Here is a 113162-nt window from a genome sequence, read left to right on the forward strand (position 1 = left end):
GACCAACGTCAGGTGGACTGGCAGTTCACCACCCACGATGCACGCATCAAACTGCGCCACCTCTACCCCAAACATTAGCCGCGACAGTCTACTAGGTCCTGTCGTCACATTCCCGTCGTCGCCCGAAGGGCGGCTCCGCGGCGTCTGGTGCGTGCTCTCGGCATGCCGGGCGGAAGTCCTCGTACTGGACCTACTTGGGCTTTCGCCCGGTGTGGCGAGAGTGCGTGCCAGGCGTCGCGGGGCAGGCGGGAATGTGACGACAGGGCCTAGGCCTTGCGTTGCGGGGCCGGTGACGGCGCGGGATCACCGACCCAAGCGGCCAGCTGCCGGCGTGATGGATGTCGACTCCCGGGTTGCCTTCCGCGCAGTACGTCGAACCAACGCGGAGCCGGCCGAGCAGGGTGTCGACGGGGAAGGGGGACGCCCGTGTGGTCGGCTGCGCGCCGGCTCTCGGGCGCCCGGGCATCTCCCGTACGGCGCCGGTTGCCTCACCCGATGAAGAGCTGTTTGGCCTTCAGGACGAGTTCGTAGAGGCCGTAGCACAGGGGCGCTCCCACCCACAGCCAGGAGAGGGTGATCAGTGCTCGCCGGTCAGGCGGGCTGCTCGCGTCGGCCATCGGCGGCCTCCTTCGGTGCGGGAATGTGGTGGCGGGGATGGACGGGCCGTACGAACTCGTTGGCGATGAACCCGACGACGAGCAGTCCGATCATGATCATGAAGGAGAGGCCGTACAGGGACGACCCGTGCTTGCCGGCCTCCTCCTGGCGGTCGGCGATCCAGTTCACGATCAGCGGACCGAGAACGCCGGCGGTCGACCACGCGGTGAGCAGCCGGCCGTGGATCGCGCCGACCTCGTAGGTTCCGAACAGGTCCTTCAGATAGGCGGGGATCGTCGCGAACCCGCCGCCGTAGAAGGAGAGGATCACGAGCGCGCACAGGATGAACAGCGGCTTGGACGAGTCGCCGAACGACGCGATGAGCAGGTACATGAGCGCGCCGACGCCCAGGTAGACGCGGTAGATGTTCTTGCGTCCGATCAGGTCCGAGGTCGAGGACCAGCCGATGCGGCCCGCCATGTTGGCCGCCGACAGCAGGGCGACGAAGCCGGCGGCCGCGAACGCCGACACCGGAGTGGAGCTGTCCGCGAAGAAGTCCGTGATCATCGGGGCGGCCTTCTCCAGGATGCCGATGCCGGCGGTCACGTTCATGCAGAGCACGAGCCAAAGGCACCAGAACTGCGGGGTGCGCACGGCACTGTGGGCGGAGACCTGGGTGCCCACGAAGGCACTCGGCCCGCTCTCGGCGGGCTTCCTGGCGCGCGGCACCCGCACCAACAGGACGCCCAGGGACATGAAGACGGCGTACGCCAGCCCGTGCACGAGGAAGGCGAGGGCGATCCCCGAGTGATCGGCGCCGAACGAGTCCAGCATCTGCGCCGACCAGGGCGAGGCGATCAACGCGCCGCCGCCGAAGCCCATGATGGCGATTCCGGTGGCCATGCCGGGCCGGTCCGGGAACCACTTGATCAAGGTGGAGACGGGCGAGATGTAGCCGATGCCCAGTCCGATGCCTCCGACGAATCCGTAGCCGAAGACGATCAGCCAGTACTGCTCGGTGTGCGCCCCCAGGGCGGCGAGCAGGAAACCGGAGGAGAAGCAGACCAGGGCGACGGTCATCGCCCAGCGCGGTCCGTTGCGCTCCACGAGCGTGCCGCCGAACGCGGCGGACAGACCGAGCATCACGATGGCCAGCTGGAACGGCAGCGCGCTTTCGGTGCCGTCGAGGTGGAGCGCGGACTCCAGGGGCGGTTTGAACACGCTCCAGGCGTAGGCCTGGCCGATGGAGAGGTGGACCGACAGAGCGGCGGGCGGAACCAGCCAGCGGCTCCATCCCGGAGGAGCAACAGGAGGACTCATGATCCCGGACGGTACGAATCCCGCCCCTGGTTGAACACCATCCGGTCGACCGTATGCGGTAAGCGGTATCCATCGTGCGACGAACGGCTCTTGGGGGTCGGCGCACCTGATCGAACGATCGGCGAGAGGGCCAGGCGCACCCTTTCGATCATATGGCGATCAAGGTGTCCATATGGCTTGACCGCGGTCAGTCAGTCGGCCACCCTACGGTGAGGCACCACTCGGGGCGGAGACCCGTCGCACGACGCGCGCGGCCTGCCCCACTCCATGCCGCTCCCTCCTCAGAGAGGACCCACATGCCCTACCGCCCCTCCGGCGCCCGCCTCGGCGCCGTGCTCGCCGGCGCAGTGGGAGTCGCGCTGGCCGCCACCGCCACCGCGTCCCCCGCCCTCGCTGACAGTGCCCCGCCCGGATATCGCTACTACCTCGACTGCTCCGCGGACGGCGGACCGGGCGACGGCAGCCACGCGCACCCCTGGACCTCCCTGGCTCAGGCCGGCGCGCATCGCTACGGCCCTGGCGACCAGTTGCGCATCGCGCGCGGCACGACCTGCACCGGCGCCCTCGCCCCGACCGGCGCCGGCTCCGCCGCCGCGCCCATCCGGATCGGCGCCTACGGCACCGGTGCGCTGCCGCATCTGGAGGGCGGCGGCCTGCACGACACAGTGCTGCTGCGCAACATGGAGTACGTCGAGGTCCGCGACCTGGAGATCACCAACTCCGGCGGCACGCCGGGCACCGAGCGCAATGGCGTCCGGCTGGAGCTGGCCGACTACGGCATCGGCCACCACTACGTGCTCTCCGGCCTGGACGTCCACGCGGTGCGTGGCGGCGACTTCAAGACCCTCACCGGTTCCAGCGGCATCCAGATCGACGTCGCCGGCACGACGACCGCGAGCGCCTTCGACGACCTGCGGATCACGGGGAACCGCATCCAGGACGTGGACCGGGAGGGCATCTACTTCAAGTCGACGTTCTCCCGTCGCGACCTGGTGGGCGACCAGCAGGACCCCAAGGCCTACCCGGGCCCGTGGACGCCGAGCACCCGTGTCCGCATCGACCACAACACGCTGACGTCGATCGCCGGTGACGCGATGAAGCTCGACACCACCTCGGGGGCGGTCGTCGAGCACAACCGGGTGGACGGCTTCCAGCTGCGCTCCAAGGTCGCCAACGCCGGCATCTGGACGTTCAACACCGACGACACCCTCATCCAGTACAACGAGGTGTCCGGCGGCGGCAACAGCCTGGACGGCATGTCCTTCGACGCCGACGGCGCCTCGAACCACACCGTGTTCCAGTACAACTACAGCCATGACAACAAGGGCGGCTTCCTGCTGAACTGCCCGTACAGCGGCGCGAAGACCGTCGACGTCGTCGCCCGCTACAACATCAGCCACAACGACGGCGCCCGGCTGCTGCAGAACTGCTGGGGCCCGATCCTGAACACGCAGATCTACAACAACACCTTCCTCAACAAGGAAGCCGTCCCCACCTACCTGGTGCAGGACGACGCCGGTTCGCCTGCCACCACCCGGCACGAACTGACGGTCCGCAACAACATCTTCGCCGGTCCGGGGGACACCGCCACCGACTCCTACCGCTTCAAGAACCCGACGCCGGACCTGCACTTCGACCACAACGTCCTGTACGGCGTCCCGGGCGGCGTGCCCGCCAACACCGACGGCAGCGGCACGAACCCCGGCGGCAGCACCGCGGACCCGAAGCTGATCGCCGCCCTGGCGGGCGCCGACGCCGCCGACCCCGGCTCCCTCCGCGTCGCCCAGGGATCCTCCGCACTCGGCCTGGGCGTACCCGTGCCGGACGCGGGCCGCCACGACTACTTCGGCTTCCCGATCCCGAAGCGACACCCCGCCGCCGGCGCGTACCAGGGACCGCCGGTCCGCTGACCCGAAGGGCGGGCTCGCGGGCCGATGCGCAGGCACAGCGCGCCCTTTCGGCGAGGCCGCCAGGGCGGCGCAGGGGCGGAGCGCGGCGATGAACTCGTGATGTCCGGCGGCTTACGCGTTCTCTCCCTCCGGTGTACGGGCGACATACCCGAGGCGTCCACACACCGCTCCCGCCCGGGCGGGAGTGAACAATACGAGACAAGTCGGCAACTGGTCTTGCCAGGTTGGCCCGACTGTCGGAAAGCTGCAGACGCCATCGATCAGTCGCCGCCACCACGCTCCCCCGCCGCGAGTGGCTGCCCACGAAGGAGAGGCCCTCATTCCGCAACTGAACTGACTGACAAGCGCCTCACCCACAGGCGGCGGCGCGACAAGCCGGTGTTCCTCTTCGTGCACCATGCGCTGTCCTTCACCGTCTCCGGCACCTGCCCACGCGACTGCTGTGACGAGGCTGGGACAGCGGCCGTGCCGGTGCGAACCGATCCCGAGGCGCTCGTCCAACGGCGGCCGCCACCAAGGCAGTCGCGCGTCACCTTCCCCGCCGTTCGCCGCGTTTCCCCACCGCAGGCGGACCTCCACCCGCTCCTCCCCACCGCGATCTCGGACCTTCCCGCTGTGCGTCCGATGGCTGCCGCCACCGGTCACCCCCGCCCCGAGGGACTGTCGGCCCGTGCTGCTGCCGCGCTCCGGTCCGAGTGCCACATCGAAAGGATCATTCGCATGTCGCATGCCGACGAGCCCACCAAGCACCTTCCCGAGACCAACCCCGATGGCTCGCTGGCCGGCACAACCGGCCGCATCCCGCGAGGCGTTCCCGCGTCAATCTTCCGTTCGGGCCTGAGCAGGCGCAGGCTGCTGCAGGCGGCCGCGGCGTCGGCGACGGTCGCGGCGGCCACCGGCCTCACGGCGGCGGGCACCGGCAAGGCCGCGGCCGCGCCGGCCGATACGGCAGCGGCGGCCACCGGATTCACCGGCACGATCGCCGATCTCAAGCACGTGGTGATCCTCATGCAGGAGAACCGTTCCTTCGACCACTACTTCGGCATGCTCCCGGGCGTCCGCGGCTTCGGCGACAAGCAAGCCCTGCGCTACCCGGACGACACCACCGTCTTCCACCAGCCGGACGCCAAGCGGACCGACGGCGGCCACCTGCTGCCCTTCCGTCTGGAGACGGGCAAGTACAACGCGCAGAACGCGGGCGGCCTGCCGCACGGTTGGTCGGACGGCCACAACGCCTGGGCGACGGGCAAGAACAACGGCTGGATCGCCGCAAAGGGCGAGCAGACCATGGGCTACTTCACCGGCGAGGACATCCCCTGGCAGTACGCCCTGGCCTCGGCATACACCGTCTGCGACCACAACCACTGTTCGATCGCCACCAGCACCAGCCCCAACCGCATCTACATGTGGGCCGGCGCCATCGACCCGACCGGCGCGAACAACGGACCGGCCATCAACAACGGCGGCGACTACCGCTACCGATACACCTGGGAGACCTACCCCGAGGTCCTTCAGAAGGCCGGGGTGTCCTGGCAGACCTATGTCAACAACGACACCGACAGCAACTGGCTCGGCGACTACACCGACAACACCGTACGCTCCTTCGCGGCGTTCAACCCGGCGCAGCCCGGTGCCGACACCTCGCCCGACGGGCTGCTCGCGCGCGGCAACGTGCTGCAGACTCACACCAAGCCGACCGGGCCCAACTCCAACCAGAACGTCGACTACGTCCTCAAGGACTTCATCGACGCCTGCAAGCCCGGCGCGGAGCGGCCGCTGCCGGAGGTCTCCTGGGTCGTCGCGCCGTACCTGTGGTCGGAGCACCCGGCCGGCGCTCCCGACTACGGCGCCGTCTACTCCGACCGGGTCATCCGGGCGCTGCACGAGAACGAGGAGCTGTGGAAGTCCACGCTGCTGATCCTCACCTTCGACGAGAACGACGGCTACTTCGACCACGTGCAGGCGCCGCTGCCGGAGCCCGGCACGGAGGGCGAATTCGTGCAGGGGCTGCCGATCGGTCCGGGCGCACGCGTGCCGATGACCCTGGTCTCGCCGTGGACGCGGGGTGGCTGGGTGTCCTCGGAGGTGTTCGACCACACCTCGATCATCCGGTTCCTGGAGCACTGGACCACGAGCATGGGCAAGCCGGCGATCTGCGAGAACATCAGCGACTGGCGCCGGACGGTGTGCGGTGACCTGACGTCGGCGATCGACTTCTCCACGGCCGACACCTCGCTGCCCGACCTGCCGTCGGTCGACGTGCTGGTCGCGGCCGCGGAGCACGACCGGACGCTGCCGTCGATCTCCAAGGCGATACCGGCCCCGGGGCAGCAGTCGATGCCGGTGCCGCCGTCCGGCCGGCTGAAGGCGAGGTCCGTGCCCTACCAGCAGCACGCCACCGTGACCGTCGACCGCTCCAGCGGCAAGGTCACCGCGACCCTCACCAACGAGGGTGCGCAGGGCGTGAGCATGCAGGTGTTCCCGGACGACTACCGCGACTTCGAGGCGACGCCGTTCACCGTCACCAAGGACGGCGCGAAGAGCTACGAGTGGGACACGGCGACGACCGACGGGAAGTACGCCTTCAGCGTCTACGGCCCCGACCGGTTCGTACGGTCCTTCGCCGGAAGCGTCGTTCCGGGCGGCCGGAACGCCGGTGCCGTCCCGCAGGTCGAGGCCGAACTCGTGCCCGGCCACCGTACGCTGCGGCTCCAGTTGTCCAGTGGTGGACGCGACCAGGTCCGCTTCGCCTTGGCCGCCAACGACTACGAGGGCGGCCACAAGACGGTGTACGTCGGTCAGGGCAAGCCCGCGGTCGTGGAATGGCCGACCGACCAGGACGGCTACTACGACGTGGTCGTCACCGCGGCCGACGGCTTCCGCTACCGCTTCGCTGGCCGGATCAGCTGACCTTCAGCCCACAGCCCGGCGGGCTCTCCCACGTCGTGAGAGTCCGCCGGGGCAGCGGACGACGCGGCCGCGGCCGCCTCTCAGGCGGTTCTCTCACGGCCGCAGGAGGCGCGTACTTTCAGTTCGGGGAGCAGTTCCACCCGGTGGATCGGGAGGGCCGAGCCGTGCCGCAGCCGCCGCAGCAGCAGGTCGACGGCGGCGGCGCCGACTGCCCGTTTGGGCGGGGCCACGGCGGTCAGCGGCGGGGCGCCGAGGGCCGCGAAGACGTCGTCGTAGCTGATCAGCGCCAGGTCCTCGGGGACGGACAGGCCGCGTGCGCGCAGCAGTGCCGGGAGCTGGATGGCGTCCTGATCGTTGTGCACGAGCGCGGCTCGCACGCCCCGTCCGACGGCCTCGGCAAGCTGGCCGGCCACCCGCTCGGGGGCCGTGGCAGGATCGTCGATGTCGATCACCGGCTGCGGTGTCAGGCCAAGGGTGGCGCAACCTTCGGCGTAACCGCTGCGTACCTTCAGTGCCGTCCAGGTGTCGCGGCGGGCGGCAAGGGCGACGGTGTCGTGGCCGAGCGCGGCCAGGTGGCGCAGGGCGAGCAGCACGCCGTGATGGTGGTCGGAGCTGACCGAGTCGAGTTCCGCGGCGGCCGTGCCGACGGCGGCCCGGCGTTCGACCAGCACCGTCGGGACCGGCAGTTCGTTGAGCCAGAGGCGGTCGTCCGGGTTGCTCGTGGACATCCAGTTGGGTGTGAGCATGAGTCCCTCGGCGCCCGACTTGAGCAGTTGTTCCGCTTGGCCGCGGTCGGCGCCGGGGTCATAGGACGAGATGCCGAGCACCAGGTGTGCTCCGGCGTCGGCGGCTGCGGCGCGCGCCCCGGCGATCACTTCGTCGAAGTACTGGCTGACGGTGCGGCTCACCGTGGGCACGATCAGGCCGAGGGTGCGGGCGTCGGCCTCGGCACCTGCCCGCTCGTCCGGGACCGAGACCGAGCCGTGCGAGCGGCGCAACAGGCCTGTCTCGGCGAGGGTCGCCACATCCCGGCGCACGGTGACCGCCGGGAGGTCCAGACGGGCCGCGAGGTCTGTCACCCGGACCGTGCCGAGCTTGCGCACGATCTCCAGGATCCGCGTCCGGCGCTCGTCTGCCGCGATCGACATGACGGTCCCCTTCTCCCTGATCTGACTCACCACGAGTCTAGCGTTCGATACATTACTGATCTATTGCTCAGCAATTTGATCAGTCCTCGTCCGAGGCGACGGTCACCTCGTCCGCGCGGATGAGGGCCTCGCGGCGGCTGCCGTCCGGCCAGTGGACGCGCAGCCGGTGCCCCGTCGGGGCGCCCTCCACCACGACCCGCGCGGCCGGCGGCGCGGTCCCGGCTCCGCTCAGCCGCACCGCCGAGACGAACAGGCACTCCTCCCCCGTGACCGTGCCGGTCAGCACCGGGACCGCCGCCGCGGGCCCGAACGCGGTGCCCGCAGGCACGGGCTCGGTCGTGGCGGTGTCCAGGCCGTGCAGGGCGACGGCCTCGGAGACCAGCGTGGACCCGGTGACCCGTACCCGTGCTCCGTCTCCGGTCACAGCCGTCTCCACCGCGTTCCCGGCCACGGCCCATCCCGTGTGCCGTACCCCGGTCCCGCCGGCGGCGCCGGTGACCAGGTGCGCGTGGACCTCCTCGGCTCCGGCGGCGAGCACCAGGGAGGTGACGCCGACGCCCGGCAGTTCGGCACCTCCGACGCGGGGCCGGTGGGCGGAGGCCGCCCAGCCGGGTCCCGTGCCGAGCGGGACGATCGGGCCGCGCTCGCTCGCCTCGCCGCCGTCCAGCAGCGCGAAGTGGTTGTCGGCGGTGCCCTCGAAGGCCGGCCCGGTGGCGGTGGAGTACGCCAGGCGCGCGTACAGCGGGTCGTCCGGCAGGACCTCGTCGGCCGGCTGGTTGTCGCTGCCGTGGTTGTGCACGCGTACGAGTCCGTCGGCGGCCGTGGACTGGATCAGCCAGCCCGCTCCGCGCACCGGGACCACGGCGTCGCCGCGCTCGGCCGGTGCGGGTTCCTCCACGGCCGTCCACACGGGGTGGCCGGGCGGCAGCAGCAGGCCGAGGAACCCCTTGCTCGCCCAGTACGGCGAGGCGGGGCCCGAGTACGACTGCACCAGCGGAGGGCAGGAACCGAACCAGCCGAGAGTGAGCAGGCCGTCGTCGTCCACGGCGCCGTGGTCGAGGAAGTGGCGCAGGGTGCCGGAGGCCAGCCGTCGTGTGGTGCCCGGACTCAGCGGGGTGTGGCCGGTCAGGGCGCCGGCCCATGGTGCGGCGGCGGAGGCGAACCGGTAGATGAGCGAACGGCCCTGGTGCAGCGGGGCGCCGTCGCCGCCGAAGGTGTGCGCGTACTGCCCGAGGTGGGCGGCGAGCCGGGTGCCGTAGCGGTCGAGCAGCCGTCTGTCGTCCGCCAGGTGGGCGTGCAGGACGGGGTAGAGGTGGAAGGCCCACCCGTTGTAGTGGTCGAAGGCGCGCGGCCGTCCGTCGGTGTACCAGCCCTCGCCCAGGTACCACTGCTCGATCCTGGACAGGCCCTGGGCGACGGCGCGTTCGGCGGCCTCGGTGTGGTGGCCGGTCTCGGCGAGGAAGCCTCCGACGGTGACCTGGAAGAGCCACCAGTTGTTGTCGACGGGGGTGTGGCGCAGTGCGCCCGCGAGCCAGTCGGCGGCGCGGGTGCGGGTCCGTGCGGGGAGGCGGTCCCACAGCCAGGGCCGGGTCAGACGGAGGGCGAGCGCGACGGAGGCCGCCTCCACCATGGCCTGTCCCCGGTCGGTGACAGCCGGCCAGGCGACCGGGTCGCGACCGGTCAGCTCCCTTTCCCCCGTGGGGCACCGCGTTCCCGCGGCCAGCCCCTCGGCGTACCGGTCGAGCAGTCGCAGGGGATCCTGCCCGCCGGCGCCCGCGACGCGGAGGGCGGCCAGCAGGAAGGTGCGGGCGTGGCCCTCCAGCGCGTCCGAGCGCGGGCCGGACCAGCTCGGGCGCGGGCCGGGCAGCGCGATCAGCGCGTGGCCGGGCCCGGCGTGCCGCAGCGCCGCGGTGAGCAGCCCGTCCGCCACGGCCTCCCAGTGGGCGCGGGTCCAGCCCGTGTACGGGCTGAGCGAGCGGTCCTCGGGTGGGAGGGACGTGCGCGGCATGGCGAGGCTCCTTGCTCGGGGTCCCGAATCTAGAAGTCGACCGATCGATCGTCAATGCAATCGATCGAATGATCTGAACACGGGGCTTCCGCAGCCTGCCGGCGTCACGAATCCGCAGAACATCCGCGCTGAGCACCTCCCTTACCTCCTGATCATATGAGATCGTTCGATCGAAAGGTATTGACTTCGATCTGAAGCGTTCCCAAGATGTGCGGTACCCGGGCCCGACGGCCCCGGAGCCCGGCCGGCTTCCCGCCGCCGGCTCCGCACCGGGCACACTCCACCCGTCCCGTCTCCCAGGAGCCGAGCCATGTCCGCTGCCCCCACCCGCAGTCGCACAGCCCTCCGCGCCGCCGCCGCGCTCACCGCCGCCGCGCTGTCCGCCACCCTCCTCGCCGCCTGCGGCAGCGACGACAACAGCCCGTCGTCCGGCTCGGGCAAGCCCGTCGACATCACGTTCTGGGGTTGGGCGAAGGGCACCCAACAGGTGGTGGACGCTTTCAACGCCTCCCACAAGGACGTGCACGTCAGCTACGAGGAGATCCCCTCCGGCGCGGCCGGCGGCTATGCGAAACTCTCCAACGCGGTCAAGGCCCACAACGCCCCCGACGTGTTCAACGTCGAGTACCCGCAGCTGCCGGACTTCGTCAGCCAGGGGGCCGTCCAGGACATCGGCAAGTACGTCGGCGCCGACCTGAAGGCGAAGTACCTGCCGCAGGCGGTGCAGCTGACCACTCTCGGCGGTGCCACGTACGCGCTGCCGCTGGACGCGGCCCCGCAGGCCTTCTACTACCGCAAGGACCTGTTCGACAAGGCGGGCATCAAAGCGCCCACGACCTGGGACGAGTTCCGCACGGCCGCCGAGAAGCTGAAGAAGGCCCAGCCCGGCAGCCGTATCGCCACGTTCTTCCCCGACGACCCGACCACCTTCGAGGCGATGGCCTGGCAGGCGGGCGCCCAGTGGTTCGGCACCGCCGGGGACACCTGGCAGGTGAGCCTGGAGGCGCCCGAGACGAAGAAGGTCGCCGACTACTGGCAGAAGATGATCAACGACGACCTGGTCCGCGTCGAGCCCTCGTTCAGCCAGCAGTGGACCGCCTCGCTGCAGAAGGGCCAGACGGCCGGCTACCTGGGGGCGTCCTGGGGCGGCGGCGTGCTGAAGGGCACCCTTCCGAAGGACCAGGCCGGAAAGTGGGCCGTCGCCCCGCTGCCGTCCTGGAACGGCACCCCCGCGAGCGGCATGCTCGGCGGCACCACCTTCGCCGTCTCCAAGGACAGCAAGAAGGCGGAGGCCGCCGTCGAATTCGCCACCTGGGCCACCACCACCGCCGAGGGCATCCAGGCCCGGATCTCCTCCGGTGACTCCTCCGCCTTCCCGGCCGACCCCGCGCTGGTGCCGGTGGCCGCGAAGGCGTTCAAGGCCGACTTCTACGGCGGGCAGGACATCTACGGTGTCTACAAGAGCGCCGCCGAGTCCATCGAGCAGAAGTGGACCTGGGGTCCGGCGATGGGCGTCACCAACAACTCCCTGAAGGACTCCTTCGGCAAGCTCTCCTCCGGTTCCGGCACCATCGCCCAGGCCCTCGCGACCGCGCAGAAGGACACCGTCGCCGAGCTGAAGAACCGCGGTCTGAAGGTCTCCGCACCGTGACCCCAACCGCTCCCACGCACAACCGCACGGCCTCCGCCGCGCCCTCGCGTACCGCTGCCGTCCGGCGGCGGCGGTACGCGGCGCCCGCCGTGCTGCTCGCTCCGTTCTTCGTGCTCTTCACCGGGGCCACGCTGGTGCCGGTCGGCTACGCCGTCTACCTCAGCCTCTACGCCGAGCACCGCTCCGGCCTCGGCTTCGGCGGCAGCGAGACCGTCTTCACGGGACTCGGGAACTACACCCGGGCACTGGGCGACGCGGCCTTCCGCGGCGGCTTCCTCAACCTGGCGCAGTACTGCCTGCTCTACATCCCGCTGATGATGATCCTGGCGCTGGTGCTGGCCCTGCTGCTGGACTCCGCCCTGGTCAAGGCCCGCCGGTTCTTCCAGCTCGCCCTGTTCCTGCCGCACGCGGTGCCGGGCACCATCGCCACCCTGGTCTGGATCTACCTCTACACGCCCGGCATCAGCCCGGTGATCGGCGCCCTGAACTCGCTCGGCGCCCGCGCCGACCTGCTGGGCCATCCCCTGCCGGCCGTCGTCAACATGGCGGTGTGGGAGTGGACCGGCTACAACATGGTGATCTTCTTCGCCGCGTTGCAGGCCATCCCGCGCGAGGTCCTGGAGGCCGCCGTGGTCGACGGTGCCGGGCCGCTGCGCACGGCGCTCAGCGTCAAGATCCCGCTGATCCGTTCCTCGCTCGCGGTCGTCGGCCTGTTCACCGTCATCGGCTCCCTGCAGCTGTTCACCGAGCCGATGATCCTGCACGGCACCACCCCCAGCGTCGTCTCCACCTGGTCCCCCAACATGTACGCCTACACCGCGGCCTTCGAGCGGCACGACTACGGCCTGGCCGCCGCCTCCTCGGTCCTGCTGGCGCTGGCCGCCGCCGCTCTCTCCTTCGTCGTCACCCGGGCCACCCGCGCCCGGGGCGAGGACCGGCCCCAGCCCGCCACGGAGGCCGCCGCATGACCACCGCCACCGCACAGCCCGGCACCGCACGCGTGAAGGGCCGCCCCTGGTCGCTGTCCAAGACCGCCGTGAACGGCGCCCTGGTACTGGCCACCGCGTACACCCTGCTGCCGCTCGCCTGGCTGCTCACCGCCGCCGCCAAGAACACCGGCGACCTGCTCGGCGGCCGTACCCTCACCCCCTCCACCTGGCACCTCGGCGCCAACCTGCACGCCCTGGCCACGGCCGGCGACGGCATCTACTTCCGCTGGTACGCCAACTCCCTGCTGTACGCCGGGATCGGCGCCCTGCTGTGCGCGCTCGTGTGCGTCTGCGCGGGGTACGCCTTCCACGTCTACAGCTTCCCCGGCAAGGAGAAGCTGTTCGGGCTCGTCCTGCTCGGCGTGCTGGTGCCCACCACCGCGCTCGCGCTGCCGATGTACCTGCTGGCCTCCAAGTTGGGCGTCGTCAACACCTTCTGGGCCGTGTTCGTCCCCAGCCTCGTCAACCCCTTCGGCGTCTACCTGGCACGCGTCTTCTGCGCCGGATACGTACCGGGCGAGGTGCTGGAGGCCGCCCGCATGGACGGCGCCGGCGAGCTGCGGACCTTCTGGTCGGTGGGGCTGCGGATGGTGATGCCCGGACTCGTCACCGTCTTCCTGTTCCAGTTCACCGCCATCTGGAACAACTTCTTCCTGCCCCTGGTGATGCTGTCCGACAACCGGCTGTTCCCCCTCAGTCTCGGCCTGTACAGCTGGAACACCCAGACCCACGCCTTCCCCGAGTACTACCCGCTGGTCGTCACCGGCTCCCTGCTCGGCATCGTCCCGCTGGTCATCGCCTTCATCGCCCTGCAGCGCCACTGGAAGGCCGGCCTGACCGCGGGAAGCGTCAAGTGACGTCCGCCCCTGCCACACCCGTACCGGAGAACCGAGTGTCCAACCCCCCGACCACACCAGCCGCGCCGCCGAACCCGGCCGCCTCCGGACGGCGGCGTCCGCGCACCCTGCTGGCCATGCACGCCGATCTCGCCGGCCGGCTGATCGACCGCGCCACCCTGGACCGGCTCACCGCGCTCGCCGACCTCGACCCGGCCCTCGTCGTCGACGACTTCGACGACCCGCGGGCCGCCGCGGCCCTGCGCGAGACCGAGGTCATCGTCAGCAGCTGGGGCTGCCCGCCGCTGGACGAGGACGTCCTCGCCCGGGCGCCCGCGCTGCGAGCCGTCATCCACGCCGCCGGATCGGTCAAGCACCACATCACCGACGCCTGCTGGCGGCGCGGGATCCAGGTCACCTCGGCGGCCTGGGCCAACGCCCTGCCCGTCGCCGAGTACACCGTGGCGATGATCCTCCTCGCCAACAAGCAACTGCTGCGCCTACGGGACGACTACCGCGCCCGGCGCGGCGTCGAGCACGACTGGCTGACCGCCTACCCCCACGTCGGGAACTACCGGCGTACGGTCGGCGTCGTCGGCGCCTCCCGCATCGGCCGCCGTGTCCTGGAACTCCTCCGCCCGCACGACCTCGACCTGCTCCTGCACGACCCCTACGTGGACGCGACGGAGGCCGAACTCCTCGGCGCCCACTCCGTGGAGCTGGACGAGCTGTGCGCGGCCAGCGACGTGGTCACCGTCCACGCTCCCGAACTCCCCGCCACCCGGCACCTCATCGACCGCCGCCGGCTCGCCCTGTTCCGCGACGACGCGACCTTGGTGAACACCTCCCGTGGCTCCCTCGTCGACCAGGACGCCCTGGTCGACGAACTCCTCACCGGCCGCCTCAACGCGGTTCTCGACGTCACGGCCCCCGAAGTCCTGCCCGCCGACTCCCCGTTGTACGACCTGCCCAACGTCCTCCTCACCCCGCACGTCGCCGGCTCCCTCGGCGGCGAACTCCACCGCATGGCGGCAGCAGCCGCTGACGAACTCGCCCGCTACACCGCCGGCCTCCCCTTCGCCCACCCCGTGCTGCACGAGGAGACCACCCGCTCGGCCTGACAAGGCCGCACACCCATTCCGGTCCGGCGCAGAGCGGGGGCGTCTCCCGGGCGCCCCCGCTCCCGGCTTCACCGACGGCCATGGAGACGGTTACCGCCTCACGAAGCCGCCGCGGATGGCCGGTGCCGCCCGACGGCACGACCAGGGTCGGGTGAACGGTGTGCCCTCAGGGGTGCAAGGCGAGCGCGGATCCGTGCCGCTGCGACATTCAAGATGACCCATGAAATGGGTCCGCAGGCGGGACCTGCTTCACCGGCTGAGGCTCGGCGCCACTGAGCCGTGCCCATTCCTTCTCTGCCCGGCACCGTAATTCGTTCAGCGGTGAATGGGATGGGCGGCTGTTCAGTACCGGCGGCGGCCAGACCGGCCCGCTCCGTTTCAGCCGGCGGCACGCCGTAGCGGGCCGGACACGGCCTGATCGTAAGAGCGCCGCTCCCACGACTTCATCCGACCAGAGCCTTCCCAAGTCGGTTGCTGATCTGTTGACATTCCGCAGAAGTCGTGACATCTAGAGGGCATGGATTTTCGCCAACTCGAGTACTTCGGAGCCGTCGTCGAGGCGGGCTCGGTTTCCCAGGCCGCCAAGAATCTGCACATGACGCAGCCGCCGCTGAGTCACGCCATCGCGAAGCTGGAGCGGGAGCTCGGAGTGAGCCTCCTCGAGCGAACCGCGAAAGGCGTGCACCCCACCCAGGCAGGCCTCCACCTCCTCTCCAGGGGCGAACGTCTGGTAGCGGACCGAAACCGAGTCGTGGAGACGCTGAAGCTGATGGGCGGGGGCGCAATCGGCGCTCTGCACATCGGCGTGGAACCCATGGTCATCAACGAAATCATCGCGGACGTACTGGCAGAGTTCCTCGACCAGGCCCCCAAGGCGCGCGTCACGCTGGCTGATGTCACTCCCGACCTTATTGTTCAAGGTGTTCTGTCCGGCGATTTGGACATGGGCTGCGTCCCGTTCGGGTCCACGCAATTCGCCAGGTTCGTCACTGAGGGCTGTGACTGGTGCCCCATTATCGACATCAACGTCAAGCTCGCTGTGCCAAGGTATCGCGCCAAGGAATCCCGTCCTGATGGCAAGGGCTGGGGCCGGTGGATCCTGCCGTCCCGGCTTTCCGCGTTCTGGGGTATGCCGGACGCCGCGGAGAAAGCCTTGTCGGGCGACGACTCCTTCGAGGTCATCGAGGTTTCCACGCCGCAGACGGCAGTAGCCTTCGTTGCCGCCGGGCTGGGTGTCGCGCTCGTGACCGAGCGCATTGCAGGATCGAGTGATTCGGTGGCGCTTCTCGACCCCCCGGAATGGCTCCGGTCCATGCAGGCGACCCTGCTGTGGAAGCGCGGAGGAGAGATTACTCCCCTCATGGACCGCTGGCTGCAGGCCACTCGGACCGTTGCCGAGCATCGCCACGCGCTCGGAAGGTGAGAGCAGCCATACGTGGAACTATGCACCCCCCTGCAGCGCCCTATATGGAAAGGGAGGGTGAAATCAAGAGCACATCCCTGTGATCGACCACCGAATCCATGTGACGTGCGTCACATACGAGCCGGTGTCCGCTCTGCAGCGGAACCCGCGCCAACTCTTGAAACGCCTGCTCAGAGGCAGTTTCTGGCTCCAGCGCCGATCGGCCCGTAGGTCGGTGGCCGGCGCACTCGAGCATCGTTGGGCCCTTCCGTTTTCTATTGCCCGTGCCGTGTAGCCGTGTCAGTCTTCCCGGCAATTCGACGGTGCGGGCCGTTTCGGATCGATGAGAGAAAACCCCTCGTGCGATCGCTGCCCGCGCCTTGGCTGCACGAACCGATGGCTCGGCCCGGTTCCGTGAACGACAAGAAGGGGCCGGTCAATGACGGCGGGAAACGCGAATCAGTCGGCACAGAGCCCTGCCGGCGGCGAGTATCTCCCCTTTACCGGAGATGAATATCTCGAAAGCCTCGACGACGGCCGCGAGGTCTGGATCTACGGGGAGCGGGTGGAGAACGTCGCCGAACACCCCGCCTTCCGCAACTCCGCTCGCATGATCGCTCGCATGTACGACGCCCTGCACGACCCCGCGCGCAAGGACATCCTCACCGCGCCCACGGAGTGGGGAGGTTTCACCCACCGCTTCTACCAGGCGCCCAAGAGCGTCGAGGAGCAGGTGGCCTCCCGCGACGCCATCGCCGAGTGGCAGCGGATCACCTGGGGCTGGATGGGCCGCTCTCCCGACTACAAGGGCTGTTTCCTCGGCACTCTCGGCGCCAACGCCGAGTTCTACCGGGGGTTCGAGGACAACGCGCGCAACTGGTACCGCAAGGCCCAGGAGAAGACCTGGTACATCAACCACGCCATCATGAACCCGCCGGTCGACCGCGGCCTCGGTCCGGACGCGGGCAAGGACGTGTTCATCCGGGTCACCAAGGAGACCGACGCCGGCTTCTACGTCACCGGTGCCAAGGTGGTGGCCACCGGGTCCGCCCTCACGCACCACACCTTCGTCGGTCACGTGGGCCAGGTCGCCGTGCAGGACCCGGCCTTCTCCCCGGTGTTCATCACACCCACCAACGCTCCCGGCGTGAAGCTGCTCTGCCGCACCTCGAACGAGTACCGCGCGTCAGTGCTGGGCAGCCCGTTCGACTACCCGCTGTCGAGCCGACTGGACGAGAACGACGCGATCCTGGTCCTCGACAACGTGTTCATCCCCTGGGAGAACGCGTTCATCTACAACGACCTGGAACAGGCGAACAAGTACAACATCCACTCGGGCTACCTGGAGCGCGCCTCCCTGCACGGGTGCACCCGGTTCGCCGTCAAGATGGACTTCCTCGTCGGCATGCTGTCCCGCGCCCTCGATGTCACCGGGGCCGGCTCGTTCCACGGGGTCATGTCCCAACTCGGCGAGGTCATCGCCTGGCGCAACACCTTCTGGGCGCTGTCGGACGCGATGGCGAAGAGCGCGGTGCCGTGGAAGGGCGGCATGATCCAGCCCGACCCGCAGTTCGCCGGCGCCTACCGCGTGATGAACCAGCTGGCCATGCCGAAGATCAAGAACATCATCGAGCAGGTCGTGGCCAGTGGACTGATCTACCTCAACTCCCACGCCAACGACTTCAAGACCGCGGAGATCCGGGGCTATCTGGACACCTACCTGCGCGGTACGGGGGGCATCGACGCCGAGGAGCGCGTCAAGGTCATGAAGATGCTCTGGGACTCCATCGGTACGGAGTTCGGAGCCCGTCACGAGCTGTACGAGATCAACTACATCGGCAGCAACGACGTGACGCGTCAGACCAACCTGTTCGGCGCACGGGGCAGCGGTCTGCTCGACTACTGCAAGGAATTCGCGCAGAGCGCCATGGACGAGTACGACCTGGACGGCTGGACGGTTCCGGACCTGCGCAATCCCGACGACGTCAGCATCCTCAAGGGCTGACGGCCCCGCGCGGCTCCCTGCCGAGAGGGAGCCCCGATCATTCGGCGACGCCGGAGCGTACTCGTCGCCGTGCTCTCACCCACCCCAGGAGGACCCGTGGCTACGGCTATTGATGCTGCCCAAGTCACCTACGAGGCACCGGATCTCGAGGTGATGGAGAAGTTCCTGACCTCGTTCGGCATGGTGCCGGCCGAGGGCAGCGACGACCGGACCCTGTACATGCGGGGAACGGGCACTCAGCATCACATCCATGTGACCCGCAAGGCCGACAAACAGCGCTTCGTCGGCGCGTCGATCGAGGTCGCGACCTACGAGGACCTCGTCGAGCTCGCCGCGATGCCGGGGTCCTCTCCGGTCCGCGAGTCGACGGAGCCCGGCGGCGGCCACGAGGTCGCGATGACCACGCCCGACGGCTTCGAGATCCGGGCGGTCCGGGGCCGACGCAAGGCCGAGCCGATCCCGGACCGGGAACCCTTCGCGATGAACAACATCCGCGACAAGAACCGGGTGAACGCCGTCGTCCGCCAGCCCGTCGCGCCGTGCACCATCGCCCGCCTGGGTCACTTCGTGCTTCATGTGAAGAACCACGACGAGACCATGGCCTGGCTCAACGAACGCTTCAACTTCCTCCCCTCCGACTATTTCGTCCCGCCGGGCGAGGAGGGGCCTGTCGTCGGCACCTTCGTCCGGCTGGACCTGGGCGAGCAGCTCGTGGACCACCACTTCATGCTCGTCCTGCAGTCGGACTGGGCCGGAATCCACCACAGCGCGTTCGAGGTCACCGACATGGACGCCGTCATGTCGTCGCACGACTACCTCATCCAGCAGGGATATTCCCTCGACGTCGGAGTCGGCCGCCATCTGCTCGGCAGCCAGATCTTCGACTACTGGAAGGACCCCTTCGGCTTCCGCATCGAGCACTACACCGACGGCGACATCGTCGACCACAACCATCGGCCGACCAAGTTCAACGGCACCGCCAGCGACACCACCCAGTGGGGGAACCGCCCGCCGCTGGAGTTCTTCCAGTGACCGCCGCAGCGAGCGCGGACCTCGCCGGACCACTGCCCGAACCGGTCCGGGCGCAGCTGACGCGGGCGGGCTCGGCCACCGTGGCCAACATGCTGCTCCGGCGCGGCCTGCGGAACGTGATCATGGCCGGGGTGCGGCCGCTGGCGGCCGGCCAGCAGCCGCTGGTGGGCCCGGCCTACACCCTGCGCTTCATCCCCGCACGCGAGGATCTCGACACCCTCGCCACCTACTCGAGCAGCGACAACCTGCACCGTCGGGCGATCGAGGAGTGCCCGCCCGGCGCGGTGCTCGTGATCGACGCGTTCGGCTGCACGGCTGCCGCGTCCATGGGCGACATGATGGCGGCGCGGCTGAAGCACCGCGGTGTGTCCGGCGTGGTCACCAACGGCGGCTACCGGGACTCGGAGGCCATCAGGGGGACGGGCCTGCCGTGCTACCAGCGGGACAACGCGCCCCGAGCGACCCCCATCGCCCTGCATCCGGTCGCGCTCGACGAACCCGTCGGGTGCGGCGGAGTGGCGGTCTACCCCGGCGATGTGCTGCTCGGCGACGGCGACGGCGTCGTGGTCATTCCCCGTGAACTGGCCCCGGGGATCGCCGCGGAAGCCGCCGACGCCGCCGCGTACGAGGAGTTCGCGGCTCGTGAACTCGAGCGGGGCCGGTCCCTCTTCGGACTGTTTCCCGCCACACCCGAAAGCCGCCAGGAATACGACGCGTGGGTGGCCGCAGGCCGCCCCGGATTGGAGTGAACAGTGGACATCAACCCCGCGACCATGAAGTCGCTCGAGGTGCTGATCCATGCCGCCGACCTCAAGGACGAGGACTGGATCGACTATCCCGACTACGGGTTCCGTCAGTACTTCCTCTACAAGAACCCCGACACCGGCGCCAGCATCGCCCTCCTCGAGTACCAGCGGGGCGGCACCATCCCGACCAAGCACACGCACGCCTCGAACCAGTTCATGTACTGCCTCGAGGGCGACTACGAGTACACCGACTCCGGTCTCCGGCTGCGTCCCGGGTCGTTCTACATGAACCCGAAGGACCACCCGCACGGTCCGACTCTGGCGCACGAGCGCAGCGTGCTGATCGAGATCTACGACGGCCCGCACTACTACGAGAAGCCCGAATACCACACGGACGAAACGATCGGCGACTTCCTTGCCAAGGGGTGAGGTGCAGAACCGTCCGACGTATTCCTGCCGAACTCGCGACGTTGATGGAAAGCGATGATGAGCGAAACCACCAAGACTCTGTTCGACGCCGACAAGGTGCTGGCTGAATACGGCCTGGACCAGGTGCATTCCGGCACCTACGCGGACGCACTCGGCTGGGGAACCGTCGAGGGCCGCCCGGTCATCGAGGCGCAGTGTCCCGCCGACGGCGAGGTCGTGGGCCGGATCGCGGCCTCGGACGGACAGGACTACGAGACGCTCGTGGCCGCCGCCGTCGAGACCCAGAAGAAGTGGCGGATGGTACCGCCGCCGCGGCGCGGTGAATTCGTGCGCCGGATCGGCCAGTTGATCGAGGAGAATCTGGAAGGCCTGGCCGCTGTCGTCTCGCTGGACACCGGCAAGTCGACGATGGAGGCCAAGGGCGAGCTCCGCGAGGCGATCGACATGTCGACGCTGGCCGCCGGCCAGGCGCGGATGATGTACGGCTTCACCCAGCAGTCCCAGCGTGCCGAGCACCGCATGTACGACCAGTGGCTGCCGCTGGGCGTCGTCGGGCTGATCAGCGCGTACAACTTCCCGGCCGCCGTCTGGGCGCAGAACGGGTTCCTCTCCGCGATCGCCGGCAACACGGTGATCTGGAAGCCGAGCCCCAAGGTGCCGTTGACCGCCATCGCCGTGCAGAAGCTCGTCAACAAGGCTGCGGCGGAGATGGGTTGCGAGGGCGTGTTCTCCCTATTCATCCCCGACGACAACGCCGTCGCCGAGAAGATGGTCTCCGACACGCGTATCGCCATGATCTCGTTCACCGGTTCCACGACGGTGGGGCGCAAGGTCGCCGAGATCGTCGGCTCGACACTGGGCCGCCGGTACCAGCTGGAGTGCTCAGGCAACAACGGCTGCATCGTCGATGAAACCGCCGACCTGGAACTCGCCGCCAGGGCACTGACGTTCGGCGTGGTCGGCACGACCGGTCAGCGCTGCACGAGCACCCGCCGTGTCATCGCCCACGCGAGCATCGCGGACGAGCTGGTCGAGCTGCTGAAGAAGGCCTTCGACCAGATCACCATCGGTGACCCGCGCGACCCGGACACCGTGGTCGGCCCGCTGATCGACCAGCATGCGGTGGAGGACTACAAGAAGGTCCTCGCCGGTGCCGAACACCAAGGCGCCACCGTGGCGTACGGCGGCAACGTGATCGACCGCCCGGGTCTGTACGTCGAGCCGACCATCGTCACAGGTGTCGAACCGCACTTCGAGATCGCCCAGTCGGAGACCTTCGTGCCCATCGTCTCCGTGCTGACCTACGACGATCTCGAGGAGGCCATCGAGATCCACAACGGCGTCGCCCAGGGTCTCGCCTCGGGCATGCACAGCACGAACCTGGCCAACATCGAAACGTTCCTGTCGGCTCGGGGCAGTGACTGCGGAATCGTGCGCGTCAACATGGGCACGACGGGTGCCGATGTCGGTTCCGCCTTCGGCGGCGAAAAGGAAACCGGCGGTGGTCGTACGGCCGGTTCGGATGCCTGGAAGGGATTCATGCGCCGCCAGAGCGTGTGCGTGAACTGGGGCGGAACGTCCGCGTGGGACAACCGCATCGACCTCTGAGGACAACAGCGATGAAAAAGCAGCGTATCTACTCCGCCGCCGTGCGGGAGCCGGCGGACAAGATGTGGTCGAACTGCCTGAGGATCGACGAGCTCATCATGGTCTCCGGAATGACCGCCCGAGGGCAGGACAGGGAGACTGTCCTCGGCGAGACCTCCTACGAACAGGCCACGGTCGTCTTCCAGAAGATCAAGGACCTGGTCGAGGCGGCGGGCGCGGTCATGGACGACATCGTCAAAATGACCATCTACGTCACGGACATCAGTGACAACGCCGAGGTGTGGAAGGCCCGTCAGGAATTCTTCTCCGGCGACTTCCCTGCCTGCACGCTGGTCGAGGTCTCTGCCCTCGCCAAGCCGGAGATTCTCCTCGAAATCGAGGCCATCGCCGTAGCGGGTTGCAGCGCGGACTGATCCTCGCGGCGACATCGGGCGGGTCCGGCCATGGAAATTCCGCCGCAGGCGCCACATTTCTCACAAGGACAGGAACCACTGTGTCTTCTTACACCAGGAATCCCAGACCGACTGATTCGACACTGGCGGCTGCGGCGGAAGACCATGCCCTGGTCAGCGTGCCGTTGGCAGAGCGCAGGAGCGGCTACCAACTCGCCCTCAGCCCGGTCAGCGTCGCCACCGCCCTCGTCGTCTTCGCCATCGCCGGCTTCACCGTCGTGCTCGCCGGTTTCACCGTGGGCCTGATCGTCGGTGTCCTCGTCGCGGCCTTCGCGGTGGGCCTCGGCAAGGCCCTGGGGCGGATGGCCTTCGAAACCGGTATGTCGAGCACCATCACTTCCCGGTTCTTCGGATTCGGCTTCAAGGGCTCGGCGATCGGCTCGATCGTCTTCGCGTTCATGATTCTCGGCTTCCTCGCCGTCGAGGCCGCCCTCCTGTACCAGGGCACGCTGTTGATGTTCGGCCTGCCCGATTCGTGGGGATGGCGCATCCTGATCTACGGCTGCATGACGCTGCTGTGGATCGGGCTCGCCATCTTCGGCATCAAGCTCGCCCTGCGAGCCACCGGCGTCCTGATCGCCGTCACGCTGCTCGTCACGATCTACATGATCGTGGACATCTATGTGATCCAACGCGCCAACCCCATGGACGTGTTCACCTATGCGGGAGTCGTCCCCGGAGGCGTGTGGCCGCGATTCGAGTCCGCGGTCTCGGTCATGGGCGCCACGGCGGGAACCATCGCTCTGGTCACGACGGACTTCGCGCGTTACTGCCGCACGCGGCGCGACGTGACGGTCCTGGCCGTGGCCGGCCCGGTCACCCAGAACATCGTCATGACCGTCCTGGGCTCCCTCGTCGTGATCGGCGGCATGCCCCAGGTCATCGGCTACCTGATGGCCCGCAACAAGGGCATGAGCCCGGAGGCGGCCGCTGTCGCGGGCAACACGTTCGTCATGCAGAACACGGGTGCCTTCTTCGTCATCTTCGCGGGCTGGATGGGCTTCGTCACCATCTACGCGGCCCAGGCCAAGGCCCAGGCGATCAACGCCTACTCCGGATCGCTCTCGCTGGTCAACCTGATCGACTCCCTCACCGGCAGGAAGCCGGGCCGGGCGGCAATGGTGGTCGTCGGCAACATCATCGCCCTGGTGATGATCGCCGCCGGAATCCTGGAGAAGTTCACCCAGTACCTGGCGTACCTGGGCGCCATGACGCTCGGCATGTGCGGCGTGATGATCGCGGACTACTACCTGGTGCGCCGGGCGCGGTTCGACAGCGCCACCCACCGAGTCGAGAAGTGGAACTGGGCCGGAGTCGTCACGCTGGTCCTGTCCGCCGCGGTCGGCCTGATCCTGATGGCCACCGACGTCTTCGCCCTCGGCTTCCTGGTGTCCTTCGTGCTGGCGCTCGCCGTGTACCCGGTGCTGCGGAACTGGCTGCCCGAGGGCACCGGCACCACGTTCGTCGCGGGCGAGGAAGCTCTGGAAGAGGCCCATTGACCCCCGGCCGGCAGCCACGGCCCACGGCACGTGGCTGCCGGTCCCTCACCCCCGGTCCTGTCCCAGGACCGGACCCACGATTCATCCAGGAGGCCTCGGGATGACCGAGATCATGTGGGACTCGGAGATCTATGAGAAAGCCGCTGACGCCAGGACCCTGGCGTCCAGCGCGGCGGTACCATCGCTCGCCGATCCTCGTCAGTTGCGCAACACGCTGGGAAACTTCGCCACCGGAGTCGTCGTCCTCACCTATCGGTCCGGCGACAGCTACTACGGGATCACCGTGAACTCCTTCACTTCGGTGTCCCTGGACCCACCCCTGGTGCTCGTCTCCATGCAGCGGACCTCGCGCGCACTGACCTACCTGCTCGAGCGGCCCTTCGCGGTCAACGTTCTCGGGGACGACCAACTCGCCACCGCGCTGCAGTTCGCGGGCAAGCCGCAGGACACCCATCGCATCGAATGGGTCGGCGACGACGTGGCGCCACGGATCAACGGCTCGCTGGCGTACTTCCAGTGCACGCCGTGGGCGGGGTACGACGGCGGCGACCACGTCCTCGTGCTCGGGCGTGTGCTGTCCTACGGCCAGCAGGACGACACCCGGCCCCTGCTCTTCTACCGCGGCCAGTGGGGCGCTCTGGCCGAAGACGCCGAGCGCAGCGCCGGTGAGGGCGCACAGTCCGAGAGAGGCCGACGATGATGGTCGATACGCAGGTGAACGAGGAAACGAACAGGCTGCTCGCGGAGTTGACGGACATCTACCCACTCCTGCAGAGCGAGGCCGAGGACAGCGAGCGTCTGCGGCGGCCGACACCGGTGGTGCAGGACGCACTTCGCGACAGCGGCGTCTTCAAGCTGATGGTGCCGGCCGAACTCGGCGGCCTGGAGGCTTCCCCCCTGCAGATCCTGCACGTGATCGAGAAGCTGTCCCACGCCGACGCCTCGCTGGGATGGCTGGTGCGCGCCCTGACGAGTGAAACGGCGACAGCGGCCACCTACTTGAGTGACGAGGCGGTCGGTGAGCTCTTCGCCCACGGCACGTACCCGCTGGTGACGGGACAGTCGACCGCCTTCACCGGCCGGGCCGTACGGGAAAACGGCGGCTATCGGGTGAGCGGTGTCTGGAAGTTCGCCCCAGGGGTGTCCATGGCCACCCACCTCAATCTGGCGGTGACGGTCAAAGGCACGGGAGAGCGGCTGGTCTGCCTTGTTCCCCGTTCGGCCATGCGGATCAGTGACAACTGGGACATGCTGGGGCTGCGCGCGACCGCGAGCCTCGACTACCGGGCCGAGGACGTGCTCGTCGAGGACAAGTACGTCTTCGGCATCGGCCCGGAGAACGCCCGACGAGGCGGCTGCATGAGCCGGGTGAGCCCTGCTCTGCTGGCCGGCCTGCACCAGGCGGCCTGGTCCCAGGGCGTCGGGCGGCGCATGCTCGACGAGCTGCGCGACCTGACCCGGCGCAAGGACCCTTCCGAGGGCTCCCCGGTCACCAGTGACGAGTTCTTCGCGGAGTTCGCACGGCACTTCTCGCATGTCCGGGGCACGATGGCCCTGCTGCGTGAGACCTGGCGCGACAACGAGTCGACGCTCGCGACGGGAGCTCAGCTGAACGACGAGCAGGAGACGATGTCGCGCCTCGCGTGCAGCCTGGCCACCCGGACCGCGCTGGAGATCAGTCAGCTCGTGCACCGTTTCGCGGGCGCGCAGGTCATGCGGAACGGCACGTTGCAGCGATTCTTCCGCGACAGCCATGCCGGAAGCCAGCATCGGGGCTCCTCGCACATAGTGACGCAGAAGTGCGGCCGGATGCTGTCAGGCACACTGCCCGCCGGCTCGCACTGGGGGTTCTTCGATCTGGTGGTTCCCGAGCCGGCGGCCGTCGGCGTCTGAGGCATCGGCCCGAGCGCGAGTTCCGGCGCGAGCAAGGCGTCGGCGCAACAGGAAAGGAATGAAGTGAGACTGGCAACCGTGCGCACCCGCCAGGGGACATGCGCAGCTCGCCTGGACGGTGATGAGTTCACCGAACTCCCCGGTCATGCCGACGTCGGTTCCCTGCTGGCGGACGAGAACTGGCAGCGGATCGCGAGAAACGCCACCGGGCGCCGGCACCGCAGGGACGACGTCGATGTACGGACCGTCGTACCGCGTCCGTCGAAGGTGCTGTGCGCCGGCCTCAACTACACGAGCCACATTCAGGAGATGGGCCGGGAACTCCCGGCCCATCCCACCCTCTTCGCGAAGTTCGCCGACACCTTGACCGGCCCCGTTGATGCGGTGTCGGCCGTGGCGGAGGATCCGGAGATGGACTGGGAGGGAGAACTCGCCGTCGTCATCGGACGGACCGCGTACAAGGTACGTGAGGACGAGGCGGGCCAGTACATCGCCGGCTTCACGGTAGCCAACGACATCTCCATGCGGGGGTGGCAGTACCGCACGACGGAGTGGCTGCAGGGCAAGATCTGGGCTCGTTCCACTCCGGTCGGCCCGGTCCTGACCACGCCCGACGAGTTCGATCCCGCGACCGCCGTTCTCCGCACCACGCTCAATGGCACCCCGGTCCAGGAGCACAGGATCGCGGACCTGTTGTTCACTCCAGCTCACTTGGTCGCGTACGTGTCGACCATGGTGCCGCTGCACCCCGGAGACCTGATTCTCACCGGCACCCCCGGTGGAGTGGGAAGGGCTCGCACGCCGCAGAGGTATCTGAGGCCCGGGGACCTGGTCGAGGTGACCATCGACGGTATCGGCACGGTGTCCACCCCGATCACCTGAGCCCCTGTGCCGCCCGGCCCGGTGCGCCCGATCAGCGGTCGCGCCGGGCCGGGCCACCTGACCGATTCACGCGCCGGTCGGATCCACCGCGCGGAGGTCGGCGCCACGCAGATCCTCGCGTCCGGGTCAGGCCAGCTTGATCCGCTGAAGGTCCTCGCCGACGATCACCTTGCCGCCGTACCCCCGCTGTGCCCACTTCTTCCACTTCCGGACGTCGATCGGGTTGTGGGCGACCTCGGAGATGTGCGAGAGCACGAGCATGTCGACCTCGGCCCGCTGTGCGATCGGACCGACCTTCTGGACCTCGACGTGGGATTGCAGCAAGTGGTCGACGAAGACCGCCGGGGCGTCGAGCCCCTCGACGCTGATCGCCTCGTGGACCAGCACGTCCGAGCCCTTGGCCAGGGCGATCAGATTGTCGCTGTACGTCGTGTCGCCGGAGAACGTGACCGAGCCGTGGTCGGTGTCGAAGCGGAAGGCGAAGGAGGGGAACACCGGTCCGTGCGGCACCAGGATCGCGGAGACCTTGACGCGGTCGTCCTCCATCACTACGAACGGCTTCATCGCGGGCGCGGTGTTCTCGTAAGTGGCACCGACCCTGGGAAGCTCGATCTCGTGCACATCGGCAAGGGCCCGGATGTCCTGGATGCCCATGTCACGCAGGAAGACGTTCGTGCTGTAGGCGTACGCCGCGTGGCAGTCGTCGGTCAGTGCCTTCAGGCCCGGCGTCGGGCTGTCCGGGTTGACCGTCGGTGCCTGTCCGCCACCGAACTTCGGCGGGAGCCCGCCGGCCGGTCCGGGACCGTAGACGGGGACGGGGCGGGTGAGGTTGTCGTGCTCCTGGTTGGGGACACTGCCCCCGAGCAGGAAGAAGTTGTAGTAGTCCGCGACGTGGTCGGCGTGGAGATGCGTGATGAAAATGCCGCTCAGGGACGCCAGCGTGAGGCCGGACCGCACGTACTGGGTGGCGGCCGAGCGCCCGCAGTCGATCACGTACGTCGCGCCGTCGACGACGAGCGCGGTGGAGATCCCAGCCCGCAGCGGGTCCACCGGAGGGCCCGCCTTGGTGCCCAGCAGCACCAGTTCGAGCGCACTCGGCGAGCCCTTGCCGGGTCCCCGGCCTGAGGGCTCGGTACGGGCTTCCGCCGCCGCCGCTGTTGCGCCGGGGAGGCTGAGGACCACCGGAGAGATACCGAGGGCGGTCAGCACGGAGCGCCGAGCGACCCCGTTTCCGGCACCGGCAGGAGATTCAGGACCGCACAGGTTGCACATGGTCATCCGCCTTGGTGTGTAGTCGGCTGGTTGAGGTTGCGGGCTGCCATTGACAGTGCGCAATATGGCCGTTGCGGGATTGCAAGTAGTCGGAAGTTCTCATTCATCGAGCAACGATCCGGGCCCGAAACAGCCTGTGGCGTCGAATTGCCGGGAAGACTCGCATGACCGTTTGACGCAGAGCAATAGGTGTCGGACGCCTTGATATGCCGTCTGCGCGTCGGCCGGTGCTGCTCCAGGAATCCGCAACGCAACCCGAAGAGCGCCTCTGACCAGCCGCTTCAGATCACGGTAGCAGGGTGAGGCAAAGCGAGAACCAGCCCTCGTGTGATGCAGGTCACGTCAATTCCTCATCGCTGCGAGAGACCTGCGCCGGACTTCCCCTCCCGCTCCCATACAGAAACCGATAGGGGGCGGCAAAGGACTTTGTATGGCTCGGCTTCAGGAGGCGGGAAACACCGGACTGCGACGCGGCGACTTTACGGATGCGCTCGCCGAGCTTTCCGCCCTGCGCAGGCGTGACGGTGCCGGAGGGCGCGGCGGAGCGTTCTGCTGTTGGCCAAGACTGTCGCGCCTGCCATGGCATGGCCGACAGGATCGTCGCATGCAGCCGATCTTCGTTCTCGTGCACAGTCCGTCTGTAGGTCCCTCGACCTGGCACCCAGTGGCCGAACACCTGACAGCGGCGGGTTACCAGGTACGGGTGCCATCCCTGCTGCGCGTAGGCGCCGGCGCTCCGCCCTTCTGGCCCCGCATCATCAGTGCGGTCCGCGATGACCTCCGGCACGTCTCGACCGACAGCCCCGTCACATTGGTGGCACACAGCAACGCAGGCTTGCTTCTCCCCTCGATTCGCTCGGGCCTCGACCACCCGGTGACCAACTCGATCTTCGTCGATGCCGCGCTGCCGGCCCGCATCGGACCAACCCCTGTCGCCTCAGCCGAGTTGCTGGAGTACCTCCGTCCGATGGCTGTGAACGGCAGGCTGCCGCGCTGGACCGATTGGTGGGACGAGGCAGATGTCGCACCCATGTTCTCTGATCCGGGGGTGCGGCGGACAGTCGTCGAGGAGCAGCCCACCCTGCCGCTGTCCTACTACGAGCAGCACATCCCGGTCCCCGACGGCTGGGACGACCACCCCTGTTCCTACTTGCTGTTCGGCCCTCCCTATCACGACTTCGCCGCCGAGGCGCGCCAACGCGGTTGGCGTGTGGCACAACTGCCCGGCTCACACCTCCATCAGATCGTCGACCCTGCCGGCACAGCCCGGCACCTCCTCGAACTCGCCACCACGGGTTGATCCACCTCCGACCGGAACGCACCCTTGGCATTCGTCACCCCCGAGGACCGGCTCCTACCGGCGGCACCGGAGTGCGCGCACCGCCAAGCTGTCGCGTCCGTGCCGGTCAGGCTGTGGAGCCGGGGCCGGGCGGGATGTGAACGGTCATGATCAGGTGGCAGGTCTCGGTGCCCGAGCCGCGGTAGGTGTGGGTGGTGTCACCGTCGAAGGTGGCAGTCTGTCCGGCTTCGACGGGATGCTCGGCGCCGTCGACGATCAGCGTCATCCGGCCGGATGTGACGCTGACGGTTTCCACGACGCCGGCCTGGTGGGGGTGGCTGGGGTATTCCTCTCCGGGCTCCAGTCTCCAGCGCCAGACCTCGACCGGAGCCGGTCCCGAGGTGGTCAGCATGAGCCGGGCCTCGCTGCCCTGCTCCCCCGCCCACAGGGGCGTGACGGCATCGGCGGACACCACTCGGACGCGGCCTTCGGCCGGCCCTTCCATCAGTGCGGACACCGAGATGCCTAGGGTGTCGGCAAGGCGGACCAGGGTGGCGAAGTTCGGGTTGCCCTGGGCTTTCTCCAGCCCGACGAGGGCACCCTTGCTGACCTTGGCGCGGCGGCCCAGCTCGTCCAGGGACAGGCCCGCGCGCGTGCGTGCGGCCCTGACGTTGTGCGCGAGCGTGCGCAGGGCTGCTTCTGCCTCGGGCACTTGATCACCGTCCTGACGAGCGGAGCACTGGAATGGACCGTGCGGTCATTTGGTTGACAGCACGCGGTCGTTTCATTGTACGGTCGGGTCGTTCCATTGTGAAAGTTAGGGAAGTGCCGTGCTCGCTCTGCTGCTGGCCCTGGGCAGCTCTCTCGCCTACGGATGCGCCGATTTCCTCGGAGGCCTCGGTGCCCGTAAGGCGCATGTGCTGCGCACCGTGCTGGTCGCGGCGCCGGCCAGTCTCGCCGTCGAGCTGCTGCTGTGGCCGGTCCTGGGCGCCTCGTTCACCTGGGCAAGCGTCGGGTGGGGCGCAGCCTCCGGGGTCGCGTCCGCCGCCGCGTTCGCCCTGCTGTACCAGACCCTCGCGATCGGCCCGATGAACGTGCTCTCGCCCATCACCGCACTGGTGTCCGCCACACTGCCGGTCGCGGTCGGGCTGCTCCAGGGCGAGCGCCTGGGCATGGCGGGACTTGCGGGTCTGCCGCTGGCACTGGTGGCGGTGGTCATGGTGAGCGCCGGGCACGGAGCCCGCTCGTCACGTCCGTCGCGGACGGCGCTGCTGCTGGCCTTCGGCGCGGGTGCCGCCATCGCCCTTCAGCTCGTCTTCCTGCACCAGGCGCCCTCCGACAGTGGCGTGGCCTCTCTGATCATCGGCAGAGCGGTCTCCTCGGCCGTCACCCTGGCCGCGGCCGCGGTGATGCACCGTCGGCTGGGCCCGGAGAAGCCCGCCTACGCGATCTCCGCGGCCGCGGGCGTGCTGGACTCGCTGGCGAACCTGCTGTTCCTGCTCGCCGCCCGCAGCGGGGACCTCACAGTCGTCGCCGTGATCACCGCCCTGTATCCGGCCGGCACGGTGCTGCTCGCCCGCGGCGTGCTCGCCGAACGCATCCACCGCGGCCAACTCGTCGGCCTGGGCACCGCCGCCGTCGCGGTCAGCCTCCTCGCCCTCACCTGAACCGCCGCACCGTCCGCCCTACCGCCGCCAAGGAGAATCGCATGTTCATCCAGCCCTGGGATGCCGGCCTGGACGCTGCCGAATGGCAGACCTGGATCGCCGACGGCCACGACTTCGGCCAGCTCAGCGTCAACGGCCTGCCCGGCCAGGCGCCCATCGTCGTCCCCACCCACTTCACCACCGACAACGGCCAACTGCTGGTCCACCTCGCCCGGCCCAACCCGGTCTGGAAGGCGATCGAGCACGACCCGCACGTCACCTTCACCGTCATCGGCGACTACGCCTTCGTCCCCGGACCCTGGCGCGCCAAGCCCGATATCCCGCCCACCGACGGCGTGCCCACCAGCTACTACGCGGCCGTCCAGTTCACCTGCCGCGCCCACATCGTCGACGCCCCCGAGGCCAAGGCCGACCTGCTGCGCCGCCAGATGGCCCACTTCCAGCCCGACGGCGACCACGCTCCCATCGACGTAGACCAGCCGCCCTACGGGCGGATGCTCCCCGGCATCCGCGGACTGCGCCTGGAAGTCACCGAGGTACGGGCCAAGTTCAAGTACGACGACCACAAACCCGTCGAGCACCGCACCTCCGTCGCCGGCCAACTCACCGAGCGGGGCCAGGGTCTGGACGTGCCCGCCGCACGCCAGCAGCTGCGCCGCCTTGACCGCATCGGTCCCTGGAAGCCCTGAGGCCGGCCGCCGACCCACGCACGAGAGGAGGACCATGCTCATGACCGCCTTCCGCATCAGCTCCGCCGTCACCGGCGCCTTCCCCGACACCCTCATCGCCCTGGTCACCGCCACCGGCCTGCGCGGCCACGAACCCTGGCCCGACACCACCACCGCTCTCGAAGACCTGGAGCAACAACTCGCCCTCGGTATATGGCAGCCCGCCGACGAGAGCGACCCGCGCATCGAGGCGTGGCACACCGCCTACCGCTCCTTCGGCACCAACCCCCGCCGTATCCGCCCCAGTGTCGACGCCCTCGGCCGGCGCATGACCAAGAAGGGCGTGCTCCCACGTATCAACCCGGCGGTCGACTCCTACAACTCCGTCTCCGTCCGCCACGGGCTGCCGGCCGGCGCCTTCGACCTCGACCACGTCACCGGCGACGTCGACATCCGCTACGCCGACGGAAGCGAGGAGTTCACCCCGCTCGGCGAGCCCGACACCGCCGAACACCCCAAGCCCGGCGAGATCATCTACGCCGACGCCACCGGCGTCCTCACCCGCCACTGGAACCACCGCGACGCCCACCGCACCCGCGTCACCGAGGACGCCGCCCACGTCGCCTTCGTCCTGGAAACCCTCCACGCCGCGCGCGACGGCGACATCCTCAAGGTCGCGGCAGACGAACTGCAGGGCCTGCTCGTCCCGCACGCCGAGCGGACCGCGGTTCACTACCTGAGCCCCGCCCACCCCAACGCCGGCGTCTGAACCCTGAAGGTCTCGCCGCAGAGTTCGTGGCCCGCCGGCGAGACGGCATCGCCGCAGGCGTAGTTGTACCGGGGATGTTCACCGGATGCGGTGGGTCCTCCAGAAGGAGGTCAGGTCCTTGTCGGTCATGGACTGGGCGGCTTTCTTGAAGTCGGCGGTGGTGGAGACGCCGTACCAGTGGTCGCAGACGTAGCGCTTGAGCAGGCGTGCCATGGTGGCGCTGCCGAGGGTGCGTTCCAGGTCTGCCAGGGCGCAGGGGCCGGCGGTGTAGATGAGGTGGTATGTGCCGCGGTGCGTCGACCAGTAGGCCATCGAGCTGGTGAGCGCGGCGTCCTGGTCGGGCCACTCGTCCGGGTCCCAGCAGTCGCGGGTGTCCAAGCCGTAGAAGCGGAAGTTGGCATACTGGGCGAAGCTCTCGTCCAGCCAGGGCGCACGGTATTGGTCGTTGCCGACGATGCCGTACCACCACTGGTGGGCCACTTCGTGGACGACGGCGTTGCCTTCCTCGGTGGTGCCGAGCAGGACCAGGCCGGGATACTCCATGCCGCCGCCGAACTGCGGGGTCATCACCAGGTCGAGCTCGCCATAGGGGTAGCGGCCGTACTCCGTGCTGAACCGGTCGACGGCGGCGGCGCCCTCCTGGCGGGCGAGCCGCACGCTCTCGGCCGGCGTGTCGGGTGCCCAGTACGATCTGACCCGCACGCCGCCGGGAGTGGTCTGGTCCGCGGTGCGGAACGGGCCTGCCGCCCACGCGAAATCCCGTACCCGGTGCGCAACGCTGTGCGTGACAGTGCGCCCCGGCGTGCCGAGGCCGGTGCGGGTGCGGCCGGTCGCCGGGACCTTGAGGGCCGAGGGGTGGTCGAGCGTGACCTGGAAGTCGCCGGCCAGGGTGTAGAAGCTCTCGCCGGTCGACACATACGGATCGAGGTGCCATCCCGCCGCGTCGTGCACGGCGAGCACGGGCAGCCCATTGCCGAGGAAACGGAACGCACCCTCGCGGCCGAAGCGGTCGTTGCGCCCGGGCACGGTGAGGGACACGTCGAAGGAGACAGCCGTGCGCCGGCCGCGCTCGAGAGGTGCGGGCAGGCTGATACGCAGCGCCGTGCAGTCCACGCTGAGCCGCCCCGCCGTGCCGCCGCGTACCCGGGACACGGTGACGGGGGAAGGGCTGCCGGGAGTGCCGCAGGCGTCCATGCCGTTGCCCCACAGCCGCAGGTACACCTCGCGCAGAGGCCGGTCGGAGGCGTTGCGGAACGACACGCGCTGGCGGCCCTTCCAATGGGTGCCGTCGGCGTCGGCGCGCAGGTTCACGTCGTAGCGCAGGTGATCGGGTGTCGCGACCTGGGTGCTCTTCGCCGCGGCCGCGCGTTCGGGAGCCGCGTCGGCGACGCCGGCGCCGGCGCCGACGAGCAGCGCGAGCAGGGCAACGAGCATACGGCGAGAGGCTGTTGGGGGCCACGCGGACAGAGACGGCATGGCAGCCGATCGTGCCACAGCGCTCTCGGGGATACGCCCACCTGTGCGGAAAGTAAGCGGGCCGGTTCCGTTTGCCGCGGCCGAGCACGACAACATGCACGGCTGCTGGACAACGTGCGCGGGGTCCGCGTCCAGCCGCCGGAACAGTCGGCGCGCTGCTCGCGGTTGAGGAGTTCGCTCGCCGTGGACCTGGTCGTCGAGTCCCTGCGCGGATGGCGCGGGGAGGGCCGGACAGTCCGGCCCTCCCCTTGTGTGTACTGGGAGTTACTCGGTGACCTCGTGGTCGTGGCCCTCGTGCAGGCCACCGCCGCTGCCCGCCGAACCCTTGGTGTTCTGCGGCGCCACCGGCTTGCTGAGGAGGCTGGTGTCCCAGGCGTACTGGCCCACCGCGTTGGCGATGACGTCGATGTTGACGTCGAACGCCTTCATGTTGATGTTCTTCAGGTTGTCGCAAGCGGCGTGGTAGCAGGCGTCGTACGCGACACCGGCCTTGCCGCCGTACACCTTTGCCTGCTCGGCCGTCTTGATGCCCTCGGCGCCGGTGAAGGTGCCGCCCGAGGGGATGCCCACCTCGATGAACGGCCCGTAGTCCGAACGGCCGGTGAAGTCGGTGCCCTCGTGCGGGATGCGCCGGCTGTCCAGGTAGTCGGTGATCTGCCGCTCCAGTTGTGCCGAGCCCTCCGGGCCGGGACCGGCACCGACCTGGTCGGAGTCGTCACCGTCGTAGACGAACTGGGCGTAGTTCGGCGAGGCGATCATGTCGAAGTTCAGGTACAGCTTGACCTTCGCACGGTCCGCCGCCGAGAGGCTGTCGACGTACGCCTGCGAGCCCAGCAGGCCGAACTCCTCAGCCGACCACCAGGCGAAACGCACCTTGTTCTGGACCTTCTCGTGGGCGAGGTTCAGCGCCACGTCGAGGATGCCGGCGGAGCCGGAGCCGTTGTCGTTGATGCCCGGGCCGGCCGCCACCGAGTCCAGGTGGGCGCCGAACATCGCCACGTTGTCGGCGTCGCCGCCCTTGGTCTCGGCGATGACGTTGTAGGTGCGCCGCATCTCCGCGAAGGTGCGGATCTCCAGGTTGACGGTCACTGCGCCGGATGCGGCCTTGGCCGCCAAGGCCTCACCGTCCGCCTGCGTGACGCCACCGGTCGGGATCTTCGCGACGTTCGGGTCTCCCAGGGTGCCGTTGAGCGCGCCGTCGGTGTTGTTGTAGATGATCGCGCCGACCGCGCCCGCACCGGCGGCGGTCGCCTGCTTCTCCGCAAAGGTGCAGCCGCCGCGCTTGATCAGCGCGATCTTGCCGGTGAACGTCCCCGACGCGTAGTCCCCCGGCTCGCAGCCGGTGGTGTCGTCGACCGGCACCACCGCGACCGGGGCGGTGATGCCACCGGTGGGGCTGTTGGCGGAGTACGTCATGGCGATCAACGGAACGTCCTGCTGCTGCGGCGACACCACCCGCAGGCTCTCTGCCAGCGTCTGGCTGAACTGGTAGTCGAACTCGTTCCGGGTCACCGAGTAACCGGCCTTCCGCAGCAGGGCCTCGACGTACTCGGCCGACTGCCGGTGCCCCTCCGACCCGGCCACACGGGTGTTCCCGTTCTTGTCAGCGATCCGCTGGAACTTCTTCAGATGCTCGTAGGCATCCTCGGCGTTGCTCTTCTTGACGAGCTTCTGTGCAAGCTTGGCAGCCTCCTTGGCAGGGTCGCTGTGGGCGGAGGCGGTGCCCGATCCGATCAGCAGCAGCGGCGCTATGAGCCCTGCGGCGGATACGGCGGCTACCGTGGTGCGGCGGTTCCGAGCGTTCAAGACGCTTCCTTCCGGCAGTCCATCAGAAATGGGCGTAATGGCCGAAAACAGGCCGAACGGGCGTACGGCTGTACTCCGGGGCAGGCAGGGATGGCCGGATCACTCCACCCCCCTGCCACCGGCAAGGAGAAAGGTATCTGCTCAGTAAACGCTTGGTAATGGGTTGACGAGAATCTTCGACGTCGACGCCGTCCGTGCGCGGAGGCCGAGCGCAGCGATCGGCACCTGATCCAATCGAAGTTGACCGGATGTCACCGGTGCTGACTAGTGCCCCGGCAGGCAACGTTTGCCCGTGAAGGAGCTGCGTCCGGTGCGTGCTCTGGGGGTCCCCCCTGCTCGAAGAGCTTGGGGGAGTGCCGACCGGAAGTCCTCGTACTGAACGTACTTGGGCTTTCGGCCGATGCGGCGAGTGGGGGTCCCCCCTGCTCGAAGAGCTCGGGGGAGCGTGCCGGGCGTCGCGACGGGGCGAACGTTGCCTGTTGGGGCACTAGAGTCCCGGGCATGCCGAAGGTGGATGTCGACCGCTATCTGGAGCGACTGGGTGTCGCGGCTCCTGAGGCGCCGTCAGTGGCGGGGCTGCGGGCGCTGCACGCCGCGCATGTGTCCCGGGTGCCGTACGAGACGCTGGAGATCCACCTGGGGCGGGCGACCACGGTGGATCCCGAGGAGTCGGTGGCCCGGATCCTCCGGGGGCGCGGCGGCTACTGCTTCCACCTCAACGGAGCCTTCGCCACCCTGCTCCACGCCCTGGGGTACGCCGTGACGTGGCACCGCGGCGGAGTCCAGGGCAGTCAAACCGCCCAGCCCCCCGGAGCGAACGCCAACCATCTGGCCCTCACGGTGGTCTGCGAGGGCGAGACCTGGCTGGTCGACGTCGGGCTCGGTGACGGGCTGCACGAGCCGCTGCCGCTCCGTGCCGGGGAGTACCGTCAGGGGCCCTTCACCTATCGGCTCTCACCGTCTGCGGTCGAGCGCGACGGGTGGCGCTTCGACCACGACCCCCGCGGCTCCTTCGCCGGGATGGACTTCACCATGACGCCCGCCGGGCCGGAGGACTTCGCCGCACAGCACGGGGAGTTGTCCACCTCGCCGAGTTCGGGGTTTGTCCGGGTCGCCTCCGCGATCCGCAGGGATGCGGCCGGCACGGACGAGCTCCGCGGCTGCGTACTGGCCCGTATGGACGGTGACGGGCGGTCGGAGCGGGAACTGACCACCGAGGCCGCCTGGTTCGGAGTGCTCGCGGAGGTCTTCGGGCTCACCCTCACCGACGTCGGCGAGGAGGAGCGTTCCGCGCTCTGGGAGAGGGTGTGGTCGGCCCACCGGGCGTGGCTCGCCGCCCGTGCCGGCTGACCGTATGAGTATCGGGAGTTGAGGATCCCGCCGGGCGATGAGCCGCCCGGCGGGACCGGTGCCTTAGCGCTTGAACGCTTGAGTGCTTGAGCGCTTGAGCGCTTGCCGAGGTTCCGGGTTCCTTGGCCCGGAGCCCGGCGGGCCTTTGCCGGGTCAGTCGAAGTAGTCGGGCTGGCTCTGGACGTTCAGCTCGTCCAGATGGATCTCTCGGGCCGGGTCGGTGCGCCGGTCGCTGAGCTTGAGCACATCGAAGCCCTTGGCGATGTCGTTCGAGTAGATGTAGCCGTTGTAGTAGTACGCGGACCAGGAACCGCCCAAGGTCAGCACGTCCGTGGAGAGCGGGCCCCGCTCGAAGTAGCCGATCTCCTTCGGCTTCGTCGAGTCGGTGAAGTCCCAGACCGAAACGCCGCCCTGGTACCAGGCCTGGACCATGATGTCGCGGCCCTCGACCGGGATCAGCGAGCCGTTGTGGGCGACGCAGTTCTCGGTGTCCGCCTGGTGCCGGGGGATCTTGAAGTAGCCGCGGAAGACGAGCTTGCGCTGGTCGCCCTTGCCGACGATGTCGTAGATGCCGTCGGCTCCGCGGTTCGGGCCGATGGCCGCGTTGCAGGTCGCGGCGCCTCCGCCGCCGAGTTCGTCGGTGAAGACGACCTTCTTCGCGGTCTGGTTGAAGGTCGCCGAGTGCCAGAACGCGAAGTTGGCGTTGTCCTGGACCTGGTCGATGACCTTCGGGTGCTCCGGGTCCTTGATGGACATCAGGATGCCGTCGCCCATACAGGCACCGGCGGCCAGGTCCTTCGACGGCAGCACGGTGATGTCGTGGCAGCCGGTCGTCTTGGAGACACCCGGGTTGGTAGGCGCGCCGGGGTTGCCGCCACCGTCGGGGCCATCACCCGGGAAGAGCACCGCGAAGTTGACGACCGCGGCCTTCTCGGGAGCGTCGCGCGGCACCTTGACGATCGAGATGCCGTCGTGCGGGGGCTGGCAGTCGGGGAACGACGGGCTCGGGGAGTACGAGGACACGTAGAGGTAGACGTTGCGGCCATGGGGAACGAGGGAGTGCGTGTGTGAGCCACAGTTGGTCTTGACGGCCGCGACGTACTTCGGGTTTTTCTTGTCGCTGATGTCGAAGACCTTCATGCCCCTCCACGTCGACTTCTCGGTCCGGGCCTGCGACGTGCTCGAGCAGGAGTCGTCGCTGCGTGCGGAGTCGGTGGACAGGAACAACAGGTTCCCGGAGACGGATACGTCGTTCTGCGACCCCGGGCACAGCACCTGGGAGACCGTCTTGGGAGCCCTCGGGTTGCTGATGTCGAAGATGCGGAAGCCGTCGTAGTTGCCGGCGAACGCGTACTTGCCCTGGAAGGCTAGGTCGGAGTTGAAGCCCGGCAGGGCGTCCTTGGGGACGTTGGCGAGGTGTTCGATGTTGTCGGAGTGGACGATCTCGTCCACCGCCGGTATCTCGCCATTGGCGATGGCCGTTCTGGTCTCGGCCGCCTCACTCTTGGACACACGCTGAGGCGCGGTGGAGGCGTCGCCAGGGCCGGGCGTCGCCACAGCCGGAGCAGCTGTGAGCAGCGCCACCAGCAGGCCGGTGGCAGCTGCCACAACCCCTAGACGTCTGGGCCGTGTTCGGGGACTGTTCAACAGGTTCACTGTTTCCTCCCTGGTGTCCGTTCGCAAGGGAACGGTTCACGGACAGCAGCAGTATCGTATCTTTCATGTACAGATCAAAAGATGGCAACGCACTCGCCGTGAAAGTTTTTGATCGTGTCAAGTGGCGGGCGGTCACCGCGCTCACCGTTGTCGCCCTCGCTGTCAGCGGGTGCGACTCGGGTGCGGACACCCCGGGGAAGAAGAGCGCGGCCGGTCCCTCGGTGATCGCTCCCGGCAAGCCCGGTGGGCCCGCCCGGACCCTGTCCGCCGAGGACGCCGCGAAGGAGATGCCCGACGAGTCCTCCAATGGGGCGGACTTCGAGTACGTCCAGATGATGATCGTCCACCACGGCCAGGCCCTGGAGATGACCGAACTCGCCGCGCACCAGGCGAAGTCGGGCAGCGTGAAGGGGATCGCCTCACGCATCGCCGCAGGTCAGGGACCTGAAATCGACGCCATGAAGGGGTGGTTGAAGAACCACGGCGGCGCGCGCCGCACGACTGGTGGCGCGGGCTCGGGGCACAACCACGACCATGCCACGATGCCCGGCATGGCGACCGAGGCACAGCTGAAGCAGCTGCGCGCGGCGCGAGGCGCGGCCTTCGACGAGCTGTTCCTGAAACTCATGATCATGCACCACAACGGCGCGATCGTCATGGCCACCTCGGTGCTCTCGGACGGCAACAACGTACAGGTCCAGGAGATGGCGAACGAAGTGATCGCACAGCAGACCAGCGAGATCAACCGGATGCGTGAGATGCCCTGACGATCGGCGTGACGTTCCGCGGACCTCTCCCCCTGGGCGCGCCCGGCGGTGCGACGCAGAAGGCAACCGTAGTCACCTCGCCCCCGCCGGGCGGCCCCACGGAGTGGCCCCTGGAGTACTCAAGGACGGTTCCTCATCCCAAGGCCGCCAGAAGTGCGCGCTCCGTGTCCGCGGCGAGTCCGGCGCGGCGTGGCCGGTGCAGTCCCTGCTCGCGTTCCCAGCGCAGAGTGTCGGCGAGGAGGTCGGTGCGGGATCGGTGGCGCAGGCCCGCGGCGGTGGCGGCGGATCCGTCGCGCGCCGCCCAGCCCTCCCATCCCGGTTCGACCACCCACATGGGCAGTGAGTCGGGGCCCATGTACTCGGTCACTCCGTGCGCGAGGAGCTGTTGGGACGCGACGGTGACGACCGGTCCGGTGTGTCCGCCGACGCTTCGAGACAGCTCGATCCACTCGGCGAAGGGCACAGTCGGGCCAACCGCGTTGTATGTGCCTGTGGTTCGGCGTTCCGCAGCGTCAAGGAGCCACGTCGCCAGGTCGCGTACGTCGATGGTCTGCGTCGGTGCCTTCGGGGTGTCGGGAACGAGCAGCGGCGCCTGCGCGGCACGGGCGGCGCGGCAGACCCAGTAGCCGGAGCGGTCGCTGTGGTCACCGGGCCCGCCGATGAGTCCGGCACGTGCGACCAGGAGTCGGTCGGCCAGGGCTGTCCGGGCGAGCGTTTCGCAGGCGGACTTGGCCTCGCCGTACAGCTCACGACCGACCTCTTCGTGCTCTGTGGCGTCCAACAGGGCGGCGGACTCGTCCGCGCCGGGCTCGCCGTGGGAGGCGTACGCGGTGATCGACGAGACGTAGATCCAGTGACGTGTCCGCGCACCCAGGGTCGCAACAGCTCTGCGTACGAAGCCGGGTTGCCAGGACACCTCGAGCACAGCGTCCCATTCCCGGTCGGGCAGGGACGCGTACGCGGCGGGGTCGCGCCGGTCCACGGCCACCAGACGCGCACCTTCCGCCACGGGCCCGCTGTCACCACGTGCCAGACACGTCACCCGGTGGCCACGGTCGAGGGCCTGCCGGGAAACTTCACGCCCCAGCCAGGCCGTACCGCCGAGGACCAGGATCTCCATGCGCTCCATGACGGCACTCAATCAGCATGGCCAGATCACGCCAAGAGGCCTCTGCCGTCGGCAGAACCGCAGAACCCGCATGCGGCGCTCGCGCAGCCGCCGCGCACCTTCGGACGAGATGCCTTCGGCCTTCGCTCGAATTCCAGAGTTGATCGCGCCGTCGAGCGGCACGTCGCAGTTGAGTGATCGCTGTGGTCAGCGGGAGGCGCCGGCCGCTGACGGGGGCTCGGCCGCTCGGCAGGCCGGGCAGATGATCTGCGCATGTTTCCCGTATCGCCGGGTCAGCCCCTGACAGCGCGGGCAGTAACCGACCTCTTCAGGTGTGCACCCCAGCAGGCGCGCAGCGGCCGTCCGGTCGGTCGTCGGGTCGATACGCTGAGACATCCCGTCCACATGTACGAACATATCTGGGCATACCGGACTAACGCATGCGCAGCTACGGCGCTTACGCGAAGTCGATGCTCAGCTCCGTCTCCGGCCGGCAGAAGCCACAGGGCTCGACGGTGGGATCCGTGAGCGCGGCACGCGCCTCGTCCACCCTGATCCCGCGATCTGGGGGTGGCGCGGGCCTGGCCGGAGCTTCCCAGCGGCGGTGTCGGTGCGGGTGGCGAGGGTGGGCAGGGTCGTGGCGATGCGCTGGGGCGGCAGCCCATGCCGCGCACCGCAGACTCCGAGCGGCACTCACCGGTGCACCTGCGGGGTGACTTCCTCGATCACGACGCCCTTCCAGAAGGCGACGTGATTCTTGATCTTCCGGGCAAGCGGGCTGGGATGCGGGTAGGACCAGGCGGCGTCCGGGTTGGTCTGCCCAGCGACGGTCACCGTGTAGTAGCGGGCGAGCCCCTTCCAGAAGCACAGCGACCTGGTCCGGCTCTCGGTCAAGTACTCGCGATGGAGCGACTCGGGCGGGAAGTAGTGGTTGCCCTCCACCACGACCGTCCGCTCGGCCTCCGCGAGCACGGTGCCGTTCCATACGGCGCGCATCATGACCGGCCACCTCCGACAAGATCCTTGGGCTCCGTTCCGCGACGCTAGTGCTGCCACCGGCCCGACGGTGACCGCGCTTACACTCCGCCGCCCGTGTCGACAGCCGCTCGCAGGGCCTGCCTGAGCTGGTCGACCCCGGGCGCACCAGCCAAGCCACGCGGGGTGCGGTAGATCCGGCAAGCCACCGAGGGCGAGGAGCCGGGCTCGGCGAACGGGTCGCGGCCGTTGATCAGGATCGTCGGGGAGCCCGTGAAACCCGACCGCTCGGCTTCAGCCTGATCCGTGATCACCCTGGTGGTGAAGGTTTCGCCGGACAGCCCGGCGCCGTCCAGGGCCTCCCGCAGCTGCTCCTCGGCAAGCTGCTGGTTGGGGCATCCTGGCACCACGAAAACTTCGATCTCCATACTTCCAGGATCGCGCATCTGGGCATGTTTCAGACCACATACCCGCCGAGCGCTCAGGCGGGAGGTGGTCACGTCGACGGTGGCCGACGGCTGAGCGGGGAGCACCGGCCTTCCCCGGCGCCGCGCAAGCGTTCGCGCACGTGGAAGGATGAGGCCATGTGGTCACGGCTGCCGTTCGGGGAGAGACTGCGGGCTGAGCTGGGTTCGCCTCGCCGGACTCGCAGGCTGGGCAGCAGTCCGCGGTCACGGGTATGGCGGACAGAACTGTCCGGCACACCGATGGTGGTCAAGCAGCTCATCGAGGGTCCAGGGGCCGACGAGAGATACGCCCGCGAAGTGGCCGCGCTGCGGCTCGCGTCCCGGGTCGACCCGCCCGTCGTGCCGGGACTCCTTGGCACCGACCCCGTCGAACGGGTCCTGGTCCTGGAGCACTTGGACCATCGCTCGCCGGCTGACGACTGGCTGGTCGGCTATGCGGAGGCACTGGCCCGACTCCACGCAGCCACCACTGCTGACGACGTCGGCCTTCTCCCCGCCTGGTCCGCTCCCACCGGAGACGACATCGGCTCCTTCCTCCGGCTCGCTCGGACGCTCGGCTGCACGGTGTCACCCGCAGTGCGGACCGAGCTGGACGACCTCCTGAACCGCCTGACCCACACATCCGGGCATGCCTTGCTGCACGGCGATCCCTGCCCCGGCAACGACATGCACACCAGCAGCGGGGTCAGGTTCATCGACTTCGAGCAGGCCTCGCTCGGCCATGGGCTCGTGGAACTTGCCTACCTCCGCATCGGCTTCCCGACCTGCTGGTGCGTCACGGCCCCGGCTCAGCCACTGCTGAACGCGGCTGAGTCCGCCTACCGCACGGCCTGGCGCCACGCGACAGGCGCCGATCTCGAGGACGATCTCACCGACACGTGCGCGAGCTGGCTGCTTCGAGGCGACGCACTGGTTGAGCGGGCGCACCGTGGGACCGCCGACCACCTGTCCAAAGTCCCCACCAAGGACTGGCGGTGGGGCACAGCGACAGCTCGGCAGCGGCTCGTCCACCGGCTTGGGATCATCAGCCAGATGACCATGAGCGGCAGCGAACTCGGGAATCTGGGGCAGCTCGCCGTGGCCATGCGCGACGCGATGCTCACCCGTTGGCCCGCGCTTCAACCACTGCCGGCTCAGCGGCCGTAAGGACCCCCGGTCACCTGGCCAGAGGCCGAAATCCCGATCCACCGGAAGGGCCCGTCTGAAGAATCAGGAACTGAGACCGGTCGGCCCAGATGTTCAAGGAGCGGGGGTGCCGTTGATGGGCGGTGTGGGGCGGTTCAGGCGCCAGACCACGTCGATGCCGCAGCCGGAGGGAGCGGCGGGCGGTGTCGCCTGCTCACGCCCAACTGCGGTGAACCCCAACCGACGCGGAATGGCGCCACTGGAGGTGTTGGCCAGATCGTGCGTGATTTCCAAGTACTCCACGTCCGGCTGGGCGAACATCTCGGTGACCAGGGCTGCCGTCGCTCTCGTGGCGATGCCCTGGCCGGCGGCGGCAGGGTGCAGCCAGTACCCCATCCTCCATCCCTGCGGTTCGGCCCCGCGGTAGGCCTGGACCATGCCGATGGGCGTGCCGTCTTTGATGACGGCATAGTTGTAGATTTCGCCGCTTGCCCACTTGGACTCGGACTTCGCCAGAAAGTCTCGGGTCCTCGTCTCGCTGTGCTGGGCGACCCACGGCATCCACGGGCGCAGGTGGTCCAGAGACTCCTCGATCAGCTTGAAAGCCTGAGCGAAATCGCTCTGTCCCCGCCAGCGCCGCAGGACGAAGTCTCCACACTCGATGATCTGGCTCGGTCGGTCCATGACAGCCATGATTGTTTCGCAGAACGGGTCACTGCAACGAGATATGAGGAACCGGCGCGCTGATGTTCCGCGAGCGCAGCCAGCATTCATCCGTCCTGTTGGTTGGCCGGGTGACTGGTGGACTCGGCGTCCTCGGTAGCAGCCCAGGCGGCGAGGAGTTGGAGCTTGTCGTGGTCGGAGGTGTGGGGTGGGGCGCTGTAGGCGGTGAGGGTCAGACCAGGCTGGGCGGGTAGTTCCATGGCATCGAAGTCGAGGGTGATCTCACCGATGGCAGGGTGCCGGAAGGCTTTGCGGCCGGTGTGGTGCAGGCGCACGTTGTGCTTGGCCCAAGCGGTGCGGAATTCGTCGCTGCGGGTGACGAGTTCGCCGATCAGGCCCGTCAGGTCGCTGTCGCCGGGCGCGCGGCCGGCCTCGGTCCGCAACAGGGACACGGTGGTGTTCACGGACTCCTCCCAGTGCGGGAAGAACTCGCGCCCGGCGGGGTCGAGGAACTGGAATCGGGCCATATTGACCGGTTCCCGAGCACTGCCGGTGTAGAGCGGGCTGTACAGGGCGCGGCCGAGCGGGTTGGTGGCAAGCACATCCAGTCGGCCGTTGCGGATGAAGGCCGGGCAGTCGCGCATGGAGTTCAGCACACGCAGCACGCTGTCGGGAAGGGGCCCGCGCGGGCGCTTGGTACGACGGGTGGGCCGTTTGGCGGCGGCACGGGCCAGATCGTGGAGGTGGGCGCGTTCGGCGTCGTCGAGCTGGAGGGCGTTCGCTACGGAGTCGAGAACCTCCTCGGACGCGCCGGCCAGGTGGCCGCGCTCCAGGCGCACGTAGTAGTCGACGCTGACACCGGCGAGCAGGGCGACTTCCTCGCGGCGCAGGCCCGGCACGCGCCGGTTGCCGCCGAACGCGGGCAGCCCCGCCTGCTGCGGGGTGATCTTGGCGCGGCGGGAGGACAGGAACTCGCGGATGTCACTCTCGGTACTCACGTGTTCCAGGCTAAGTCGGACGGCGCACCTGTGAGGGGTCCTGTCAGTACCTGTAACGGCAGGCCCTTCTCCACCCCTTTGTCCTGCGGTTTCCTCGATATCGGCGCCGGTTGAGGCCACCTGGGAACCCGACGGTGCCCAGTTGTCCGAGGAGGTTTTCCCTACCGAGGCCGTCCGCGCCCCAAGAGCCGGCCCGCACCCACACATAGATCACGGAGCGATACCCCTCATGAGCAAGGTCTTCTTCATCACCGGCGCCGGACGCGGCCTGGGCGCGGACATCGCCCGCCAGGCCCTGGCCGCAGGGCACCAGGTCGTGGCCACCGGCCGCCGCCCCGAGCGCGTCCTGGAAGCCCTCGGCGGCGAGCACGACAATCTGCTGACCACCGCGCTGGACATCACGGACTCGCAGGCGGCCCAGAACGCCGCCCAGGCCGCCGTCGACCGTTTCGGCCGCATCGACGTGCTGATCAACAACGCGGCCAACTTCTACGCGGGCTTCTTCGAGGAGCTGTCCGAGCGGCAGGTCCGCGCGCAGATCGAGACGAACCTGTTCGGGCCGATGAACGTCACCCGCGCCGTCCTGCCCGTGATGCGTGCCCAGCGCTCGGGGCACATCGTCACCGTCTCCTCCCTCGCCGGCGTGGTCGGTGTCGACTTCTGCGTCGCCTACTCGGCCGCGAAGTTCGGCGTCGAAGGTTTCATGGAGTCCCTGCACCATGATGTGGAGCCGTTCGGCATCCACACCACGATCGTGGAGCCGGGCTTCTTCCGCACCGAACTGCTCGTGGATGCCTCCACCACGTATGCGGAGCTGTGTATCGAGGACTACGCCGAACGCACCGCCGCCACGAGGAAGCAGTGGGAGTCCATGAACGGCCGGCAGGCCGGCGACCCGGTCAAGCTCGCCGACGCCCTGCTCAAGGTGACCGACCTCGACCGGCCGCCGCTGCGCTTCGTCGCCGGCGACGACTGCCTCCAAGCCGTCGAGGGCAAGGCCAAGGACCTGCTCGCCCAGGTGGCATCCTCCCGCGAGCTCGGCTCCGGCCTCGCCCACACCGACGCCGCCTGAACACCGCACCAACCACCACGACCTCGAGGAAGCGAGCCATGGAACACATCACCAGCACCCCCACCGTGAAGGGCCCCGCCGAACGCTTCACCGGCGACGTCTACCTCAACCTGATCGAGGCCCCCACCGAACCGGCCCGCCTGGCCGTCGGCCTCGTCCGGTTCACGCCCGGCGCCCGAACCAACTGGCACTCCCACACCAACGGCCAGATCCTCCACATTACCGACGGCGTCGGCCTGGTGGGTACCCGCGACGGCAGCGTGGTGCGCGCCGGCGCCGGCGAGACCGTCAAGTGCCCCGCAGATGAGGAGCACTGGCACGGAGCCACCGACACCAATCTCATGGCTCACATCGCCATCGTCGTCGGCGACGGCAGCGGCGACGGCACCGCCTGGCTCGAACCCGTAACCGACGAGCAGTACGTCGCGGCCCTCGCCACCGCCGAAGGCTGACCAAACGGAACGCTGCGTAAAGGCCGACGGGGAGCAGGAGTTTCCCCCACGGTCAGTGGTCCACGTCCGTGCTGGTGCGGCGGCGGGTGCCGGTGACTTTCGAGGCCGGCAGCCGCCCGGCGCGGGAGGTGCCGGTCAGGGTGTCGCCGTCGACCGTCACGGCGAAGGTCAGGTTCAGCCGCAGGGGCTTGGTGGTGGACTGCTTCCATGTGAGCTGGTCACCTTCCAACTCCACATCTCTGAGTGGTACTTCCTCCCCGGCGCCGCGGGCGACACCGATGAGACCCGTGTCCTCCCCGCGGAGTTCGACGGCGGCCTTGATCACGCCGATGGGAGTGGCGATGGACAGGTCCCAGATACCTTCGACGGACATGGAGTGGATCTTCTCCTTTTCGCTGTACGGGGTCGCGGAACGCGGGGTGGGCCGGTCGGTCACAGGCGAGTCGGCTCCGGGCCCCGCGCCCGCCAGACCGTGCCGCGGCGCTCGTACGCGAACAGTTCCTCGACGGCGTGCGCGATCCGGGGCCCCACCTCCCGCTCCAGAAGGTGGAAGGCGAGGTCGAGCCCGGAAGTGACTCCCGCACTCGTGACGAGGTCGCCGTCGTCGACGACCCGGGCGTGCACCGCGTGTACCCCCGTGGCGTCGAGCAGGTCCAGGCCGAGGTGGTGGGTCGTGGCGGGCCGCCCCTCGATGAGCCCGGACAGGGCCAGTACGAGGGAGCCGCCGCAGACGGCGCCGACCGTCATCGCCGGGTTGTCCAGGGCGTCCTTCAGCAGTGCGGGCAGCGGGGTGGACAGGGTGCGGCCCAGCAGTACGGGGACGGTGGGCTCGGACGCCTCCTCGTCCGGCACGTCGCCGGGCTCCCCGACGGGCCCCGACGCGCCGGGCACCAGAACCGCTCCCGTACGCCCGGGTTCGAGCGCGGCTGTCGCGCGCAGGGCGAGCCCTCCCGTGCCGCTGACCACGTCGCGCGGCCCTTCGGCGGAGACCAACTCGACCTGGACCGCCCCGCCGGACGCGGCGCCACCGGCGTGCAGCACCTCGTACGGGGCGATGACATCGAGTGGATCGAAGCCGTCGAACAGGACGATCTGAACGTGCATGGGCTGGTTCCTTCGCGTACGACAGGTCCCGGTCCACACCGGGATCGCCACCGACGCTAGTCAGCCGCACACCCGCGCCCCAGTGGCATTCATGACGGGTATCAACGGGATGTCGCCAGGCCGTGTGCAGCGGTCCTTCGGCGCACCTGGCCTCGTGGTGACGACGTAGCGTCGGTGGCGGAAATTCGACGGCAAGGTATGTTCTCGCCATGCACACCATCGCCGTCCTGGCGCTGGATCAGGTGATCCCCTTCGACCTGTCCACGCCGATCGAGGTCTTCTCCCGTACTCGGCTCCCCGACGGGCGCCCCGGTTACCAGGTTCGCGTGTGCGCCGAGCGCCCCGAAATCGACGCCGGCGCGTTCACCCTCCGCGCGCACCGGGCACTCGACGGCCTCAAGGGCGCGGACACGGTCATCGTGCCGGGCACGGCCACCCCCACCGCACCACTCACGCCCGCGGTCCGCGACGCGCTGCTGGCGGCCGCCGCGGACGGCACCCGGATCGCGTCCATCTGCACGGGCACCTTCCCTCTGGCCGCCACCGGACTCCTCGACGGGCTGCGCGCCACGACGCACTGGATCGCGGCGGACCTGCTGGCCGCCCTGCATCCGAAGGTGACGGTCGACCCCGACGTGCTGTACGTCGACAACGGGCAGATCCTCACCTCCGCGGGCGCCGCCGCAGGCCTCGACCTGTGTCTGCACATGATCCGCGGCGACTACGGCTCGGCGGTGGCCGCCGACGCGGCTCGGCTCTCCGTCATGCCCCTCGAACGGGAGGGCGGGCAGGCGCAGTTCATCGTCCACCAGTACGCGCCCACACCGCAGGGATCCTCCTTCGAACCCCTGCTCACCTGGCTCCAGGACAACCTGGGCCGGAACCTGACCCTCGCCGACATGGCCGCGCACGCCGGCGTCAGCACCCGCACCCTCATGCGCCGCTTCCGCGAGCAGACCGGCACCACCCCGCTGCAATGGCTGCACCGGGCGCGCATCCGGCAGGCCCAGCACCTCCTGGAGACCACACAGCACCCGGTGGAGCGGATCGCGGGACAGGTCGGATTCGGCTCGCCCACAGCGTTCCGCGACCGCTTCAAGCGGACGACGGGCGTCAGCCCACAGGCGTACCGCCGCACTTTCAGTTGAACTGGTCCGGCTGGGCCCGTAGCCACGCGCGGCGTGGGGCCACATCCGCACCTCCACCCGCGTCCCGGAATAGCCGCGGACCCGCCCCGCGTTGCAGCGCACATGACGACGAACGCGCCGCGGCCCGAGGTGCTGCGCTACACCGCCTTCTCCAGCGCCCCCGACGGCGGAAACCCCGCCGGCGTCGTTCTGGACGCCAGCGCCCTGGACGACAGCGACATGCTGGCCATCGCCGCCGACCTCGGATACTCGGAGTCCGCGTTCCTGACCGCGCCCCCGGAGGGCCTCGGCGACCGGGAGGGACGGGCGTACAGTATCCGTTACTTCAGTCCCAAGGCCGAGGTGCCGTTCTGCGGGCACGCCACCATCGCGTCCGCCGTCGCGCTCGCCGAGCGGACGGGCCCCGGGGAGCTGGTGTTCGCGACGCGCGCCGGCACCGTGCCGGTGGAGGTGGCCGAGGAGGGCGGGACGGTCAGGGCCACACTCACCAGTGTCGAGCCGCACATCGAAAACATCGCCCACACCGACCTCGCAGAGGCGCTCACAGCCCTCGACTGGCCGGCCGCCGATCTCGACCCGGCCTTCCCGCCCCGCATCGCGTTCGCCGGCGCCCGCCACCTCGTACTCGCGGCGGCGACTCGCGCGCGCCTCGCCGATCTCGCATACGACTTCCCACGCCTCGAAGCCCTGATGCACCGCTTGGACCTGACGACGGTCCAGTTGGTGTGGCGGGAGTCGGCCACCGTCTTCCATGTCCGTGACCCGTTCCCCGTCGGCGGCGTCGTCGAGGACCCGGCGACCGGCGCCGCGGCCGCCGCGTTCGGTGCGTATGCCCGTGAGCTCGGTCTGGTCCCCGAGGACGCCGTCCTGACTCTGCATCAGGGCGAGGACATGGGCCGCCCCGGCGAACTCACGGTGACGCTGCGCGCGGGTGACCCGCGCGTCCGGGTCAGCGGCACGGGAACTCGCATCGGCTAGTCGGTCCTGGTCGACCGGGCGGCGGCGCCCCCACCGGTAACGGCGGTGCGGGCGGACTCGTCGACGTGGAGTGTGAAGACGTCGGGGCGCGCGTAGTGGCCGGTGGGGTCGAAGTCGAAGCGGGCGCGTGCGAGGTCGTCGAGGTCCAGTTCGGCGGTCAGGATGCCCTCGCTGTCGCGCAGCGGGCCGGCGAGGACCTCGCCGAGCGGGGAGACGATGACGGAGCCGCCGCCGATCAGGACGGTGTCGGGGGCGTCGCCCTGGACGGGGTGGAGGTCGGCGGGCAGGGCTTCACGGCGCAGGTACTGGTTGGCGCTGAGGACGAAGCAGCGGCCCTCCAGGGCGATGTGCCGCATGCTGGCCTGCCAGGCGTCGCGGTCGTCCACGGTCGGCGCGCACCACAGGTCGACGCCCTTGGCGTACATGGCCGTACGGAACAGCGGCATGTAGTTCTCCCAGCAGATGGCCGCGCCGAGGCGGGCGGTGCCGGTGTCGACGACCGGGAGGGTGGAACCGTCGCCCTGGCCCCACAGGTAGCGTTCGGCGGCGGTCGGCATGAGCTTGCGGTGCAGGCCCAGGTAGCCGTCGGGGCCGAAGAAGAGGGCGACGCAGTAGAGGGTGCCGCCCCGGCGTTCGACGGCGCCGACGACGGCGTGGCAGCCGAGGTCCCGGGTGAGGGCGGCCAGGGTGTCGGTCTCGGGGCCGGGGACGTCGATGGCGGCGGCGTGGTAGCGGCGGAACAGTTCACGCCCGGCCGGGGTGCGGCTGCCGACGGTGATGTCGAAGTCCAGGCCCTTGGGATAGCCGCCGAGGAACGCCTCGGGCAGCACCACGACCTCCGCGCCTCGGTCGCCGGCGGCCTCCCGGATGAGTTCCTCGGCGCGCTTCAGCGCGGCCTGCGTGTCGAACAGCGGGGCGGCCGCCTGGACGACGGCAGCGGTCACGGTACGACGGGACGCGGGGGGCGCGGCAGCGGCGCGGGGCAGCGAAGTCATGGCACCGAGACTAGGAACCCCCCGAATCATCGAGCAAGGCAGCGGCGGGGACAGGGGTCGACACGACGCTTTCCGTACCGCCGGGCAGGTCGCCCAGGGTTTCGTCCCTGGTGACGACCCGGTCGGCGTCGCGGATCAGCTGATCGGCGGCGGTCACGCCTCTGCCTCCGGGTAGTCGTCCAGGATGGCGAGCGCCGCGGCGGTCGCGGCGACCGGGTCGCCGGCGCGCACTGCTTCGAACAGCGCCGTGTGGAAGGGGTCGTCGCCGGCGTCGTCCATGCACTGGTTGGCCTTGACGGTCTCCCACAGGACGTCGCTCATGTTCCGGTAGAGATCGCTGAGCACCGGGTTGTGGGACGCCTCGGCGATGCGCAGGTGGAAGTCGACGTCGGCATCGGTGAAGGCGTCCAGGTCCCGGGCCCGGCCTGCGGATTCCCTGCGTGCCATGGCTTCGCTGATCACGGCGAGGTCGTCATCGGTGCGCGTCGTGCTGGCCAGGCGGGCGGCGACAATGTCCAGGCCGCGGCGGACAACGAGGATGTCGGCGGTCCTCGCCCGGTCGAAGTGCCGGCGCAGCGCGACCTGGCCCTCGTCGGTGGCGATGACGTAGGTGCCGTCGCCTTGACGGGTGGTGAGCAGTCCGGCGTGGACGAGTACCCGGACCGCCTCGCGGATGGAGAGCCGGCTCACGGCGAGGGTCGTGGCGAGCTGGTCCTCCGGCGGTATCCGGTCGCCCACCTGCCATGTGCCCCGCGCGAGTTCTCCCCGCAGCTGGTTGATCACAGCGTCGACGATCGACATTCGTGCGACGGGTTTCATGCAACCCTCTTCCCTAATCATCTGATGACTTGATAACCATATGACTCTCCAGGGACGGAGTTCCAGCCCTTTCACCGACTCGAAGGGGGCCGCTGGCATGACCCACGCCCTGTTCACCCACATCCGACCTCATGGCGGCGATCCTCACGACGTGCTGGTGACCGACGGCCGTATCGCGGCCATCGATCCCGCGACACGGCCCGGGAACTGCGTCGTCGTCGACGGCGGCGGTGCCCTTGCCCTGCCTTCCCCCGTCGACGCACACATCCATCCCGACAAGTCGGCCTGGGGCCGGCCGTGGCTGAGCCGCGAACCCGCCGACACGCTCCGCGAACTGATCACGAACGACGTCGCCACCCAGCGCGCCATGACCTCTCCGGTACACGAACGCGCCGGCGCCCTGATCGCCCGGGCGGTCAGCCGCGGCACCCGGGCGATGCGCGCACACGTCGATGTCGCACCGGTCCACGGGCTCTCCCACCTGCATGGGATCCGCGCCGCGGCCGCTCCGTTCGCGACGGCGATGGACCTCCAGGTGGTGGCCTTCCCCCAGCTCGGCCTCCTCACCGAACCCGGCACCGCCGACCTGCTGGAGCAGGCCGTCAAGGAGGGCGCCGACATCGTCGGCGGCCTGGATCCGATCGGCATCGACGGTGACCTCGACGGGCATCTGGACGTGCTGTTCGGCATCGCCGAGCGCACCGGCGCCCCGATCGACATCCACCTGCACGACCGCGGCCGAGCGGGCCTGGACCAGATCGCCGAGATCGCCCGCCGTACCCGGGCCGCGAGCATGCGGGGAAAGGTCACGATCAGCCACGCGTTCTGCCTGTCCGACTGTGACGCCACCGCGTTGGAGCGCACCGCCGAACTCCTGGCCGAGGCGGACGTGGCGGTGACCACGTGCGCGCTGGGCAGCGAGCCGGTCGTTCCCTTCCGGCCGCTGGTGGAACGGGGCGTGCGGGTCGGCGCCGGTTCGGACGGCGTGCGGGACGCCTGGACCCCGTTCGGCGACGGCGACATGTTCACGCGGGCGCATCTGCTCGCGTACCGCACCGATGCCCGCACCGACGAGGAACTGGCGGCGTGCTACGCCGTGGCGGCGCACGGCGGCGCGGACGTCATGGGCCTGGAACGGTCCGACCTGCGGGTCGGCGACCCCGCCGACTTCGTTCTGCTGGCCGGGGAGTCCGTCGCCCAGGTCCTCGTCGACCGGCCGCTGCCCGCGATGGTCGTCCGGGCCGGGAACGTCGTCGCCCGTGACGGGCTCCTCGAGAGGACCACCCGGTGAAGCGCCGCAGGCCGGTCCTGCTCACCGGCGCACTCGCGCTCACTCTGACCGCCTGCGGCAACGCCGCGCTGGGCGGGCAGCAGGCGGCCCTCACAACGGCGGACCTCGCCACCACCACCGCGTCGGCCGCCCACGGCGTGGACCGGATCACCTGGAACCTGCCCTACGAGCCGCAGACGCTCGACCCGATCCGCTCCTTCAACTACGCCGAGAACACCGCGCTCGCCAACATGTGCGAGAGTCTGATGCGGCTCACCCCCGATCTGAAGATCCGCCCCGGTCTGGCCGAGAAGGCGGAGAATCCGACCCCGACCCAGTGGGTCTACACGCTGCGCAAGGACGTCAGGTTCTGGGACGGCAAGCAGATGACCGCCGATGACGTGGCGGCCAGCCTCAACCGCCACCTCGACCCGACGCTGGGCACCTGGTGGAGCGACTACTTCGAGACCGTCGCCTCCATCAAGGCGACCGGGCCGTTCCAGGTCACGGTGGACCTCAAGCAGCCCGACGTGCTCTTCAACCAGGCCATGGCGACCGCCGCCGGCGCCGTGGTGGAGAAATCGTTCCTGGACAAGGCCGGAAAGAACCTCGGCTCTCCCACCGGCGGAGTCATGTGCACCGGACCCTTCAAGTTCGCCGGCTGGAAGCCCGGCGACTCCCTTCGGCTGACTCGCAACGACAGCTACTGGAACGCCGAACTCAAGGCGAAATCAAAGACGTTGGTATTCCGGTTCATCGCCGACGAGACCACCGCGGTCAACGCTCTGCGGTCCGGCGAGGTCGACGGGCAGTACTTCTACCTCCCCCCTGCCGGACTCAGCCAACTGGTCAACTCCCCCACCGGCTCGGTCACGCTCGGCCGCTCCCTCACCTTCTGGGCCCTGCTCGGCGCCGCCAAGTCAGGCCCGTACGCCGATCCGCGCATGCGCGAGGCGCTGTCGGCCGCCCTCGACCGCCCGGGAATCGCCCGGGTGATCTTCCAGGGGGCCGCAGCCCCGGAAAGTACGTTGGCCAACTCCGACTACTGGGGCTACGCCGCGGACACCTTCCGCGCCGCACACGACGCTCTGCCCGCGGCGAAGCCCGACCTCGCCCGCGCCAAGCGGCTCCTGAAGGCCGTCGGCAAGCCGTCCCGTCCCCTCACCATCGGCATCCAAGGAAGTTCGGCGGTGCACGAACAGACAGCGAGCATCATCAAGGCCGCCGGCGAGGACCTCGGGCTCGACGTCAAGATCAAGGTCATCCCGGTCGAGCAGTACGGCAACCTCTACAGCGACCCCAAGGCCCGGGAAGGCATCGACGCCTTCCTGAGCACCTGGTACGGCAACATGCCCGATCCCCTGGACGTCTACCGGGTGTTCACCAAGGGCGGCCGGTCCAACTTCGACGACTACGCGTCCGTGGACGGCGCCGTCAGGCAGGCGCAGGCCGCCTACGGCCCGCAACAGCGGGCCGGGCTGGTCAGCGGAATCCAGACCGCCGTCAGCCGGGACGTGCCCTGGACGCCGATCGCCTCCCTGCCCGTCATCCTCTACATGAACAAGCGGATCACCGGAGCGGTCGCCTCGTTCTCGTACCTGTACTACCCCTGGGCCGCCGGGATCGGTGCGCGATGAGGTGGCTGACATTCCTGGCGCGACGGCTGGCCGCGCTCGCGGCGGTCCTCCTCGTGGCCTCGTTCCTGGTGTACGGGCTGCTCTACACGGTTCCCGGCGGTCCGATGGCGTTCCTGCTGGGCAACCGCAGCGGCAGCCCCGAGCAGATCGCGGCGATCCGTCACCAGTACCACCTCGACGAGCCGTTCCTGGTCCGCTACTTCAGCTGGCTGGGCGACGCGCTGCACGGTGACTTCGGTCAGTCCCTGGTCTACCGCCAGGACGTGTCCGCCCTGATGTCCACCCGGCTGGCGACGACGGGACTGCTGGTGCTGTACGCCACGGTGATCATCGTCGTGATCGGCATCGCCCTCGGCCTGCTCGGAGCGCTGCGACGGGGCCCGGTCGACGCGGCCGTCTCCGTGGTGAACAGCGTGTTCCTGGCCACTCCCACCTTCGTCGTGGGCGTCGTACTGGTCGTCGTCTTCGCCCTGGGGCTGGGCTGGTTCCCGGTCTTCGGCCCGGGAGCGGGCCTGGGCGACCGGCTGTATCACCTGACGCTGCCCGCCATCGCCCTCAGCCTCGGCAGCGCCGGCTTCCTGGCCCGCATCACCCGCGCCTCGGTGGGCGCGGAGTTGGGCCGCGAGCACGTGGAGACGGCGCGCAGCCGCGGATTCTCCCAGTCCCACATCGTCCGCCGGCACGTGCTGCGCAACGCGTCGATCCCGGTCGTGACCGTCATGGGCCTCACCGTGGCCGGCCTGATCGCGGGTTCCGTGGTCGTCGAGAACATCTTCGCGCTGGACGGGCTCGGCTCGCTGCTCGTGCGGGCCATTCTCCAGCGGGACTTCGCCGTGGTGCAGGGCGTCGTTCTCGTCCTGGTCACCGCGTTCGTCATCGTCAACCTGGTGGTCGACCTGTGCTACTCGCTCATCGACCCCCGTCTGTCTCCCGGGGAGGCGACATGAAGGCACGCCTGGGCCCGACGGGCCTCGCCGCACTGGCACTTCTCGCGGTCGTTGCCGTGGTCAGCGCCTGTGCGCCACTGCTGGCGCCCTACGATCCGAATCGGCCCGACCTCTTCAATGCGCTGTCCGGGAGCACCGGCAGCCACCTGCTCGGCGGTGACGCGCTCGGCCGGGACATCCTGTCGCGGCTGATGTTCGGGGCCCGCACGACACTGCTGGGCCCGCTGGTCACCATCGCACTGTCCACCGTGGTGGGCACCACCCTCGCGATCGTCGCCGCGTGGTCCGGGGGCCGGGTCGACGCCGTCATCTCCCGGCTGCTCGACGTACTGTTCGCCGTGCCAGGCATCGTGTTCGCCCTGGTGACCGTGGCCGTCGTCGGTCCCGGTATGACGGGAGTGGTCCTCGGCCTGGCCGTGGCGTACACGCCGTATGTGGCCCGCGTCGTCCGCAGCGCCGCGCTGCGGGAACGCGGTCTCCCCTACGTCTCGGCCGCCTGGCTCCAGGGCAGATCGGCCGTCGCCATCTGCGGGCGCCACCTGCTGCCCAACCTGCGCCCGCTGATCGTCGCCCAGTCGGTGTCGGCGCTCGGCTTCGCGATCATCGACCTGGCCGCGATCTCGTTCCTCGGACTCGGGGTGCAGCCGCCGGCCGCCGACTGGGGCCTGATGGTCAAGAGCGGACTGGACGGCGCGATGCGCGGCCAGCCGATGGAGGCCATCAGCGCGGGCGTGCTGATCGTGATCGTGGTGGTCGCGGTGACGGTGCTCGGCGACCGGATGGGTGCTGAGCAAGGGGGTGCGCGATGAGCAACGATCTCCTGGTCCTGGACCAGCTGCGGCTGGAGGTTCCGGCCGGCCGCGGGCAATGGCGGACGCTCGTCGACGACGTCGGCCTCACCGTCGCCCCGGGCGAAGCCGTCGGCCTCGTCGGCGAATCCGGCTCGGGCAAGTCGATGACCGCGCGGTCCATCCTGCGGCTGACCCCGCCCGGCGCACGGCTGAGCGGCCGGATCCAGTTCGACGGGACACCGGTCCTCGGCCTCGGGGCGCGGGAGCTGCGCGCCCTGCGGTCGCGGCGGATCGCGATGATCTTCCAGGACCCCCGGGCGCACATCAACCCGGTGCGCAGTATCGGTGACTTCCTCACCGAGGCGCTGGTCACCAACCTCTCGGTGCCCCCGAAGCAGGCTCACGCCAAGGCCGTCCGCCTTCTCGCCGATGTCGGCATCACCGACGGCGAACGCCGGATGCGGCAGCATCCGCACGAGTTGTCCGGCGGACTGCTCCAGCGCGTCATGATCGCATCGGTGCTGGCCGTGGAACCCGACCTGGTGCTCGCGGACGAGCCCACGACCGCTCTGGACGTGACCACCCAGTCGGAGGTGATGGCCATCCTGGACGAACTGCGCCGGGACCGCGGTATGGCCATGTTGCTGATCACCCACGACCTCGAACTCGCCGCGGCGACCTGCGACCGCATCGGCGTCATGTACGCCGGACGGATCGTGGAGGTGCAGTCCGCCGAGGCGCTCACCGGATCCCCCCGGCATCCCTACAGCAGTGGCCTGTTGACATCCCGGCCGAGTATCGACCAGGTCGTCCATCCGCTGCCCGTCGTCCCCGGCCGCGCGGTCGCGGCCTTCGAGGCGGGCGAAGGCTGCGCCTTCGCACCCCGCTGCGCGGTCAGCACACCGGAGTGCTCCACCGCCCGCCCGGCGCTGCGCGCGGTGGGCAACGCCCACGTCGCCTGTATACGAGCGGAGGAACCGTGACCGAGATCCTGGTCAGGGCGGAAGGTCTGCGCAAGGTCTACGGAAAGGGCGCCGTCGCCGTCGACGACCTGTCCTTCACCCTCGCCCGCGGTGAATCGCTGGCCGTCGTGGGCGAGTCCGGCTCGGGCAAGACCACCGTCGCCCGCATGCTGCTGGGCCTGGAAACCCCCACGGCCGGCACGATCAGCGTCTGCGGACGGCCACGGACAGGCCGAACCGGCTCGGCCGAACGGCGCCGCCGGGCCCGGGAGATCCAGATGGTCTTCCAGGACCCATACTCCTCACTGGACCCGTTGCAGCACATCGGGGACGTCATCGAAACCAGCCTCGCCCTGCACTTCCCTTTGAGCGCGCACGAGCGGCGCAGCCGGGCCCTGGAGCTGCTGGAGGCCGTGGGGCTGACCGACCGGCACGCCACGATGCTGCCCCGCCAGCTCTCCGGCGGACAGCGGCAACGCGTGGCCATCGCCCGCGCGATCGCCGTCGAACCGCAGGTCCTGGTGCTGGACGAGGCGGTCGCGGCGCTGGACGTCTCCGTGCAGGCGCAGATCCTCAACCTGCTGACCGACATCCGCGAACGCAGCGGTATCAGCTACGTGTTCATCTCGCACGACCTGGCGGTCGTCAACCAGATCAGCGACACGGCGATCGTGATGTCCGCCGGCCGCGTGGTCGAGCGCGGGCCGACCCGGCAACTGCTGCGCGCCCCGCAGGAGGAGTACACCAAAGCCCTCCTGGACGCGGTTCCCCGACCCGGCTGGAAGCCCCGCCGTCGCGCGGCCGGCTCCCACCCTTCCCCACACCCCGCCTCCCCCCGTCCCCAACACTGAGAGGCCATCACCATGTGTCTGGACCACCATCAGCCGCCGCCCTCACACGTCGCCCGGCGCGGCGTCCTCGCCACCGCGATGGCACTGGCCGGCGGATCCCTGCTCACCGGCACGGCCGAGGCGGCCACCCGGACGCCGGAACGGGAGGCACCCGGCACCGGCCCGGCACCGTCCGGCGGCACTCTCGTCATCGACGGCGGCACCCTCCTCGACCCGCTCACCGGGGACGTGTCCACCGACTCCGTGGTCGTCATCGTGGACGGCACCGTGCGGGCCTCGGGCAGCCGGGACGCCACCCGGCGTGCCCGCGCGGCGCTGCGAGCGGACGTGAGCGTGGTCGACGCCCACGGCCGATGGGTGCTCCCCGGCCTGGTCGACGCCCACATCCACATCAACTCCCTCAAGGAGGCCGGAACGGCCCTGCGCCAGGGGGCGACCAGCGTGCGCAGCGGGTCCACCACCTTCTACCAGGACATCGCCGTACGCGAACTGGCCCGGTGGGCACCGGACCGGGCACCGCGAATGCGGGCAGCCGGCATCTTCGTCACCCCCGACCTCGGTGACACGATCCTGGCCGACCCCGACCTCGCCCCGCTGGCCCGCCTCAAGGACGGCGTCCGCTCGTCCGAGGCGCTGCGCCGCGTGGTCGACGTGAACCTGAACCGGGGCGCGGACGTCATCAAGACCCGGGTCAACGACCGTGCGGGCCTGCCGGACCAGGACCCGCTGCGCCAGGTGTACAACCGTGAGCAACTCGCGACGGTGGTGGCGGCGGCGCGGCGCCGCGGAGCCGGCGTCCTCTGTCACAGCTACAGCGAACAAGGCTGCCGCGACGCCGTCCTGGCGGGCATCAGCAGTCTGGAGCACGGCGTCTTCGTCACCGAGGACACGCTGCACGAAATGCGGCGCCGCGGTACGTACTTCACGCCCACCCTGACCGCCATCGCCGGGCTGGTCGAATCGGACGACCCCGTACTCGCCGCGCGGGGACGCCAGTTCCTCCCCGTACTGCAGCAAGCCGTGCGCAGGGCGCACGACATGGGCGTCCCGCTGGCGGCGGGCACCGACTCCGCCGGAGGACAGATCGATCCGATCGGCGGCGAGGTGGTGCTGATGCACCAGGCCGGCCTGCCGGCCCTGGACGCCATCCGCACCGCCACGACGGCGGCGGCGCGGCTGACCGGACTGAGCGGCAGCGCCGGGCGGCTGGCGCAGGGCTTCCGTGGCGACGCGATGCTGCTCGCCGGCGATCCGCTGGAGGATCTCACGGCGCTGAGGACGCCGAGCGCGGTGATCAGCAACGGCGTCGTCGTCGGCACCTGACGGCCGCGTGCGCTGGTTCCGGTGCAACCGGGCGTGCTCTTCGGCCACGGTGGCCGAAGAGCACGCCCGGTCACGAGGCACGGCCTGGGGCGCTCTGCCAAGATTTCTCCGGTCGTCCTGTCGATTCTCCCCGCGGCCATTCGTCATATCCGCGCAACCAACCCCAGGCACGAGGAGCCGACCGTGAAGTACCTGCTGCTGATCAACACCCTGTCGCCCGACTCCACCGAAGAGCGACCGGCCGAGGGACCGACCGTGGAAGAGTTCATGGCGTTCGACAAGGCCGTCTCCGATGCCGGCGTCAAGCTGGCCGGCAACGCCCTGGACGTCTCGAACGCGACCACCGTACGCGTCCGCGTGAATGGTGAGCGCGTCGTGACCGACGGGCCGTTCGCCGAGACCCGGGAGATCGTCGGCGGCTATTACCTGATCGATGTTCCCGACCTCGACGCGGCGCTCGACTGGGCGGCTCGGTGCCCCGGGGCCCGGTACGGCACCGTCGAGGTCCGCACGGTCTGGGAGCCGGATCAGTCTTGAACGAGTGGCGAGCGGCCCGCTCCGTGGAGGCGGTGTTCCGCGAGGACCGGAGCCGGCTGCTCGCCCTGCTCGCGGCTCGGTTCGGAGATCTCGACCTTGCCGAGGAGACCGCCTCCGACGCGATCGAGGCCGCGCTGGAGCGGTGGCCGGTCGACGGAGTGCCGGACAAGCCACTGGCCTGGTTGCTCACCACGGCCCGCCGCAAGGCCATCGACCGGATCCGGCGCGACCGCGCGTACGCGGAGCGGCTGGCGGTGCTCCAGGTGGAAAGCGACCGGGCCGCCGCCGCGGTCCCCGCCGAGCCCGGCTTCGACGACATCCCCGACGAGCGGCTGCAACTGTTCTTCACCTGCTGCCATCCCGCGCTCTCTCCGGAGGCACAGACCGCGCTGACGCTGCGCTTCCTCGCCGGCCTGACCACACCCGAGGTCGCCCGGGCATTCCTGGTGCCCACCGCGACGATGGCCCAGCGCATCGTGCGCGCGAAACGCAAGATCCGCAGTGCGCGCATCCCGTTCCGCGTCCCGGGGCCCGACGAGCTGCCCGCGCGCCTGCCCAGCGTGCTCCGGGTCGTCTACCTCGTCTTCACCGAGGGGTACGCCGCCAGCTCCGGCAACGACCTCGTCCGCCCCGATCTGGCCGACGAAGCCATCCGGCTCGCCCGCATCCTGCACCGGCTGCTCCCCGGGGAACGAGAGGTGACGGGGCTGCTCGCGCTGCTCCTCCTCACCGACGCCCGGCGCGCGGCCAGGACCGACGCTGCGGGAGGCCAGGTGCTGCTCGAAGACCAGGACCGCGCTCTGTGGAACGCCGACCTCATCGCCGAGGGGCGGCGGCTCGTCGTACCGGCCCTGACCGGTCCCGGCGTCGGACCGTACGCGGTGCAGGCGGCGATCGCGGCCCTGCACGACGAGGCGACCGGCTTCGAGACGACCGACTGGCCGCAGATCGTCGCGCTCTACGACGTGCTGCTTCAGATCGAGCCATTCCCGCTGGTCGCACTGAACCGGGCCGTGGCGGTCGCCATGCGCGACGGCCCCGAGGCGGGGCTTGCCCTGCTGGACGCCCTTGCCGAGGCCGAGGAACTGCGCGGCTACCACCTGCTTCCCGCGGCGCGGGCCGACCTGCTCAGAAGGCTGGGCCGCACCACTGAGGCGGCCGCTGCCTACCGGGCCGCCCTCGACCTCGTCGGCAACGAACCGGAGCGAGCCACGCTCGCCCGCAGACTCGCGGAACTCACCGACCGGTGACGGGCCGAAGCCGACGCGGGCGCGCCACACCCCGCACGGTGGCGTCGGGTGGCAGAACCGGCGTCTGCGCCGGGTAGGTGCCGAACTATTGAGGCGCGGCGAAAGGACCGGCAGGGTCAACTGGGCCCCGACGAACTCCGGTTCCTCCGCCGTCCTCCTCGCCCTCAGCGCGCTCACCTCGCCGGTTGGCCGCTCACGCGCGGGCGTCCAGCGCGCGGCGCGTACCGGACCTCAACCGTGCCGTCACAAAAGGCAGATGATCACAATGCGGCGGCAACAAGCCACGACAGGTCGCCGCTCACTTGACTACCGGACGTCACACGCGGTTGGCTCCGGCTCAACGAGAGCCACCCGCCCGGTCGTACGTCCGTCGGCCCTCTGCCCAAGTCCTCCCCCCGTTTGCTCCATGCTCGGCTGCACAGTGAGGTGCCGCACCCTCATGAAGACCCCCCCTTCGCACAAGTACCGCAGATCCGCCCCCGGCACCGCGCTGACGGCCGCCGCCCTCTGCCTGCTCATGACCGGCTGCTCCGGCGCCGGCGACTCGCAGTCCGGGTCGGGTGCACGGGAATCCGGTGGGTCCGGGCTCAAGGTCGCCATGGTCACCCATGGGGCCGAGGGAGACGCCTTCTGGCAACTGGTCCGCAAGGGCGCCGAGGTGGCCGCGGCCAAGGACGGCGTCGAGCTGACCTACACGAGCGACGCCGATGCCGCCGGGCAGGCGAAGTTGGTGCGGGACGCGATCCGGGAAGGGGCCGACGGCATCGCGTTGACGCTGGCCAAGCCGGATGCGATGAAGGGGCCGATCGCGGAGGCCAAGGCGGCGGGCATACCCGTGGTCGGGCTCAACTCCGGTATCGGGTCCTGGCGTTCCAGCGGTGTGCTGCAGTTCTTCGGCCAGGACGAGAGCGTCGCGGGCCGGGCCGTCGGGGACAAGCTGGACGGCTTGGGGGCCAAGCACGCCCTGTGCGTCATCCACGAGCGGGGCAACATCTCGCTGGAGGCACGCTGCGCCGGTGTGAAGAAGGCCTTCGGCGGCCGGACCGACATGCTCTACAGCGACGGCACCGACATGGACGCCCTGACCGAATCGGTCGCAGCCCGGCTGCGGTTGGATCCCGACATCGACGAAGTGGTCACCAACGGAGCACAGTTCGCGCTGGCCGCGGTCAAGTCCGTCCATAAGGCGGGCAGCAGGGCACACGTCGCGACCTTCGACCTGAACAAGGACCTGGTGAAGGCGGTTCAGGACGGAGATGTGCAGTTCGCGGTGGATCAGCAGCCCTATCTCCAGGGCTATCTGGCCGTGGACGCGCTCTGGCTCTACAAGTCCAACGGCAATGTGAGCGGTGGCGGCGTCGCTCCGGTGCTCACCGGCCCCGCCTTCGTGACCAAGGCGAACGTCGCGTCGGTGGCGAAGCCGGCCGCCGGCGGCACGCGCTGAGGACATGCCGTGTACGGGGCGCCGGTGACATGACGACACGGTCGTTCTCCGTCCGCCCGGTCACCTGCGCGGACGGCGTCCCCCGCGCTTCCCGGTCCGTACCGGACGCGCCGTCACCCCGCCCGCTCGTTTCCCCCGTCCCCGTCTTCCCGCAGATCGCTCTAGGACGATGATGTCTCCACGGACACCGACAGGTTCCCGGCGCCGTCTCGGTTCGATACGGCTCTCACTGGTCCTCCTGGCCCTGGTCCCCACCGTCGCACTTGCCGCCATGTGGGGTGTGACCACGACCCAGATGTTCTCCGAGGGCCTCCGGCTGCGCTCACAGACAGCGCTGAGCAGGTCGACCGGCGCCATGGGCACCGACGCGGCGCTCGCCCTCCAGCTGGAGCGCGGGCTGTCGGCGGCGTGGCTGGCGTCCCCGCACGGCTCCCGGGCCGCTCTGGACGCGCAGCGCAGCACCACGGACAAGGCAGTGGCCGAGCTGGTCGGCCAGGCCGACTCGATCAGGCAGGCCCCCGCCCGCATCAAGAACCGGATGTACTCGGTCGTCGCGTCGGTGGGCAGCCTGGAGTACTACCGGGGCCAGGTGGACAAACCGACGGACATCACCGGTGAGCAGGCCCTGGACCAGTACACCGCGATCATCGACGACCAGATCCACGCCTTCCAGGAGCTCTCACAGGTCGACGACGGCGACCTCACCTCCCAGGCCGGTCCGCTCGTGGCGCTGGAGCATGCCGCGGAGCTGGTCTCCCAGGAGGACGCACAGCTCACCCTGGCGTGGTCGTCCGGGCACATGGACCAGAAGGCGTGGGACAGGTTCGCCCAACTGGTCCACACCCGCCGCTGGCTCGTCGAGGACCAGATCGTCCCCTCGCTTCAGGGCAGCACGAAGACGCAGACCGAACGGATCCTGCAGTCGGCGGAGTGGCGGACGCTGGAGGCCGTCGAGGACCGGGTGCTCTCGGCCCGGGGCAAGGCCACCGGCGCGCGCGGGTTCGCGCTGCCGGACGCGCGCGAGCGTTGGGGCGCCGCGATCGACAAGCTGTCCGTCCAGTACTCGACGCTGATCCGGCAGCAGACGGCCGCGCTGCTCGACCGCAGTGCCGACCGGGCGTACGAGCTGCTGCTGAAGGCCGCCGTCCTGAGCGCGGCCGGCCTGGCCGCCCTGGTCCTGTGCGTCGGCATGTCCTGGCGGATCACCCGGTCCCTGTCCCGGCGGCTGCTGGGGCTGAGGATCGCCACGCTCCGCCTTGCGGAGGAGCGGCTGCCCGATGTGGTGGCCCGGCTGGAGCGGGGCGAGAAGGTGGACGTGGACTCCGCGACGCCGCCGCTGGACTACGGCACCGACGAACTCGGCCAGGTCGCCCAGGCGTTCAACGCCGCGCAGCGTACGGCCGTACACACCGCGGTCGAACTCGCCGACACGCGGCGCGGTTTCCAGAAGGTGATCCTCGGGATCGCCAGGCAGAGCCAGAACTTGATCAACCTTCAGCTCAGCAAGCTCGACGCGCTGGAACGGCGGCACCAGGACCCGGAGGTCCTCCAGGGCCTGTACGAACTGGACTCCACGGCAAGCCAGTTGCGCCGCTACGAGGAGAACCTCGTCATCATCAGCGGCGAGCAGCCCCGGCGCAGCTGGACCGAGCCGGTCGCGCTGATCGACATCCTGCGCGGCGCCGTCGGCGAGGTCGCCGAGTACCAGAGGGTGGAGGTACACACCGACGAGGAGGTGTATCTCGCCCCACCCGCGGTGGCCGACGTGATCCATCTGATGGCCGAACTCATCGACAACGCGACCGCGTACTCCGCCTCCCCCAGCCCCGTCGGAGTACGGGCGGCGATGGTGGCCAAGGGCCTCGTCATCGAGGTCGAGGACCGCGGCCTCGGTATGTCCGAAGAGGACTACGCCCAGCTCAACGCCCAGTTGGCCGTGTCCCCGCAGTTCGATGTGGTGGCGCTCGCCGACGACCTGCGGCTCGGCATGTTCGTGGTCGCCCGCCTGGCCACCCGGCACGGCATCACCGTGACCCTGCGCTCCTCGCCCTACGGCGGGACCACGGCGATCGTGCTCGTCCCGCACGACATCGTGGTGCACGAGGCCGCCGGCCCCGCGCAGCCGCAGCCGTCCGAACCCGTGCGGGTGCCCGGGCCGGGGCGTCCGGAACGGACCGGGGAGAGCCCGGCTCCCGCCGTCAACGCCCGGCGGAGGAAGCCGTCCGCGGGGCAGAATGCCTCCCGTGCGGGCGACAGCGGACGCGGGGCGGAACAGACACGTGAGCCAGGGCTCTCCCCGCTGCCGCGCCGGGTGCCGCAGAGCAGTCTGGCCGCCGAGCTGCGCGGAGAGGCCGTGCCCGTCGTCGAGGACGACCCCCTCGACGACTTCACCGCCGAAAGCGCCGCCTCCTCGCTGGCCGGCTTCCAGCGCGGCACACGCGAAGCGCGGCACGACGACACCCAGGAGCGGGCCGACGACCCGAAGGAGGCCACCGCACCGGACGGCGCCACACCGGACGGCGCCACACCGGCCGACTCCGCACCGGACGGCTCCGATGCGCGCGTTCCCGCCGCAGGCACCGCCACCCCCAAGGCCTCGACCGTGTTCGAGCCGGGGGGACATCCACCCTCGACTTCGCCCGCCGACCGCACATGAAGGACACCTACATGACACGCCCCACCCCCGCCACGCACACCCAGCTCGACCAGCTGCTGACCGGTCTCGTGGAACGGGTCGCCGACGTCAACCACGCCGTCGTGCTCTCCGAGGACGGACTGGTCGTCAGCAAGTCCACCGGATTCCCGCGTGACGACGCCGAGCGGCTGGCGGCGACCGCGTCCGGCCTGATGAGCCTCAGCAAGGGCGTCAGCATGGACTTCGGCGGCGGCCCGGTGCGGCAGGCGCTCATCGAACTGGCCCACACCTATCTCATTCTCACCTCGGCCGGACCGGGTGCCCATCTCGTCGTTCTCACCGGCCCGAGCGCCGACGTCGGTGTGGTGGCGTACCAGATGAACATGCTGGTGAAGAAGATCGGCGAGCACCTGAGCGCGGCCCCGCGTCCGGGTGCCGACGCGTCCGGCAACGGCGCGTGAGGTGAACGGAGGCGACGCGGCGGGCCGGCTCGTTCGGCCGTTCACCCTGACCGGCGGACGGACCCGTCCCAGCCGCGCCGACTTCACCCTCATCACGATGGTGACGGCAGTGGATCCGCCGCCCGAGCGGGCCGTCCGGCCCCAGCCCGAACACGCGCGGATCCTGAAGCGGTGCGCGGAGCCGATCACCGTGGCAGAGCTCGCCGCCCATCTCGATCTTCCGGTGAGCGTGGTGGTGATCATGCTCTGCGATCTGCTGGAGGCCGGACGGATCACCGTCAACCGGCCGTCCCCGGTCTCCCGCACCCCGGACCTGGACCTTCTGCAGAAAGTGAGGGATGGCCTTGGCCGGCTCTGACACCACCGCTCGGCCGTCGCCGGCCCCCGACACAGCGAAGATCCTGATTGCCGGGGGCTTCGGGGTCGGCAAGACCACCATGGTCGGGTCGGTCAGCGAGATCGCTCCGCTGCGCACCGAGGAACCGCTGACCGCCGCGGGCCTGGGCGTCGACGACCTCGACGGCATCGAGCACAAGCAAGCCACCACCGTGGCCCTGGACTTCGGCCGGATCACGGTCAGCTCGGATCTCGTGCTGTATCTCTTCGGCACACCCGGTCAGCAGCGATTCTGGTTCATGTGGAACGACCTGGCCGTGGGCGCGCTCGGCGCCGTCGTCCTGATCGACGTCCGCCGGCCGGAGACCAGCTTCGCCGCCATCGACTTCTTCGAGAACCGGGGCATCCCCTTCGTCGTCGGCGTCAACGGCTTCCATGGACGGCACCCCTACCCGCCGGACGAGATCCGGGAGTCCCTGGCGCTGCCCGAACACGCCCAGGTACTGCTGTGCGACGCGCGTGACCGCGAGTCGTGCCGTGACGTTCTGATCGCCCTGGTCGACCAGTTGATCGCCTCGGCCACCCAGGCGGACGCGGCCCGGCCCCGACCGCTCCGGGGCCGCTGAGGTCCGGCGAGACGGAGCGGCGGGCGACCGCGCCCACGACCAGGTACCGCATCCTGGTCTTCAGGATTTCCACGAGGACTGGCGACCGAGACACGGATCACTTTGGCATACAGGCACTGGACGACATACCGACCAGTCGGCATGATGGTCGGTCACGTGATGTCGTCTCGTCTCCCAGGAGCAATGATGAGCCCCGACCACCCACCCGGACTCGATCTCGACCGGCTGCGCGGACTGCTCGACCGGGAGCGGCCAGGGCTGGTGCGGGGCCCTCTGGCCGGCCGGCTGATCGAGGGCGGACGATCGAACCTCACGTACGCGGTCTCGGACGGCGCCTCGCAGTGGGTCGTGCGGCGCCCCCCGCTGGGCCATGTCCTGGCCACCGCGCACGACATGGGACGCGAGCACCGCGTGATCAGCGCCCTGCACCCGACCGGGGTGCCGGTGCCGCGCACGGTGCTGCTGTGCGAGGACGAGGACGTGCTCGGCGCGCCGTTCTACGTGATGGAGTTCGTCGAGGGCACCCCGTACCGCACCGCGGACCAGCTCGCCCCGCTGGGCGAGGAGCGCACACGGAACGCGGTGCTGTCGCTGGTGGACACCCTCGTCGAGCTGCACGCGGTGGATCCGGCCGAAGTGGGCCTCGAGGGCTTCGGCCGCCCCGAGGGCTTCCTGGACCGGCAGCTGCGGCGCTGGGGCAAGCAGCTGGCGGCCTCCCGCAACCGCGAACTGGCCGGCGTCGACGAGCTGCACGCGGCGCTCGGGCGCGCGCTGCCCGTCTCCCCCGCCCCGGCCGTCGTGCACGGCGACTACCGCCTCGACAACGTGCTGCTCGGCCCGGACGACCGGATCACGGCGGTCCTCGACTGGGAGATGTCCACGCTCGGCGACCCGCTGACCGACCTGGGCCTGCTGGTGATGTACAGCACGCCGCTGGGCATGCCCGACTCGCCGGTGTCCACCACCGCCGAGGCTCCGGGCCACCCGTCCGCGGCGCAGCTGGTCGAGCGGTACGCCGAACGCTCGGGGCGGGACGTCTCGGCCGTGTCCTGGTACACGGCGTTCGCCTGGTTCAAGCTCGCCGTGATCCTGGAGGGCATCCACTACCGGTACACGCTCGGCCAGACGGTCGGACGGGGCTTCGACCGCATCGGCGACCTCGTCCCCGTCTTCATCGACCACGGACTGACGACCCTTCAGGAAGGCTGACCGGACATGGACTTCGCGTTCGACGCGCGCACCGAGGAGCTGCGCGCCAGGCTCCTGGCCTTCATGGACGAGTACGTGTACCCGGCCGAAGCGGTGGCCGAGGAGCAGCGGCCCGCGCTGGCCTCGCCGTGGGACACCCCGGCGGTGGTGGAGGAGCTGAAGGCGGAGGCGCGCAGGCAGGGCCTGTGGAACCTCTTCCTGCCGGACGCCGAGTACGGTGCCGGGCTGACCAACCTCCAGTACGCCCCGCTCGCCGAGATCACCGGCCGCTCCCCGCACCTGGCGCCCACCGCGCTGAACTGTGCGGCGCCCGACACGGGCAACATGGAGGTGCTCGCGCAGTTCGGCGACGAGTGGCAGAAGAAGCAGTGGCTCCAGCCGCTGCTCGCGGGCGAGATCCGTTCGGCGTTCGCGATGACCGAGCCGGAGGTGGCCTCCTCGGACGCCACCAACGTCACCACGCGCATCGAACGTGCCTCCGACGGTTCGGACGAGTACGTCATCACCGGCCGCAAGTGGTACATCTCCGGCGCCATGAACCCGGACTGCAAGATCTTCATCGTGATGGGCAAGACCGACCCGGACGGCCCGGACATCCGCCGCCAGCAGTCCATGGTGCTCGTGCCGCGCGACACGCCCGGCGTCACCGTCCGGCGCGCGATGCGGGTCTTCGGGTACGAGGACCACTCCCACGGCGGCCACGCCGAGGTGGTCTTCGACCACGCGCGCGTGCCCGCCTCCCACCTGATCGGCGAGGAGGGAAGCGGCTTCGCCATCGCCCAGGCCCGGCTCGGACCGGGCCGCATCCACCACTGCATGCGGCTGATCGGCATGGCCGAGCGGGCGATCGAGCTGATGTGCCGGCGGGCCGTGTCCCGCACCGCCTTCGGCAAGGCGCTGGCCCAGCAGGGCGTGGTCCACAACTGGATCGCGGACGCGCGGGTCACCGTCGAGCAACTGCGGCTGCTGGTGCTGAAGACGGCCTGGCTGATGGACACCGTCGGCAACAAGGGGGCGCACACCGAGATCCAGGCCATCAAGATCGCCACACCCCGCGCGGTGGTCGGCATCCTCGACCGGGCGATCCAGTTGCACGGCGCGGGCGGTTTCAGCCAGGACCTCCCGCTCGCCGAGCTGTACGCGGGAGCGCGCACGCTGATGATCGCCGACGGGCCGGACGAGGTCCACCAGCGGTCGCTGGCACGGCGGGAGTTGAAGAAGTACCTGTGACCGTGGGGTGAGGAACGGCGGCTCCTCCTCACCCTCTCAACCACGCGAAGAACGCAACTCCTGGCGCTGCTCACACCAGCGCCAGGAGTTGCTTGTCTCCAGTACGAGGGACTGCGCACGGCTGGGGCCGTCCGGCGGGCGAGGCGGGTCACGGCCTGCCTCGCCTCTTCTCGCCCCACCAGGCGGTTTCGCCTGTGTCACCGGCCCGCGACGTGATGCAGGACACCGGAACGGCATGGCGGATGCGGACAACTGGCAGCGTGGACTATTCACTTCACGCCCGCATCAGAGCGGGCCATCCAGAGGCGTTCCGGGAGCTGTTCCGCGCCCATGCGCAGCTTGTCTTCCGGCATGCGGTGCGTGTGACCGGGGACTGGGCGACGGCCGAGGACGTCGTCTCGCTGACGTTCCTGGAAGCGTGGCGGCTTCGCGCGAAGCTGCGGGACGAGGGCGAGAGCCCACGGCCGTGGGTGATGGGCATCGCCGTCAACGTGCTGCGCAACACCTCGCGGGCCGCCCGCCGGCACGCGGCCGCGCTGACCCGCCTGCCGGCCAAGGACACGGTGCCGGATTTCGTCGACGAACTCGTGGGCCGCATGGCGGACGCCGAGGAACTCGCCGCGGCCGGCCGTGCTCTGGCACGCCTCAGACGAGGCGAGCGTGAAGTGTTCACCTTGTGCGTGTGGTCCGGGCTGAACTACGCCGAGGCGGCTCAGGCCCTGGGGGTTCCCGTGGGCACGGTGCGCTCACGGCTGTCGCGGACGCGTACCCGGCTGCGCAAGCTCGCCGCGGAAGAACTGGCTACAGGCCGGACAAGCCCCTACGAGCCGGTAAAACCGGTCCTCGGGAGCGGACAACACCAGGGCAGCCGCACCACAGCGGCCCGGTCGGGAGAGGAGACGGACCGATGAAGCCGACACCGAGGTTCACACAGCCGGACCCCGTGGAGCTGGCCCGCCTGCTGCCGGCACCCGGCGATCCGGAGCTGCCGCGCAACCGTCACCGCCAACTCGAGGACGCCGTCATGGCACACATCCAGCAACTCCACAGTGCCGCAGGCCCCGACCCGGCCGATGCCCCCCGCCCGGCCCGCAGGCGCCTGCGTCGGCCCGTGCTGATCGGCATCCCGGTCGCGCTGGCCCTGGCCGGCGTGGCGGTCGTCGCCCTGAACACCGCGGGCGGACCGGCCGGCCCCGGCGAGCCGGCGCCGGTCGCGGCGCCCGTCGTGAACATCCAGGCGGGCTCCGACCTCACCCTGGCCTCCACGGTCGAGCACATCGCCGAGGCAGCCGACCGCGATGCCCTGCCTGCACCCCGCCCGAACCAGTTCATCTACGTCAAGAGCAAGGTGTCCTACACGACCACGTACGTGAACGGGGACACCAACAGCTCCCACACCTGGGTTCAGCCTCTGCACGCCCGCGAGGTCTGGCTCTCCCCCGACGGGCGCAAGGGCTGGCTCGATGAACCCGGCTACCAGCCCGAGGAAGGCATCACCCTCGACAGCGACGTCACCCGCGACTCCTACAACGAGACCAAGTCACTGCCCACCGATCCCGCGGCACTGCTGAAGAAGATCTACGCCTGCACCAACGGCGAGAGCGACCGCGACCAGCAGGCCTTCGCCACCATCGGCGACATCGTCGGCGAGCAACTGGTGCCCGCGCGAACCGCCGCCGCCCTCTACCGCGCCGCGGCGAAGATCCCCGGCGTCGTGGTCGTGGCTCACTCCCAGGATGCCGCCGGCCGCGACGGAATCGCGTTGGCCCGCCTCGACCCTCAGACAGGCCAACGCATCGAGTGGATCTTCGACCGGGACACCTTCGCCTACCTCGGCAGCCGCGGTCTGCAAGTCGCCCCGGGCCACGACGCCGAGCCCGGCACCGTCACCGAACGCACCGCGATCCTGCAACGGACCGTCGTCGACGAGGAGAAGGAGCGACCCGCGTCACCCGGCCGCGCCTCCTGACCTGGTGACCTGTCCAGACCCGACTACCGGTGGCCGGAGGCGGCCGGCAGTCGGGTCTGCACCAAGTTCACGGCAGTGTCCCGCGCCGCTCGGGATCGTCAGCCGCGGCTCCGGCCGGGTCACCCCGGTAAAGGGCCGAAGGGGGCGCATCCTGTCTGCCGAGCAGTTCCATCGCCTGATGCTGCGTGTGTGCTGCTGCCAGCTGAGCCTCCGCGACAACGTCACCGCGTTCCCGTATCAGATCCTCGTAGATCAGCAGTTGGATTTGTTCAGTGGGGCTGGGTGCCACAGTCGGTCCTTGCGCTTTCAGGCCCGGTTGAGCCGGGCGGCGATTCCGTGCCCGATCAGCAAATACATCACCGCGGGAAGACCATAATTAAGGACGACGCGTAGGCTCTCTGTGTCCATTGTGAAGATATCCTGCGACCACCAGGCCAGCCAGTCCGCCGTTCCGTGCACGAACTCGACGAATACGTTCGCCTGGTTCGCGTCGAGCAGGAACAACAGGATCCACAGGACCAGCAGACCAGCCGCGGTGTCGGCGATCGTGCAGGCCGTCAGCGCCGCCCGCCGACCAGCGGCCTGGCGGCGCATGGAGCGGTCCGGACTCGGGGTCTGGTGGTACGCGGGGTATCCGGAAGCCGGATCTGTGTTGCTCACAAGAAATTCCGATCTGGGGAGGTGTCGTGTTGGCGCGGTCGCCCCGAACATTGAAATTCCGTCCGAGGTGTCGCCCCACTTCTCTTTTCTTCTGCGTCTTGCCGACGCGGTCGCGTTACACCTCGATCGCAATACCGCATCTATGGCTGCCTGTTCCGGGTTGCAGGGACATAGGCGGAAAGTGCCTTCCCACTGTGGTGACAGAGGCTCTGGACGCCTCATCACCCCAGTGCGGAAGGCACTTTCGCGGTTGCCGCTCAGCGGCTGGTCCGGTGTCGCTCCGGCCGTTGTGGCGGAAACGGTGTCATCACGCCGTCATGGAGCGGTCGTCACTGGGCGATGGACGCCTCCAGGTGGAAGGGGTTGCGCAGCTCCGGAGTGGTGCGGCGGGCCTCGACGACGAACTCCCAGACACCGGGCTTGGGCGAGTTGTAGGTGCGCGTCAGCGGGTTGCAGCCGTAGCCGTCGTAGTAGTTGGGGTAGCAGTAGATGGTGCCGGCCGCGGAGGACTCGCCGCTGACGCCCTCGGGGTTGAAGGCCCACCAGCGGGTCTGACTGTCGTCGGCGAGACCGGAGAGGTTGACCGTCAGGCTCTTGGTGCCGGCCGGGACGGCCACGGTGTAGCGGACGGTCTCGTTGCGGGAGACCGTGCCCTCCGCCGACCAGGTGGTGCCCGGGGTCATCGGGGCGGCGGCCTCGACGGCCAGGTAGGCGGACTGTTCGACGGCCAGGGTCGAGGGGTCGTCGATGGTCAGCACGGCGCTGTGGGTGCCCTGGGTGGCAGGGGCGGCGGTCACCTGGACGACGGTCGGGACGTTCTTCTCCAGGGCGACGAACTCGGGTGCGGTGAACGTGCCGTCATTGCCCTGGAGGACGAGCTTGTAGGGCCTGGCGTCGTCTCGGCCGCTGGTGCGGGTGAGGGTGACTTCGTAGGTGCGGGACTCCCCCACCTTCTGGCCACCGCTGCCCGGGGCGCAGCTGTTGAACAGGCCGCTGCCGGTGTTCGGCGTGGCCAACTGGCCGGAGAGCACGGTGCAGACCGGGGCGGAGACGGTGACGTCGTCGGCCCGGGCGACGCCCTTGGCGATCTCCTTGCCCGCCTTGGTCAGGTACTTCCAGGCAGCCGGAACGTCGAACTGGCCACGGCCCTGGGCAATGGCCTCCACTGTGTCGTTGTAGTCGGCCGTGGAGTAGACGGCCCTGCGCAGCTCGGCAGGGGTGACGTCGATCCCGTTCTGCTTGGCCGCGGAGAGCAGCAGTGCGGCGGCGCCGGTGGCCTGCGGGGCTGCCATGGAGGTCCCCTGCATCATGGTGTAGCCGTCGGGCAGGGTGTACCCGGTCTCGGCGACGGGCGCGGAGACGAGCCAGCCCGGGGTGGAGGAGATCGCGGCGCCCGGTGCGGTGATGCCGGGTGCGAAGCCGCCGTCCTCACGCGGGCCGAGCGAGGAGAAGGGGAAGATGCCCTTGTCGAAGCCGGCCTCGGAGCCGTAGTCGGCCCACCAGGTCGCCTTGGAGACCGATGCCCCGACGGCGACCGCCTTGTCGGCCAGGGCCGGGTCGCCGATGGTGTTGGTGCCGGTTCCGGAGTTGCCGGCGGCTATGACGATCTGGACACCGGTGGTGTCGATCAGACGGTTGTAGAGCAGCGCCATGGCGCTGCGGCCGTCGTTCAGGGCCGGGCTTGAGCCGATCGACAGGTTGACGACGTCGACGCCGTACTTGGTGGTGAGGTCGACCATGCCGTCGGTGAGCGCCGCGCTGGAGCAGCCGAGCGCGTGGCAGGCCCGCATGGAGACGAGCTTGGCGCCGGGGGCCTGACCGTTCATGGCGCCGTCGAGCAGGCCGCGCGCGGCGGTGATGCCGGCCACGTGGGTGCCGTGTGCCTCGTTGATGAGGTTGAGGTTGACCGCGAAGTTGCTGCTGCCGACCTTCTTGACCTGGATGGTGAAGGGGACCCGCTGGCTGCTGGTGCTCAGGTAGGCGATCTGGTGGTTCTCCTTGAAGGGCCGCAGCAGCTCCTCGTCGGTGAAGTCGTGGTTGCCGTTGGTGTCGACCCAGACGGCGCCGTCCGAAGGCCGGTAGAGCACCCCCAGGTCGGGGACCTTGCTGCCGTTGGGAAGGGTGGCCGACTTCACGCCGATGCGCAGGTCGCTGTCGGCCGGTGCGGTCCAGGTCGCCCTGCCGCCCGGGTCGGTGAAGGTCGGTCCGGAGACCTTCGTCGACGAGAGGAGGTACCAGGTGCTGTCGAACAGCAGGTCGATGAAGTTGTTGGGGTCGGTGCCGGTGACCGTGTCGACGAGTTTGCGCTCACCGGTCGTGGTGGTGGCCAGCGCGGGATGGGTGGGGTCGACCCCGGTGTCCATGATGCCGATGGTGACGCCCCGGCCGTCATAGGTCGGGTTCTTCTTCTTGAAGTCGACCGAGCCGGTCTCGTTGGTCGGCATGTAGGGGTTGTCGTCGGGCGTCGCCCCGGACGGCGCCGCCGGATGGTTTCCCGCCTCCTTCGCGGCGGCAGCCCTGGCGGCCACGTCGGTCCTGCCGGAGTCGACCCGGGTGTCCTCCAGCTTGAGCAGCTCGTCGACGTCCACCCGGAGCACGTCGTCGAGTGCGACGACCTTGTCGACGTCGGCGAACGGCACGTTGGCCTTGATGTAGCCGATCCCGGGGTCCGTCCTGGTGACCTGGGCTCCGAGCTCCGTCAGGGCCTTCTCGGCCTCTTCGGTACGGCCGTCCTTGACCGCGAGCATCAGGGTGACGAAGTCGGGGACCGCCTTGCGGGCTCCGGCAGGGACGCTACGGGCCAGGTATTGCCGCTTGTACTGCGCGATCAGCGACCGGTCGTGGTTGCCGAGCTTGTCGTGGGGGGAGGACTGCGAGGCTTCGCTGCCATCCGTTGGGGCGGCGGCAGCCGGCAGAGACAGGCCGCCGACGGCCAAAGCGGCGACCAGCGCGGCGGCTGTCCGCCGGGCGGTGCGCGGGCTCGCCGTTCTGAAACGGAACATCAGAGTCCCTCCGAGCTGAGGAGTGATCGGTTGGAACGGCGTTACCGTGTCACCGGCCATGAGCTGCGGAAAGTGTTTCGGCCTGGCGTAATGCCGCCTTGTCGTAAACACGTCAAATCAGGCGTACGACAGCGAGGCCGGGTCGCTCGTCGCGGTCGAACACGACGGGCGACCCGGCCAGGGGCAGGGGCGGGACGGGGCGGGATCTCAGGGTGGGGGGTGGCCGCAGTCCCGGGCCCGCTTACTTGCCAAACGTGAGAGAGGCGGACGGTGAGGCGTTACCGTACGCGTCCACGGCCACGACCCGGGCCACATACTGGGCGCCGTCGACCGTGCCCGGCACCGGGATGTCGAGGGTGTTCGGGCGGGGCATGAAGTAGTAGTCCGAGAAGACCTTGGACGAGACGACCGACTTCCCCGTCGAGGCGTCGGTGATGTCGACGTTGTAGTGGTGCACCATCTGGTCGTCGGTGGCCTGGGCGATCCGCAGGACCGTGCCGCCCTTGTCGTCGTTCACCCGGGACAACGGCTGACGCGTGGTGAACGTCGGTGCCACGGTGTTGCGCGCGGCGTCGGTGTAGCGGAAGTTGTCCTTGATCTCCTGGTTCGTCGAACCGTTCAGACGCACGGTCCAGGTGGCGCCGCTGAGGGTGCCCGCGCTGGCGTACGGCGGCTGCCAGCTCGCCGACCACTTGCCGCCGGCGTAGATGTCGTGCTTGTCCGCGGCCATGTTCACTCGCGCGATCTCCGTACGGTCCTGGTAGACCTCGACGAAGAGTGCCTGCGCGGTCGGCGACTCGAAGCGGTTCGCCAGTCCGTCCTCGGTGACCATCTGGTAGCCGTGGTCCATCTCGATGTACGACATCGAACCGTCGTTGACCGAGGTGAAGTCGCGCTGGTGGATGGAACGGTCGTCGTTGATGTTCAGGTGCGAGTGGCCGGAGAAGTAGATGGCCTGCGGGAAGGCGCTCAGGTCCTCCGCGAGGCGGGGGTTGGCCGTCTGCTGTCCGTCCATGACCGTACCGGTGGTGGGCCGGTGCCCCTGGACCAGGACGGGCTTGCCGGTGTACGCCGGGTCGGCGGTGATCGCGGCGAGGCGCTCCTTCAGCCAGGTGCGCTGGACCGTGTTGGAGTTGTACGTCTCGGTGTTGACCGTGAGCACGTGCAGGCCGTTCACCTCGGCCTCGTAGTAGCCGCCGCCCGAGTCGGGGAACCACTCCTTGGGGTACCCGTCACGTATCGCGGCGAGGCTCGCGTCGTGATTGCCGTTGGAGATCAGCACCTTGGTGCCGGTCATGCCCTTGCGGGCGAGGTTGGCCTGGAAGATCTCGGAGACGATCTTGTGATCGGGGCCCTTGCCGTCGCCGTTGTCGTTGATCATGTCGCCGTTCAACAGGATCGCGTCCGGATCGGGGAAGACGGCCCCGATGGTGTCGAAGAAGCTCTCGTACTTCGCGTCGTTGCCGGCGTGGCCTCCGACATGCACATCGGACATCACGACGAACCGGGCGAGCGGCTTCTCATGAGACCTGATCAGATAGCCGTACGACACCGGAACGCTGCTCCGGTTGCCCTGGAAGGCGACCGCCGTGACGTTGCTGTCCTGCTTGATCTGCGGCGGGTTGTCGGGCGAGTAGACGCGGCTGTCACGGGTGGGCGTCGTGCCGTCCAGGGTGTAGCGGACCGTGGTGCCGCGCTCGACCTGGAACTTCAGCTCCACCGCGTGCTCGTACCGCCCGCCGGGGACGCTGACGCGAGGCGCGGCCGGGGTGGTGGAACTGGGCGAGTCGGCGTGCGCCACGGCCGGGGAGACAAGTGCGACGGAAGCCGCGGTGATCACGAGAGGGGTGAGTCTCACGGATTTTCCTGTTCTCTGGTTCGGAGTTACGGACGCGGCTACACCGCACGATTTGATAACGTATGGATAACCGGTCTGGTCCAGACGGTACGGTGATCGCGCCGGGCCATGGTGCGTTCCGATTGACATCCCGGTGAAATGATCATGAATGACCGCCCGGGCTCGTTCGGGCGGCTTCCCTTGACGCCCAGACAGATTGAGGACCGAACGGCGTCCCCCTGCGGCCGGCCCCGTCCTCGTCAAAGCCCGCGTGCCCTGCAGACGGCCTGTCAGGTCTGCCTCCAGAGTGCCGCCATGGGGAGCAGGCGCAGGGTCCGCCGCATGGTGGTGGGCAGCACAATGTACGGCTGGTGTTTCGGGCACCGGCACGATCGGGTGCGGGGCTACCCCGGGTGCAGCAGCACGGTGACGCTATGGCGTCCCGGAAGCCGGGCTCGTCTGCGTCTGGTGTTCCGGCCGGGACCCGACCGGATCATCGCCGACCACTACTTCGACGAGGGCACGGTGGTGCGTCTGCCGGACCGGGAGTATCTGAATCTCCACGCGCCCGGCAGCGTAAGGGCGCTGCTGGACGAGGCGCTGGCCCGCGAACTGTTTCCCGCGGCGGGGTCGGTGGAGGTGGACGGCTGGCCCCTGTTCGACGCTGTGACGCCGCAGGATCCGCCGGACAGACCCTAAGTGCTGCGAACTTGAGTTGCGGTAGGTGGTGACGCCGCCTGCCTTGTCACCGAGGCGGCCCCGGGCCGGCCGGAGATCCCCCTGGCCTCCAACGTGGCAGGCGAGCGGGAACTTCCCGGTTCCTTCGCGCGTTGCGGAGGACGACCTGATCGTTTGATGTGTGAGACGACGGCGGCGCCGTCGTCGGGAGAAGTGAGCAATCCATGGCCATGGTGGGCCTGTTCTGGATCGCCGAGGGCGACGTGTACATGGGCGCGAAGCCGTCCGGTCTGGCTCCCGGGGTGCGCCTGACCCCCGAGGGCGTGGTGGCCCTCGGGGACGGGCAGTCCGGGCTTCACCTGTGGGAGGACGTGAACGCCCTGACGGTGGCGGACGTCCCTGTGAAGTCCCTGATGCGGCAGGTCGGCGCGGTCAAGAACCTGGCTCTGGGAACGGTGAAGGAGCTGGCCCTGCCCATGAGCCACGGCCTGGTGGACGAGGCCCCGGCGATGATGACGGTGCGCGTGGAATCATCCGACGGCGACCACGAGTTGGCGACCTACGTCGCCGCGGCCGTCGGCTACCCGCAGACCGAGGTCGACCTCTCCCGCACCCTCCTGACCCGCCTCACGGAGGGCGCCGCGACGATGGCCACGACGCTGGCGGCGATGTCGGAATGGGGCCGTGCATGGGAAGGCGGTTCGCCTCGAGGGTCCGAGCGGGAGAGGCTGTTGCGGAGCTGGGTGGGCCAGAGCCTCCGGCCGTGCTCGGAACCAGATGAACGCTCAAGCCCAATCGGACCCGCTGTCGTCAAGCAGGGCGAAGCCCGCTGATCGGGTTCACGCTGGTCCAGTGCGCGCAGCGGCGCGGACCAGCCGAGCCTCAGCCTCTTCGTTCACGGAGTGAGAACGACGCCCGCTCTTGCCACTTCGCGCCGTCATGCACCATGAGGTCAACCGACGAGACCCTGGACGTGATGGGCAGTTTGCCGAGAAGGTCGGCTTCGATCTCATCCAGGACACCGTCGTCCTGGCCGTCGGCGATGGTCAGGTGGGGCACGACCTCGGTGAACTTGCCGCCATAGGGAGGGGCTTCGGGCCACCGGCGAGCGATCACCTCGGTGAGCCGCCGCAACGGGATGTCTGGCTCAGGAGCGAGATAGAGCACCCCCGGAAACCGTCCGCAAGCCTCAAACCGCACGTCTAAGGCGTGATGCCTGCCGAGGACGTCAGCGAGAGCCGACCAGACATGCGCATCTATTCGGCTCTCGTCGAGAAACGGGAAGAGCACCGTGACATGTGCTGGAACCCCTGCTCGAGCGGACGCATCGAACCGTTCACGCCATGCGCACACGGCCGGCTCCGCGTCCGGCACTCTGACGATGAGGCCCGTCTGGCCTGCCCGAAACCTACCGGTGCTGTCGTCTGCCATGACACGGCATGTTGCCACCTCAGAGGCCCACGGCAGGACTCAATTACACGTGATCAGAAGGCGGAGCGCGAGTCGTGGCCCGCGTCCAGCCGTAGCCGGGCGGCTTCGCAGGCGGCCACAGGTCAGAGTTGGGGCTCCCGGGCCACCCAGCCCCGCTCGTACGCGTGCCAGCCCAGTTGGAGCCGGGTCGACACTCCGGTCAGTTCCATCAGGCCCTTCACCCGCCGCTGCACGGTCCGCAGCCCCAGATCCAGTTGCTTCGCGACGCTCGCGTCCGTCAGCCCGGCCAGCAGCAGCGACAGGACCTCCAGGTCCATGGCGTCCGGTCCGTTGGACTCCACCTCCGGCCGACCGCCCCCGCCGAGCCGGATCGGCATCGCCTCCCGCCACACCGCCTCGAACAGACCCATCAGCGACTCCAGCAGTCCGGAGGCGTGGACGACGAGGGCCGCGGGCTCCGCGCCCCGGCCGGTCAGAGGCACCATCGCCAGGGCCCCGTCGGCGACGACCAGCTTGGTCGGTACCCGGTCGACGACCCGGCACTGCTCGTCACGGCTCAACGCCGCCGACAGCTCGATGATCCCGGACGGCAGTGAGAGCACCTCGCGCTCCACCACCACCCGGTACGACACCCCGCGCGTGGCGGCCCGCTCCTCGGCCTCGTTCTCCATACCGCTCACCGCGACCGGCTTCCCGGTGACCAGGGCGCACACCTCGCTCGTCGCCCCCAGCTGCAACTGGAAGAAGCGGTGCGCCACCGCGCTCGCGCCCGTCACCACCTCGACCAGGTCGTGCACGGCGGAATCGGTCGCCTCCGCCCGGTACTCCTCGGCGAGCATCGCCGCCGCCAGTTCCGCCTGCTCCAGTTCATGGCGCTGCTGCGTCAGCAGAGCCCCCAGCGCCACCGCGGGCAGCGCCGCCACCCAGCGGTCGACGCGGGACGAGGACTGGGCGGCCAGGCCGGTCTGTTCCAGCCGGCGCAGGGCCCGTTCGGTGTCCGGCTCGGGGAGCGCCAGCCGGTGGGCGAGGTCGGAGACCTCCGCGGCGCCCACCGCCACGAGGGCGCGGTACACCGACTCCTGTATCTCGTCGAGACCTATGGCTCCCAGCATCCCTCGCTCCCCTCCCGGAAGACCTGACTCCGCACGTCGTCGCCGTACTCGGGCTTCCGGTCGCGGCGAAAAGCGGCCACGGCGTAAACCCGCCGTGGCCATCATCCCTGTATCGCCCGTCGCTCTGCCAATGTGGCGCCACGGCGGCTCCGACAACTTCCGGAACGCCACCGTTAGTTCAGAGTTAACCGGTTTTACTTAGGGAGAACGATGCGTCCGATATCGCGCACGGCGCTGGGGGCGGCCACCGCCGCCGTCCTGGCCGTCACCGCGATCGCACCGTCCGCGGCCGCGCCGCAGGACGACCCGACCGCAAAGAGACCACTGACCGGCAGCACGACCGCTGCCAAGGCAGGCACACCGGTCACCGTCACCCTGGTCACCGGCGACAAGGTCCTGGTACGCACGGACGGTTCAGGGGCCGCGTCGGTCACCGCACTGCCCCGCGAGGACGGCTCCATGCCCCTCCTCCAGACCCGGCAGTCCGGCAAGGACCTCTACGTCTACCCCGACACCGCCGCTCGGGCGCTGGCCGCGGGCAAGGTCGACGAGGAACTCTTCAATGTCACGGGACTCATCCGGCAGGGCTACGACGACGCGCACACCACCGCGCTGCCGCTGATCGCCGTCTACGGCAACGCCGCGGGCCGCACCGCGCCCGCCACCCCGCGCGGCGCGAAGCGCGGCCCCGAGCTGGACGCCATCGACGGCATCGCGCTGAAGACGGACAAGGCGAAGGCCGCCGACTTCTGGGCGGACGTCACCAATACCCGTTCCCGCTCCGCCTCCGGTCTCAAGAAGATCTGGCTCGACCGCAAGGTCCAGGCCACCCTCGACCGGTCCACCAAGCAGATCGGCGCCGACCTCGCCTGGGCCGCCGGATACACGGGCAAGGGCACCAAGGTCGCCGTCCTCGACACCGGCGCCGACGCCGAACACCCGGACCTCAAGGGCCGGATCGCCGCCTCGGAGAACTTCACCGACTCCAGCAGCACCGACGACCGGCAGGGCCACGGCACCCACACCATCTCCACCGTCGGCGGCTCCGGTGCCGCGAGCGACGGCAAGAAGAAGGGTGTCGCCCCCGACGCCGAACTGCTCAACGGCAAGGTCCTCAACGACGGCGGCTACGGCGCCGAATCCTGGATCATCGCCGGAATGCAGTGGGCCGTCGACCAGAAGGCCGACGTCGTCTCCATGAGCCTCGGCAGCCCGGAGCCGACGGACTGCACCGACCCGATGAGCGTCGCCGCCGAGAAACTCGCCCAGAGCAAGGACACGTTGTTCGTCGTCGCGGCAGGCAACGCCGGCCCGACGCACAACACCGTCTCCTCGCCCGGCTGCGCCCCGAGTGTGCTGACCGTCGGCGCTGTCGACCGCGACGACTCCACCGCCTGGTTCTCCAGCCTCGGGCCCGTGCTCGGCGCACACACCCTCAAGCCGGAGATCGCCGCCCCCGGCGTCGGTATCTCCGCCGCGGCCGCGGGCGGCCGGGGCATCTACGCCTACCAGTCGATGTCCGGTACGTCGATGGCCACCCCGCACGTGGCAGGCGCCGCCGCCCTCGTGAAGCAGCGTCACCCGGACTGGACCGCCCAGCAGGTCAAGACCGCTCTGGTGTCGTCCGCGAAGAGCGACATCCCCGGCGATGTGCGCGAGACCGGCGCCGGCCGTCTCGACGTGAAGGCCGCCATCGACACGACGGTCGTCGGCGCCCCCGCCGTCCAGGCCGGCACTTTCTCTTGGCCGCAGAGCAACGGTGACCGCACCACCGTCGACCTCCCCTACACCAACTCCGGCGCCAGTCCGATGAAGTTGTCGCTGAAGGTCCAGGGCGTCACCGGCAACGACGGCTCCGAGGTCCGCTCCCCCGTCGCCGCGCTCGACGCGAACACCGTCACCGTCCCGGCCGGGGCCACCGTGAAGGTCCCGCTGCACATCGACCCTGCCGCGAACCTGAAGGCCGCCCAGTACGGCGACGTCACCGGACGCGTACTCGCCACCGGGCCCGACGGTGTGAAGGTCTCCACCCCGTTCTCCCTGTACGTCGAGCCGGAGACCGTCACCCTGCGCGTCAAGATGATCGACCGCGCCGGCAAGCCCGCCACGGGCTCCTCCTCGCTGGACGTCATCGGCACCGACACCTCCAGCGGTGAGCGCCGCTTCAACGACGGCACCGCCGAGCAGGTCTACCAGGTACGCCCCGGCGCGTACTTCGTCTCCGGCTTCGTCACCACGCCGGACGCCACGGGCAGCATGACCGAGTCCGTCGGCTACCTCGCCCGGCCCCAGGTCGACGTCGCCAAGGACACCACCCTGGTGCTCGACGCCCGCAAGGCGCACCGGCTCCAGGTCGAGACCGCGGACCGCGCCTCCGAGAGCCGCTCCACGACCCTGGCCTTCGGCCGTAGCTGGGACGGGACCTGGCTGCACTCCGGCTCCATCACCGGCAACCGGAGCATCCGGACCTACCTGGCGGACGTGCAGGGCAAGGCGCGCGACGGCGACTTCGAGTTCACCAGCTTCTGGCGCTCGTACGCCCCGCAGATCGAGCAGATGTCGGTCGTCGGCGGTGCCGAACTGCACCCGAGGGCGGCGAGCACCGGCTCCGTCAACCTGGACGGAACAGGCGAGGCCGCGCTGGTCGACGCCGGCACCGGCACCCCCGATGAGCTGAAGGCCGCGGGCGTCGCCGGGAAGATCGCGCTGGTCGAGGCCGGCAACGACGGCTACCTGTACAGCCTGGCGCGTGACGCGAAGGCCGCGGGCGCGAAGGCGATCATCGCCCACCGCCGCGCTGCGGGCCCCTGGCAGCCGTCGCTCGGCTTCGGTCAGGCGCCGGTGCCCTCGCTCGGCATCGAGGCGGACGAGGCCGCCGCGCTGAAGGCCGCCCTGGCCAACGGCCCGGTGACGCTGAGCTGGAAGGCCACCGCCGTCAGCCCGTTCGTCTACAACCTCGCCTTCCCCGAGACCGGCCCGGTCACCTCGGACCGCACCTACCAGGTCCGGGACAAGAAGCTCGGCACGGTCACCTCGACCTACGAGGCGATGGGCGCCGCGGCGGACTACGTCGACACGATGCTCATGGGCCGGCCGTACGGCGGGATGTTCTCCGCCGCCACCGACTCCGTCGCCGCCCCCGGCAAGCGCACCGAGTACTACTCGGCGGGCGACACCGCTTGGACCCGCTACCTCTCCTCCAGCTTCCCCTGGGGCGAGCTCATGGCCGACCAGGCGCGCACGTACACCGAAGGCTCGAAGCGGGCGGAGAACTGGTACCGGGGCATCCCGGCCCCGTCCGCCCCGCGCGACGCCGACGGCAAGCTCCAACTGGCCGCCGAACGGCAGGACAACCTGATCGGCGTAGCGCCCGCCTTCTGGGGCGATACCGAGCACATGGGCATCCAGGGCTCCTTCGGGGACCTCGGCGGCATGAAGCTCACCAGCGGCGGCAAGGTGATCGGCCAGACCGGGTGGCCGTCCGGGGTGTTCACCGTCCCGGCTGAGGACGCCGCGTACGAACTCTCCCTGGAGACCATGAAGTTCGGGTCGCCTGCCGCCGTGTGGAAGCGGTCCACCCACACCCAGACGGTCTGGAAGTTCCGCTCGCACCGGGACGAGAAGGCCTACTCCCAGGGCATTCCGCTGCTCTTCCCGAACTACGACCTGGACGCGGACGGGCTCAAGACCCTTCCGGCGAAGGACGGTCAGACGATCGGCCTGAGCGTCACCGGTCACGCGGGTTACACGCCCGGCGAGTTGGTCGCCGCCAAGGTCTCGTACTCGTACGACGGCGGTACGACCTGGACCGAGGGCACCACCTCGCAGAGCGATGGCCGCTGGACCGCGACCGTGAACCACGCGGGCGCGGCCGGCAAGCCGGTCACGCTGAAGACCGAACTGACGGACTCCAACGGCAACTCCGTCATCCAGACCGTGACCGACGCGTACGCCGTGCGCTGATCACGATCACATCCTGACCGGTCCGCCGGGCGGCTCTCCTGTGGGGGGTGAGCCGTCCGGCGGGCCATTTCCATGGCCGGGTCCATACGACCGCCCTGAGCCCACGCGGCGTGCTGCCCTGCGACGACTTGGACACCTCACCTGGGGCGGACTCGTCACCGGCCCACTGACGGGAACACCTCGCGGCACCTTCCGGGGCAGGGTGCTCTTCTCCAACATGCCGGAGCGGCAGTTCAGTCGATGCAGCCGGTCAGACGCTCGTAGGTGTGGTGGGCGTCCGACAGGAACTCCTCGGCGCCGGCTGCTCCCTCACAGCCGACGACCTGCCAGGCGTGGCCATGTCCCAGCCGTCGCAGCAGGGCCTCCAGAGCTGCGTCGTCGCAGTGCCAGGCCTGCAGTCCCGGCAGGTCCGTGATCTTCTCGAAGTGCGGGTCGCGGGCTGTCACGCAGACGACTTCGTCGACGGGCTGTCCGTCCACACTGGCGTGGAGCAGGGCGACCGGCCGGGCCCGTACGGTGCCCGGCAGTGCCGGTTCTTCCATCAGGACCAGTACATCGGCCGGTTCTCCGTTCGGGGCCAGGCTGTCGCTGACGAACCCCTCTCCGACCGGAAACCCGTCGAGCACGAGGTGGCCGCCCCACTGCCGGGGTTGCGGCTCGGGCTCGTGGTCCGGTGCGACGCGGGAGCCCACGGTCGCCTCCACCTGCACGGTGACCTCCATCATGGCGACCTCCAGTCCATGCGGATCAGGTACCGGGTAGAGGCCATCAGCGGCGCACATCCGCGATCGAAGGCGAGCCTCATCGCCTTCCACCATGGTGGATGCGGGCCTGGGTCCAGTCAAAGGGACTGTCCTTAGACCGTCTAAGGAAGCTTGAACCAGGGGTCACCCGCCGTGCTGACCGGAAAACCGTCCGCAAGCCCCGAACCGCCGAAGTGCGCCGTCCGCCGCAACTTGGGCCGCCGACGGGGAACCGGCCGACCGGCTCCGAGAAGCCCAGGACGACCGTGCCGGCACCCGGACCAGCGCCCGGAATGATCAACAAATCGGGTGGTCACCTGCGTGGTTCGGCGTTCCTCAGGGAGGCCCTGCCTCATGCTGAGGAGGCCGCGAGACAAGATCACGGAACGGGTTCGGTCCATGACCACGACGGCTATCTCGACTGGTCGGACTACCGAAAGCTCGCGGACCGCTACATCCAAGGCCTACCGGCTCGACAAGGACGACCGCCGGGCCAGGGCACTCCAGATCTTCTGGCTTGAGCAGCTGCGTCACGCGGGTGTGGAGGGGGACCGGCTCACAAAGGACCAATGCGTCACGGCCAACCGTCTCGCGGTCATCGACACCAGCCGGCTCAACGTGACCGAGGGCGGCGGCCATGCGATCTTCGACGTCAACGGCGACAACGAGATCAGCAAGGACGAGTTCGCCCGCTTCCTGAGGGACGTGTGGAAGAGCGATGCGCCCGACGCGATGGACAGCTTCGCCAAGCTGGACACCGACGGGGACGGCGCGATCTCGCGCTACGAATTCATCCGCGCGGTGCGTGAGCGTTTCCTCTCGAACGACCCGGACGCACCCGGCAGCATGTTCTTCGGGCACGTCTGACCCACCCGGCTTCCAGGTGTGAAGGGCACGGCACGAGGCTGAACGACCTCATCCTGCCCCCGCTCCCGGCGAGGTCCTGCCTCGAAGCCGTTCTCACGGAACTCGTGGTCGATCCGCCCCCGCCGCACCGATGGCTCCTGCCCTCCACCGGACCAGGCCGACCGCTGGCGATCCAGCACATGGCATCGGCGGTCCGGGCGCAGGGCCGTGCCGGCCATCTACTGGAAGTCTGCGAAGACCGCTCGTACCGTGAACAGGAGACGGACGGTGGAGAGGCCCACCGCCAATCGCGGCGCACGTCAGCGTCGACGGTCCCTGCCGACCGGTAGGGAGACGCGGAATGACCGCACCCACCACCCGAACCAGGGGCGCTTCGTCGCCCGCCGAGCTTCCAGACGGACCCGTCGTTGTGATCAACGGCCCGCACATCGTCTGCCGCTCCGACCTGCCTCAGCCAACCGCCAGGGGCGCCCCGGTCGCCCTGCTCGGGCTTCTGGCCGGCAGGCGCCGCACCGACGTCCGTGAGGTCCACGCCGTGCGCGGCGTCTCCCTGGTTACCCACGGGGGCGAGGCGATCGGCATGAGGAGGCGGAAATGCCCGACCGGCTGGTGGTGCACGGGGCGCGGGAGCACAACCTGCGCGACATCGACCTCGACCTGCCCCGCGACAGCCTGATCGTCTTCACCGGTCTGTCCGGCTCCGGCAAGTCCAGCCTGGCCTTCGACACGATCTTCGCGGAGGGGCAGCGGCGCTACGTCGAGTCCCTGTCCGCGTACGCACGCCAGTTCCTCGGCCAACTCGACCCGCCGGACGTGGACTTCATCGAAGGCCTGTCCCCGGCGGTGTCGATCGACCAGAAGACCACCACCCGCAACCCGCGCTCCACGGTGGGTACCATCACCGAGGTTTACGACCACCTGCGGTTGTTGTACGCCCGTGCGGGCGTCCCGCACTGCCCCGCCTGCGGCGCGCGCGTCGACCGGCAGACCCCGCAGCAGATCGTCGACCAGGTCCTCGCCCTGCCCGTTGGCACCCGCTTCCAGGTCCTCGCCCCTTTGGTGCGGGGCCGCAAGGGCGAGTACAACGAACTGTTCACCAGCCTGCGCGGCCAGGGCTTCTCGCGGGTGCGGGTCGATGGCGTGGTGCACCGGCTCACCGAGACGCCGACCCTGACGAAGCAGCGCCGGCACCGCGTCGAGTGCGTGGTCGACCGGCTGGCCGTCAAGCCGGATGTCGCACGCCGCCTCACCGATTCGGTGGCAACCGCCCTGCGGTTGGCCGAGGGACAGGTGATCGTCGAGTTCCTCGATGAGCCGGAGGTATCAGCGAGCCGGGAACGGATCTTCAGCGAGTATCTGGCCTGTCCGCACAACCATCCGCTGACGGTGACGGAGCTGGAGCCGCGGACGTTCTCGTTCAACTCGCCCTACGGGGCCTGCCCGCGCTGCACCGGCCTGGGCGTACGTACCGAGGTCGACCACGACCTGGTAGTGCCGGATGACATGCTGTCCCTGGCCGACGGAGCGATCGCGCCGTGGGCGGGCCGGCAGACCGAATACTTCCGACGGCTGCTGGAGTCCGTCGCCATCGCCTGCGACCTGCCGCTGGACACGCCATGGCGAAGGCTGTCGGCCGGCCAGCGCACGGTGGTGCTGTACGGCACGGACGAGCCGGTCCACATCAGCTACCACAACCGGTTCGGCCGGGAGCGCAGCTACTGGACGCGGTACGAAGGTGTGATCCCGTTCCTGGAGCGCCGCATCGCCGAGGCCGACTCGGACTCGGCCTACGGCCGCCAACGGTACGAGGGCTACCTGCGGGAGGTCCCCTGCCCCGTCTGCCAGGGTGCACGGCTCAAGCCGGAGATCCTCGCCGTCACGCTCGAACACCGCGAACTGGGCGAGCGGTCCATCGCCCAGGTGGCGGCCCTGTCCGTACGGGAATGCGCGGACTTCCTGGCCGGACTCGTGCTGGACCGTCGCCGGCGCCGGATCGTCGGCCGGGTCCTGAAGGAGCTTCAGGCGCGATTGGGCTTCCTGCTCTCCGTCGGTCTGGACTACCTGGCACTGGACCGGGCCGCGGCCACCCTGTCAGGCGGGGAGGCGCAGCGCACCCGGCTGGCCACACAGATCGGCTCCGGCCTGACCGGGATGCTGTACGTGCTGGACGAGCCGACCATCGGGCTCCATGCACGCGACCACCAGCGCCTGCTGGACACCCTGCTGAGACTGCGCGACCTGGACAACACGTTGATCGTCGTCGAGCACGACGAGGACACGATCCGGGCCGCCGACTGGATCGTCGACCTCGGCCCCGGTGCCGGCGAGCACGGCGGCCGCGTCGTCCACAGCGGCCCGCTCCCCCAACTCCTGGCGGACGAACGGTCACTGACCGGGGCCTACCTGTCCGGGCACAGGCAGATCCGCGTCCCCCCGGTACGCCGCCCGGTCTCGCCCGATCGGCAGTTGACAGTGGTCGGCGCCCGGGAGCACAACCTGTGCGGCATAGACGTCTCCTTCCCGCTCGGCTGCCTGATCGCGGTCACCGGTGTGTCCGGCTCCGGCAAGTCCACGCTCGTGAACGACATCCTCCACCCGGCCCTCGCCCGTCACCTGCACGGCAGCCGCACCGTACCGGGGCATCACCGCAGGCTGCTCGGCGCCGATCTGGTGGACGCCGTCGTCCACGTCGACCAGTCACCGATCGGCCGGACCCCACGCTCCAACCCAGCCACCTACACCGGTGTGTGGGACCCCATCCGCAAGCTGTTCGCCGCCACCACCGAGGCGAAGGTCCGCGGCTGGCAGGCCGGACGGTTCTCCTTCAACGTCAAGGGCGGCCGCTGCGAGGCGTGCGCGGGTGAGGGCACCCTCCGCATCGAGATGAACTTCCTGCCCGACGTGTACGTCCCCTGCGAGGTCTGTCACGGCACCCGCTACAACGGCGAAACCCTCGAGGTGCGCTACAAGGGCAGGAACGTCGCCGAAGTGCTGGACATGCCGATCGAGCAGGCCGCCGAGTTCTTCCACCCCAGCACCTCGATCCACCGGCACCTGCGCACCCTGGTCGACGTGGGCCTCGGCTACGTACGCCTCGGCCAGCCCGCTCCGACCCTGTCGGGCGGCGAGGCCCAGCGCGTCAAGCTCGCCGCCGAACTGCACAAGCGGTTCACCGGCCACACGCTGTACATCCTCGACGAACCGACCACCGGCCTGCATGTCCACGACATCGCCAAGCTCCTCGACGTGCTCGGCCACCTGGTCGACAAGGGCAACACGGCGATCGTCATCGAACACAACCTGGACGTGATCAAGACCGCGGACTGGGTCATCGACCTCGGTCCCGAAGGGGGCATGGCCGGCGGGCGGGTCGTCACCGAGGGCACCCCCGAACACGTGGTCACCGTGGGGCACAGCCACACCGGCCGCGCGCTGCGCCAAGTACTCCCGAATGAGCAGCCCGTACGGCAACCGACGGGCAGGACGCGATCGGCCACGGCCGGCATCTGACGGTAGGCGGTGTTCCGGCACACCATGAAGGAGAGGGACGCTGAGACTCGCCCTTGACCGCACGTCCCGTGCTGATGACCTCTGGGAACACCAACCGCCCTGCGGCCCGGCTGCGGAGGCATCTGGGGATGTACGTGTACACGATGCGCAAGTCCCGCATGGCCCATGGTGACAAGGTCATTCAAACGACGCCGCCCGTTCCCATCGTCACCGCCCAGCGAACGGGCCGTCCGGCAACGGTGCGGCCGAGGGCCGCTCCGAGCCCGGCAAGTACGAGGATGGCCATCACCACGACGATCCATGACCGCCTCAAAACGAGAGCACCTGCGGCGATGGGCAGGGCCGCTCCGGCGAAGCTCATGACGCAGGCCATGCCCATGCGGGAAAGGCAGGCCGTCGAGGGTCTCGGACACGCCCGCAGACGCACGCTCCTTCGCTCTACTCCACCCTCTGGTGAAGGAGGTGGTCGGCTGACGAGCCGGTGCGACGGGCAGGCTCCGGCTGCACCCGGTGGAGCGGTGGTTCGCCGAGCCGACGCAGAAGCAGCCCATGCGAGGCGTACACCGCTCCGTGACGCTGATTGTTCCTGGCCGGCCTGGACGCCATCGAAGCCACGCACGAGCGTACGGGCCACCTCGTTCAGATGCAGACGCATGATCTCCTCCGACTGCTCGGCATCACCGGCAGCCGGCGCGGCGGATCCGCACTGGCCCGGTCACTGCCACTGACTGCCAATCGACGGGGCGGTGGAGGGTGCCGGTAGGGTGATCCGTTGTGGACACGGGGTTGGGAGTCGGGATGGTTACGATCCCGCCGGGACGAGTGACACTGTCGGATCGGCGGACGCAGCGCAGTTGGCCGGTCGACGTCGCGCCGTTCCAGATGACGGCGTTCCCGGTCACTCAGTCGTGGTACGCACAGGTCACCGGTCAGTGGCCGAGCACCGCCCGAGGTGACCGGCTGCCCGTTGAGGGTGTTTCGTGGTGGGACGCGGTCCGGTTCTGCAACGCGTTGTCCCAGCACGGCGGTCTGACGCCCGCGTATCACCTCCGTGCCGGCGACGAGACGGCCGAATGGGACGCCTCTGCCGACGGTTACCGGCTGCCGACCGAGGCAGAGTGGGAACACGCCTGCCGTACGGGTACCACCGGCCCTCGGTACGGCCGACTCGACGAGGTCGCCTGGTATCAGGGCAACTCGGATGGGCGGATCCACCCTGTCGGCGGCAAGCAGCCCAACGCATGGGGCCTGTACGACATGCTGGGCAATGTGTGGGACTGGTGCTGGGACGTCTACGACGCCGAGGTGTACGGCACCTATCGAGTACTTCGTGGCGGTGGATGGTCCGACGAGCACTGGAGCTGCCGGGCCTCGGTGCGGCGGCGCAGTCACCCGACCTTCCGTATCGACGATGTGGGGTTTCGCGTCGCGCGCTCACCGCTGCCTCGGCCCTGACAGCTCATTCCGAAGTGGTCGGTCAGGACCTCTCAGCGACTCCGCCGGGGCCGTGGCCGTTGCCCGGAGGGCCTACGCGGATCGTGCGGAAGTAGTCGTAGGACACGTGGGCGGTGCGGACCGGGTGGGGCTGCTGGTCCCTCTCGATGATGTAGTGGTGATGGGGCAGTTGCCGCAGGTTGGCGAAGATCCCCGCGAAGTCGATCTCGCCCTCTCCCAGGTCGGTCTCGATGTTGTTCCACGGTGCGCCGTCCTTGACGTGCAGCATCGGGAACCGCTTCTCGTACGACCTGAGGTAGGGGGCCGGGTCCGCACCTGCCCGCAGGATCCAGTAGAGGTCCATCTCGAACCAGACCAGATCCGGGTCGGTCTCCTCCAGCCACACGTCGAAGAGAGTCTGCCCGGTCTGCCGATCCGCGTGGAACTCGTTGTCGTGCAGGTGGGCATACCAGCGCAGTCCCCGGGCCCGGGCGGCCTCGCCCCACTGGTTCATCTCCCGCGCCATCGCACGGTAGCCCTGGGCGGTCTGGGCGCCGTCCATGTAGGAGACGCCGACGTACTCCTGTCCGAGCGCCAGCGCGTTGTCGAAGGTCTGCTGCGCGCGGGCGCCCCGGAAGTCGCCGGGGTTGTGGTGACTGCCGATCACCCGCAGCCCGTTCGCATCGGCGATCCTGCGGAACTGCTCGGCGGTGCGCCCGCCGTAGGTGTAGGCGGGCTCGATCTCGGCGTAGCCCGCGTCCGCGATCATCTCGAGGGTGCCCTCGGGATCGACGGCGAGCATGTCGCGCACCGAGTAGAGCTGGAGACCGATGCGGCCTGCCGGAACTCGTCTGCCCGCTCCGGGGGACGGGGCCGCCTGCGCCGACCAGGTCTGCGATCCGACGGCCAGTACGGCGGCGGAGACCGCTGCTCCACGGAGGAATTGACGGCGACCGTGTGACTTTCCTTGAGCGGAGTTCATCTTTGTCCCTCTCTCAGCGAAAGTTGAGAGGATGCTATGAACACATCAACCGCCTACACAAGGTCTTTGACATCGATCGCCCATAAGTCGCAGATCACTCGGCTGCCGGCTGCGCTCCAGACCGTGGTGACTTGCAGCAGGCACGCCAACGCGACCAACCATGCAGGCTGATCCCCGGCCAGATACGCCTGCAACGCACCGATGACGAGCATGAGGCAGACCAGAACGCCCAGAGCCGATACAGCCAGGCTGACTCGATCGATCATCTGCAAATTGTCATGGACCAGTCGCCTCGTTGCCAAGTTCATACGGCCAGGTTCCACGCGGCCGCACCACGCGATGTCCGAGAGACACGCTCCAGCCCAGCACCCCGGCGGTCGCGGCCGTGGTGCGTACCGGGCCGCAACGCCACGGTCGGCCTGTACGAAGCCGAGAACCCGGCCGCGCTGCACGACGCCCTGACTTCGCTGCTCATATGGAAGTGGATGGACGTCACCATGGAAGCGCTCGCCACCCATCCACAGGAGTTGCAGTGGACACGGCAGCGCGAAGCCCGAGGGCCACGACCTCGCCGGATCCGTCAGAAGCCCGAAGCAATGCCGGGCAAGGCGCTTTCCCATGAGCAGGCGCCCGTGAAGTGAGCACGCACGGACCGCGGCCGGGTAACGTCGCCGGGCCCTGGCGGCGCTACCCGGTCCGGGGTCAGATCCGTGTGGCGAGCGGGACGGAGATCTGCTTCATCCAGGTGCCGGTCGCGAAGTCACGTGCCTTGATGACGATGCGGTCGCGGTACACGTCCACCTGGAGTCCCTGGTTGAAGTGACCGGGGACCGTGACCTCGCCGCCCTGGCCGTTGTCGGCGAAACCGGTCTGCACCGCACCGGTGTTGATCACCGAGAAGCCGTCGAGGTTGGCGGTGCCCGGCACCACCCGGCGCACGTACCAGTCGGACAGGGTCAGGTCCCAGTGGGTGTGGCCGCTGAAGAGGAACACGTCGCGGTAACGGCCGAGGAGACCGAGCAGGCGGTCAGGCTGGAGGTAGTCGCTCATGTAGATCTTGCTGCGGGTACCGGAGACGGTGTTGGGCAGCGGGTGGTGGGTGATCACCATGACCGGCTTGCGGCGCCGCGACCAGTACTGCAGGCGGTCCTCGAGCCACTGGAACTGCGCCTCACTGATCCACACCTCGTCCCACAGGGAGTTGTCGTGGTACTTCATGTAGCGCTCGGTGCCGATGGTCAGGATCGGGATGCCGCCGAACGTCGTCTCGGCATAGATCGTGGACCGCTTGGCGAAGTTGTAGAAGCTGCGGAAGAGGGATTCCTCGGTGGTGCCGTTGGGCCAGGTGCTCTGGGCGAGGGTGTCCGGGTCGGCCCACTTGGGGACGTAGAACTCGTGGTTGCCGATGGCCCAGGCGACCTCACGCGGCTTGGGGCCCTGGTCCAGGACCTTCTGCACTTCGGCGTATTCGAAGTCGTAGCCGCGCGGGGTGATGTCCCCGGCGACGGCCATGCCCGAGGAGTGCGGGTTGGTGGCCTTGATGTCCTTCAGCGCCCCGGCGAAGTCGCCGAGGTCGCCCTGAATGTCGCTGATGACGTTGAACGTGGTGACAAGCCCGCCATCGCCGCCGTTGCCGTCGGCGGCCGACGCGGCCTCGGCGGGCACCTGGGCGAGACCTCCGAGCACCAGGGCTCCTGCGGTCGCGCCCAGCAGGGATCTGCGTTCCACGGTCTTTCCTTTCGGCTGCCGCGCGGGACACGGGACATCAACCCCGCGCGTTGGACTAGACCCGTTATCAATACGCGATCAAGCGGGCAGGCAAGTGAACGCCCCTCGACATTTCGACCGTGGACTCGAGTCACGCGGATCCGGTCGACGTAGCGCCCTCCCTGGGGGCGCTACGACGTCGACCCCCACTCTCTGTCAGTCGCCGGCGAACGACGCGGGCCAGGGTGCGAGTCTCGGCCTCGTGGCCGCGGGCGCCGTGCACAGTGCCAGGCTCCGTGTGCCGTTTCCGGGGCCATGTACGACATGAGTCAGGACAGACGGGCCAGCCAGGCCTGACGCCAGGCCTCGGTGCTGTCGAGGTCGTTGAACGTGAACATGTGGAAGCCCTGCAAGCGGTGGCCGGACATGCCGAATGCGGGTGTGAGCCGCTCGATCAACTTGTTCGGGCTGTAGCCCCCGGGCAGGAAGAAGCGCCAGAGCATGTTCTGCTGCTTCTTCAGGAAGCGGGCCGACTGGCCCAAGCCGAGCCCGGCCGAGACACGGATCAGCTTCTGGCGGCTGATCGCGCCGGGAATGCCGACCCGGACGGGCAACTCGACCCCCGCTGCCTGCACTGTGCGCGCCCAACGGATCGTGGTCTCGGCATCGAAGCACAACTGCGTGATGACATGGCTCGCGTAAGGCGCCTTGACCTGAAGGGCCTTCTCGATCAGCTCGTCGCTGATCGTGCCGTGCCCCTCGGGGTAACCACCGATCCCGATGGACGCGAAAGTCTGTCCCACTGCCTGAAGGCCCTCGAGCAGACTCAGTGCGTCCGGGAAAGCACCCGCCGGTTCGGGGGCGTCCCCGGCGATGACGAAGAGCCGATCGACGCCGGAGTCCCACAGTCGCGACACGACGTCGGTGAGGTGTGCCTCATCGCGCACCAACCGCGCCGCTATGTGCGGGGCGGCGCTGTAGCCGTGCTCGCTGAGCCGAACGGCCAGATCGATCGTGGGACCCAGGCCCTTGGCCTCGGTCGTCGTCACCGTGAGCGCCACATCCTTCGGGACATGGGCCAGCACCTTCTCCTCCGCGCTTTTGAACGGCAGGATCTCGTACGAGGCGTTGCGCAGCGCGTCCGCCAACGCCGCTTTCGCCGGGCGGGCGAACAAGCTGCCGGCGGTTCGGGAAGCGGGTTCCTGCGCGGTTCTCGCGGACGTCATCAGATACTCCGTTGGCTGGTGCGGCAAAGTGAACATGAAGGGGCTGCGCGGCCCTGCCTTCTTCGCGTGTACACGCGGCGCGTTCCGTGCAGGCCTGGCTCAGGACCTGCTGCAACACCAGAAGTCCACACCTCGCCGCGGAGGACGCGGATGACCTCATCCGCCCTTGGTGACCGTCGCGACCGGACCGGGACATGTGACGTAGACGAAAGCAACATAGGGGCAATACGGGCGTAGCGGACATTCGCAGCCCGGAAGTTCAGCAGGACTGCCGAGGTGGACCTTAATTCTGTTGCCGTGCCGAACGCGAAACAGCAGGATGTCAGCGCCGATCGCACGAGATCCACCGAGGACGAAGAGTGACTGAGAACGACGAACAGCGCCAGACCCTGACGAACGCACACGGTGTGCCGGTCCTGACCTACCTGCGCGGTGTTCGCGAGGGGCACCCATGGGCAGACCTGGCCGAAGTGGTCGGCCCCGACCCCGTGGACACCATCGTCTCCGACATGTCCGGATGGGCGGTGTCGGGGTCGGTGGAGCTCGGCGAGCAACTGCTGCGCCGCGGCGCCCGCGTGATGCGGCACGCTCATGAGATGCGAATGGACCTGATCGCGTCTCCACCGCCGGCCGACTGGTCGTCGCGCCTCGGAGACGGACTTCGCGTGGTTCCATGCGACCGCGATGCCGACGCGGTCTTCCCGGCATGGCGAGCCGCATTTGCCGCCGGGCACCCTGACCATCACCAGGGCAGCGACGAAGAAGCACTGAACGAGCGTCTGGCACCTCTCCTGGCGGGCTCCGTCCTCGGTCCCGTGCTTCCGTGCAGTGCCTTGGTAGTGGACGAGACGGACCACGTCGTCGCCGGGGCGATCGTCACCGACCGCAACGGCCTGCCCTGGATCGCCGACGTGTTTCGCCAACCAGGGGAACGCTACGCGGGACTTGGCGCCGACCTGCTCCGCAGAGTGCTCAGCGATGCGGCGGCCGACGGGTTGACCGAAGTCGCCCTCGCCGTGAGCGACGCGAATCCGGCACGCCGCGTGTACGAGAAGCTCGGTTTCGAACTGACTAGCACGTCGCTGACCGTCGTAGTGCCGTAGGTCGCCTTCGTACGGCCTCCCCTTGCCGTCTGCGACGACCTGATGAGGTCAGTTCACGGTGGCCGGGCGGAGCGCGGGTGTGGCCGTAACGGCCGTCCACGGCGTGCGTTCGAGCACCAGGCGGCGCAGTGTGCGCATCTGGCGCGGGATGTTCCAGCCGAGTGCACCGACCACCCTGCCGTGGCGGCCGTAAGCGGCGGCGAAGTGGCCGTCCGATGGGTCGCCCTGGACGATCCGCAGGTCCGCGTCGGGCGGGAAGATGCCGTACGCCTGGATTTTGATGTCGTACTGGTCCGTCCAGAAGTAGGGCACAGGGGCAAACGGAACGGCGTCGCCGAGCAGGTTGCCGGCCGCGACGATGGCCTGTTCGGTGGCGTTCATCCGGTGCTCCAGCCTCATCCGGGTGCCGAAGTGCGGGTTGTGCCAGGAGGCGACGTCGCCGGCGGCGTAGACGCCCATTGCCGCCTGGCACCGGGCGTCGCACTCCACCCCGTCCGCCAGGCGCAGGCCCGAACCTGTCAGCCAGCCGGTCGCGGGCGTGGAGCCCAGGGCCAGGACCCGTCACGCCACTGCGGTCGGCGGCGCGTCGTCGACGAATCCAAGCCGCCGGTTCATGCCGATCGCCGAGGCGTTGCCGGGATGGTGGAGGGTCCGCAGCCAGCGCACGCCCGCAGAACGCGCGTACCGGATGGCGAGGAGCTTCATGGCCAGCGAGATCCCCCTTCCGCGATGGCCTGCCAGTACCCCGGTCATCTCGCTGAAAGCGTGCCCCTCGGGACGGATCGACGTCGCCGCCATGCCGATCCACGACCCGCCGTCCAGGGCGAGGACGACCCCTCGGGGGTCGTAGGTGGGGACTTCGATGCGCTGAGCGAGGTACTCGTCGAACGAGTAGAACTCCCCCCGCCCCGGGATGTCGGCGGAGCACGTCCTGTTCAACTCGTAGAGTGCGCGCCGATGCTCGGCAGTGTCGCCGACATCAGCCATGGTCGTGAACTCGAGCCCGGCCTGCCGGCAGCTACGAAGGTACGGCTCGAATCGAGCATCGTCGAACGCGTCCAGATCGAGCTTGAGCCGAACCCATTCAATGCCCACGACTACCTCCGGTCCCGAGAACGACCCGACCCTACCGGCGGATCGTAGAGCCCGAAGCGCCTGAGCTCTTCGACCAGGTACTGGAGCAACTCGCGTTCATGTGGAGAGGCGCGGGAAGCCCGTCCCTGCCGCATTGGCATGTGAGGCTTTCGCCGGACCTTCGCAAGATCTGCAGGAACTGTCCGGTAACTCCGCCGGATCGACCGGCATGATGATCACGAAGGCGCCATGCACGCGCGGCCGCGGCGGACGGAGCACGTCCGTTCCGGTCGGCGGAGAGCGCCCTCGGACCCGCCTCGCCGTTGCTACGAACGTTCGTCGTGCCGCCGTGGCGCTGTACACAGGCACTTCAACGAGAGAGTCGAAATGAGGACCTTCGACAACGCGGGGGCCGGCGCCCACCCCGGGGCCGGGGATTCCGGCAGGCCGCAGCGGCGCGGTGTGCCCCCGCTGGTTTCCGGTACTGCTGCTGGCGATGGTCGGGCTGCTGGCCGTCCTGTGGCTGCCGCTGAGCGTGGCGGTACGGCTGGCCGCGCTGGTGCTGCTCTGGATCTCGCCCTACTGGACGGTGCGCGACAAGTCACTCGCAACATTCGTCGCGGTCGTGCTGACGGCCGCGCTGGATGTGTTCATGTACTACGTCGACCCGGCCGGCCTGACCCCGCAGCGGATCGCAGCCGGGGCGGAGATCCTCCTGCCCGCGCTCGCCGCGGGCTGGCTGTGGCGCACCAAGCGCTGACGCCCGGCCGCCAGCCGCCACCCCGGCCTCCTTCCGACCGGTTCGCACCGGGGAGAGCCCCAGACCAGCGGCACGCCGAAATACGGACATGAAGATCACGGTCTACGGCTCACGTGTCAGCAGCTCCAATCCTTGTCGAGATCGAGCTGCGCGCGGCGCTGGGTGAAGGAGAACCAGTTGCCGGAGTCATCACGGAAGATGGCCTCGGTGCCGTACGGCCGTTCCTGCGGTTCCTGCAGGAACTCCACTCCGCGTGCCTTCATCGCCTGGTAGTCGGCATGGATGTCGTCGGTGGCGAATACGCCCGCGCCCAGTACGCCTTTGGCGATCAGCTTCTTCAGTTCCTCGGCGGACTCGGGGTCGAGCGCGGGCGGGCCCGGGACCATCAGCGTGAGTTCGAGATCCGGCTGGTCTTTGGCGCCGACGGTGAGCCAGCGCATCCCGGCCTCGCCCATCGTCATGTCGACACGGACCTCGAGCCCCAGCTTCTGGGTGTAGAACGCTCTGGCCCGGTCGTGGTCGAGGACCCAGACGTTGGCGATGGACAAGCCCTTGATCATGGTTGACTCCGTGTGCTCGGCGGGGCGCCACTCGCCCACGCGCTGCAACCACCGTAGTTACCGCCGCCTCACGGGGCTTCTCCAAAGTTGCGCTCTTCGGTGCCGCGCTTCAGCAGTCCCTTGAAGCTTCCGTGCCAGAGCAGCGCGTAACACCCGGGAATCAGTGCCGCTCCCTGCCCGACATGCCGGGCACGGTACTCACTCGGGGTGAGGCCGGTGTGCTTCTTGAAACTCGACGAGAAGGATCCCAGGCTGGCGAAGCCCACCAGTGTGCAGATCTCGGTGACCGACAGGTCGGCGGTGCGCAGCAGGTCCTCCGCGCGCTCGATGCGGCGGCGGCTCAGATACTGCCCCGGTGTCTGCCCGTACACATCCCGGAAGACCCGGACGAAGTGGTAGCGCGAGTATCCGGCGCGCGCGGCGAGCGCGTCCAGGTCGATGGGTTCGGCCCAATCGCGGTCCATGGCGTCCTTGGCCAGGCGGAGCCGCCGCAACTGCGAGAGCTGGGCCTCGGACGTCGAGGCCGGCGTGGTACTCACCCAGCGATGGTGACACATCCCCCGGTGCCCGCCCCGGACGGGCTGACCCACAGGTCGACTACCGGCACTGCGTGCGGCGATTGTTCACCGGTGCGTGTTGAGCCGGGCTGCCTGGCGTGTCAGGTGGTCGCGTTCTGCGAGGTTGGGGGCCTTGTGGGCCGCCTCGGCGTACAGCCGGGCCGCTGTCGCCAGGTCACCGTCCCGTTCGTGCAGGTACGCCGCGACCGCGGCGTGGCGGGGCAGTGAGTCGTCCAGTGCCGCGAGTGCCGCCAGGCCGGCGCGCGGTCCGTCGGCCTCGCCGACGGCGACGGCGCGGTTGAGCCGGACGACAGGGTTGTCGGTCAGGCGCGTGAGCTCGTCGTACCACTCGACGATCTGGACCCAGTCGGTCTCCTCGGTGGTGGGTGCGTCGGCGTGGAGTGCGGCAATGGCGGCCTGGGCCTGGAACTCGCCCAGCCGGTCGCGGGCGAGGGCCGTCTGCAGGATCCCGATGCCCTCGGCGATGGACTCGGTGTCCCACCGGCCGCGGTCCTGCTCGGCGAGCGGTACCAGGCTGCCGTCGGGTGCGGTGCGGCCGGCGCGCCGGGCGTGGTGGATCAGCATGAGGGCGAGCAGCCCCGCCACCTCGGGATGGTCGATCACGGTCGCGAGCTGCCGGGTGAGGCGGATGGCCTCGGCGGCGAGGTCGACGTCGCCGGAGTAGCCCTCGTTGAAGACCAGGTAGAGGACACGGAGCACGGTGGCGACGTCGCCGGGCTGGTCGAACCGTACGCCGGAGACGGTGCGCTTGGCGCGGCTGATGCGCTGCGCCATGGTCGCCTCGGGCACCAGGTAGGCCTGGGCGATCTGCCGGGTGGTCAGCCCGCCGACGGCGCGCAGCGTGAGCGCGACCGCCGACGACGGAGTCAGCGACGGGTGGGCGCACAGGAAGTAGAGCTGGAGCGTGTCGTCCACCGCGGGCGCGGGCCCGGTTGCCGGCTCCTCGTCGACGAGGTCCTCACGCCGACGGCGGGCGGCGTCCGCGCGGGTCGCGTCGAGGAAGCGGCGCCAGGAAACGGTGACCAGCCAGCCCTTCGGGTCCCTCGGCGGATCGGCCGGCCAGACGCGGACGGCCTCGACCAGGGCGTCCTGCACGGCGTCCTCGGCCGCCGCGAAGTCGGCTCCGCGGCGGACGAGGATCCCGAGCACGCTCGGCGTGAGGCTCCGGAGCAGGGCCTCGTTCATCGGTGAGGACACTCCGTGATGGTGGGCTGCGCGGTCAGGAACGGGCGCACCTCGAGCCACTCGTGGATCGGCTTTCCGCCCGCCCCGGGGGCGGCGGACAGTTCCCCGGCCAGCTCGATGGCCCGCTCGTAGCTGTCGACGTCGATCACCATCCAGCCGGCGATGAGGTCCTTGGTCTCGGCGAACGGGCCGTCGGTGACGGGCGGGCGGCCCTCACCGTCGTACCGGACCCAGGCCCCCTCGGGGGCGAGCGCCTGACCGTCGACGAACTCGCCGGTCTTCTCGAGCCGGGCCGCGAAGTCGTTCATGTACTGCATGTGGGCCGAGATCTCCTCCGGCGCCCACTGGTCCATCGGCACGTCGTTGACCGCGGCCGGAGCGCCTCGGTAGTGCTTGAGCAGCAGGTACTTCGCCATGGTGGTTCTCCTCGGTGCTGGTGCGACCCATTGTCGTCGCGTTCACCCCGGGGACGGAGCCGGTCATCGGTTCTCGACATCGCCGTCCGAAGTTTTTTCGGGCCCTCGCGGATGAGCCCGGGCGAGCCGGGCTCGTGTTCAGTATTGACGGCCTCTGTTTGATATGGCTAAATCTCCGTACCCGATGGAAGGGCAGGAACCGTGGTCGACAGCGCTCAGCCGGCCGAACCGGCCGCCGATGGTCCGACCCGGCTGGTGGGGGCCGCGATCAAGCGGATCCGCACCGAGCGCGGTCTGACGCTGCGGGACCTGGCGGAACGCTGCGGACTGTCGCCGGGCTTCCTCTCGCTGGTCGAGCGCGGCATCAACTCGATCTCGCTGACCTCGCTCTTCGCGCTGGCCGGTGCATTGGAGGTGGACGCGGTCGAACTGCTGGGCGCGGCGGGCCGCCGGAGCCGGCACGAGTACTCGATCGCCCGGCACGACGACCCGCACGCCACGCGGGTGGCGATGGGCGAGCGTGAGCACCGCGTGCTGACCGCGGACCTGCCGGACCAGCGGATCGAAGCGCTGGCCACCACGGTGCACCCGACCGCGGAGCCGTCACCGGTCACCCAGCACGACGGCGAGGAGTTCTGCTACGTGCTGCGCGGTGAGCTGACGTTCCTGCTGCCGGACGAGACCGCCGTGCTCGCCGCGGGCGACTCGATCCACTTCAAGTCCCGTATTCCGCACGCCATCCACAACCGCGGCACCGACATCGCGGAGGTGCTCTGGACGGTCGACCGCCCCCTGCTGCGGCGACCCGACGGCACGGTCTGCTGATCGCGCTTCACCTCCTGCCGGTGCGCGCCCCCCACCGAGAGGCGGCCATGAGCGAACTGACGAAGGTTGAGGTTCCACCGAGCGACCGAGGTTTCTTCGGGCACCCCCGCGGTCCGGCCACGTTGTTCTTCCTGGAGATGTGGGAGCGGTTCTCCTACTACGGGATGTCCGCGATCCTGCTGTACTACCTGTACGACCAGACCTCCGACGGCGGGCTCGGGCTGGACAAGCCGACCTCGTCGGCGTTGGTGTCGATCTACGGTGCCCTGGTGTTCATGTCCGGCATCCTGGGCGGCTGGCTGGCCGATCGGTTGCTGGGCATGCGCCGAGCGGTCCTGCTGGGCGGCGTGCTGATCATGTGCGGTCACCTGGCACTGGCGGTGCCCGGCCGGTTGTACGCGCTGCTGGCGTCGATGCTGCTGATCGTGGTCGGCACCGGGCTCCTGAAGCCGAACGTGTCCAGCCTGGTCGGGGAGCTGTACTCGGCGACCGACAACCGGCGCGACGCCGGGTTCTCCCTCTTCTACATGGGCATCAACCTGGGCGCTTTCATCGCGCCGTACCTGGTGGGCACCCTCGGGCAGCGGGTCGACTACCACCTCGGCTTCGGACTCGCGGCCGTCGGCATGGCCGCGGGGCTGGTGGTCTACGCCCGGGGGCGGGCGCGACTGGGCGGGTCCGGGGACGTGCCGACGAATCCGCTCCGGGTCGGTGAGCGGCGCCGGGTGACGATGCGCGCGGCCGTGGGTGTCGCGGTGCTGGCAGCGGTGGTCGTGGCTCTCGGCGCCGCCGGTTCCCTGACCGTCCAGACGCTGATCAACGCAGTGACGGTGCTCGCGGTGCTGGTGCCGGTGTCGTACCTGATCATGATGTTGCGGAGCCCGCACACCGATGCCGTGGAGCGGTCCCGGTTGATCGCCTACATCCCGCTGTTCATCGGCGCGGTGTGCTACTGGGTGGTCAACGAGCAGTCCGGCTCGGTGCTCGCGCAGTTCGCGGACACGCGAACCGACCTGGAGGTCTTCGGGCTCGTGGTGCCGTCCTCGTGGTTCCAGTCGCTGAACCCGATCGCCACGCTCGTCCTGGCCCCCACCTTCGCCTGGCTGTGGATCAGGCTGGGTGACCGGCAGCCCGCCACGCCACGCAAGTTCGCCACCGGACTGCTGCTCGGCGGTGCCTCGTTCGTGCTGATGGCGGGGCCCGGTCTGCTGCACGGCGTGGACGCGCTCGCCAGCCCGTGGTGGCTCGTCGCGAGCTACTTCGTTGTGATCTGCGGGTCGATGTGCCTGTCGCCGGTGGGGCTCTCGGCCACCACCAAGCTCGCACCGAGGGCCTTCCTGGCCCAGATGATGAGCTTGTGGTTCCTGGCCTCCGCCGCAGCGGGCGGCATCAACGCACAACTGGTGCAGCTCTACCGCCCGGAGACCGAAGTCGGCTACTTCGCCGGAGTCGGCGCGGCCGTCATGGCCACCGGAGCTGTCATGCACCTGATCGCACCGTGGGTGCAGCGGCGCATGGGCGGTGTGCGGTGAGAAGAAGTAGGTCCAACGAGGAGGAGCAGGACATGCGAGTGGTGGTCGTCGGCAGCGGCATCGCCGGTGCGGCAGCCAGTTACGAGCTGGCCCGGGCCGGAGTGGACGTGGTCCTGGTGGACTCGCTGACCCCCGGCCGCGCGACGTCGGCCGGTGCGGGCATCATCTGCCCGTGGTCGCCCCAGGTGGACGATCCGGACTGGTACCGGATCGCGGTCGCCGGAGCCGAGCACTACCCAAAGCTGCTGGCGGCGTTGACCGCTGACGGGGAGACCGAGTTCGGCTACCGGCGGGTCGGCTCGCTGCGGCTGGTCTCGGAGGCCGAATCCGAGGAGGCCCTACGGCGCGTGGCCGAGCGTGCCGCGAAGTCCCCGATGGCCGGCGAGGTGGAGTTGATCGGCGCGCGTCGGGCCCGCGAGCTCTTCCCGCCGCTCGGACACGACGGCCCGGCGATCCACATCCCGGGAGGAGCGCGCCTGGACGGCCGCTCGGTCCGTGACGCGATGCTCGGCGCCGCGGTCCGGCACGGCGCTCGGGTCGTCAACGGCACGGCCGCGATCGTCGCCGACGGCGCGGTCCGCGGAGTGCGGGTCGACGACGAGTTCGTCGGCGCGGACGCCGTGATCGCGGCGGCCGGCGCCTGGTCGCCGCAACTGCTCGAACCGATCGGCGTCCAGGTGCGGGTCGCGCCGCAGCGCGGCCAGATCATGCATCTGCGGCTGCCCGGCGTGGAAACCGCGAACTGGCCCGTCGTGCTGCCGCGGTCACGGCACTATCTCCTGGCCTTCGACGACTCGCGGGTGGTGGTCGGCGCGACCCGCGAGGACGAGGCCGGCTTCGACCACCGGGTGACCGCGGCCGGAATGGCGGAGGTGCTCGGGGAGGCACTGTCGGTGGCCCCTGGGCTGGCCGGCGCCACACATGTGGAGACCCGCATCGGTTTCCGCCCGATGGGACCCGACATCCGGCCGCTGCTCGGCACGGTTCCGCAGGTCGCCGGGTTGGTCGTGGTCAACGGGCTCGGGGCGTCCGGTCTGACGATCGGCCCCTACGCGGGTTCGGTCGCCGCGCGGCTGGCCCGCCAGGTCGATCCGGGGTTCGACCTGGCGCCCTACGACCCGCTGCGTTGAGGGCTCAGCCCCGCGCCGGGTCGGCAGCCGCGTCACGGCTGCCGACCCGGCGCACGCCGTCACGAGAGTCGAACGCCCGGGGCAAAGGCGGCTCAGCCGGGGAGGCCGGTCCGTTCCTCGATTCGCTGCAGAGCGTGCTTGAGGTACTGCGCGAACCGCGGGTAGTTCTCGCTCATCGGGAAGTGGCCGATGTCCTCCATCTCGATGAATTCCGCGCCGCGGATCCGCTTGGCGGTGCGCTCGCCGTCCTCGGGGGTGGTGAGGTAGTCGTAGTCGCCGGTGAGCATGATCACCGGGCACGCCTCGCCGTCGATGTCGCCGAGCCGGTCGCGCAGGTCGTGGTCGACCGAGTAGAAGTACAGGTCGCCCTTGAACGCCTCGGAACCCTGGCTGTAGTAGAACCACGTGGCCCAGCGGTCCCGCTCCGGGGACTGCGGTGCCATGAGGTCCCACACTCCGCTGGCGCACACTTGGGCCGCGTTGGCGTGCGGGTGCTGCCACCAGTCGAGGTAGAAGCCGGGCGAGTAGTCGGCGCCCTCGACCGGGATGACGGCCTTGAAGCGGTCCGGGTGGCGCAGCGCGAGTTGCAGTGCGACGTTGCCGCCGAAGGAGGAGCCCATGAAGATCGGGTCCTCCAGCCCGAGAGCGTCGCAGAATGCGGTGATGAACGCCACGTAGTGGTCGGCGGTGAGCTTGTACTCCTCTTTCCACCAGTCCGTATTCCGTGGCGGGTCGGACTTTCCGTGGCGGGCGAGGTCGTATGCGATGACGCGGTAATTGCTGGTGATCTCCTCGTCTTCCAGGAGATCGCGCCACTGGTGGTTGTGGGCGCCGGCGGTGTGCTGGCAGACGAGCGGCTGGCCCTCGCCGTTCTCCAGATAGAACACCTTGTACTCGACGCCTTCGACGTCGATGGTGACGTAGTGGCCGGTGACCGGGGAGATGCGGGAATTGTTGCTCATCGGATTCCTTTCGGCGGGGGGGATCGGTCAGCCCAGCGGGCCGGTGACGCGCAGCAGTTCCAGCTGCCGGGTCAGGCAGCGCAGGTTCTGCATGAGGACCAGCAGGTCCCCCTCAAGGCGCATGCCCCGTCGGAAGGTGGCCGCCCAGATGCCGTGGTACATGGGGCCGGGGGTCGGCCGGCAGAATCCCTGCCAGGTCTCGGCGGTCGCGCGGATCGCGAAGTCGTAGGCCGCCAGCGGCTCCGGGTCGACGATCAGTTCTTCGATGCGCCCGCGGTGCACGCGGACGAGAAAGGAATGGGTCTCCATGTCGAGCAGGTAGCTGCACGAGAAATACTTCCCGTGCGCCTGGATTTCCGCGTCGTCGTCATTGAGCTGACGGAAACGATCCACTGGCTTCTGCGCCGTTGCTGTCGCCATTTACCTCTCCTCGGTAACGCCGATGTTTCTGCAAAGCTAATGCGGTGCGGCAAGGCGGTCTAATACAAGTCCGCCACCGATCGATAATCCAGGGTTATTGATGGGCGGCGGCATGCTTCTGGGCCCGCGGAGAACCCGGCGGTATCATTCCGGCCATGGAGCTGGACCTGCGTCTGCTGAGGTACTTCACGGCCGTCGCCGAGGACCTGCACTTCGGACGGGCAGCACGACACCTGCACATCTCTCAGCCCGCGCTCAGCGTCCAGATCCGCAAGCTGGAGCACATGTGCGGCGTGGAGCTGTTCCGCCGTACCAGCAGGCATGTCGAGCTGACCGCGGCCGGTGAGGCTGTCCTCGTCGAGGCACGCAAGACGCTGGCCGCCGCGGACCGGACCATCGCCGTGGCGCGGAGCGCCGCCCGCGGCAAGGCGAGCCGCTTGACGGTGGGCTTCGTGGCGAACGCCGCCGCGGAGCTGACGCCCGCGATCCTCGAGGAGTTCGGACGCCGGCACCCGCACGTCGACGTCCAGATGCGGCAGTTCGCCTTCCCCGATCCGCTCGCAGGGTTGGGCGACGGAGACGTCGACGTGGCGTTCGTCCGCCCTCCGCTGCGATCGGACCAAGAGCGCCCCTCTCCTCGACGAGGAGCGGGTGCTCATCCTTTCCGAGCGCCATCCGCTGGCCCAGTACCCGGCCGTGACGGTGGAGATGGTGCTCGACGAGCCGTTCGTCGCCCGCCGCGCCCCGGACGAGTGGCGCGATTTCTGGCTGGGCGTCGAGCACCGGGACGGCCATGCGGTGCGGATCGGAGCCGAGGTCTCCACCGTGGACGAGTGCCTGGAAGCCGTACTGACCGGCCGCGGGATCGCGTTCACGCAGTCCTCGTCCCAGCGGTACTACGCCCGCCCCGGGCTCGCGTTCGTCCCGGTCTCCGGACTGTCCGGCAGCACCGTCGCGATCGCCTGGCGGCAGGACGACTCCACCCCGCTGGTTCACGAGTTCGTCTCCGCAGCCCACAGTGTGCGCCGTTCACACGGTGGCGTGCCGGCTCCGCTTCCCGCCCGCTGGGGCCGGCAGACCGCTTAGCCGCTTCACCGCACGGCTCGGGGCGGTAGCACACCTGAAACGGTGCCTGCGCCTCGGCCCGCCCACTACGCCCACCCGTGGTGCCGTGCGTGCGTGGTGACCCCGGCAAGGCCGGCGCGGTCGGGGTCGTCCTCGGCCACCCCGACCACCCGGGCCGCTGGGACTACCCCACAAGCGCCTTCGAGGCGCCGATCATCCAGCTGGAGACCTCCGACTTCGCCGCCCTGGGGGTCCGCCTCGCGGCCGGCGCACCGGCGACCGTCTGTCCCCCGCCCACGATGCGGACCTCGACCGCACCAACACCGCGCCGGCCACCGGGGACTTCGCGCTGAAGGTGTCTTTCTTGCGTACGACGATAATTGTACACGCTTTTTAATGCAAGCGCGCGTTAAGCGCGTGTGGAGGTGAGGCCGGCGTGGCCTCTCGGCCTGCGAAATCGGAGGAAACGGCCCGTGGCCGGACCGTCCTCTGCGGAGGACGGTCCGGCCACGGGCTTGGGAGCAGAGGTCGCCGGGCTCAGGGCAGGATGGAGTCGACGTACCCGCCGTCGACGCGCAGGGCGCCGCCGGTGGTGGCGGAGGCGTGGGGCGAGGCGAGGTAGACGACCATGTTGGCGATCTCCTCGGGCTCGATGAGCCGCTGAAGCAGGGACTGGGGACGGTACTTGACCATGAACTCGTGCTGCGCCTCGTCCCAGGGCAGCTCGTCGCCGACGAGCTCGCGGACGAATGCCTCGACGCCGCCGGTGTGGGTCGGTCCGGCGATGACGGAGTTGACGGTGACCCCGGTGCCGGCGGCGTCCTTGGCGAACCCGCGGCTGACGGCGAGCAGCGAGGTCTTCGTCATGCCGTAGTGGATCATCTCGGCGGGGGTGACCACGGCCGAGTCGCTGGCCAGGTTGAGGACGCGCCCCCAGCCCCGTTCCTTCATTCCGGGCAGGTAGGCGCGGATGAGCCGGACGGCGGACAGGACGTTGACCTCGAAGTAGCGGCGCCACTCGGCGTCGTCGATCGCCAGCGGAGCGGCGGAGCCGAAGATGCCGAGGTTGTTGACGAGGATGTCGACCGTGGGCACGGCCTCCAGTACGGCGGCGGCGCCCAGCTCCGTCGCCAGATCGCCCGCGGCGCCGGTGACGTCGTCGCTGCCGGAGTCGGCACGTACGGTGCGGACGGCCGCCGCGACGCGCTCCTCGCCGCGGCCGTTGACGACGACGCGGGCGCCCGCGCGGGCGAGGCCGGTGGCGATGGCGTGGCCGATGCCCTGAGTGGAGCCGGTGACCAGGGCAGTGCGGCCGGAGAGATCGATCTGCATGACGCGTTCCCGTCGTTGAGGCTGTGAAGCTGCTGCGGCGGTGTCGGTGCCCCGAGTCCCCGGGTGCCCGTCCGCGGCGGACGGGCACCCGGGGACGTACGGGGTCAGTTGAGGGTGTCGGGGTCCGGGCCGGTGCGCAGACCGCGGTCGAGGTCCGTGAGGGCGGCCATGTCGGCGTCGGTGAGCTCGAAGCCGAAGACGTCGAGGTTCTGCCGGATGCGGTCGGGGGTGACGGACTTGGGGATCACGATGTTGCCGGTCTGGAGGTGCCAGCGCAGCACGACCTGCGCCGGGGTTACGCCATACGCCTCGGCGACTCGCACGATCGCCTCGTCCCCGAGGACCGCGCCCTGGGCCAGGGGGCTCCAGGCCTCGGTGGCGATCCCGTGCTCGGCGTGGAAGGCGCGCAGCGCGGTCTGCTGGAGGCCGGGGTGCAGCTCCACCTGGTTGACCACCGGGGTGATGCCGGTGTGCTCCATGAGCCGCCGCAGGTGGGGGATCTGGAAGTTCGAGACGCCGATGGCACGGGCACGCCCGTCGGCGAGGATCTTCTCCAGCGCCTTGTAGGTCTCCACGTACAGGTCGCGGGCCGGGGTGGGCCAGTGGATGAGGTAGAGGTCGACGTGGTCGAGGCCGAGCTTGTCCAGGGAGGCGTCGAACGCGGCCAGGGTCCGGTCGTGGCCCTGGTCCTCGTTCCACAGCTTGGTCGTGACGAAGAGCTCCTCGCGGGGCAGGCCGGAGGCGGCGATGGCCTTGCCGACGCCGCGCTCGTTGCCGTAGATCGCGGCGGTGTCGATGCTGCGGTAGCCGGCCGCCAAGGCGCTGGTGACCGCGGCGGTGGTCTCCTCGTCGGGGACCTGGAAGACGCCGAAGCCCAACTGGGGCATGGTCACACCGTTGTTGAGCGTCACGTTCGGCACGGAATTCATCGGGGGTTCCTTTCCTCGGTACTGCTGGGTGTGGGGGATCAGGAGCGGACGGGTCCCGCGGCTGCGGGAGCGGCGCCGTGGTCGGATGCGGCGGCGTGGGCGGCCCTGTGGCCGGTGGCCGCGGCGGGGTCGAGGTTCGCCGGGGTGGAGGCCTCGGTGGTGCGGGTGGGCCGCAGTTCGAGCCGGTGTGAGATGACGGCCAGCACCAGAGCGGCGGCGGCCAGTACGGCCCCGACGGCGTTGGGCGCGGTGTAGCCGAGGCCGGCGGAGATCACCAGGCCGCCGAGCCAGGCGGACAGGGCGTTGCCCAGGTTGAAGGCGCCGATGTTGGCCGCCGAGGCCAGTGTCGGTGCGCCGTGGGCGTGGTCGAGTACGCGCTTCTGGAGCGGTGGGACGGTGGCGAAGCCGAGAGCGCCGATGAGGAAGACGGCCACGACGGAGGCGGCCTTGCCGGAGGCCAGGAAGGTGAACAGCAGCAGGACCAGCGCCAGGCCGCCCAGTGCGGTGTAGAGCATGGGCATGAGCTTGCGGTCCGCGAAACGGCCGCCGATCAGGTTGCCTGCCACCATGCCCAGCCCGAAGACCACCATCAGCCAGGTGACGGAGGATCCTGCGAAACCGCTGACCTCGGTCATCATCGGCGCGATGTAGGTGATCGCGGCGAACACGCCCCCGAAGCCGAGCACCGTCATGGCCATGGCCAAGATGACCTGGGTGTTCCTGAACGCGGCGACCTCGTGCCGCAGCCGCACTCCCTCCGGCTTGGGCAGATCGGGCACGAGCTTGGCGACGCCGGCCAGGCCGAGTACACCGAGAGCGGCGACGAGCAGGAAGGTCACGCGCCAGCCGGCGTTCTGGCCCACGTACGTGCCCAGGGGAACGCCGACGACGTTGGCCACGGTCAGGCCGGTGAACATCATGGAGATGGCGCCGGCCTTCTTCTCGGGGGCCACCAGTTCGGCGGCGACGACGGAGCCGATGCCGAAGAAGGCGCCGTGGGCCAGCGAGGCCACCACGCGGCCGATCAGCATGACGGCGAAGACCGGGGCGACGGCGGAGATGACGTTGCCGAGGATGAACAGCCCCATGAGCAGCATGAGCATGTTCTTGCGGGAGATCCTGGTGCCGAGGACGGTCATGATCGGTGCGCCGATCATGACGCCGAGGGCGTAGCCGGTGACCAGGAAGCCGGCCGTCGGTACGGACACGCCGAGGTCCGCGCCGACCTGGGGCAGCAGCCCCATGATCACGAATTCCGTGGTGCCGATTCCGAAGGCCCCTATGGCCAGGGCCAGCAGTGCGAGCGGCATGACGAGGGTCCTTTGACGTGTGAAGTCGGGTTGCGTTAGCGCCTTACGTGCGCCAACAATAATTGCACACGACGACTAATGGCAAACGCGGGTAGAGTGAGGTACGTGATACCGCGGCAGGCTTCCCCCTCCGCCTCCACTCGCACGACCCGCACCGAGGGAGCTGCTCATGACCGCCACCGACCCGGCGATGACCGCACTGGCGCACGGCTGGTCGGCGCTCTCGCTGCTGCACGGACGCATCGAGAGCAGAGTCGAGCGCGCGCTTCAGACCGCACACCGGTTGAGCGCGCGCGAATACTCACTGCTGGACGTACTGAGCCGCCAGCACGACGGCGAGGGCGGGCACCTCCAGATGCGGCAGGTCGCCGACTCCGTCGTCCTCAGCCAGAGCGCCACCACACGGCTGGTGACCCGACTGGAGGACCGCGGGCTGCTCTCGCGCTACCTGTGCCCCACCGACCGCCGCGGCATCTACACCGAGGTCACCGACGACGGCCTGCGCCTGCTGGAAGAGGCCCGCCCCACCCACAACACGGCCCTGCGCGAGGCCCTCGACCAGGCAGCGACCGAGCCCGTGCTCGCACCCCTGGTCCACGCCGTCGAGCAAGTGCAGGACGGCGTCCAGCCGGTATGACCCGACGCCGCCTGCCGGTCGCGGAGGCCGCCCGCCTCGATGAGGAGGACGGGGCGGCCCTGCTCACCATGCAGCGCACGGCATGCGACGACACGGGACGGGCGGTCGAGCACAGGGCTCACTTGTACCGCGCGTCCCGGTACGCCTTCGACTTCCGGCTGTTCGTGCGGTCCTGAACCCCGTGGGCCCGGGAAGCCCACCGGAGCAAGGGGCGATCAGCCTCCACCGTCTGTGGATCCGGGTCGGACCGCGGCCGACTCGACCACGCTCGCCGTGGCAACCTCACTGCGCCCGCGAACGGCGTGGACGCCGATGGCGAACAGCGCGGCAAAGAACACGTCGTCGGGAAGGATGAACCACCGCCCGGGCAGTCCGAGCGCGCCGAGCAGGCACGAGACGAACAGTGCGACACCGATCCACCACGGCAGCGTCCGGGCACGCAGCACGGCGATGCCGAGGCAGATCGCGCCGACGAGCAGGCACAGCAGCGCGACGCCCTCGAAGACGGCGAAGCCGGACGGCTGCTCGGTGGGGATGCCGCCGTGGTCGACCAGGTACGGCTTGACGAACCCCTCGATGACTCCCTCGCCGATGTTCAGCATCACGAACGCGGCGAAGACGCCGGCGTAGCCGACGACGTGCAGCTTCGGTGCCCGTCCCGCGAAGGTCAGGATCACAGGCAGCCCCAGGGCGATGATGACGTTCCCACCGACCGCGATCCGCTCGAACAGCGGCCAGAGGTGGTAGCGGAAGGCCTCGTCGCCGCTGCCCGGCGCGAGGAGGTTTGCGGCGAGGTAGCCGAACGCCGCGACGATCGTGCCGACGATGAGCGCCCATCCGGCCAGGCGCTTGAGGTTCACGGTCATGGTCTCCTCCTGCGTTGTGCCGCCACTCGGCGGCGCGCCGTTCAGCGTCGGCCCGGCGGACCCGGAGCGTCGTCGTACCCCGGTCGGCACCGGGTCGTTCGCGAGTCGCGATCCATACGAGACGAATACGACGTTCGGATGACGCCGCCCGGCTCCACCCGCCGGTGGCTTGCGGAGGTGATGCTGAAGACGGCACGCGCCGAGTCACCGGCGCAAGACGAGTCGGAGGCGCCGGCGCGTCTACGGCGCAGGCCGGCGGAGTTGCTGCCCGACGCTCTGCTCGCGCTCGCAATCACCGGCTTCGCCCTGCTCGACATCGTCTTCGATCTCGACAACTCGACCCGGTACGGCCCCATGCCACCCCTGGTCGTGTCCACCCTCGTGGCGACGCTGGTGCTGACGCTGCGAAGGCTGGCCCCGCTCGCCACGGCCGTGGTCGTCGCGGTCGCGATCGCCGGACCGATGCTGGCCACGCCGCTGACGTTCACCCTGTGGGGCGACTTCCTGCCACTGCTGCTCGCCACCTACTCGGTGGCCCGGCACGGTGAACGCGTGCCCGCGTGGCTCGGCGTCGCGGCGACCGTCACCACCGTCGTCCTCGTGATGCTGCGCAACCCGGACGCCGGCACCGTCAGCAACATCCCGTTCGCCGCGGTGCCGATCGCCATCGTCTTCGTCGCCGGCCGGGTGCTGCGCGCCCAGGCCCGTAGCCACTTTGACGACCAGGCCCGGGTCCAGCGGCTGGAGGCCGAGCGCGAAGAGGCGATCCATGTCGCGCTCGCCGAGGAGCGCTCCCGTATAGCCCGCGAACTGCACGACATCGTCGCCCACTGCGTCAGCGTCATGGTCGTCCAGGCGGGCGCCGCCGAAGACCTGCTCGACCGCGATCCCTCCAAGGCGCACGCGCCGCTGCGCTCGGTTCAGGAGACCGGCCGGCAGGCGGTCGGCGAACTGGGCCGGATGCTCGGCCTGCTGCGCGGGGAAGCGACGCGGCTCGCGCTCAAGCCGCAGCCGGGCACCGCGAACCTGGCCGAGCTCATCGAGCACATGGCCGGCGTCGGCCTGCCGGTCGAACTCACCATGGAGGGTCCGACCCGCCCACTGCCGCCCGGCATGGACCTGACCGTCTACCGGGTCGTGCAGGAGGCACTCACCAACGCGCTCAAGCACGCCGCGCCCACCACGGCGCATGTGGTGCTGCACTATGACGAGCAGTCCGTACAGGTCAGCGTGCGGGACACCGGACGCACGGGCGCGTCCGCGGGGTCGGCTTCGAAGAGGATCGGCCACGGGCTGCTGGGAATGCGTGAGCGAGTCGGACTCTACGGCGGCACCCTGGAGACCGGGCACTCCGGCGACGGCGGCTTCGCCGTGACCGCGAGCCTGCCGCTGCAGGCGGCCCCCCGATGATCCGGGTCCTGCTCGTGGACGACCAGGCCCTGGTCCGCGGCGGCTTCCGCTCCATTCTGGGCGGTCAGGAGGACATCGAGGTCGTCGGCGAGGCGGCGGACGGCGCGGAGGCGGTCGACAGTGCGCTGACCCTGCTGCCCGACGTCATACTCATGGACATCCGGATGCCGCGCATGGACGGGATCGAGGCGACCCGCCGCCTGCTGCGGGACGGGCGCTGCCAGGCGCGGGTACTCATCCTCACCACCTTCGACGAGGACGAGTACGTCTACCAGGCGCTGCGCGCCGGGGCGAGCGGTTTTCTGCTCAAGAGCGCACCGCCGCGCGAACTCGCCGGGGCCGTCCGCACGGTCGCCGCGGGCGAGGCGCTGCTGGCCCCGGAGATCACCCGGCGGATGATCGAGGAGTACGTACGCCGTCCGCGCCCCGGTTCGGACCGGCCCACCGGGCTGGAGAAGCTGACCCCGCGCGAGCTCGAGGTACTCGGTCTCATCGCTCGCGGCCGCTCCAACGCGGAGATCGGCACGGCACTCTTCCTGAGCGAGCCGACGGTCAAGACCCACGTGACCCGCATCCTCGCCAAGCTCGGCCTGCGCGACCGGGTCCAGACCGTCGTCTTCGCCTACGAGTGCGGTCTCGTCCAGCCCGGCCACCGGCCTGAAGGGTGACCAGCCCGCGGCTCTCCGGCATCATCTCGCCCCTCTGCCCGAACCCCGTCGGCATCGAGGTCCCGCGTCCCACTACCCACAGATCCGGATGGTCGGCAGCGCGGCCCGGGCTAGGCCCTGTCGTCAAATTCCCGCCGCCGCTCATGCCTGCACCCACAGGATGTGGCCGAGGTCCAGGCGCACGAGGCCGGCCAGGCGCTGCACCTGGCACAACACGGCCCTGCGCGAGGCCCTCGACCAGGCGGCCACCGAGCCCGTGCTCGCACCCCTGGTCCACGCCGTCGAGCAAGTGCAGGGCGGCGTCCAGCCGGTATGACCCGACGCCGCCTGCGATGAGGTCATAAAGGGCCCCTCGCCTGATCCTGCTCACGGCCTCTGTTCGAGGACGTCCACAGCCAGCTTCCGTACCGCGGTGTCGTCGACCTCGACGCCGAGCCCCGGACCGTCGGGCACCCGCGCCGTCCCGTTCTCGATCGTCACCGTCGGCCCCGCGTAGGGCGATTCGACGAACTGACGGCCGTTCAGGTCCACGGGCGTGTCGAGCCCGTAGGCCGCGAAGAGGTGCAGCGAGGCGGCGAGCCCCACGTCCGAGTCGGTGAGCCCCGACCCCATGAGCTGTACGCCGCAGTCCTCGGCCAGTGCACACAGCCGCCGCGAGAGCGTGAGCCCGCCGCTGCGCTGCACCTTGGCGATGGCGATGTCGACGGCCTCGAGACGG

General features: G+C 69.4%; 107 protein-coding genes and 3 pseudogenes (1 of these 110 running past the window's edge). 66 read left to right on the forward strand and 44 right to left on the reverse strand.

From position 1 onward, the window contains the following. Positions 1–488: 488 nt before the first annotated feature. Both ACIQFZ_RS22715 and ACIQFZ_RS22720 read right to left on the reverse strand, forming a co-directional pair. On the reverse strand, positions 489–617 hold the full coding sequence (locus ACIQFZ_RS22715; protein WP_383062879.1) for a hypothetical protein: 129 nt from the start codon (positions 615–617) through the stop codon (positions 489–491). Next, positions 592–1917, reverse strand: a complete 1326-nt coding sequence (locus tag ACIQFZ_RS22720; protein ID WP_383062876.1) for an OFA family MFS transporter — start codon at positions 1915–1917, stop codon at positions 592–594. The genes ACIQFZ_RS22715 and ACIQFZ_RS22720 overlap by 26 nt, the downstream gene beginning before the upstream one ends. Before the next feature lie 296 nt (positions 1918–2213). Here ACIQFZ_RS22720 and ACIQFZ_RS22725 point away from each other — a divergent pair, with 296 nt between their 5' ends. Together ACIQFZ_RS22725 and ACIQFZ_RS22730 are read left to right on the forward strand one after the other, a co-directional pair. Then, on the forward strand, positions 2214–3827 hold the full coding sequence (locus ACIQFZ_RS22725; RefSeq protein WP_376652940.1) for a right-handed parallel beta-helix repeat-containing protein: 1614 nt from the start codon (positions 2214–2216) through the stop codon (positions 3825–3827). A 720-nt stretch (positions 3828–4547) separates the two neighbouring features. Then, positions 4548–6737, forward strand: coding sequence for a phosphocholine-specific phospholipase C (locus ACIQFZ_RS22730; protein ID WP_402692005.1), 2190 nt, complete (start codon positions 4548–4550; stop codon positions 6735–6737). 80 nt (positions 6738–6817) lie between these two features. On the opposite strand, the gene ACIQFZ_RS22735 is transcribed toward ACIQFZ_RS22730, so the two are convergent. Together ACIQFZ_RS22735 and ACIQFZ_RS22740 are read right to left on the reverse strand one after the other, a co-directional pair. Beyond that, a complete protein-coding gene (locus tag ACIQFZ_RS22735; protein WP_402692006.1) occupies positions 6818–7885 on the reverse strand; it encodes a LacI family DNA-binding transcriptional regulator in 1068 nt (355 codons plus the stop codon). 79 nt (positions 7886–7964) lie between these two features. Then, positions 7965–9893 (reverse strand): DUF2264 domain-containing protein, encoded by a 1929-nt coding sequence (locus ACIQFZ_RS22740; protein WP_365426832.1) that lies wholly within the window; start codon positions 9891–9893, stop codon positions 7965–7967. Positions 9894–10203: 310 nt separating this feature from the next. Here ACIQFZ_RS22740 and ACIQFZ_RS22745 point away from each other — a divergent pair, with 310 nt between their 5' ends. The 15 genes from ACIQFZ_RS22745 (at position 10204) to ACIQFZ_RS22815 (ending at position 26438) form a co-directional block, all read left to right on the forward strand. After that, positions 10204–11544, forward strand: coding sequence for an extracellular solute-binding protein (locus ACIQFZ_RS22745; protein ID WP_365426834.1), 1341 nt, complete (start codon positions 10204–10206; stop codon positions 11542–11544). Further along, positions 11541–12512, forward strand: a complete 972-nt coding sequence (locus ACIQFZ_RS22750; RefSeq protein WP_383062865.1) for a carbohydrate ABC transporter permease — start codon at positions 11541–11543, stop codon at positions 12510–12512. The genes ACIQFZ_RS22745 and ACIQFZ_RS22750 overlap by 4 nt, the downstream gene beginning before the upstream one ends. Beyond that, positions 12509–13390 (forward strand): carbohydrate ABC transporter permease, encoded by an 882-nt coding sequence (locus tag ACIQFZ_RS22755; RefSeq protein ID WP_365426837.1) that lies wholly within the window; start codon positions 12509–12511, stop codon positions 13388–13390. Before ACIQFZ_RS22750 ends, ACIQFZ_RS22755 begins: the two co-directional genes overlap by 4 nt. Positions 13391–13506: 116 nt before the next feature. Next, positions 13507–14490, forward strand: coding sequence for a hydroxyacid dehydrogenase (locus ACIQFZ_RS22760; RefSeq protein WP_402692050.1), 984 nt, complete (start codon positions 13507–13509; stop codon positions 14488–14490). 517 nt (positions 14491–15007) lie between these two features. Continuing rightward, positions 15008–15913, forward strand: a complete 906-nt coding sequence (locus tag ACIQFZ_RS22765; protein ID WP_365430683.1) for a LysR family transcriptional regulator — start codon at positions 15008–15010, stop codon at positions 15911–15913. Between the two features lie 418 nt (positions 15914–16331). Further along, positions 16332–17897 (forward strand): 4-hydroxyphenylacetate 3-hydroxylase N-terminal domain-containing protein, encoded by a 1566-nt coding sequence (locus ACIQFZ_RS22770; protein ID WP_365430685.1) that lies wholly within the window; start codon positions 16332–16334, stop codon positions 17895–17897. A 96-nt stretch (positions 17898–17993) separates the two neighbouring features. Beyond that, the gene (locus ACIQFZ_RS22775) at positions 17994–18929 is read left to right on the forward strand and encodes a VOC family protein (protein ID WP_365430687.1); all 936 of its coding nucleotides are present in this window, start codon (positions 17994–17996) and stop codon (positions 18927–18929) included. Then, positions 18926–19678, forward strand: coding sequence for a dimethylmenaquinone methyltransferase (locus ACIQFZ_RS22780; RefSeq protein ID WP_402692007.1), 753 nt, complete (start codon positions 18926–18928; stop codon positions 19676–19678). The genes ACIQFZ_RS22775 and ACIQFZ_RS22780 overlap by 4 nt, the downstream gene beginning before the upstream one ends. A gap of 3 nt (positions 19679–19681) precedes the next feature. Next, on the forward strand, positions 19682–20104 hold the full coding sequence (locus ACIQFZ_RS22785) for a cupin domain-containing protein (protein WP_281154397.1): 423 nt from the start codon (positions 19682–19684) through the stop codon (positions 20102–20104). A gap of 57 nt (positions 20105–20161) precedes the next feature. Continuing rightward, positions 20162–21712 carry an aldehyde dehydrogenase family protein gene (locus ACIQFZ_RS22790; protein WP_383060702.1) on the forward strand — a complete coding sequence of 517 codons (1551 nt, stop codon included), beginning with the start codon at positions 20162–20164 and terminating at the stop codon, positions 21710–21712. An 11-nt stretch (positions 21713–21723) separates the two neighbouring features. Then, the gene (locus ACIQFZ_RS22795) at positions 21724–22125 is read left to right on the forward strand and encodes a RidA family protein (protein WP_365430694.1); all 402 of its coding nucleotides are present in this window, start codon (positions 21724–21726) and stop codon (positions 22123–22125) included. A gap of 158 nt (positions 22126–22283) precedes the next feature. After that, a complete protein-coding gene (locus tag ACIQFZ_RS22800; RefSeq protein WP_365430696.1) occupies positions 22284–23663 on the forward strand; it encodes a cytosine permease in 1380 nt (459 codons plus the stop codon). A gap of 100 nt (positions 23664–23763) precedes the next feature. Continuing rightward, positions 23764–24363: a flavin reductase family protein gene (locus tag ACIQFZ_RS22805; RefSeq protein WP_365777598.1), complete on the forward strand. Its 600-nt coding sequence runs from the start codon at positions 23764–23766 to the stop codon at positions 24361–24363. A gap of 14 nt (positions 24364–24377) precedes the next feature. Further along, entirely contained in the window at positions 24378–25556 is a 1179-nt protein-coding gene (locus tag ACIQFZ_RS22810; RefSeq protein ID WP_383060704.1) for an acyl-CoA dehydrogenase family protein, read from the forward strand. A gap of 63 nt (positions 25557–25619) precedes the next feature. Next, a complete protein-coding gene (locus tag ACIQFZ_RS22815; RefSeq protein WP_365425709.1) occupies positions 25620–26438 on the forward strand; it encodes a fumarylacetoacetate hydrolase family protein in 819 nt (272 codons plus the stop codon). A 126-nt stretch (positions 26439–26564) separates the two neighbouring features. Here ACIQFZ_RS22815 and ACIQFZ_RS22820 read toward each other — a convergent pair whose 3' ends face one another. Further along, positions 26565–27716 carry an MBL fold metallo-hydrolase gene (locus ACIQFZ_RS22820; RefSeq protein ID WP_365425711.1) on the reverse strand — a complete coding sequence of 384 codons (1152 nt, stop codon included), beginning with the start codon at positions 27714–27716 and terminating at the stop codon, positions 26565–26567. A gap of 331 nt (positions 27717–28047) precedes the next feature. Further along, positions 28048–28341, reverse strand: coding sequence for a hypothetical protein (locus ACIQFZ_RS22825; protein ID WP_383060707.1), 294 nt, complete (start codon positions 28339–28341; stop codon positions 28048–28050). 33 nt (positions 28342–28374) lie between these two features. Here ACIQFZ_RS22825 and ACIQFZ_RS22830 point away from each other — a divergent pair, with 33 nt between their 5' ends. Beyond that, positions 28375–29010: an alpha/beta hydrolase gene (locus ACIQFZ_RS22830; RefSeq protein WP_402692008.1), complete on the forward strand. Its 636-nt coding sequence runs from the start codon at positions 28375–28377 to the stop codon at positions 29008–29010. 106 nt (positions 29011–29116) lie between these two features. Here ACIQFZ_RS22830 and ACIQFZ_RS22835 read toward each other — a convergent pair whose 3' ends face one another. Continuing rightward, positions 29117–29701 (reverse strand): helix-turn-helix domain-containing protein, encoded by a 585-nt coding sequence (locus ACIQFZ_RS22835; RefSeq protein ID WP_402692009.1) that lies wholly within the window; start codon positions 29699–29701, stop codon positions 29117–29119. 118 nt (positions 29702–29819) lie between these two features. Here ACIQFZ_RS22835 and ACIQFZ_RS22840 point away from each other — a divergent pair, with 118 nt between their 5' ends. From ACIQFZ_RS22840 to ACIQFZ_RS22850, 3 genes are read left to right on the forward strand one after another with little or no spacing between them, the layout of a single operon-like run. Continuing rightward, a complete protein-coding gene (locus tag ACIQFZ_RS22840) occupies positions 29820–30656 on the forward strand; it encodes an EamA family transporter (RefSeq protein ID WP_383060711.1) in 837 nt (278 codons plus the stop codon). Positions 30657–30697: 41 nt separating this feature from the next. After that, complete coding sequence (locus ACIQFZ_RS22845) at positions 30698–31345, forward strand: FMN-binding negative transcriptional regulator (protein WP_383060712.1); 648 nt, start codon at positions 30698–30700, stop codon at positions 31343–31345. A gap of 40 nt (positions 31346–31385) precedes the next feature. Further along, positions 31386–32093 (forward strand): B3/4 domain-containing protein, encoded by a 708-nt coding sequence (locus tag ACIQFZ_RS22850; RefSeq protein ID WP_383060739.1) that lies wholly within the window; start codon positions 31386–31388, stop codon positions 32091–32093. 78 nt (positions 32094–32171) lie between these two features. On the opposite strand, the gene ACIQFZ_RS22855 is transcribed toward ACIQFZ_RS22850, so the two are convergent. Together ACIQFZ_RS22855 and ACIQFZ_RS22860 are read right to left on the reverse strand one after the other, a co-directional pair. After that, positions 32172–33527, reverse strand: coding sequence for a M1 family metallopeptidase (locus ACIQFZ_RS22855; protein ID WP_402692010.1), 1356 nt, complete (start codon positions 33525–33527; stop codon positions 32172–32174). 306 nt (positions 33528–33833) lie between these two features. Beyond that, positions 33834–35375: a M28 family metallopeptidase gene (locus ACIQFZ_RS22860; protein ID WP_402692011.1), complete on the reverse strand. Its 1542-nt coding sequence runs from the start codon at positions 35373–35375 to the stop codon at positions 33834–33836. Positions 35376–35876: 501 nt separating this feature from the next. Here ACIQFZ_RS22860 and ACIQFZ_RS22865 point away from each other — a divergent pair. Further along, complete coding sequence (locus ACIQFZ_RS22865) at positions 35877–36725, forward strand: arylamine N-acetyltransferase (protein ID WP_383058239.1); 849 nt, start codon at positions 35877–35879, stop codon at positions 36723–36725. Between the two features lie 153 nt (positions 36726–36878). Here the strand turns inward: ACIQFZ_RS22865 and ACIQFZ_RS22870 are convergent, their stop codons facing one another. After that, complete coding sequence (locus ACIQFZ_RS22870) at positions 36879–38381, reverse strand: LVIVD repeat-containing protein (protein ID WP_383058240.1); 1503 nt, start codon at positions 38379–38381, stop codon at positions 36879–36881. A 65-nt stretch (positions 38382–38446) separates the two neighbouring features. On the opposite strand from ACIQFZ_RS22870, the gene ACIQFZ_RS22875 reads away from it, so the two are divergent. Further along, positions 38447–39148 (forward strand): DUF305 domain-containing protein, encoded by a 702-nt coding sequence (locus ACIQFZ_RS22875; RefSeq protein ID WP_402692012.1) that lies wholly within the window; start codon positions 38447–38449, stop codon positions 39146–39148. Positions 39149–39281: 133 nt separating this feature from the next. Here ACIQFZ_RS22875 and ACIQFZ_RS22880 read toward each other — a convergent pair whose 3' ends face one another. The 4 genes from ACIQFZ_RS22880 to ACIQFZ_RS22895 all read right to left on the reverse strand — a co-directional run bounded on the left by ACIQFZ_RS22880 (position 39282) and on the right by ACIQFZ_RS22895 (position 41659). Beyond that, on the reverse strand, positions 39282–40268 hold the full coding sequence (locus tag ACIQFZ_RS22880; protein WP_402692051.1) for an NAD-dependent epimerase/dehydratase family protein: 987 nt from the start codon (positions 40266–40268) through the stop codon (positions 39282–39284). Positions 40269–40713: 445 nt separating this feature from the next. Then, positions 40714–40953: a DUF6233 domain-containing protein gene (locus ACIQFZ_RS22885; RefSeq protein ID WP_402692013.1), complete on the reverse strand. Its 240-nt coding sequence runs from the start codon at positions 40951–40953 to the stop codon at positions 40714–40716. After that, on the reverse strand, positions 40950–41255 hold the full coding sequence (locus ACIQFZ_RS22890) for a DUF427 domain-containing protein (protein ID WP_402692014.1): 306 nt from the start codon (positions 41253–41255) through the stop codon (positions 40950–40952). Before ACIQFZ_RS22890 ends, ACIQFZ_RS22885 begins: the two co-directional genes overlap by 4 nt. 77 nt (positions 41256–41332) lie before the next feature. After that, complete coding sequence (locus ACIQFZ_RS22895; RefSeq protein WP_383058247.1) at positions 41333–41659, reverse strand: DsbA family protein; 327 nt, start codon at positions 41657–41659, stop codon at positions 41333–41335. A gap of 156 nt (positions 41660–41815) precedes the next feature. Between ACIQFZ_RS22895 and ACIQFZ_RS22900 the strand changes: the two genes are divergently transcribed. After that, complete coding sequence (locus tag ACIQFZ_RS22900; protein ID WP_376654044.1) at positions 41816–42844, forward strand: phosphotransferase; 1029 nt, start codon at positions 41816–41818, stop codon at positions 42842–42844. A gap of 93 nt (positions 42845–42937) precedes the next feature. On the opposite strand, the gene ACIQFZ_RS22905 is transcribed toward ACIQFZ_RS22900, so the two are convergent. Beyond that, positions 42938–43516 carry a GNAT family N-acetyltransferase gene (locus ACIQFZ_RS22905; RefSeq protein WP_383058248.1) on the reverse strand — a complete coding sequence of 193 codons (579 nt, stop codon included), beginning with the start codon at positions 43514–43516 and terminating at the stop codon, positions 42938–42940. Between the two features lie 77 nt (positions 43517–43593). Next, on the reverse strand, positions 43594–44484 hold the full coding sequence (locus ACIQFZ_RS22910) for a helix-turn-helix transcriptional regulator (protein ID WP_376654046.1): 891 nt from the start codon (positions 44482–44484) through the stop codon (positions 43594–43596). A 229-nt stretch (positions 44485–44713) separates the two neighbouring features. Between ACIQFZ_RS22910 and ACIQFZ_RS22915 the strand changes: the two genes are divergently transcribed. Both ACIQFZ_RS22915 and ACIQFZ_RS22920 read left to right on the forward strand, forming a co-directional pair. Continuing rightward, the gene (locus ACIQFZ_RS22915) at positions 44714–45556 is read left to right on the forward strand and encodes an SDR family oxidoreductase (protein ID WP_402692015.1); all 843 of its coding nucleotides are present in this window, start codon (positions 44714–44716) and stop codon (positions 45554–45556) included. Positions 45557–45594: 38 nt separating this feature from the next. Then, complete coding sequence (locus ACIQFZ_RS22920) at positions 45595–46008, forward strand: cupin domain-containing protein (protein WP_365424711.1); 414 nt, start codon at positions 45595–45597, stop codon at positions 46006–46008. A 52-nt stretch (positions 46009–46060) separates the two neighbouring features. Here the strand turns inward: ACIQFZ_RS22920 and ACIQFZ_RS22925 are convergent, their stop codons facing one another. Together ACIQFZ_RS22925 and ACIQFZ_RS22930 are read right to left on the reverse strand one after the other, a co-directional pair. Continuing rightward, the gene (locus ACIQFZ_RS22925; RefSeq protein ID WP_365424713.1) at positions 46061–46381 is read right to left on the reverse strand and encodes a hypothetical protein; all 321 of its coding nucleotides are present in this window, start codon (positions 46379–46381) and stop codon (positions 46061–46063) included. Positions 46382–46440: 59 nt separating this feature from the next. Then, positions 46441–47112, reverse strand: a complete 672-nt coding sequence (locus tag ACIQFZ_RS22930; protein ID WP_376654049.1) for a DJ-1/PfpI family protein — start codon at positions 47110–47112, stop codon at positions 46441–46443. 209 nt (positions 47113–47321) lie between these two features. Between ACIQFZ_RS22930 and ACIQFZ_RS22935 the strand changes: the two genes are divergently transcribed. Together ACIQFZ_RS22935 and ACIQFZ_RS22940 are read left to right on the forward strand one after the other, a co-directional pair. Then, positions 47322–48260, forward strand: coding sequence for a helix-turn-helix domain-containing protein (locus ACIQFZ_RS22935; RefSeq protein ID WP_365424717.1), 939 nt, complete (start codon positions 47322–47324; stop codon positions 48258–48260). A 102-nt stretch (positions 48261–48362) separates the two neighbouring features. Beyond that, positions 48363–49238, forward strand: a complete 876-nt coding sequence (locus tag ACIQFZ_RS22940; RefSeq protein WP_383058254.1) for a PhzF family phenazine biosynthesis protein — start codon at positions 48363–48365, stop codon at positions 49236–49238. Here the strand turns inward: ACIQFZ_RS22940 and ACIQFZ_RS22945 are convergent. Genes ACIQFZ_RS22945 through ACIQFZ_RS22955 form a run of 3 tightly spaced genes read right to left on the reverse strand, consistent with a single transcriptional unit; the run spans position 49235 to position 51052 of the window. Next, entirely contained in the window at positions 49235–50233 is a 999-nt protein-coding gene (locus ACIQFZ_RS22945) for a nitrilase-related carbon-nitrogen hydrolase (RefSeq protein ID WP_365424720.1), read from the reverse strand. The two genes, ACIQFZ_RS22940 and ACIQFZ_RS22945, sit on opposite strands and share 4 nt — an antisense overlap. Positions 50234–50243: 10 nt before the next feature. Further along, positions 50244–50390: a hypothetical protein gene (locus tag ACIQFZ_RS22950; RefSeq protein WP_402692016.1), complete on the reverse strand. Its 147-nt coding sequence runs from the start codon at positions 50388–50390 to the stop codon at positions 50244–50246. After that, positions 50387–51052, reverse strand: coding sequence for a FadR/GntR family transcriptional regulator (locus tag ACIQFZ_RS22955; protein WP_365424724.1), 666 nt, complete (start codon positions 51050–51052; stop codon positions 50387–50389). The genes ACIQFZ_RS22950 and ACIQFZ_RS22955 overlap by 4 nt, the downstream gene beginning before the upstream one ends. 97 nt (positions 51053–51149) lie before the next feature. On the opposite strand from ACIQFZ_RS22955, the gene ACIQFZ_RS22960 reads away from it, so the two are divergent. The 18 genes from ACIQFZ_RS22960 (at position 51150) to ACIQFZ_RS23045 (ending at position 70530) form a co-directional block, all read left to right on the forward strand. Beyond that, positions 51150–52343 (forward strand): amidohydrolase family protein, encoded by a 1194-nt coding sequence (locus tag ACIQFZ_RS22960; protein WP_402692017.1) that lies wholly within the window; start codon positions 51150–51152, stop codon positions 52341–52343. Continuing rightward, positions 52340–53959 (forward strand): ABC transporter substrate-binding protein, encoded by a 1620-nt coding sequence (locus ACIQFZ_RS22965; RefSeq protein WP_402692018.1) that lies wholly within the window; start codon positions 52340–52342, stop codon positions 53957–53959. Before ACIQFZ_RS22960 ends, ACIQFZ_RS22965 begins: the two co-directional genes overlap by 4 nt. Next, positions 53956–54906, forward strand: coding sequence for an ABC transporter permease (locus ACIQFZ_RS22970; RefSeq protein ID WP_365424730.1), 951 nt, complete (start codon positions 53956–53958; stop codon positions 54904–54906). Before ACIQFZ_RS22965 ends, ACIQFZ_RS22970 begins: the two co-directional genes overlap by 4 nt. Then, entirely contained in the window at positions 54903–55715 is an 813-nt protein-coding gene (locus ACIQFZ_RS22975; RefSeq protein ID WP_365424732.1) for an ABC transporter permease, read from the forward strand. The genes ACIQFZ_RS22970 and ACIQFZ_RS22975 overlap by 4 nt, the downstream gene beginning before the upstream one ends. Then, positions 55712–56680: an ABC transporter ATP-binding protein gene (locus tag ACIQFZ_RS22980; protein WP_365424734.1), complete on the forward strand. Its 969-nt coding sequence runs from the start codon at positions 55712–55714 to the stop codon at positions 56678–56680. Before ACIQFZ_RS22975 ends, ACIQFZ_RS22980 begins: the two co-directional genes overlap by 4 nt. Beyond that, positions 56677–57510, forward strand: a complete 834-nt coding sequence (locus ACIQFZ_RS22985) for an ATP-binding cassette domain-containing protein (protein WP_365424735.1) — start codon at positions 56677–56679, stop codon at positions 57508–57510. Before ACIQFZ_RS22980 ends, ACIQFZ_RS22985 begins: the two co-directional genes overlap by 4 nt. A 12-nt stretch (positions 57511–57522) precedes the next feature. Next, positions 57523–58833, forward strand: a complete 1311-nt coding sequence (locus ACIQFZ_RS22990) for an amidohydrolase family protein (protein WP_402692019.1) — start codon at positions 57523–57525, stop codon at positions 58831–58833. A 183-nt stretch (positions 58834–59016) separates the two neighbouring features. Then, entirely contained in the window at positions 59017–59370 is a 354-nt protein-coding gene (locus tag ACIQFZ_RS22995) for a YciI family protein (protein WP_383132481.1), read from the forward strand. Then, on the forward strand, positions 59367–60620 hold the full coding sequence (locus ACIQFZ_RS23000) for a DUF6596 domain-containing protein (RefSeq protein WP_365419454.1): 1254 nt from the start codon (positions 59367–59369) through the stop codon (positions 60618–60620). Before ACIQFZ_RS22995 ends, ACIQFZ_RS23000 begins: the two co-directional genes overlap by 4 nt. A gap of 439 nt (positions 60621–61059) precedes the next feature. Next, on the forward strand, positions 61060–62064 hold the full coding sequence (locus ACIQFZ_RS23005; protein ID WP_365419451.1) for a substrate-binding domain-containing protein: 1005 nt from the start codon (positions 61060–61062) through the stop codon (positions 62062–62064). A gap of 172 nt (positions 62065–62236) precedes the next feature. Beyond that, positions 62237–64720: a nitrate- and nitrite sensing domain-containing protein gene (locus tag ACIQFZ_RS23010; protein ID WP_402692020.1), complete on the forward strand. Its 2484-nt coding sequence runs from the start codon at positions 62237–62239 to the stop codon at positions 64718–64720. Between the two features lie 11 nt (positions 64721–64731). Next, positions 64732–65160, forward strand: a complete 429-nt coding sequence (locus tag ACIQFZ_RS23015; protein WP_365419449.1) for a roadblock/LC7 domain-containing protein — start codon at positions 64732–64734, stop codon at positions 65158–65160. A 1-nt stretch (position 65161) separates the two neighbouring features. Then, positions 65162–65518 carry a DUF742 domain-containing protein gene (locus tag ACIQFZ_RS23020; RefSeq protein WP_376406429.1) on the forward strand — a complete coding sequence of 119 codons (357 nt, stop codon included), beginning with the start codon at positions 65162–65164 and terminating at the stop codon, positions 65516–65518. Then, entirely contained in the window at positions 65505–66122 is a 618-nt protein-coding gene (locus ACIQFZ_RS23025) for an ATP/GTP-binding protein (protein ID WP_361422247.1), read from the forward strand. The genes ACIQFZ_RS23020 and ACIQFZ_RS23025 overlap by 14 nt, the downstream gene beginning before the upstream one ends. A gap of 186 nt (positions 66123–66308) precedes the next feature. Next, positions 66309–67331, forward strand: a complete 1023-nt coding sequence (locus tag ACIQFZ_RS23030) for a phosphotransferase family protein (RefSeq protein ID WP_365419443.1) — start codon at positions 66309–66311, stop codon at positions 67329–67331. Between the two features lie 6 nt (positions 67332–67337). Next, positions 67338–68561: an acyl-CoA dehydrogenase family protein gene (locus ACIQFZ_RS23035; RefSeq protein WP_365419440.1), complete on the forward strand. Its 1224-nt coding sequence runs from the start codon at positions 67338–67340 to the stop codon at positions 68559–68561. Between the two features lie 260 nt (positions 68562–68821). Then, a complete protein-coding gene (locus tag ACIQFZ_RS23040; protein WP_365419437.1) occupies positions 68822–69472 on the forward strand; it encodes an RNA polymerase sigma factor in 651 nt (216 codons plus the stop codon). Next, positions 69469–70530, forward strand: coding sequence for a CU044_5270 family protein (locus ACIQFZ_RS23045; RefSeq protein WP_402692021.1), 1062 nt, complete (start codon positions 69469–69471; stop codon positions 70528–70530). The genes ACIQFZ_RS23040 and ACIQFZ_RS23045 overlap by 4 nt, the downstream gene beginning before the upstream one ends. 67 nt (positions 70531–70597) lie before the next feature. Here the strand turns inward: ACIQFZ_RS23045 and ACIQFZ_RS23050 are convergent, their stop codons facing one another. From ACIQFZ_RS23050 to ACIQFZ_RS23065, 4 genes are all read right to left on the reverse strand, one after another. Next, positions 70598–70819, reverse strand: coding sequence for a hypothetical protein (locus tag ACIQFZ_RS23050; protein ID WP_365419431.1), 222 nt, complete (start codon positions 70817–70819; stop codon positions 70598–70600). 17 nt (positions 70820–70836) lie between these two features. Continuing rightward, on the reverse strand, positions 70837–71190 hold the full coding sequence (locus ACIQFZ_RS23055) for a hypothetical protein (RefSeq protein WP_402692022.1): 354 nt from the start codon (positions 71188–71190) through the stop codon (positions 70837–70839). Between the two features lie 329 nt (positions 71191–71519). After that, the gene (locus ACIQFZ_RS23060; RefSeq protein ID WP_402692023.1) at positions 71520–74192 is read right to left on the reverse strand and encodes a S8 family serine peptidase; all 2673 of its coding nucleotides are present in this window, start codon (positions 74190–74192) and stop codon (positions 71520–71522) included. Positions 74193–74433: 241 nt separating this feature from the next. After that, complete coding sequence (locus ACIQFZ_RS23065) at positions 74434–76050, reverse strand: metallophosphoesterase (protein WP_402692024.1); 1617 nt, start codon at positions 76048–76050, stop codon at positions 74434–74436. A gap of 321 nt (positions 76051–76371) precedes the next feature. Here ACIQFZ_RS23065 and ACIQFZ_RS23070 point away from each other — a divergent pair, with 321 nt between their 5' ends. Both ACIQFZ_RS23070 and ACIQFZ_RS23075 read left to right on the forward strand, forming a co-directional pair. Beyond that, positions 76372–76728, forward strand: coding sequence for a hypothetical protein (locus tag ACIQFZ_RS23070; RefSeq protein WP_402692025.1), 357 nt, complete (start codon positions 76372–76374; stop codon positions 76726–76728). Positions 76729–76931: 203 nt separating this feature from the next. Continuing rightward, a complete protein-coding gene (locus ACIQFZ_RS23075) occupies positions 76932–77540 on the forward strand; it encodes a hypothetical protein (RefSeq protein ID WP_402692026.1) in 609 nt (202 codons plus the stop codon). Positions 77541–77589: 49 nt separating this feature from the next. Here ACIQFZ_RS23075 and ACIQFZ_RS23080 read toward each other — a convergent pair whose 3' ends face one another. Both ACIQFZ_RS23080 and ACIQFZ_RS23085 read right to left on the reverse strand, forming a co-directional pair. After that, positions 77590–78138, reverse strand: a complete 549-nt coding sequence (locus ACIQFZ_RS23080; RefSeq protein WP_402692027.1) for a 2'-5' RNA ligase family protein — start codon at positions 78136–78138, stop codon at positions 77590–77592. Between the two features lie 122 nt (positions 78139–78260). After that, positions 78261–79250, reverse strand: a complete 990-nt coding sequence (locus ACIQFZ_RS23085; protein WP_365419411.1) for a helix-turn-helix domain-containing protein — start codon at positions 79248–79250, stop codon at positions 78261–78263. 210 nt (positions 79251–79460) lie between these two features. Here ACIQFZ_RS23085 and ACIQFZ_RS23090 point away from each other — a divergent pair, with 210 nt between their 5' ends. Continuing rightward, on the forward strand, positions 79461–83213 hold the full coding sequence (locus tag ACIQFZ_RS23090) for a S8 family serine peptidase (protein WP_383058275.1): 3753 nt from the start codon (positions 79461–79463) through the stop codon (positions 83211–83213). Positions 83214–83446: 233 nt separating this feature from the next. Here ACIQFZ_RS23090 and ACIQFZ_RS23095 read toward each other — a convergent pair whose 3' ends face one another. Beyond that, on the reverse strand, positions 83447–83938 hold the full coding sequence (locus ACIQFZ_RS23095) for an inorganic diphosphatase (RefSeq protein ID WP_365776007.1): 492 nt from the start codon (positions 83936–83938) through the stop codon (positions 83447–83449). Between the two features lie 417 nt (positions 83939–84355). Here ACIQFZ_RS23095 and ACIQFZ_RS23100 point away from each other — a divergent pair, with 417 nt between their 5' ends. The 3 genes from ACIQFZ_RS23100 (at position 84356) to ACIQFZ_RS23110 (ending at position 89788) form a co-directional block, all read left to right on the forward strand. After that, positions 84356–84823 (forward strand): EF-hand domain-containing protein, encoded by a 468-nt coding sequence (locus ACIQFZ_RS23100; protein WP_402692028.1) that lies wholly within the window; start codon positions 84356–84358, stop codon positions 84821–84823. Between the two features lie 594 nt (positions 84824–85417). Further along, positions 85418–88333, forward strand: coding sequence for an excinuclease ABC subunit UvrA (uvrA, locus tag ACIQFZ_RS23105; RefSeq protein ID WP_383058276.1), 2916 nt, complete (start codon positions 85418–85420; stop codon positions 88331–88333). A gap of 798 nt (positions 88334–89131) precedes the next feature. Further along, positions 89132–89788 (forward strand): formylglycine-generating enzyme family protein, encoded by a 657-nt coding sequence (locus tag ACIQFZ_RS23110; RefSeq protein WP_402692029.1) that lies wholly within the window; start codon positions 89132–89134, stop codon positions 89786–89788. 22 nt (positions 89789–89810) lie between these two features. Here ACIQFZ_RS23110 and ACIQFZ_RS23115 read toward each other — a convergent pair whose 3' ends face one another. Next, positions 89811–90749: a sugar phosphate isomerase/epimerase gene (locus ACIQFZ_RS23115; protein ID WP_365419393.1), complete on the reverse strand. Its 939-nt coding sequence runs from the start codon at positions 90747–90749 to the stop codon at positions 89811–89813. A gap of 131 nt (positions 90750–90880) precedes the next feature. Between ACIQFZ_RS23115 and ACIQFZ_RS23120 the strand changes: the two genes are divergently transcribed. Further along, the gene (locus tag ACIQFZ_RS23120; RefSeq protein WP_402692030.1) at positions 90881–91390 is read left to right on the forward strand and encodes a muconolactone Delta-isomerase family protein; all 510 of its coding nucleotides are present in this window, start codon (positions 90881–90883) and stop codon (positions 91388–91390) included. A gap of 61 nt (positions 91391–91451) precedes the next feature. Here the strand turns inward: ACIQFZ_RS23120 and ACIQFZ_RS23125 are convergent, their stop codons facing one another. Continuing rightward, positions 91452–92477, reverse strand: coding sequence for a DUF4073 domain-containing protein (locus ACIQFZ_RS23125; protein ID WP_365437129.1), 1026 nt, complete (start codon positions 92475–92477; stop codon positions 91452–91454). Between the two features lie 308 nt (positions 92478–92785). Further along, the gene (locus ACIQFZ_RS23130) at positions 92786–93718 is read right to left on the reverse strand and encodes a methylenetetrahydrofolate reductase (protein WP_383058279.1); all 933 of its coding nucleotides are present in this window, start codon (positions 93716–93718) and stop codon (positions 92786–92788) included. Between the two features lie 323 nt (positions 93719–94041). Between ACIQFZ_RS23130 and ACIQFZ_RS23135 the strand changes: the two genes are divergently transcribed. Then, positions 94042–94785, forward strand: coding sequence for a GNAT family N-acetyltransferase (locus tag ACIQFZ_RS23135; RefSeq protein WP_365776001.1), 744 nt, complete (start codon positions 94042–94044; stop codon positions 94783–94785). A 48-nt stretch (positions 94786–94833) separates the two neighbouring features. Here ACIQFZ_RS23135 and ACIQFZ_RS23140 read toward each other — a convergent pair whose 3' ends face one another. Together ACIQFZ_RS23140 and ACIQFZ_RS23145 are read right to left on the reverse strand one after the other, a co-directional pair. Continuing rightward, the gene (locus ACIQFZ_RS23140) at positions 94834–95244 is read right to left on the reverse strand and encodes an oxidoreductase C-terminal domain-containing protein (protein ID WP_383058280.1); all 411 of its coding nucleotides are present in this window, start codon (positions 95242–95244) and stop codon (positions 94834–94836) included. A 102-nt stretch (positions 95245–95346) separates the two neighbouring features. Beyond that, on the reverse strand, positions 95347–95880 hold the full coding sequence (locus ACIQFZ_RS23145) for a GNAT family N-acetyltransferase (RefSeq protein WP_365431078.1): 534 nt from the start codon (positions 95878–95880) through the stop codon (positions 95347–95349). Between the two features lie 439 nt (positions 95881–96319). On the opposite strand from ACIQFZ_RS23145, the gene ACIQFZ_RS23150 reads away from it, so the two are divergent. Next, positions 96320–96619 carry a hypothetical protein gene (locus ACIQFZ_RS23150; RefSeq protein WP_402692031.1) on the forward strand — a complete coding sequence of 100 codons (300 nt, stop codon included), beginning with the start codon at positions 96320–96322 and terminating at the stop codon, positions 96617–96619. Between the two features lie 116 nt (positions 96620–96735). On the opposite strand, the gene ACIQFZ_RS23155 is transcribed toward ACIQFZ_RS23150, so the two are convergent. The 4 genes from ACIQFZ_RS23155 to ACIQFZ_RS23170 form a co-directional block, all read right to left on the reverse strand. Next, complete coding sequence (locus ACIQFZ_RS23155) at positions 96736–97179, reverse strand: VOC family protein (RefSeq protein ID WP_402692032.1); 444 nt, start codon at positions 97177–97179, stop codon at positions 96736–96738. Between the two features lie 68 nt (positions 97180–97247). Continuing rightward, positions 97248–97643 (reverse strand): helix-turn-helix transcriptional regulator, encoded by a 396-nt coding sequence (locus ACIQFZ_RS23160; protein ID WP_365431094.1) that lies wholly within the window; start codon positions 97641–97643, stop codon positions 97248–97250. A 159-nt stretch (positions 97644–97802) separates the two neighbouring features. Further along, positions 97803–98942 (reverse strand): RNA polymerase sigma factor, encoded by a 1140-nt coding sequence (locus tag ACIQFZ_RS23165; RefSeq protein ID WP_383058313.1) that lies wholly within the window; start codon positions 98940–98942, stop codon positions 97803–97805. Continuing rightward, positions 98939–99358, reverse strand: coding sequence for a YciI family protein (locus ACIQFZ_RS23170; RefSeq protein WP_365431086.1), 420 nt, complete (start codon positions 99356–99358; stop codon positions 98939–98941). Before ACIQFZ_RS23170 ends, ACIQFZ_RS23165 begins: the two co-directional genes overlap by 4 nt. 201 nt (positions 99359–99559) lie before the next feature. On the opposite strand from ACIQFZ_RS23170, the gene ACIQFZ_RS23175 reads away from it, so the two are divergent. The 3 genes from ACIQFZ_RS23175 to ACIQFZ_RS23185 are packed head-to-tail and all read left to right on the forward strand — an operon-like array spanning position 99560 to position 102845. Next, positions 99560–100183, forward strand: a complete 624-nt coding sequence (locus tag ACIQFZ_RS23175; protein WP_402692033.1) for a helix-turn-helix domain-containing protein — start codon at positions 99560–99562, stop codon at positions 100181–100183. Positions 100184–100230: 47 nt separating this feature from the next. Next, a complete protein-coding gene (locus ACIQFZ_RS23180) occupies positions 100231–101715 on the forward strand; it encodes a peptide MFS transporter (protein ID WP_402692034.1) in 1485 nt (494 codons plus the stop codon). A 32-nt stretch (positions 101716–101747) separates the two neighbouring features. Next, positions 101748–102845 carry an NAD(P)/FAD-dependent oxidoreductase gene (locus ACIQFZ_RS23185; RefSeq protein ID WP_402692035.1) on the forward strand — a complete coding sequence of 366 codons (1098 nt, stop codon included), beginning with the start codon at positions 101748–101750 and terminating at the stop codon, positions 102843–102845. 92 nt (positions 102846–102937) lie between these two features. Here ACIQFZ_RS23185 and ACIQFZ_RS23190 read toward each other — a convergent pair whose 3' ends face one another. Together ACIQFZ_RS23190 and ACIQFZ_RS23195 are read right to left on the reverse strand one after the other, a co-directional pair. Beyond that, a complete protein-coding gene (locus tag ACIQFZ_RS23190) occupies positions 102938–103807 on the reverse strand; it encodes an alpha/beta hydrolase (protein ID WP_365436748.1) in 870 nt (289 codons plus the stop codon). Positions 103808–103834: 27 nt separating this feature from the next. After that, positions 103835–104227 carry a hypothetical protein gene (locus ACIQFZ_RS23195; protein ID WP_365436745.1) on the reverse strand — a complete coding sequence of 131 codons (393 nt, stop codon included), beginning with the start codon at positions 104225–104227 and terminating at the stop codon, positions 103835–103837. 155 nt (positions 104228–104382) lie between these two features. Between ACIQFZ_RS23195 and ACIQFZ_RS23200 the strand changes: the two are divergent. The 3 genes and pseudogenes from ACIQFZ_RS23200 to ACIQFZ_RS23210 all read left to right on the forward strand — a co-directional run. Then, positions 104383–104787, forward strand: a pseudogene (locus ACIQFZ_RS23200) (LysR family transcriptional regulator); the annotation flags it as partial. Positions 104788–104878: 91 nt separating this feature from the next. Continuing rightward, positions 104879–105313, forward strand: coding sequence for a LysR substrate-binding domain-containing protein (locus ACIQFZ_RS23205; RefSeq protein WP_402692036.1), 435 nt, complete (start codon positions 104879–104881; stop codon positions 105311–105313). Between the two features lie 89 nt (positions 105314–105402). Next, positions 105403–105645: a hypothetical protein gene (locus ACIQFZ_RS23210; RefSeq protein ID WP_402692037.1), complete on the forward strand. Its 243-nt coding sequence runs from the start codon at positions 105403–105405 to the stop codon at positions 105643–105645. A 184-nt stretch (positions 105646–105829) separates the two neighbouring features. Here ACIQFZ_RS23210 and ACIQFZ_RS23215 read toward each other — a convergent pair whose 3' ends face one another. The 3 genes from ACIQFZ_RS23215 to ACIQFZ_RS23225 all read right to left on the reverse strand — a co-directional run bounded on the left by ACIQFZ_RS23215 (position 105830) and on the right by ACIQFZ_RS23225 (position 108863). Continuing rightward, positions 105830–106624: an SDR family oxidoreductase gene (locus tag ACIQFZ_RS23215; RefSeq protein ID WP_365775992.1), complete on the reverse strand. Its 795-nt coding sequence runs from the start codon at positions 106622–106624 to the stop codon at positions 105830–105832. A 104-nt stretch (positions 106625–106728) separates the two neighbouring features. Beyond that, positions 106729–107553, reverse strand: a complete 825-nt coding sequence (locus tag ACIQFZ_RS23220) for an aldo/keto reductase (protein WP_383058291.1) — start codon at positions 107551–107553, stop codon at positions 106729–106731. A 38-nt stretch (positions 107554–107591) separates the two neighbouring features. Further along, on the reverse strand, positions 107592–108863 hold the full coding sequence (locus ACIQFZ_RS23225) for an MFS transporter (protein WP_365418231.1): 1272 nt from the start codon (positions 108861–108863) through the stop codon (positions 107592–107594). Between the two features lie 169 nt (positions 108864–109032). On the opposite strand from ACIQFZ_RS23225, the gene ACIQFZ_RS23230 reads away from it, so the two are divergent. Then, the gene (locus tag ACIQFZ_RS23230; RefSeq protein ID WP_365418234.1) at positions 109033–109500 is read left to right on the forward strand and encodes a MarR family transcriptional regulator; all 468 of its coding nucleotides are present in this window, start codon (positions 109033–109035) and stop codon (positions 109498–109500) included. 20 nt (positions 109501–109520) lie between these two features. Beyond that, positions 109521–109676: pseudogene (locus tag ACIQFZ_RS23235) on the forward strand (UTRA domain-containing protein); the annotation flags it as partial. A gap of 39 nt (positions 109677–109715) precedes the next feature. Here ACIQFZ_RS23235 and ACIQFZ_RS23240 read toward each other — a convergent pair. Further along, positions 109716–110366 carry a hypothetical protein gene (locus ACIQFZ_RS23240; protein WP_402692038.1) on the reverse strand — a complete coding sequence of 217 codons (651 nt, stop codon included), beginning with the start codon at positions 110364–110366 and terminating at the stop codon, positions 109716–109718. A gap of 138 nt (positions 110367–110504) precedes the next feature. Between ACIQFZ_RS23240 and ACIQFZ_RS23245 the strand changes: the two genes are divergently transcribed. The 3 genes and pseudogenes from ACIQFZ_RS23245 to ACIQFZ_RS23255 form a co-directional block, all read left to right on the forward strand. After that, positions 110505–111776, forward strand: a complete 1272-nt coding sequence (locus ACIQFZ_RS23245) for a sensor histidine kinase (protein WP_402692039.1) — start codon at positions 110505–110507, stop codon at positions 111774–111776. Further along, on the forward strand, positions 111773–112444 hold the full coding sequence (locus tag ACIQFZ_RS23250) for a response regulator transcription factor (RefSeq protein ID WP_365418240.1): 672 nt from the start codon (positions 111773–111775) through the stop codon (positions 112442–112444). The genes ACIQFZ_RS23245 and ACIQFZ_RS23250 overlap by 4 nt, the downstream gene beginning before the upstream one ends. 208 nt (positions 112445–112652) lie before the next feature. Next, positions 112653–112760 (forward strand): annotated as a pseudogene (locus tag ACIQFZ_RS23255) (MarR family transcriptional regulator); the annotation flags it as partial. 50 nt (positions 112761–112810) lie between these two features. Here the strand turns inward: ACIQFZ_RS23255 and ACIQFZ_RS23260 are convergent. Further along, positions 112811–113162, reverse strand: partial view of an enolase C-terminal domain-like protein gene (locus ACIQFZ_RS23260; RefSeq protein WP_365418245.1) — the final stretch only. The gene runs 821 nt beyond the window's last position; the window shows 352 of its 1173 coding nt (coding positions 822–1173); the start codon falls outside the window, past its right edge — the gene reads right to left on this strand; it ends in the stop codon at positions 112811–112813.

The organism is Streptomyces sp. NPDC093064, assembly GCF_044754605.1.
Classification (GTDB): domain Bacteria; phylum Actinomycetota; class Actinomycetes; order Streptomycetales; family Streptomycetaceae; genus Streptomyces.

Excerpts from the sequence above, each read along its gene's own strand:
- ACIQFZ_RS22980 (WP_365424734.1), top strand. The coding sequence starts at position 55,712 with ATGAGCAACGATCTCCTGGTCCTGGACCAGCTGCGGCTGGAGGTTCCG.
- ACIQFZ_RS22765 (WP_365430683.1), top strand. The coding sequence starts at position 15,008 with ATGGATTTTCGCCAACTCGAGTACTTCGGAGCCGTCGTCGAGGCGGGC.
- ACIQFZ_RS22990 (WP_402692019.1), top strand. The coding sequence starts at position 57,523 with ATGTGTCTGGACCACCATCAGCCGCCGCCCTCACACGTCGCCCGGCGC.
- ACIQFZ_RS23035 (WP_365419440.1), top strand. The coding sequence starts at position 67,338 with ATGGACTTCGCGTTCGACGCGCGCACCGAGGAGCTGCGCGCCAGGCTC.
- ACIQFZ_RS23030 (WP_365419443.1), top strand. The coding sequence starts at position 66,309 with ATGAGCCCCGACCACCCACCCGGACTCGATCTCGACCGGCTGCGCGGA.
- ACIQFZ_RS23215 (WP_365775992.1), bottom strand. The coding sequence starts at position 106,624 with ATGCAGATCGATCTCTCCGGCCGCACTGCCCTGGTCACCGGCTCCACT.
- ACIQFZ_RS22745 (WP_365426834.1), top strand. The coding sequence starts at position 10,204 with ATGTCCGCTGCCCCCACCCGCAGTCGCACAGCCCTCCGCGCCGCCGCC.
- ACIQFZ_RS22760 (WP_402692050.1), top strand. The coding sequence starts at position 13,507 with ATGCACGCCGATCTCGCCGGCCGGCTGATCGACCGCGCCACCCTGGAC.
- ACIQFZ_RS23095 (WP_365776007.1), bottom strand. The coding sequence starts at position 83,938 with ATGATGGAGGTCACCGTGCAGGTGGAGGCGACCGTGGGCTCCCGCGTC.
- ACIQFZ_RS22740 (WP_365426832.1), bottom strand. The coding sequence starts at position 9,893 with ATGCCGCGCACGTCCCTCCCACCCGAGGACCGCTCGCTCAGCCCGTAC.
- ACIQFZ_RS23010 (WP_402692020.1), top strand. The coding sequence starts at position 62,237 with ATGTCTCCACGGACACCGACAGGTTCCCGGCGCCGTCTCGGTTCGATA.
- ACIQFZ_RS22720 (WP_383062876.1), bottom strand. The coding sequence starts at position 1,917 with ATGAGTCCTCCTGTTGCTCCTCCGGGATGGAGCCGCTGGCTGGTTCCG.
- ACIQFZ_RS23240 (WP_402692038.1), bottom strand. The coding sequence starts at position 110,366 with ATGACCGTGAACCTCAAGCGCCTGGCCGGATGGGCGCTCATCGTCGGC.
- ACIQFZ_RS22900 (WP_376654044.1), top strand. The coding sequence starts at position 41,816 with ATGTGGTCACGGCTGCCGTTCGGGGAGAGACTGCGGGCTGAGCTGGGT.
- ACIQFZ_RS23220 (WP_383058291.1), bottom strand. The coding sequence starts at position 107,553 with ATGAATTCCGTGCCGAACGTGACGCTCAACAACGGTGTGACCATGCCC.
- ACIQFZ_RS22725 (WP_376652940.1), top strand. The coding sequence starts at position 2,214 with ATGCCCTACCGCCCCTCCGGCGCCCGCCTCGGCGCCGTGCTCGCCGGC.
- ACIQFZ_RS22855 (WP_402692010.1), bottom strand. The coding sequence starts at position 33,527 with ATGCTCGTTGCCCTGCTCGCGCTGCTCGTCGGCGCCGGCGCCGGCGTC.
- ACIQFZ_RS23250 (WP_365418240.1), top strand. The coding sequence starts at position 111,773 with ATGATCCGGGTCCTGCTCGTGGACGACCAGGCCCTGGTCCGCGGCGGC.
- ACIQFZ_RS22820 (WP_365425711.1), bottom strand. The coding sequence starts at position 27,716 with ATGACCATGTGCAACCTGTGCGGTCCTGAATCTCCTGCCGGTGCCGGA.
- ACIQFZ_RS22905 (WP_383058248.1), bottom strand. The coding sequence starts at position 43,516 with ATGGCTGTCATGGACCGACCGAGCCAGATCATCGAGTGTGGAGACTTC.
- uvrA (WP_383058276.1), top strand. The coding sequence starts at position 85,418 with ATGCCCGACCGGCTGGTGGTGCACGGGGCGCGGGAGCACAACCTGCGC.
- ACIQFZ_RS23090 (WP_383058275.1), top strand. The coding sequence starts at position 79,461 with ATGCGTCCGATATCGCGCACGGCGCTGGGGGCGGCCACCGCCGCCGTC.
- ACIQFZ_RS22795 (WP_365430694.1), top strand. The coding sequence starts at position 21,724 with ATGAAAAAGCAGCGTATCTACTCCGCCGCCGTGCGGGAGCCGGCGGAC.
- ACIQFZ_RS23185 (WP_402692035.1), top strand. The coding sequence starts at position 101,748 with ATGCGAGTGGTGGTCGTCGGCAGCGGCATCGCCGGTGCGGCAGCCAGT.
- ACIQFZ_RS23100 (WP_402692028.1), top strand. The coding sequence starts at position 84,356 with ATGACCACGACGGCTATCTCGACTGGTCGGACTACCGAAAGCTCGCGG.
- ACIQFZ_RS23155 (WP_402692032.1), bottom strand. The coding sequence starts at position 97,179 with ATGATCAAGGGCTTGTCCATCGCCAACGTCTGGGTCCTCGACCACGAC.
- ACIQFZ_RS22865 (WP_383058239.1), top strand. The coding sequence starts at position 35,877 with ATGCCGAAGGTGGATGTCGACCGCTATCTGGAGCGACTGGGTGTCGCG.
- ACIQFZ_RS22975 (WP_365424732.1), top strand. The coding sequence starts at position 54,903 with ATGAAGGCACGCCTGGGCCCGACGGGCCTCGCCGCACTGGCACTTCTC.
- ACIQFZ_RS23195 (WP_365436745.1), bottom strand. The coding sequence starts at position 104,227 with ATGGCGACAGCAACGGCGCAGAAGCCAGTGGATCGTTTCCGTCAGCTC.
- ACIQFZ_RS22915 (WP_402692015.1), top strand. The coding sequence starts at position 44,714 with ATGAGCAAGGTCTTCTTCATCACCGGCGCCGGACGCGGCCTGGGCGCG.
- ACIQFZ_RS22890 (WP_402692014.1), bottom strand. The coding sequence starts at position 41,255 with ATGATGCGCGCCGTATGGAACGGCACCGTGCTCGCGGAGGCCGAGCGG.
- ACIQFZ_RS22895 (WP_383058247.1), bottom strand. The coding sequence starts at position 41,659 with ATGGAGATCGAAGTTTTCGTGGTGCCAGGATGCCCCAACCAGCAGCTT.
- ACIQFZ_RS23140 (WP_383058280.1), bottom strand. The coding sequence starts at position 95,244 with ATGGGCGTCTACGCCGCCGGCGACGTCGCCTCCTGGCACAACCCGCAC.
- ACIQFZ_RS22955 (WP_365424724.1), bottom strand. The coding sequence starts at position 51,052 with ATGAAACCCGTCGCACGAATGTCGATCGTCGACGCTGTGATCAACCAG.
- ACIQFZ_RS22735 (WP_402692006.1), bottom strand. The coding sequence starts at position 7,885 with ATGTCGATCGCGGCAGACGAGCGCCGGACGCGGATCCTGGAGATCGTG.
- ACIQFZ_RS23190 (WP_365436748.1), bottom strand. The coding sequence starts at position 103,807 with ATGAGCAACAATTCCCGCATCTCCCCGGTCACCGGCCACTACGTCACC.
- ACIQFZ_RS23045 (WP_402692021.1), top strand. The coding sequence starts at position 69,469 with ATGAAGCCGACACCGAGGTTCACACAGCCGGACCCCGTGGAGCTGGCC.
- ACIQFZ_RS22940 (WP_383058254.1), top strand. The coding sequence starts at position 48,363 with ATGACGACGAACGCGCCGCGGCCCGAGGTGCTGCGCTACACCGCCTTC.
- ACIQFZ_RS22755 (WP_365426837.1), top strand. The coding sequence starts at position 12,509 with ATGACCACCGCCACCGCACAGCCCGGCACCGCACGCGTGAAGGGCCGC.
- ACIQFZ_RS22850 (WP_383060739.1), top strand. The coding sequence starts at position 31,386 with ATGACCGCCTTCCGCATCAGCTCCGCCGTCACCGGCGCCTTCCCCGAC.
- ACIQFZ_RS23130 (WP_383058279.1), bottom strand. The coding sequence starts at position 93,718 with ATGTTCACTTTGCCGCACCAGCCAACGGAGTATCTGATGACGTCCGCG.
- ACIQFZ_RS22930 (WP_376654049.1), bottom strand. The coding sequence starts at position 47,112 with ATGCACGTTCAGATCGTCCTGTTCGACGGCTTCGATCCACTCGATGTC.
- ACIQFZ_RS23110 (WP_402692029.1), top strand. The coding sequence starts at position 89,132 with ATGGTTACGATCCCGCCGGGACGAGTGACACTGTCGGATCGGCGGACG.
- ACIQFZ_RS23075 (WP_402692026.1), top strand. The coding sequence starts at position 76,932 with ATGGCCATGGTGGGCCTGTTCTGGATCGCCGAGGGCGACGTGTACATG.
- ACIQFZ_RS23165 (WP_383058313.1), bottom strand. The coding sequence starts at position 98,942 with ATGAACGAGGCCCTGCTCCGGAGCCTCACGCCGAGCGTGCTCGGGATC.
- ACIQFZ_RS22945 (WP_365424720.1), bottom strand. The coding sequence starts at position 50,233 with ATGACTTCGCTGCCCCGCGCCGCTGCCGCGCCCCCCGCGTCCCGTCGT.
- ACIQFZ_RS22790 (WP_383060702.1), top strand. The coding sequence starts at position 20,162 with ATGAGCGAAACCACCAAGACTCTGTTCGACGCCGACAAGGTGCTGGCT.
- ACIQFZ_RS22880 (WP_402692051.1), bottom strand. The coding sequence starts at position 40,268 with ATGGAGATCCTGGTCCTCGGCGGTACGGCCTGGCTGGGGCGTGAAGTT.
- ACIQFZ_RS23015 (WP_365419449.1), top strand. The coding sequence starts at position 64,732 with ATGACACGCCCCACCCCCGCCACGCACACCCAGCTCGACCAGCTGCTG.
- ACIQFZ_RS23070 (WP_402692025.1), top strand. The coding sequence starts at position 76,372 with ATGGTGGTGGGCAGCACAATGTACGGCTGGTGTTTCGGGCACCGGCAC.
- ACIQFZ_RS23085 (WP_365419411.1), bottom strand. The coding sequence starts at position 79,250 with ATGCTGGGAGCCATAGGTCTCGACGAGATACAGGAGTCGGTGTACCGC.
- ACIQFZ_RS22960 (WP_402692017.1), top strand. The coding sequence starts at position 51,150 with ATGACCCACGCCCTGTTCACCCACATCCGACCTCATGGCGGCGATCCT.
- ACIQFZ_RS23180 (WP_402692034.1), top strand. The coding sequence starts at position 100,231 with ATGAGCGAACTGACGAAGGTTGAGGTTCCACCGAGCGACCGAGGTTTC.
- ACIQFZ_RS23060 (WP_402692023.1), bottom strand. The coding sequence starts at position 74,192 with ATGTTCCGTTTCAGAACGGCGAGCCCGCGCACCGCCCGGCGGACAGCC.
- ACIQFZ_RS22935 (WP_365424717.1), top strand. The coding sequence starts at position 47,322 with ATGCACACCATCGCCGTCCTGGCGCTGGATCAGGTGATCCCCTTCGAC.
- ACIQFZ_RS23225 (WP_365418231.1), bottom strand. The coding sequence starts at position 108,863 with ATGCCGCTCGCACTGCTGGCCCTGGCCATAGGGGCCTTCGGAATCGGC.
- ACIQFZ_RS23170 (WP_365431086.1), bottom strand. The coding sequence starts at position 99,358 with ATGGCGAAGTACCTGCTGCTCAAGCACTACCGAGGCGCTCCGGCCGCG.
- ACIQFZ_RS22730 (WP_402692005.1), top strand. The coding sequence starts at position 4,548 with ATGTCGCATGCCGACGAGCCCACCAAGCACCTTCCCGAGACCAACCCC.
- ACIQFZ_RS22805 (WP_365777598.1), top strand. The coding sequence starts at position 23,764 with ATGACCGAGATCATGTGGGACTCGGAGATCTATGAGAAAGCCGCTGAC.
- ACIQFZ_RS22970 (WP_365424730.1), top strand. The coding sequence starts at position 53,956 with ATGAGGTGGCTGACATTCCTGGCGCGACGGCTGGCCGCGCTCGCGGCG.
- ACIQFZ_RS22845 (WP_383060712.1), top strand. The coding sequence starts at position 30,698 with ATGTTCATCCAGCCCTGGGATGCCGGCCTGGACGCTGCCGAATGGCAG.
- ACIQFZ_RS22770 (WP_365430685.1), top strand. The coding sequence starts at position 16,332 with ATGACGGCGGGAAACGCGAATCAGTCGGCACAGAGCCCTGCCGGCGGC.
- ACIQFZ_RS22875 (WP_402692012.1), top strand. The coding sequence starts at position 38,447 with ATGTACAGATCAAAAGATGGCAACGCACTCGCCGTGAAAGTTTTTGAT.
- ACIQFZ_RS23005 (WP_365419451.1), top strand. The coding sequence starts at position 61,060 with ATGAAGACCCCCCCTTCGCACAAGTACCGCAGATCCGCCCCCGGCACC.
- ACIQFZ_RS22920 (WP_365424711.1), top strand. The coding sequence starts at position 45,595 with ATGGAACACATCACCAGCACCCCCACCGTGAAGGGCCCCGCCGAACGC.
- ACIQFZ_RS23230 (WP_365418234.1), top strand. The coding sequence starts at position 109,033 with ATGACCGCCACCGACCCGGCGATGACCGCACTGGCGCACGGCTGGTCG.
- ACIQFZ_RS22715 (WP_383062879.1), bottom strand. The coding sequence starts at position 617 with ATGGCCGACGCGAGCAGCCCGCCTGACCGGCGAGCACTGATCACCCTC.
- ACIQFZ_RS23080 (WP_402692027.1), bottom strand. The coding sequence starts at position 78,138 with ATGGCAGACGACAGCACCGGTAGGTTTCGGGCAGGCCAGACGGGCCTC.
- ACIQFZ_RS23245 (WP_402692039.1), top strand. The coding sequence starts at position 110,505 with ATGACGCCGCCCGGCTCCACCCGCCGGTGGCTTGCGGAGGTGATGCTG.
- ACIQFZ_RS23160 (WP_365431094.1), bottom strand. The coding sequence starts at position 97,643 with ATGGACCGCGATTGGGCCGAACCCATCGACCTGGACGCGCTCGCCGCG.
- ACIQFZ_RS23115 (WP_365419393.1), bottom strand. The coding sequence starts at position 90,749 with ATGAACTCCGCTCAAGGAAAGTCACACGGTCGCCGTCAATTCCTCCGT.
- ACIQFZ_RS22925 (WP_365424713.1), bottom strand. The coding sequence starts at position 46,381 with ATGTCCGTCGAAGGTATCTGGGACCTGTCCATCGCCACTCCCATCGGC.